Origin of the sequence: Labrys okinawensis (assembly GCF_047345005.1) — a bacterium.
Lineage (GTDB): Bacteria > Pseudomonadota > Alphaproteobacteria > Rhizobiales > Labraceae > Labrys > Labrys okinawensis.
Genome location: NZ_CP178864.1, coordinates 1069856 through 1178930 on the forward strand (window position 1 = coordinate 1069856; position 109075 = coordinate 1178930).

112 protein-coding genes, 1 tRNA gene and 1 riboswitch (1 of these 114 only partly in view) are annotated in these 109075 nt (G+C 64.3%); of the genes, 56 read left to right on the forward strand and 57 right to left on the reverse strand.

Annotation, left to right across the window (positions count from 1 at the left end; genetic code table 11):
- The 7 genes from ACMDCR_RS05130 to ACMDCR_RS05160 all read right to left on the reverse strand — a co-directional run.
- A protein-coding gene (locus tag ACMDCR_RS05130) for a YegJ family protein (protein ID WP_413993540.1) crosses the window boundary here: on the reverse strand, positions 1-205 show its 5' portion. The gene continues 311 nt to the left of window position 1, outside the view; the window shows 205 of its 516 coding nt (coding positions 1-205); it begins with the start codon at positions 203-205; the stop codon falls past the left edge of the window.
- A 12-nt stretch (positions 206-217) separates the two neighbouring features.
- The gene (locus ACMDCR_RS05135; RefSeq protein WP_413991484.1) at positions 218-979 is read right to left on the reverse strand and encodes a PspA/IM30 family protein; all 762 of its coding nucleotides are present in this window, start codon (positions 977-979) and stop codon (positions 218-220) included.
- 19 nt (positions 980-998) lie between these two features.
- A complete protein-coding gene (locus tag ACMDCR_RS05140; RefSeq protein ID WP_413991485.1) occupies positions 999-1820 on the reverse strand; it encodes a heavy metal-binding domain-containing protein in 822 nt (273 codons plus the stop codon).
- A complete protein-coding gene (locus ACMDCR_RS05145; RefSeq protein ID WP_413991486.1) occupies positions 1820-2725 on the reverse strand; it encodes a heavy metal-binding domain-containing protein in 906 nt (301 codons plus the stop codon). The genes ACMDCR_RS05140 and ACMDCR_RS05145 overlap by 1 nt, the downstream gene beginning before the upstream one ends.
- A complete protein-coding gene (locus ACMDCR_RS05150; protein ID WP_413991487.1) occupies positions 2712-3095 on the reverse strand; it encodes a hypothetical protein in 384 nt (127 codons plus the stop codon). Before ACMDCR_RS05150 ends, ACMDCR_RS05145 begins: the two co-directional genes overlap by 14 nt.
- Positions 3096-3292: 197 nt before the next feature.
- Positions 3293-3886: a hypothetical protein gene (locus ACMDCR_RS05155; protein WP_413991488.1), complete on the reverse strand. Its 594-nt coding sequence runs from the start codon at positions 3884-3886 to the stop codon at positions 3293-3295.
- Positions 3887-3984: 98 nt separating this feature from the next.
- Positions 3985-4707: an SH3 domain-containing protein gene (locus ACMDCR_RS05160; RefSeq protein ID WP_413991489.1), complete on the reverse strand. Its 723-nt coding sequence runs from the start codon at positions 4705-4707 to the stop codon at positions 3985-3987.
- A 150-nt stretch (positions 4708-4857) separates the two neighbouring features.
- Here ACMDCR_RS05160 and ACMDCR_RS05165 point away from each other — a divergent pair, with 150 nt between their 5' ends.
- Both ACMDCR_RS05165 and ACMDCR_RS05170 read left to right on the forward strand, forming a co-directional pair.
- Entirely contained in the window at positions 4858-5862 is a 1005-nt protein-coding gene (locus ACMDCR_RS05165) for a 2-hydroxyacid dehydrogenase (protein ID WP_413991490.1), read from the forward strand.
- 13 nt (positions 5863-5875) lie between these two features.
- Positions 5876-6424, forward strand: coding sequence for a GNAT family N-acetyltransferase (locus ACMDCR_RS05170; RefSeq protein ID WP_413991491.1), 549 nt, complete (start codon positions 5876-5878; stop codon positions 6422-6424).
- On the opposite strand, the gene ACMDCR_RS05175 is transcribed toward ACMDCR_RS05170, so the two are convergent.
- Complete coding sequence (locus tag ACMDCR_RS05175; protein WP_413993541.1) at positions 6410-7060, reverse strand: B3/4 domain-containing protein; 651 nt, start codon at positions 7058-7060, stop codon at positions 6410-6412. The two genes, ACMDCR_RS05170 and ACMDCR_RS05175, sit on opposite strands and share 15 nt — an antisense overlap.
- Before the next feature lie 160 nt (positions 7061-7220).
- Between ACMDCR_RS05175 and ACMDCR_RS05180 the strand changes: the two genes are divergently transcribed.
- Genes ACMDCR_RS05180 through ACMDCR_RS05190 form a run of 3 tightly spaced genes read left to right on the forward strand, consistent with a single transcriptional unit; the run spans position 7221 to position 9058 of the window.
- Positions 7221-8003 carry an AraC family transcriptional regulator gene (locus tag ACMDCR_RS05180; protein ID WP_413991492.1) on the forward strand — a complete coding sequence of 261 codons (783 nt, stop codon included), beginning with the start codon at positions 7221-7223 and terminating at the stop codon, positions 8001-8003.
- Between the two features lie 43 nt (positions 8004-8046).
- Positions 8047-8415 (forward strand): YybH family protein, encoded by a 369-nt coding sequence (locus ACMDCR_RS05185; protein WP_413991493.1) that lies wholly within the window; start codon positions 8047-8049, stop codon positions 8413-8415.
- A gap of 37 nt (positions 8416-8452) precedes the next feature.
- Entirely contained in the window at positions 8453-9058 is a 606-nt protein-coding gene (locus ACMDCR_RS05190; RefSeq protein ID WP_413991494.1) for a LysE family translocator, read from the forward strand.
- Between the two features lie 289 nt (positions 9059-9347).
- Here the strand turns inward: ACMDCR_RS05190 and ACMDCR_RS05195 are convergent, their stop codons facing one another.
- Entirely contained in the window at positions 9348-9551 is a 204-nt protein-coding gene (locus tag ACMDCR_RS05195) for a hypothetical protein (RefSeq protein WP_413991495.1), read from the reverse strand.
- Between the two features lie 1796 nt (positions 9552-11347).
- On the opposite strand from ACMDCR_RS05195, the gene ACMDCR_RS05200 reads away from it, so the two are divergent.
- Entirely contained in the window at positions 11348-11926 is a 579-nt protein-coding gene (locus ACMDCR_RS05200; protein WP_413991496.1) for a nucleoside 2-deoxyribosyltransferase, read from the forward strand.
- Between the two features lie 2 nt (positions 11927-11928).
- On the opposite strand, the gene ACMDCR_RS05205 is transcribed toward ACMDCR_RS05200, so the two are convergent.
- Entirely contained in the window at positions 11929-12945 is a 1017-nt protein-coding gene (locus tag ACMDCR_RS05205) for an adenosine kinase (protein WP_413991497.1), read from the reverse strand.
- 87 nt (positions 12946-13032) lie between these two features.
- Here ACMDCR_RS05205 and murJ point away from each other — a divergent pair, with 87 nt between their 5' ends.
- From murJ to ACMDCR_RS05225, 4 genes are all read left to right on the forward strand, one after another.
- On the forward strand, positions 13033-14577 hold the full coding sequence (gene murJ, locus ACMDCR_RS05210; RefSeq protein ID WP_413991498.1) for a murein biosynthesis integral membrane protein MurJ: 1545 nt from the start codon (positions 13033-13035) through the stop codon (positions 14575-14577).
- Positions 14578-14672: 95 nt separating this feature from the next.
- Positions 14673-15239, forward strand: a complete 567-nt coding sequence (locus tag ACMDCR_RS05215) for an isochorismatase family protein (RefSeq protein WP_413991499.1) — start codon at positions 14673-14675, stop codon at positions 15237-15239.
- 2 nt (positions 15240-15241) lie between these two features.
- Positions 15242-16243 (forward strand): GlxA family transcriptional regulator, encoded by a 1002-nt coding sequence (locus tag ACMDCR_RS05220; RefSeq protein ID WP_413991500.1) that lies wholly within the window; start codon positions 15242-15244, stop codon positions 16241-16243.
- Positions 16244-16341: 98 nt separating this feature from the next.
- Positions 16342-16881: a hypothetical protein gene (locus tag ACMDCR_RS05225; protein WP_413991501.1), complete on the forward strand. Its 540-nt coding sequence runs from the start codon at positions 16342-16344 to the stop codon at positions 16879-16881.
- An 18-nt stretch (positions 16882-16899) separates the two neighbouring features.
- On the opposite strand, the gene truA is transcribed toward ACMDCR_RS05225, so the two are convergent.
- From truA to ACMDCR_RS05240, 3 genes are all read right to left on the reverse strand, one after another.
- Positions 16900-17643 carry a tRNA pseudouridine(38-40) synthase TruA gene (gene truA, locus ACMDCR_RS05230; RefSeq protein WP_413991502.1) on the reverse strand — a complete coding sequence of 248 codons (744 nt, stop codon included), beginning with the start codon at positions 17641-17643 and terminating at the stop codon, positions 16900-16902.
- An 82-nt stretch (positions 17644-17725) separates the two neighbouring features.
- Positions 17726-18817, reverse strand: coding sequence for an ABC transporter ATP-binding protein (locus tag ACMDCR_RS05235; RefSeq protein ID WP_413991503.1), 1092 nt, complete (start codon positions 18815-18817; stop codon positions 17726-17728).
- 141 nt (positions 18818-18958) lie between these two features.
- Positions 18959-19885: an ROK family protein gene (locus ACMDCR_RS05240; protein ID WP_413991504.1), complete on the reverse strand. Its 927-nt coding sequence runs from the start codon at positions 19883-19885 to the stop codon at positions 18959-18961.
- A gap of 144 nt (positions 19886-20029) precedes the next feature.
- On the opposite strand from ACMDCR_RS05240, the gene ACMDCR_RS05245 reads away from it, so the two are divergent.
- The 5 genes from ACMDCR_RS05245 (at position 20030) to ACMDCR_RS05265 (ending at position 25545) form a co-directional block, all read left to right on the forward strand.
- A complete protein-coding gene (locus ACMDCR_RS05245) occupies positions 20030-21319 on the forward strand; it encodes an ROK family transcriptional regulator (protein WP_413991505.1) in 1290 nt (429 codons plus the stop codon).
- Between the two features lie 135 nt (positions 21320-21454).
- Positions 21455-22702: an extracellular solute-binding protein gene (locus tag ACMDCR_RS05250; RefSeq protein ID WP_413991506.1), complete on the forward strand. Its 1248-nt coding sequence runs from the start codon at positions 21455-21457 to the stop codon at positions 22700-22702.
- A 1-nt stretch (position 22703) separates the two neighbouring features.
- A complete protein-coding gene (locus ACMDCR_RS05255; RefSeq protein ID WP_413991507.1) occupies positions 22704-23585 on the forward strand; it encodes a carbohydrate ABC transporter permease in 882 nt (293 codons plus the stop codon).
- Positions 23586-24431: a carbohydrate ABC transporter permease gene (locus ACMDCR_RS05260; protein ID WP_413991508.1), complete on the forward strand. Its 846-nt coding sequence runs from the start codon at positions 23586-23588 to the stop codon at positions 24429-24431.
- 73 nt (positions 24432-24504) lie between these two features.
- The gene (locus ACMDCR_RS05265) at positions 24505-25545 is read left to right on the forward strand and encodes an SIS domain-containing protein (RefSeq protein WP_413991509.1); all 1041 of its coding nucleotides are present in this window, start codon (positions 24505-24507) and stop codon (positions 25543-25545) included.
- Positions 25546-25658: 113 nt separating this feature from the next.
- On the opposite strand, the gene fmt is transcribed toward ACMDCR_RS05265, so the two are convergent.
- The 4 genes from fmt to nth all read right to left on the reverse strand — a co-directional run bounded on the left by fmt (position 25659) and on the right by nth (position 29599).
- Positions 25659-26567 carry a methionyl-tRNA formyltransferase gene (fmt, locus tag ACMDCR_RS05270; RefSeq protein ID WP_413993542.1) on the reverse strand — a complete coding sequence of 303 codons (909 nt, stop codon included), beginning with the start codon at positions 26565-26567 and terminating at the stop codon, positions 25659-25661.
- A 19-nt stretch (positions 26568-26586) separates the two neighbouring features.
- On the reverse strand, positions 26587-27156 hold the full coding sequence (def, locus tag ACMDCR_RS05275) for a peptide deformylase (protein WP_413993543.1): 570 nt from the start codon (positions 27154-27156) through the stop codon (positions 26587-26589).
- 86 nt (positions 27157-27242) lie between these two features.
- Positions 27243-28460 carry an MFS transporter gene (locus tag ACMDCR_RS05280; RefSeq protein ID WP_413991510.1) on the reverse strand — a complete coding sequence of 406 codons (1218 nt, stop codon included), beginning with the start codon at positions 28458-28460 and terminating at the stop codon, positions 27243-27245.
- Between the two features lie 389 nt (positions 28461-28849).
- Entirely contained in the window at positions 28850-29599 is a 750-nt protein-coding gene (gene nth, locus ACMDCR_RS05285) for an endonuclease III (RefSeq protein WP_413991511.1), read from the reverse strand.
- Between nth and ACMDCR_RS05290 the strand changes: the two genes are divergently transcribed.
- Both ACMDCR_RS05290 and ACMDCR_RS05295 read left to right on the forward strand, forming a co-directional pair.
- Positions 29598-30116 carry a DUF2244 domain-containing protein gene (locus tag ACMDCR_RS05290; protein WP_413991512.1) on the forward strand — a complete coding sequence of 173 codons (519 nt, stop codon included), beginning with the start codon at positions 29598-29600 and terminating at the stop codon, positions 30114-30116. The genes nth and ACMDCR_RS05290 overlap by 2 nt on opposite strands.
- Before the next feature lie 185 nt (positions 30117-30301).
- A complete protein-coding gene (locus ACMDCR_RS05295) occupies positions 30302-31231 on the forward strand; it encodes a methylated-DNA--[protein]-cysteine S-methyltransferase (protein WP_413991513.1) in 930 nt (309 codons plus the stop codon).
- A 27-nt stretch (positions 31232-31258) separates the two neighbouring features.
- On the opposite strand, the gene lldD is transcribed toward ACMDCR_RS05295, so the two are convergent.
- Both lldD and ACMDCR_RS05305 read right to left on the reverse strand, forming a co-directional pair.
- The gene (gene lldD, locus ACMDCR_RS05300; RefSeq protein WP_413991514.1) at positions 31259-32392 is read right to left on the reverse strand and encodes an FMN-dependent L-lactate dehydrogenase LldD; all 1134 of its coding nucleotides are present in this window, start codon (positions 32390-32392) and stop codon (positions 31259-31261) included.
- Between the two features lie 119 nt (positions 32393-32511).
- Positions 32512-33132 (reverse strand): 2,3-bisphosphoglycerate-dependent phosphoglycerate mutase, encoded by a 621-nt coding sequence (locus tag ACMDCR_RS05305; protein ID WP_413991515.1) that lies wholly within the window; start codon positions 33130-33132, stop codon positions 32512-32514.
- A 183-nt stretch (positions 33133-33315) separates the two neighbouring features.
- Here ACMDCR_RS05305 and ACMDCR_RS05310 point away from each other — a divergent pair, with 183 nt between their 5' ends.
- Together ACMDCR_RS05310 and ACMDCR_RS05315 are read left to right on the forward strand one after the other, a co-directional pair.
- The gene (locus ACMDCR_RS05310) at positions 33316-34233 is read left to right on the forward strand and encodes a pirin family protein (RefSeq protein WP_413991516.1); all 918 of its coding nucleotides are present in this window, start codon (positions 33316-33318) and stop codon (positions 34231-34233) included.
- A gap of 92 nt (positions 34234-34325) precedes the next feature.
- Positions 34326-35408, forward strand: a complete 1083-nt coding sequence (locus tag ACMDCR_RS05315; protein WP_413991517.1) for a cobalt-precorrin-5B (C(1))-methyltransferase — start codon at positions 34326-34328, stop codon at positions 35406-35408.
- Positions 35409-35424: 16 nt separating this feature from the next.
- Here ACMDCR_RS05315 and ACMDCR_RS05320 read toward each other — a convergent pair whose 3' ends face one another.
- Entirely contained in the window at positions 35425-35754 is a 330-nt protein-coding gene (locus ACMDCR_RS05320) for a hypothetical protein (RefSeq protein WP_413991518.1), read from the reverse strand.
- Positions 35755-36014: 260 nt separating this feature from the next.
- Between ACMDCR_RS05320 and ACMDCR_RS05325 the strand changes: the two genes are divergently transcribed.
- The 5 genes from ACMDCR_RS05325 (at position 36015) to ACMDCR_RS05345 (ending at position 44598) form a co-directional block, all read left to right on the forward strand.
- Positions 36015-39359, forward strand: a complete 3345-nt coding sequence (locus ACMDCR_RS05325) for a DUF2126 domain-containing protein (protein WP_413991519.1) — start codon at positions 36015-36017, stop codon at positions 39357-39359.
- A gap of 190 nt (positions 39360-39549) precedes the next feature.
- Entirely contained in the window at positions 39550-42060 is a 2511-nt protein-coding gene (locus tag ACMDCR_RS05330) for a circularly permuted type 2 ATP-grasp protein (RefSeq protein ID WP_413991520.1), read from the forward strand.
- Between the two features lie 150 nt (positions 42061-42210).
- Positions 42211-43089, forward strand: a complete 879-nt coding sequence (locus ACMDCR_RS05335; RefSeq protein ID WP_413991521.1) for a transglutaminase domain-containing protein — start codon at positions 42211-42213, stop codon at positions 43087-43089.
- Positions 43090-43091: 2 nt separating this feature from the next.
- Complete coding sequence (mog, locus tag ACMDCR_RS05340; protein WP_413991522.1) at positions 43092-43616, forward strand: molybdopterin adenylyltransferase; 525 nt, start codon at positions 43092-43094, stop codon at positions 43614-43616.
- A gap of 7 nt (positions 43617-43623) precedes the next feature.
- Entirely contained in the window at positions 43624-44598 is a 975-nt protein-coding gene (locus tag ACMDCR_RS05345; protein ID WP_413991523.1) for a GlxA family transcriptional regulator, read from the forward strand.
- 22 nt (positions 44599-44620) lie between these two features.
- On the opposite strand, the gene ACMDCR_RS05350 is transcribed toward ACMDCR_RS05345, so the two are convergent.
- Together ACMDCR_RS05350 and hrcA are read right to left on the reverse strand one after the other, a co-directional pair.
- Positions 44621-45568, reverse strand: a complete 948-nt coding sequence (locus ACMDCR_RS05350) for an IS110 family transposase (RefSeq protein ID WP_413991524.1) — start codon at positions 45566-45568, stop codon at positions 44621-44623.
- A 311-nt stretch (positions 45569-45879) separates the two neighbouring features.
- Positions 45880-46962, reverse strand: a complete 1083-nt coding sequence (gene hrcA / locus ACMDCR_RS05355; protein WP_413991525.1) for a heat-inducible transcriptional repressor HrcA — start codon at positions 46960-46962, stop codon at positions 45880-45882.
- A 170-nt stretch (positions 46963-47132) separates the two neighbouring features.
- Between hrcA and ACMDCR_RS05360 the strand changes: the two genes are divergently transcribed.
- A complete protein-coding gene (locus tag ACMDCR_RS05360) occupies positions 47133-47702 on the forward strand; it encodes a DUF924 family protein (protein ID WP_413991526.1) in 570 nt (189 codons plus the stop codon).
- Positions 47703-47748: 46 nt separating this feature from the next.
- Here ACMDCR_RS05360 and ACMDCR_RS05365 read toward each other — a convergent pair whose 3' ends face one another.
- From ACMDCR_RS05365 to ACMDCR_RS05375, 3 genes are all read right to left on the reverse strand, one after another.
- Positions 47749-48255, reverse strand: coding sequence for a hypothetical protein (locus tag ACMDCR_RS05365; protein ID WP_413991527.1), 507 nt, complete (start codon positions 48253-48255; stop codon positions 47749-47751).
- Between the two features lie 152 nt (positions 48256-48407).
- Positions 48408-49739 carry a cobyrinate a,c-diamide synthase gene (locus ACMDCR_RS05370; protein ID WP_413991528.1) on the reverse strand — a complete coding sequence of 444 codons (1332 nt, stop codon included), beginning with the start codon at positions 49737-49739 and terminating at the stop codon, positions 48408-48410.
- A gap of 44 nt (positions 49740-49783) precedes the next feature.
- Positions 49784-50461 carry a TetR/AcrR family transcriptional regulator gene (locus ACMDCR_RS05375; RefSeq protein WP_413991529.1) on the reverse strand — a complete coding sequence of 226 codons (678 nt, stop codon included), beginning with the start codon at positions 50459-50461 and terminating at the stop codon, positions 49784-49786.
- Positions 50462-50584: 123 nt separating this feature from the next.
- Here ACMDCR_RS05375 and ACMDCR_RS05380 point away from each other — a divergent pair, with 123 nt between their 5' ends.
- A complete protein-coding gene (locus ACMDCR_RS05380) occupies positions 50585-50950 on the forward strand; it encodes an SPW repeat protein (protein ID WP_413991530.1) in 366 nt (121 codons plus the stop codon).
- A gap of 118 nt (positions 50951-51068) precedes the next feature.
- On the opposite strand, the gene ACMDCR_RS05385 is transcribed toward ACMDCR_RS05380, so the two are convergent.
- Positions 51069-52247 carry a hypothetical protein gene (locus ACMDCR_RS05385; protein WP_413991531.1) on the reverse strand — a complete coding sequence of 393 codons (1179 nt, stop codon included), beginning with the start codon at positions 52245-52247 and terminating at the stop codon, positions 51069-51071.
- 218 nt (positions 52248-52465) lie between these two features.
- On the opposite strand from ACMDCR_RS05385, the gene ACMDCR_RS05390 reads away from it, so the two are divergent.
- Together ACMDCR_RS05390 and ACMDCR_RS05395 are read left to right on the forward strand one after the other, a co-directional pair.
- Positions 52466-52894, forward strand: coding sequence for an Hsp20 family protein (locus tag ACMDCR_RS05390; protein WP_284315983.1), 429 nt, complete (start codon positions 52466-52468; stop codon positions 52892-52894).
- A gap of 49 nt (positions 52895-52943) precedes the next feature.
- Positions 52944-53201, forward strand: a complete 258-nt coding sequence (locus ACMDCR_RS05395; protein ID WP_413991532.1) for a DUF1150 family protein — start codon at positions 52944-52946, stop codon at positions 53199-53201.
- 131 nt (positions 53202-53332) lie between these two features.
- On the opposite strand, the gene ACMDCR_RS05400 is transcribed toward ACMDCR_RS05395, so the two are convergent.
- The 3 genes from ACMDCR_RS05400 to ACMDCR_RS05410 form a co-directional block, all read right to left on the reverse strand.
- On the reverse strand, positions 53333-54181 hold the full coding sequence (locus tag ACMDCR_RS05400) for a DUF937 domain-containing protein (RefSeq protein ID WP_413991533.1): 849 nt from the start codon (positions 54179-54181) through the stop codon (positions 53333-53335).
- A gap of 293 nt (positions 54182-54474) precedes the next feature.
- Positions 54475-55203 carry a DUF2459 domain-containing protein gene (locus ACMDCR_RS05405; RefSeq protein WP_413991534.1) on the reverse strand — a complete coding sequence of 243 codons (729 nt, stop codon included), beginning with the start codon at positions 55201-55203 and terminating at the stop codon, positions 54475-54477.
- Positions 55204-55218: 15 nt separating this feature from the next.
- A complete protein-coding gene (locus ACMDCR_RS05410; RefSeq protein WP_413991535.1) occupies positions 55219-55407 on the reverse strand; it encodes a hypothetical protein in 189 nt (62 codons plus the stop codon).
- A gap of 640 nt (positions 55408-56047) precedes the next feature.
- On the opposite strand from ACMDCR_RS05410, the gene ACMDCR_RS05415 reads away from it, so the two are divergent.
- From ACMDCR_RS05415 to ACMDCR_RS05430, 4 genes are all read left to right on the forward strand, one after another.
- Positions 56048-56257, forward strand: coding sequence for a cold-shock protein (locus tag ACMDCR_RS05415; protein WP_413991536.1), 210 nt, complete (start codon positions 56048-56050; stop codon positions 56255-56257).
- A 100-nt stretch (positions 56258-56357) separates the two neighbouring features.
- Complete coding sequence (rpsU, locus tag ACMDCR_RS05420; RefSeq protein WP_413991537.1) at positions 56358-56636, forward strand: 30S ribosomal protein S21; 279 nt, start codon at positions 56358-56360, stop codon at positions 56634-56636.
- 112 nt (positions 56637-56748) lie between these two features.
- Positions 56749-57000 (forward strand): hypothetical protein, encoded by a 252-nt coding sequence (locus ACMDCR_RS05425; RefSeq protein ID WP_413991538.1) that lies wholly within the window; start codon positions 56749-56751, stop codon positions 56998-57000.
- Positions 57001-57329: 329 nt separating this feature from the next.
- Positions 57330-57530 carry a hypothetical protein gene (locus ACMDCR_RS05430; RefSeq protein ID WP_413991539.1) on the forward strand — a complete coding sequence of 67 codons (201 nt, stop codon included), beginning with the start codon at positions 57330-57332 and terminating at the stop codon, positions 57528-57530.
- A 124-nt stretch (positions 57531-57654) separates the two neighbouring features.
- Here the strand turns inward: ACMDCR_RS05430 and ACMDCR_RS05435 are convergent.
- Positions 57655-57739, reverse strand: a tRNA-Leu gene (locus ACMDCR_RS05435).
- A gap of 153 nt (positions 57740-57892) precedes the next feature.
- On the opposite strand from ACMDCR_RS05435, the gene ACMDCR_RS05440 reads away from it, so the two are divergent.
- Positions 57893-58486 carry an NUDIX domain-containing protein gene (locus ACMDCR_RS05440; RefSeq protein ID WP_413991540.1) on the forward strand — a complete coding sequence of 198 codons (594 nt, stop codon included), beginning with the start codon at positions 57893-57895 and terminating at the stop codon, positions 58484-58486.
- 108 nt (positions 58487-58594) lie between these two features.
- On the opposite strand, the gene trpA is transcribed toward ACMDCR_RS05440, so the two are convergent.
- The 3 genes from trpA to ACMDCR_RS05455 form a co-directional block, all read right to left on the reverse strand.
- Positions 58595-59422 carry a tryptophan synthase subunit alpha gene (trpA, locus tag ACMDCR_RS05445; RefSeq protein WP_413991541.1) on the reverse strand — a complete coding sequence of 276 codons (828 nt, stop codon included), beginning with the start codon at positions 59420-59422 and terminating at the stop codon, positions 58595-58597.
- A 138-nt stretch (positions 59423-59560) separates the two neighbouring features.
- Positions 59561-60775 (reverse strand): tryptophan synthase subunit beta, encoded by a 1215-nt coding sequence (gene trpB / locus ACMDCR_RS05450; RefSeq protein WP_413991542.1) that lies wholly within the window; start codon positions 60773-60775, stop codon positions 59561-59563.
- Between the two features lie 15 nt (positions 60776-60790).
- Positions 60791-61456, reverse strand: a complete 666-nt coding sequence (locus ACMDCR_RS05455; protein WP_413991543.1) for a phosphoribosylanthranilate isomerase — start codon at positions 61454-61456, stop codon at positions 60791-60793.
- Positions 61457-61555: 99 nt separating this feature from the next.
- On the opposite strand from ACMDCR_RS05455, the gene ACMDCR_RS05460 reads away from it, so the two are divergent.
- Both ACMDCR_RS05460 and ACMDCR_RS05465 read left to right on the forward strand, forming a co-directional pair.
- On the forward strand, positions 61556-61987 hold the full coding sequence (locus ACMDCR_RS05460; protein ID WP_413991544.1) for a hypothetical protein: 432 nt from the start codon (positions 61556-61558) through the stop codon (positions 61985-61987).
- 77 nt (positions 61988-62064) lie between these two features.
- Positions 62065-62823 carry a M15 family metallopeptidase gene (locus tag ACMDCR_RS05465; protein ID WP_413991545.1) on the forward strand — a complete coding sequence of 253 codons (759 nt, stop codon included), beginning with the start codon at positions 62065-62067 and terminating at the stop codon, positions 62821-62823.
- 86 nt (positions 62824-62909) lie between these two features.
- Here the strand turns inward: ACMDCR_RS05465 and ACMDCR_RS05470 are convergent, their stop codons facing one another.
- The 3 genes from ACMDCR_RS05470 to ACMDCR_RS05480 all read right to left on the reverse strand — a co-directional run bounded on the left by ACMDCR_RS05470 (position 62910) and on the right by ACMDCR_RS05480 (position 66657).
- The gene (locus ACMDCR_RS05470) at positions 62910-63851 is read right to left on the reverse strand and encodes an SMP-30/gluconolactonase/LRE family protein (RefSeq protein ID WP_413991546.1); all 942 of its coding nucleotides are present in this window, start codon (positions 63849-63851) and stop codon (positions 62910-62912) included.
- A gap of 190 nt (positions 63852-64041) precedes the next feature.
- Entirely contained in the window at positions 64042-65154 is a 1113-nt protein-coding gene (locus ACMDCR_RS05475) for a polyamine ABC transporter substrate-binding protein (protein WP_413991547.1), read from the reverse strand.
- 189 nt (positions 65155-65343) lie between these two features.
- A complete protein-coding gene (locus ACMDCR_RS05480; RefSeq protein ID WP_413991548.1) occupies positions 65344-66657 on the reverse strand; it encodes a glutamine synthetase family protein in 1314 nt (437 codons plus the stop codon).
- Positions 66658-66809: 152 nt separating this feature from the next.
- Here ACMDCR_RS05480 and ACMDCR_RS05485 point away from each other — a divergent pair, with 152 nt between their 5' ends.
- On the forward strand, positions 66810-67469 hold the full coding sequence (locus ACMDCR_RS05485; protein WP_413991549.1) for a GntR family transcriptional regulator: 660 nt from the start codon (positions 66810-66812) through the stop codon (positions 67467-67469).
- 278 nt (positions 67470-67747) lie between these two features.
- Positions 67748-68296, forward strand: a complete 549-nt coding sequence (locus ACMDCR_RS05490; RefSeq protein ID WP_413991550.1) for a sterol desaturase family protein — start codon at positions 67748-67750, stop codon at positions 68294-68296.
- 89 nt (positions 68297-68385) lie between these two features.
- Here ACMDCR_RS05490 and ACMDCR_RS05495 read toward each other — a convergent pair whose 3' ends face one another.
- Both ACMDCR_RS05495 and ACMDCR_RS05500 read right to left on the reverse strand, forming a co-directional pair.
- The gene (locus tag ACMDCR_RS05495; RefSeq protein WP_413991551.1) at positions 68386-69207 is read right to left on the reverse strand and encodes an ABC transporter ATP-binding protein; all 822 of its coding nucleotides are present in this window, start codon (positions 69205-69207) and stop codon (positions 68386-68388) included.
- The gene (locus ACMDCR_RS05500; protein ID WP_413991552.1) at positions 69191-69988 is read right to left on the reverse strand and encodes an ABC transporter permease; all 798 of its coding nucleotides are present in this window, start codon (positions 69986-69988) and stop codon (positions 69191-69193) included. Before ACMDCR_RS05500 ends, ACMDCR_RS05495 begins: the two co-directional genes overlap by 17 nt.
- A 123-nt stretch (positions 69989-70111) precedes the next feature.
- Here ACMDCR_RS05500 and ACMDCR_RS05505 point away from each other — a divergent pair, with 123 nt between their 5' ends.
- The 9 genes from ACMDCR_RS05505 to ACMDCR_RS05545 all read left to right on the forward strand — a co-directional run bounded on the left by ACMDCR_RS05505 (position 70112) and on the right by ACMDCR_RS05545 (position 78188).
- Positions 70112-71266 (forward strand): hypothetical protein, encoded by a 1155-nt coding sequence (locus tag ACMDCR_RS05505; RefSeq protein WP_413991553.1) that lies wholly within the window; start codon positions 70112-70114, stop codon positions 71264-71266.
- 21 nt (positions 71267-71287) lie between these two features.
- Positions 71288-71572, forward strand: a complete 285-nt coding sequence (locus tag ACMDCR_RS05510) for an acyl carrier protein (protein ID WP_413991554.1) — start codon at positions 71288-71290, stop codon at positions 71570-71572.
- Positions 71573-71603: 31 nt separating this feature from the next.
- Positions 71604-72785, forward strand: a complete 1182-nt coding sequence (locus ACMDCR_RS05515) for a beta-ketoacyl-[acyl-carrier-protein] synthase family protein (RefSeq protein WP_413993544.1) — start codon at positions 71604-71606, stop codon at positions 72783-72785.
- Entirely contained in the window at positions 72782-73183 is a 402-nt protein-coding gene (locus ACMDCR_RS05520) for a hypothetical protein (protein WP_413991555.1), read from the forward strand. The genes ACMDCR_RS05515 and ACMDCR_RS05520 overlap by 4 nt, the downstream gene beginning before the upstream one ends.
- The gene (locus tag ACMDCR_RS05525) at positions 73180-73578 is read left to right on the forward strand and encodes a MaoC family dehydratase (protein WP_413991556.1); all 399 of its coding nucleotides are present in this window, start codon (positions 73180-73182) and stop codon (positions 73576-73578) included. Before ACMDCR_RS05520 ends, ACMDCR_RS05525 begins: the two co-directional genes overlap by 4 nt.
- Positions 73575-74360 carry an SDR family NAD(P)-dependent oxidoreductase gene (locus ACMDCR_RS05530; RefSeq protein ID WP_413991557.1) on the forward strand — a complete coding sequence of 262 codons (786 nt, stop codon included), beginning with the start codon at positions 73575-73577 and terminating at the stop codon, positions 74358-74360. The genes ACMDCR_RS05525 and ACMDCR_RS05530 overlap by 4 nt, the downstream gene beginning before the upstream one ends.
- Positions 74357-75520, forward strand: coding sequence for a glycosyltransferase family 2 protein (locus tag ACMDCR_RS05535; RefSeq protein ID WP_413991558.1), 1164 nt, complete (start codon positions 74357-74359; stop codon positions 75518-75520). Before ACMDCR_RS05530 ends, ACMDCR_RS05535 begins: the two co-directional genes overlap by 4 nt.
- Entirely contained in the window at positions 75517-76746 is a 1230-nt protein-coding gene (locus ACMDCR_RS05540; protein WP_413991559.1) for a glycosyltransferase family 2 protein, read from the forward strand. The genes ACMDCR_RS05535 and ACMDCR_RS05540 overlap by 4 nt, the downstream gene beginning before the upstream one ends.
- A 113-nt stretch (positions 76747-76859) precedes the next feature.
- Positions 76860-78188, forward strand: a complete 1329-nt coding sequence (locus tag ACMDCR_RS05545) for a glycosyltransferase family 2 protein (protein ID WP_413991560.1) — start codon at positions 76860-76862, stop codon at positions 78186-78188.
- Between the two features lie 978 nt (positions 78189-79166).
- Here ACMDCR_RS05545 and ACMDCR_RS05550 read toward each other — a convergent pair.
- A complete protein-coding gene (locus ACMDCR_RS05550; RefSeq protein WP_413991561.1) occupies positions 79167-79589 on the reverse strand; it encodes an SgcJ/EcaC family oxidoreductase in 423 nt (140 codons plus the stop codon).
- A gap of 259 nt (positions 79590-79848) precedes the next feature.
- A complete protein-coding gene (locus ACMDCR_RS05555) occupies positions 79849-80451 on the reverse strand; it encodes a cation transporter (protein WP_413991562.1) in 603 nt (200 codons plus the stop codon).
- Between the two features lie 337 nt (positions 80452-80788).
- Here ACMDCR_RS05555 and ACMDCR_RS05560 point away from each other — a divergent pair, with 337 nt between their 5' ends.
- Positions 80789-82324: a P-loop ATPase, Sll1717 family gene (locus ACMDCR_RS05560; RefSeq protein WP_413991563.1), complete on the forward strand. Its 1536-nt coding sequence runs from the start codon at positions 80789-80791 to the stop codon at positions 82322-82324.
- 8 nt (positions 82325-82332) lie between these two features.
- On the opposite strand, the gene copD is transcribed toward ACMDCR_RS05560, so the two are convergent.
- The 6 genes from copD to ACMDCR_RS05590 form a co-directional block, all read right to left on the reverse strand.
- The gene (gene copD, locus ACMDCR_RS05565; RefSeq protein ID WP_413991564.1) at positions 82333-83217 is read right to left on the reverse strand and encodes a copper homeostasis membrane protein CopD; all 885 of its coding nucleotides are present in this window, start codon (positions 83215-83217) and stop codon (positions 82333-82335) included.
- A gap of 3 nt (positions 83218-83220) precedes the next feature.
- Positions 83221-83589, reverse strand: a complete 369-nt coding sequence (gene copC / locus ACMDCR_RS05570; protein ID WP_413991565.1) for a copper homeostasis periplasmic binding protein CopC — start codon at positions 83587-83589, stop codon at positions 83221-83223.
- A 106-nt stretch (positions 83590-83695) separates the two neighbouring features.
- Entirely contained in the window at positions 83696-85063 is a 1368-nt protein-coding gene (locus ACMDCR_RS05575; protein ID WP_413991566.1) for a PepSY-associated TM helix domain-containing protein, read from the reverse strand.
- A gap of 20 nt (positions 85064-85083) precedes the next feature.
- Positions 85084-85566, reverse strand: a complete 483-nt coding sequence (locus ACMDCR_RS05580) for a copper chaperone PCu(A)C (protein ID WP_413991567.1) — start codon at positions 85564-85566, stop codon at positions 85084-85086.
- Between the two features lie 122 nt (positions 85567-85688).
- Positions 85689-86054 carry a hypothetical protein gene (locus ACMDCR_RS05585; protein ID WP_413991568.1) on the reverse strand — a complete coding sequence of 122 codons (366 nt, stop codon included), beginning with the start codon at positions 86052-86054 and terminating at the stop codon, positions 85689-85691.
- Between the two features lie 74 nt (positions 86055-86128).
- On the reverse strand, positions 86129-86623 hold the full coding sequence (locus ACMDCR_RS05590; protein WP_413991569.1) for a hypothetical protein: 495 nt from the start codon (positions 86621-86623) through the stop codon (positions 86129-86131).
- A gap of 794 nt (positions 86624-87417) precedes the next feature.
- On the opposite strand from ACMDCR_RS05590, the gene ltrA reads away from it, so the two are divergent.
- Positions 87418-88647 carry a group II intron reverse transcriptase/maturase gene (gene ltrA, locus ACMDCR_RS05595; RefSeq protein WP_413990674.1) on the forward strand — a complete coding sequence of 410 codons (1230 nt, stop codon included), beginning with the start codon at positions 87418-87420 and terminating at the stop codon, positions 88645-88647.
- Positions 88648-88983: 336 nt separating this feature from the next.
- Positions 88984-89180, reverse strand: a riboswitch (cobalamin riboswitch).
- Positions 89181-89266: 86 nt separating this feature from the next.
- Here the strand turns inward: ltrA and ACMDCR_RS05600 are convergent.
- The 4 genes from ACMDCR_RS05600 to ACMDCR_RS05615 form a co-directional block, all read right to left on the reverse strand.
- Complete coding sequence (locus tag ACMDCR_RS05600) at positions 89267-90445, reverse strand: serine hydrolase domain-containing protein (protein WP_413991570.1); 1179 nt, start codon at positions 90443-90445, stop codon at positions 89267-89269.
- 211 nt (positions 90446-90656) lie between these two features.
- Positions 90657-93146, reverse strand: a complete 2490-nt coding sequence (locus ACMDCR_RS05605) for a CHAT domain-containing protein (protein ID WP_413991571.1) — start codon at positions 93144-93146, stop codon at positions 90657-90659.
- A gap of 5 nt (positions 93147-93151) precedes the next feature.
- Positions 93152-93520, reverse strand: a complete 369-nt coding sequence (locus ACMDCR_RS05610) for a hypothetical protein (RefSeq protein ID WP_413991572.1) — start codon at positions 93518-93520, stop codon at positions 93152-93154.
- A gap of 141 nt (positions 93521-93661) precedes the next feature.
- The gene (locus tag ACMDCR_RS05615) at positions 93662-94876 is read right to left on the reverse strand and encodes an aminotransferase class I/II-fold pyridoxal phosphate-dependent enzyme (protein WP_413991573.1); all 1215 of its coding nucleotides are present in this window, start codon (positions 94874-94876) and stop codon (positions 93662-93664) included.
- 336 nt (positions 94877-95212) lie between these two features.
- On the opposite strand from ACMDCR_RS05615, the gene ACMDCR_RS05620 reads away from it, so the two are divergent.
- From ACMDCR_RS05620 to ACMDCR_RS05640, 5 genes are all read left to right on the forward strand, one after another.
- On the forward strand, positions 95213-96118 hold the full coding sequence (locus ACMDCR_RS05620; protein WP_413991574.1) for a transglutaminase family protein: 906 nt from the start codon (positions 95213-95215) through the stop codon (positions 96116-96118).
- A gap of 107 nt (positions 96119-96225) precedes the next feature.
- Complete coding sequence (locus tag ACMDCR_RS05625; RefSeq protein ID WP_413991575.1) at positions 96226-97143, forward strand: LysR substrate-binding domain-containing protein; 918 nt, start codon at positions 96226-96228, stop codon at positions 97141-97143.
- A 316-nt stretch (positions 97144-97459) separates the two neighbouring features.
- The gene (locus ACMDCR_RS05630; RefSeq protein ID WP_413991576.1) at positions 97460-97876 is read left to right on the forward strand and encodes a DoxX family protein; all 417 of its coding nucleotides are present in this window, start codon (positions 97460-97462) and stop codon (positions 97874-97876) included.
- Between the two features lie 55 nt (positions 97877-97931).
- On the forward strand, positions 97932-98984 hold the full coding sequence (locus tag ACMDCR_RS05635; RefSeq protein WP_413991577.1) for a glutathione S-transferase family protein: 1053 nt from the start codon (positions 97932-97934) through the stop codon (positions 98982-98984).
- A gap of 30 nt (positions 98985-99014) precedes the next feature.
- Complete coding sequence (locus ACMDCR_RS05640; RefSeq protein WP_413991578.1) at positions 99015-99638, forward strand: alpha/beta hydrolase; 624 nt, start codon at positions 99015-99017, stop codon at positions 99636-99638.
- Positions 99639-99744: 106 nt separating this feature from the next.
- Here the strand turns inward: ACMDCR_RS05640 and ACMDCR_RS05645 are convergent, their stop codons facing one another.
- The 4 genes from ACMDCR_RS05645 to ACMDCR_RS05660 all read right to left on the reverse strand — a co-directional run bounded on the left by ACMDCR_RS05645 (position 99745) and on the right by ACMDCR_RS05660 (position 103759).
- Positions 99745-101004, reverse strand: a complete 1260-nt coding sequence (locus tag ACMDCR_RS05645) for a sensor histidine kinase (protein WP_413991579.1) — start codon at positions 101002-101004, stop codon at positions 99745-99747.
- A gap of 16 nt (positions 101005-101020) precedes the next feature.
- Positions 101021-101743, reverse strand: a complete 723-nt coding sequence (locus ACMDCR_RS05650; RefSeq protein ID WP_413991580.1) for a response regulator — start codon at positions 101741-101743, stop codon at positions 101021-101023.
- A gap of 98 nt (positions 101744-101841) precedes the next feature.
- The gene (locus tag ACMDCR_RS05655) at positions 101842-102468 is read right to left on the reverse strand and encodes a Spy/CpxP family protein refolding chaperone (protein ID WP_413991581.1); all 627 of its coding nucleotides are present in this window, start codon (positions 102466-102468) and stop codon (positions 101842-101844) included.
- Between the two features lie 178 nt (positions 102469-102646).
- The gene (locus ACMDCR_RS05660) at positions 102647-103759 is read right to left on the reverse strand and encodes an S-(hydroxymethyl)glutathione dehydrogenase/class III alcohol dehydrogenase (protein ID WP_413991582.1); all 1113 of its coding nucleotides are present in this window, start codon (positions 103757-103759) and stop codon (positions 102647-102649) included.
- Between the two features lie 236 nt (positions 103760-103995).
- Between ACMDCR_RS05660 and ACMDCR_RS05665 the strand changes: the two genes are divergently transcribed.
- Both ACMDCR_RS05665 and ACMDCR_RS05670 read left to right on the forward strand, forming a co-directional pair.
- Positions 103996-104298 (forward strand): hypothetical protein, encoded by a 303-nt coding sequence (locus ACMDCR_RS05665; RefSeq protein ID WP_413991583.1) that lies wholly within the window; start codon positions 103996-103998, stop codon positions 104296-104298.
- A complete protein-coding gene (locus tag ACMDCR_RS05670; protein ID WP_413991584.1) occupies positions 104295-104732 on the forward strand; it encodes a PIN domain-containing protein in 438 nt (145 codons plus the stop codon). Before ACMDCR_RS05665 ends, ACMDCR_RS05670 begins: the two co-directional genes overlap by 4 nt.
- A 12-nt stretch (positions 104733-104744) precedes the next feature.
- Here the strand turns inward: ACMDCR_RS05670 and ACMDCR_RS05675 are convergent, their stop codons facing one another.
- Both ACMDCR_RS05675 and ACMDCR_RS05680 read right to left on the reverse strand, forming a co-directional pair.
- Positions 104745-105287, reverse strand: coding sequence for an ActR/PrrA/RegA family redox response regulator transcription factor (locus ACMDCR_RS05675; protein WP_413991585.1), 543 nt, complete (start codon positions 105285-105287; stop codon positions 104745-104747).
- 172 nt (positions 105288-105459) lie between these two features.
- A complete protein-coding gene (locus tag ACMDCR_RS05680; RefSeq protein WP_413991586.1) occupies positions 105460-106758 on the reverse strand; it encodes an ActS/PrrB/RegB family redox-sensitive histidine kinase in 1299 nt (432 codons plus the stop codon).
- A 145-nt stretch (positions 106759-106903) separates the two neighbouring features.
- On the opposite strand from ACMDCR_RS05680, the gene ACMDCR_RS05685 reads away from it, so the two are divergent.
- Complete coding sequence (locus tag ACMDCR_RS05685; RefSeq protein WP_413991587.1) at positions 106904-107872, forward strand: complex I NDUFA9 subunit family protein; 969 nt, start codon at positions 106904-106906, stop codon at positions 107870-107872.
- Between the two features lie 70 nt (positions 107873-107942).
- On the opposite strand, the gene ACMDCR_RS05690 is transcribed toward ACMDCR_RS05685, so the two are convergent.
- A complete protein-coding gene (locus tag ACMDCR_RS05690) occupies positions 107943-108743 on the reverse strand; it encodes an undecaprenyl-diphosphate phosphatase (protein WP_413991588.1) in 801 nt (266 codons plus the stop codon).
- Positions 108744-109075 lie beyond the last annotated feature (332 nt).

The window sequence follows — 109075 nt, forward strand, 5'->3', positions numbered from 1 at the left end:
TGCCTGGCGCCTTGGCCTCGAAGGCATCGAGGAACTGGCCAAGGGTCTGCTGCGCCTTGGCGAAGGCGGCATTCATGGCCGGATCATCGTGGGCGATGCTCTGCGTCTTGCCCTGCTCGGCCTTGCCTATCAGCGTTTCGCCATGTGCGGGCGAGAGCAACGCGAGAGCAAGGCCAAGAACGGCAGGACAGGTCAGCGATCGCATAACGTTCAACGACTACGCCTTCGGCTCATCATCCGGCTTGGGCAGGTTACCCGCCGATGAGGAGGAGCCGATCACCTTCGGGCCGAGCTGCGCCTTCAGCGCGGCGAGATCGTCGTCTACCGCGTGCTTGTCGCGCAGGGCTGCCAGTTCTTTCTCGGCTGAGCTGCGTTTGTCGAGAGGATCGTTGACGATGCCCTGCTCGATCATCGAATCCATGGCGTCGGCCTTGTCGCGGGCGGCGAGCATGCGGTCCTCGGCGCGCTGATAGGTCTCACCGACGCCGCCCAGCCGCTCGCCGATGCCGGTGAGGGACTGCTGCGCTTTTACCTGCGCCTGCGCTGCGGCATAGCTTGCTTTCATCGTCTCCTTCTGGGTGCGGAACTTCTCGATGCGCTCCTGCAGGCGCTGCTGATAGTCTGTCAGCTTGGAGATCTGCGGCAGGATGGCGTTGAGCGCCTGTTCCAGCGTGGCGCGGTTGTCCATGGCCCGGCGGCGGTGCACCAGCGCGGCCTTGGCGAGATCGTCACGCTCGGCCTTGACGGCGGTGGCCGCGTCGTCCTCTGCGCCAGCGATCTCGCGATCGGCGGCAGCGATCTGGCGCTCCAGCGACTTCTGCTGGGCGATCACGTCGGCGAGGTGCGCCTTGGTCTCCTGCAGGCCGCTCAGCATCTTCTCATAGGAGAGGTCGAGCACCTCGTTGGGGTCTTCGAGGGCGTTCAGCAATTTATGCGTCTTGGCCGAGAAGAGGTCGGCGACGCGTCCCAGGATCGACATGGGTTTGGCTCCAAAAGGATCAGGTGTTGACCGACAGCACGAGCTGCGGGTCGGGAATGGTGGCGGGGTCTATCTCCGTGCCAATAGGCTTCACCGCGGTGCCGATGGCGAAGAATTCGATGACATGGCTGCCCCAGCCGTGATTGCCCTCATGCAGGTCGACGCCGACGACGCCCTCGGCGCCGGCGCGATGGGCTTCATCCTGCATGCGCTCCATGGCGATTTCGCGGGCATCATAAAGGGCCTGCGAGAAATTGGTGAGCTCGACATTGCGCATGGAGTTGGCCATGGCCGAGAAAATGCCGCGATGGGCGACATGGTAGACGCAGGAACCCATCACCATTTCAAGCGGCCGATAGCCGGCATGCAGCAGCGTCCAGAAATCCTGGCCGGAAAGGTCGGAGGTGAAGGGCTGGCCGTTCACGCCCTTGAAGCCCTGGTGGCCCTGCGCATGCACGACACCTGTGCCGATGGCGACGAATTCGAGCACATGTTCATCCCATTCCAGGCGCTTGACCTCCAGCCTGACGCCGACAATGCCATCGGCGCCCATGTCGGCGGCCTCGGAGCGCATGCGGCTCATGGCGAGCTCGCGGGCGTGGTACATGGCCTGCGAGATGGTTGTCAGCTCCTCGTTCTTGGTCCAGCGGCCATACTGCACGCCCAGATGATAGATGCACGAGCCCACGCACAGGCCGATCGGCTCGAATCCGGCCTTGCGCACCAGCAGGAACTCATTGACTGAGAAGTCGGAGGTGAAGACGCCATCCGGATTGCCGGCGCTGCGCAGGCCCTTCAGGCGTTCGAGCGCGTGCTGCGGAATGTTGTCGCCATCGGACATCAGATACCTCCCTCACTGTCATTGGTGCCGAAGCCGTGACGGCTGGCGATTTTGCGCCGCAGGGGCGAAAGCGTGTCACGCATGTCGACCACGGTACGGATGTGGTGCGGCACGTCGGCCTTGCGCGGCGTGTCGACCACCGTGCCGATGACGATGTGGCGGCCGAGATAACGCATTGGCTGGTTCTCGCCGCCCTCATAGCGCAGGAGCTGGCCGAAATGGACATCGGCCAGCACGCCATTGCCCTGCCGCGCGGCGTTAGCGCGCAATTCGGCATGGGCCTGGCGACGCACCCGTTCCCAGAACTTTCCGAGATCGGTCAGGGGCGTGTTGTAGCCGCTGTAACCGCCAGTGGAATAATCCGGGCGGAAGGATGATTGCTGCAACCAGTCATATTTCGCCCCGACCGCGAGGCCGGTGGGCACGATGCCAATTTCGAGCAGCCGCACGAATTCGAGCGCCGGCACCGTGGCGACGATGGGATCCTTCGCCGCCGGCAGGCTGGCGAAACGCACCGCCGTGCCGACCAGGGTAAAGTCCATGCTGTCATTCTCGCCGCGTGCGATGGTACGCATGTGAACGTCGACCACTGCATTGGCGCCGCAGGCCACCGCCTCCTGGCGCAGGCGTGTCAAGGCGATGTTCCAGCCCTCGGCATGGCCTTCGGTCCAGCTCCAGCCATAGTGGTACCAGCAGGTGCCGGAGACGGTGGCGAGCGGCTTTATGCCGTGGCTGCGTGCCAGCAGAAGTTCGGCCGGCGTCATGGTCGAGAGCCAGGGCACCGCGCCTGTCTTCGCCTTCTCAAGGCGCGCCACCACGAAATCCGGCAGCTTGCCGCTGTTGAGCGCCTGCTCCCATTTGTCGAAGCGGACATCCGCCGGGTCGAGGCCATCAAAGGAAGCCATGGAGCACATCTCCCGCGATGGCACTGCGGTCGGCGAGGTCGGCGACCGATTTGTTGAGCTCACCAAGCCATTGCGGCACCGGCAGGCTGGCGGTGCTGATGGTCACTCCATGCACCACCTTGGCGCGGCTCGCCGTCAGGCCCGCCTTGCCGTAGGCCAGGGAGAAGATCGCGTCGGGATGTTCGACCTTGATCTCGGTGACATGGCGGGTGGAGGAGAAGAAACCGTCGCGCCTGCGCTCCACGCTCACCCGGCCCGGCAGCGCGGTTTCGAGCCGAACCGCCAGCGCTGCCATGAAGGCGCGCATGTCACGTTCCGAGTGCCGCAGCACCGCGGCATTGAGATCGAACGCATCGAGGGAAGAATTCATGAGGGGGCCGCAGCGGGTCAAAGCCTCGACAGGGAACGGCCGCCAGCGCTAACACCAACGCGGCGTTCCCGAATGAAAACGCACTCTTATCCCCCACCGATGCGATCTTAGCACGAGGCGAAGGGCACGCAACGGCGGGGAGGCGTTTCGGGCGGCAATGTTGCGTGCAGTGTTACAAAGTGCACATGCGTCGCCCTTCAGCCGAGTCTGGCCAGGAACGCAGGGTCGAAGGGACTGCTTCCGCCAGGCGTGGTGATGTCGATGGCGAAGGGACGGAAAGCAGCGATCTCCATGGAAAATCTCTCGGGTTCCGCCAGTCCCAGGAAAATGGGTAGCCGGCAGGCCTCCGCGATTTGCCGGCAGCGCGGCAGATTTTCGAAGGCGACAAGCGGAAGATGGACCGCATCGGCGAATTCGGCGCAGGCCGCCGCCAGTTCCAGGGCCTGCGCCTGCTCCGGCTCGATCGACTGTATGATCTTGCGGCCGCGAATAATGCGCTTGAGGCCTGGATACTCGCTCGCCGGCAGGGCGCGCATGAGCTGGACGGCCGTAGCCGCGGCTGCATCAACCTGCTGCGCGACGGTGCCGGCCGTGAGGGCCTTGGTCTGGACGACCGCCGTCACCATCGGGGGAAGCGACAAAGCGATTTCGGCTATTGCCTCGTCGGGGGTCATGCTGCTCGTGGCGAAGCCGAGAGGATCGAGGTCGATCGCATCCGCTCCCGCCTCGACAGCGATGCGGGCCTCTACCAGCGTCGTGATGCCGCTGACCTTCAGGCGGATGCGCGGCATGGGAGGCCCCTGGGAGCGCGGACGTCCCGTCCGCTTTTGGAAATGCTACGCTTCGGGATAAGGGAAGAGAGCAGGCAAGGATGCCTGCGCTCCCAGGCTCAATCCACTGCTTCGCCGGGATAGGCGCCCCACAAATTGCTCTCCTGGATCCAGCCGTCGAAGCCATCGCCGTTGATGCGGCACCAGTTGGAGGTGCAGCTCTTGATGTTGGCTTGCACGCCCGGCTGCAGCATCGCCACCGCGTTGGCCTTGCGGTCGGCGCTGGCCAGGAGCGGCAGGGTGGGCTGCTTCGACCAGGGCGCAATCAAGGCGGTGCGCTTGCCCGAGAGCAAGTTCTGCAGCACCCAGCCTTCGGAGCCGTCGGCATCGCGGATGCGGCGCCAGTTCTCGAATTCGGCGATCACCTCGACCGGCAGATTGGCCTTCTGGTAGATGAAAGAAACGGTCTGGTCGCGCGAGGGGCCCTGGCGCACATTCACCTTGTCGGGCTTCAGGCTGACGAAGCGTGGCATCGGCAGGCCGGAGACCGGGCCGAGCTGGTCCTTGACCGCCGAGCTGTCGGGCAGCGAGCCGGTGACGTCGGTGGGTGCATTGGCCTTGCCGTCGCCCTTGCCGGAACCGGCGATGAAGGCGGCCACGGTGGGATCGGCCAGGGTCTCGGGGCTGACGCCATCGTTGGCATTGGCCACCGTCTGGGTCAGGCGCTTGTGATGGAGATAATAGACGCCACCCGCCAGGACAAAGGCACAGAAGGCGCCGGCAAAGCCGATCCTGGCGATCAGGCTCAAGCGCGGCGTTTCTTCTTCTTCATAATAGGACATGCCGAACCTCAACGCATACTCTCGCCCGCGTCCCGCTCTGTTGCTGTGCTCCCGGCTCTGTTAGAGGAAGATCAGCGACGAATGGTGGGCTTATGTGTCCAGTTTGTCCGAGTGCGGTGAACGCCGTCTTAAAGTTTCGGGGAGGTCGGCATGACAATCAGAAAAAAACCGCTCGTGGTGGTGACGCGCCGCCTGCCTGACAGCGTCGAGACGCGCATGCGCGAACTCTTCGATGCCCGGCTCAATCTCACCGATGAGAAGATGTCGCAGGAGGCCCTGATCGAGGCGGTGAAGACTGCCGACGTGCTGGTGCCGACCATCAACGACCGTATCGACAAGACGGTGATTGAAGCTGCCGGCTCCAACCTCAAGCTCATCGCCAATTTCGGCAATGGTGTCGACAATGTCGATGTCGAAGCGGCGGTGGCGCGCAAGATCACCGTCACCAACACGCCGCGCGTGCTCACCGAGGACACGGCCGACATGACGATGGCGCTGATTCTCGCGGTCGCGCGGCGCGTGCCCGAGGGCGCGCGTGTGATTCCCGAGGGCGACAATGCCTGGCCCGGCTGGTCGCCGACCTGGATGCTCGGCCGCCGCATCACCGGAAAGCGCCTCGGCATCATCGGCATGGGCCGAATCGGCCAGGCGCTCGCCCGCCGCGCCAAGGCCTTCGGCCTGCAGGTGCATTACCACAACCGCCACCATGTCGATCCGGCCATCGAAGCCGAGCTCGAGGCGACCTATTGGGATTCGCTCGACCAGATGCTGGCCCGCATGGACATCATCTCGGTGAATTGCCCGCACACGCCGGCGACCTATCACCTGCTCTCGGCCCGCCGCCTGAAGCTCCTCAAGCGCGAGGCGCTGGTGATCAACACCGCTCGCGGCGAGGTGATCGACGAGACGACCTTGGCCAAGATGCTCGATGCCGGCGAGATCGCCGGCGCCGGGCTCGACGTCTTCGAGCACGAGCCGGCCGTCAATCCGCGCCTGGTGAAGCTCGCCAAGAGCGGCCGCGTCGTGCTGCTGCCGCATATGGGCTCGGCCACCATCGAAGGCCGCACCGACATGGGCGACAAGGTCATCGTCAACATCCGCGCCTTCATGGACGGGCACACCCCGCCGGACAAGGTGCTGCCGAGCATGCTGTGAGAGTGCCGCCGCGATGACCGGAGCCATCGAAATCGCCAGCTTCAAGGCGGGTGACCAGCAGGGCGTGATCGACCTCATCCTGCCGATCCAGCGCGAGGAATTCGGCTTCGCCATCACGGCCGAGGACCAGCCGGATCTTGCCGCCATTCCTGCCTTCTACCAGAGCGGCAAGGGCGATTTCTGGGTGGCCCGCTGCGAGGGCAGGGTGGTTGGATCGATCGGCCTCAAGGATATCGGCAACGACCAGGCGGCCCTGCGCAAGATGTTCGTGGCGGCGCCCTTCCGTGGCCGGGAATTGGGCGTGGCGGCCGCGCTCCTGCAGCGGCTGCTCGACGAGGCACGGGAGCGGGGTATCCGGGACGTCTTCCTTGGCACCACCGACCGCTTCCTGGCTGCCCATCGCTTTTACGAGAAGCATGGCTTCGTGGAGATCGCCAAGGCCGACTTGCCCGAGAGCTTTCTCTTCATGGCCGTCGATACGAAGTTCTATGTCTTCAGGCTGGCGGCACGAGACACGGGACCGGAGCCTCGATCTCCCGATCGAAACTCAACCGATGGTTAGACCAACCTCCCTGAGCGCACCATCCAGCGCCTCGCCCAGGCGCCCCATATCCTCCCCCGCCGTCTCATGCATCGCCTCGGCGACGATCAGCACTCGGTCCGTCTGGGGGCGGATCGCGGAGAGGCCGCTCTGGCGGTTGGTCCAGCGTCTGGCATGGGCCCGTCCGCCCTCGTCGGCGAAGATGACTTCGCCCGGTTCGGGATGCTCGATTTCGCCGGCAAAGGTCTCGTAGCTCTCGGTACCTGCGGCATGGCGCACCTGCAGGCCGCCTCTCACCTTGTCCAGATCGAACACTGCGATCGGAATGGCGAAGGCCAGGGAAATGCCGTTGCAGAGATCGACGAGCGGATGGATGGAAGGCAGCGAGCCCTCCTTGCGGAAGCGCCGCAGAAGCGCTTCTGCGGCGCAGCGATATTGGGTCGGCTTCAGTCCCATTTTCGAGAAGGTGCGGCGCCAGGCCTGGATCTCCGGCAGGTCGCTTTCGCTGCGGCCTTCGAGCCGCCTGGCAGCGAGATCGCAGAAGGGCCGCACGAGGCGCGAGACATCACCCATCGCCCTGACACCCGTGACATGACGGACGCTCGCGACGAGTTCGGGAAATTCCCTGAGAAGGGCTGGAGCGTAGCTGAACGTCATCGTCAAAGTCTCGGCAAGGGACATCGAACGCGAGCCATCCTGTCCGGCGGGGCAGATGCCGTCTTGGATGGAATTGCAGCCGGCCCGAAACAAGGGCATCAATGCCGCCATGGCAAGTATGATCCACGACAGGCGACCCAGAGCAGGCAACCGCTTCAGCATGCCCCGCTGCTTCATGGCCGGCATCGAGGCGGTGGAGGCGGAGAGCAGCCATAGTTTTCCGCGCCATACCCATGACCAGTTTGGTGTGGGCTTCATTTCCCGTGGCGCCCAGAAATCGGCAAGCGGACGCGGGCTTGTCGAGGCAGGCGCAGGAAACGTGATCACCGTCAATCCTGGTGAAGTGCATGATGGCATACCCATTGGCGGGGCCAGCCGGCGTTGGCACATGCTCTATCTTGATCCCGCTGTCGTCGCTGCAGCGATCGACGACATCGAGGAAGGTCGAAAGCTGGCGTTCGAATTTACCGCCCCGGTTCTCGCCGACCGGCCTCCCTTGGCGCAGTTCCAGCGCCTGTTTCGCGCCGTGACGCAAGGCGGGTCGGCTGAAGCGCGACTGAAGCGGGATGAGGCGCTGCTGCTGCTTCTCGCCCGGATGCGGGGTGAAGCCCCGGTCAAAGCCATGCCGCCCGCGCCGATCGCGCGTGCCCGGGACCTGATCGACAGCGATCCCGCTGCGCCCGTCACCCTCTCCAGCCTTGCCAAGGAGAGCGGCCTCAGCCAGTTTCAGGTCGTGCGCGGATTTGCCAGGGCGACAGGCATGACGCCCCATGCCTATCTCATGCAGCGCCGCATCCACATGGCGCGCCGCCTGATCGCGGAGGGCATGCCCCTTGCCGAGGCGGCCGCCACGAGCGGCTTTGCCGACCAGAGCCATATGACGCGGCGTTTCGTACGTGTTTACGGCGTCTCGCCGGGTGCCTATGCGGCTGTCATCAGATAAGATCCTGTAGGGCGAAGAGGCAATCATGCATCCGGAAGACGCCATGAAATTCTATCTGGCCAGGCTTGCTCTGCATGACTTCGATGCGTTGCTGCCCGTCATCGCCGAGGACGCGGTGTTCTGGTTCTCCGACGGCGACCATCGTGGCATCGAGGCCGCAAGGCGCGCCTTCGAAGCGGCGTGGAAGGCGGTCGAGAACGAGGTCTACACCCTGGAGAACCTGTACTGGCTGGCAATAGGGGACAGCGCTGCGAGCTGCATCTACAATTTCCACTGGAAGGGTATGGCGGCAGGCGAACCGGTCTGGGGCGGCGGGCGCGGTACCACGGTCCTGCGTAGGGATGCCGAGGGCTGGAAGATCGTGCACGAGCATCTCAGCCCTGCAAATGCGTTCAAGACAGCGGAGGCCTGATCGGCTTTCCTGCGGGTTGCCAAACGGGAACCCACCCATGACCTCCGACTACCTCCTCACCTCCCTCATCATCATCCTGTTGCCGGGCACCGGCGTGCTCTACACGCTCGCCCTTGGCCTCGGCCAGGGCTGGAAGGCCAGCGGCATCGCGGCATTCGGCTGCACGCTTGGCATCCTGCCGCACATCGGCGTCAGCGTCATCGGGCTGGCCGCGCTGCTCCATGCCAGCGCCTTGGCCTTCCAGGGCATCAAATATCTCGGCGTCGCCTATCTGCTTTACATGGCCTGGGGCGTATGGCGCGACGGCGGGGCGCTGCAGGTCGAGGAGGAGGGCCGGCCGATCGAGCCGCTGGCGATCATTCGCAACGGCATTCTTCTCAACATCCTCAATCCGAAGCTGTCGATCTTCTTCCTGGCCTTTCTCCCGCAATTCGTGCCGGCGAATGCGCCTCATCCGGCAACGGTGATGCTGGAGCTGGGGCTCGTCTTCATGGCGCTGACCTTCCTGGTCTTCCTCCTGTATGGCGCCTTCGCCGCCGCTGCCCGCCGTTCCATCCTCTCGCGCCCGCGCGTACTCGCGTGGCTCCGGCGCGGCTTCGCCGCGGCCTTCGCGGTTCTGGGCCTGAAGCTGGTGCTGAGTTAATACGACTGCTCAGTAAATTTGGAGCCTGTTTCACCCAACGGGTGCGGTCCATGCACTCCATAAATGCATTGTCACCGTAATTTCAACGGCAACGGATTGGAAGTTATCTTTCGCTCCCACAAGCGAGCTTATGTCGTTAGCCCAGCGGCGTTCAGGACGAGGCTATCGAGCAGATTAGGATGAGACGCTCATTTCATGAATTTCTCGGCGACTTTGCCCAGGTCGACGCAGATGGTGCTTTCGTGAGGGTACGCCTGAAGGACGCGATCAATGATCGGCTTCCACTGTTTCAGATAGCCCTGGGCTGGTTGGGATTGGTGCCGCCTAGGCGAAGATTGCAGACAATGCGAGCGTGGCCGAGCGTTTCAGGCAATCCTAGAGCTTCGATGGCTCCGTTGCCCCAGAAGGCAACGGCAAGCCTCATGGTCCGCGAACTCGGCACAAGCGCAGCGATCTCCGCCTGAAGATGCGCAACTTCCAGCAATTTTGTCATTGAAATGTTTCCTGCCCTATTGCTGCCATGGAATTACGGCGACAGTCTACTTGAACATCACCGCTACGATAACGAGGATTGTACGCACCTGGACCTCGACGGATTTTACCCTAGCGGTCTCTAGCGGCTAACCGTGAATGCATTGCGGTGTTAGGGCACGCCACAGCGTCCCTTTAGTCTTGCGATTTCCGGCGAATGATCTTCACTATTGGGGGCGGGCACGCCGTATGCAAAGACACTCCATGCATCTCTATTGGCACTGGTTTTCTGAAGCCCTGTCAAATCAGCAAGTCTATCACGGTCTTGGAGCGTGCAGGGCCGATTATCTGTCCTTACTGGCTTAATTTTCTCAGGCGGCGTGACACAACCGGTCAATGCCAGCATAGAAAACAAAAGATACTTCCTCATAAATTAACCCCGAACTTTGAAGAGTCCACGCTACAGTAGGCGATAAGCTTAGATATACTCGTAATCGAAAGAGTGAGGCAAGGAGCCGTTTCAACCAGGGGCGTCGTTGGGCTACGGCAACAATTGACTTATTTCCCACACTATCGAGTCTCCGGATCGAACGTGTTCCCGCGGTTTGGGTATAGATCCGCGAAGACCAATTGCTCCCATATTTATCTCCAGTCTCCTCCCGCTCACCGCGGCGCAAGCCACGCGCCATACTCAACGTCCATCCAACACATACCAAGAACATGGCTTGACAGTTACTTTCCTTTATGTCCTACTCCCTTGCGGAACGAAGCACACGCGGTACGATCCGGGACCCGATCGAACCGCCGCTTCCGCCCAGCCCCTTTGATCCCGGTTTTCGCCGGCGGCACGCCAGCCGCAGCGCTTTTCCTGTCTGCTCGTCATGGCTGCAAGCCAGGAGGGGGTGGGAGAGCGGGGGATCAGGCAGGCCGGCTCGCCGTCTTCGGGCGGCGGGGGATTCTCGCCTTCGGCAGCGCCGGAGGTTCGATCCGGTCCATTTGGCCTGCTTGGCGGGGCTTGATGAGGAACCTGTGGGATCGGCGGTGCGTGGAGCCGCCCTTGCGATCCCCATGCGATGGGAAAGGGCTTTCGGGCTCGGCTTGCAAGGCCGAGCCTTGGGAGCCTGGTTGGATCCCTGCCGGTTTGCCGGCAGGGTGGCGTCGACAGCGAGGACAGGGCTGTCGGCGCCGGCGGGCGGGGCGAGCAATCGCTCCATGCGCGCCCATCCCCGTCGTCGGTTCCCTGGGCGAGACGATGCATGCGGCCGACGGCTTCCCTGGCTCGGAAGCCATGATGGCTGATATCGTCTGACCTGCATGGCTTGGAAGAGGAGGGGCCGCGCCCTCCTGTCCTGGGCGTGCCTTCCATCTGGCGGCCTGGAGGTGCTGAAGCGGCGGGGCCGAAAGGCCGCCCCCTGTCGGACTCCCAGGCGATGGAAACGACGCCCCGGCCTTGCCGCGTTGATGTCGGCGCGCGGGCCATGGGTGAAGGAAGGGGCGACGGCGGCCGCATCGACAGGCAGCCAGGTCTCCACGAATATAAGCTTCGCGGCCGCATCTGCGGCCGCCGTCGCCCCGATCTTCTTCATGCTCCGGCCCGGACAGGGCGCGGAAACGCGAAGTCGTGGCTCCAGGCGAAGAGTGTGTGGTTGGCGGACCAAGCCATTGATTGTCGGCCATGATCCTGCTTTAGGACGTCTCGTCGCGCGGCTCTACGACTGTGATCGAACAATCGATAATTTCCGAGCGTGGCGCGATTGACAGGAATGGGCGCGCCTTGCCACGACAGACAGAGACCTCTCCATGCCAGAAGGAAGGATCATGAAAGTCTATCTCGCCGGCCCCGAGGTCTTCCTGCCCAATGGGCGGGAGGTGCTCGATGCCAAGATCGCCCTGACCCGGCGCTACGGCTTTACGCCGGTCTCGCCCGGCGATCTCGACATCCCGGCCTATGAGACCAAGCGCGGCCATGGCCTAGCCATCAGTGCCGTCAATGAGAAGTTGATGCTGAGCGCGGAGATGATCATCGCCAATCTCACGCCCTTCCGCGGTATCGCCGCCGATGTCGGCACGGTCTACGAGCTTGGCTTCATGTGTGCCCGCGGCTGCCCGGCCTATGGCTTTTCAAATGTCGCGAGCGATCATTTCGGGCGGCTCAAGGCCTATTACGGCGGAGCAGTCCATCCCGACGCGCTGGGGCGGCCACGCGGGTCCGACGGCCTCGCTGTCGAGGATTTCGACATGATCGAGAACCTGATGCTCGATGGCGGCATCGAGGCGCGAGGCGGCGCCTTCGTCACCCGGGACGTGGCGGCCGAAGCGATGTTCACCGATCTCGGAGCCTTCGAAGAATGCCTCGATATCGCGGCCCAGCGGTTGCTGGGCCGGCACGCATCATAAGCTCAGAGCAGCCCGTTCTCCTGGGCCATGGCGCGCAGATTGATCTCCGGGCGGGCGCCGACATGCTGGATCACTTCCGCAGCGGCCAGGGCGCCGAGCTTGAGCGAGGCGAGGTGGCCGAGATTGCGGGCGAGGCCGAACAGAAAGCCCGAGGCGAAGAGGTCGCCGGCGCCGGTGGTGTCGACCAGTCTGCCGATGGGATAGGCCGGCACGGAGACACGGGTGCCCCCCTCGATCGCCAGCGCCCCTTCTTCCGAGCGCGTGACAACGGCGAGGCGGCAATCCTTTTCGACGAGCTGCAGCGCGGTCTCGAAATCGGAGGTCTGGTAGAGCGACTTGATCTCCTGCGTATTGGCGAAGATCGTGTCCACCACGCCCGAGCGCATCAGGTCCAGGAACTCGTCGCGGAAGCGGTCGACGCAGAACGAATCCGACAGGGTGATCGCCACGCGCCGCCCGGCTTCATGGGCGATCTTGGCGGCTTTGAGGAAGGCGTCCTTGGCGTCCTGCGGGTCCCACAGATAGCCTTCCATGTAAGTGATGGCAGCCTCGCGCACCACCCCCTCATCCATGTCGGCGGGGCCGAGCAAATGGCAGGCGCCGAGATAGGTGTTCATGGTGCGCTCGCCGTCGGGCGTGACGAGGATGAAGCTCTTGGCGGTGGAGGGGCCCTCCTTCAGCGGCTTCGTCTCGAAATGGGTGCCCTGGGCGCGCAAGTCACGCGTGAAGACGCGGCCGGCCTCATCTTCCTTCACCTTGCCGAAATAGGCGGTCTTGCCGCCGAGCGAGGCGACTCCCACCGCCGTGTTGGCGGCTGATCCTCCGGATATCTCGACGCTCTGGCCCATTGCAGCGTAAAGGTGCTCGGCACGTTCCTCGCTGGTGAGAATCATCGCCCCCTTGGCGAGACCTTCGCGGACTAGGAAATCGTCTTCGGTGTGGGCAAAGACATCGACGATGGCGTTGCCGATGGTGAGGACGTCGAAACGGGGCTTCGCGCCGGAATGGGGTATGGGCATGCAGTGTCTCTGTTTGAAGCGCGCGGACTATAGCGATGTGTTGCGCTGCGGCAAGAAAGAGTTGGAACGAAAAGGCTCGGCTCTTTAATGGCTTTCTTGCGCAATGCCGCGTCCGTCGGCTTCGCGACATTGTTCTCGCGCATCCTCGGTTTTGTCAGGGACACAATGGTGGCGGCGGCGCTCGGCGCCGGGCCGGCGGCTGACGCCTTCGTCGTCGCCTTCCGCCTGCCGAGCCTGATGCGCCGCCTGTTCGCGGAAGGAGCCGTCAACACCGCCTTCGTGCCGCTGCATGCGGAGGCCGAGAAGCGCGGCGAGGACCAGGCCTTTTCCGACCAGGTGTTCACGCAGGTCGCGCTGATCTTCTTCATCGTTTCGGCCCTGGCGTTGCTGGCGATGCCGCTGCTCATCCGCGTGATAGCACCGGGTTTCACCGAGAGCGGCGGGCGGGTGGACCTCGCCGTTTCGCTCTCGCGCATCACCTTCACCTACTGCCTCACCACGGCCCTGATGGTGGTGGCATCCGCGATGCTCAATGTGAACGGCCATTTCACGGCTTCGGCCTATGCGCCGGCACTGGTCAATGTCGTCACCATTGCCGGTCTCCTTGCAGCGCCGCTGATGGGCTGGCGGGATGAGGAGACCCTCGCCCGCATGCTGGCCTGGACGATCTTTTTCGGCGGCATTGCCCAAGGCGCCCTCGTATTCTTCGTACTCTGGCACTCGGGCCTGTCGCTGCGCCTGGTGCGGCTGCGTTGGAACGGCGCGGTGCGCCGTTTCTTCCTGCTGGCGCTGCCCGGGGTGGTGGCTGCCGGCGTCACCCAGGTGAATGCCTTCGTCGGCCTGGTCGTGGCTTCGCCCGACCCCGGCGCGGTGACCTGGCTCTATTATGCCGACCGCGTCTATCAACTCCCGCTCGGCATCGTGGCGGTCGCGCTCGGCAATGCCCTGCTGCCGGAACTCGCGAGAGCCAGCGCGCAGGGCAATGTCGAGGCCGAGCGCACGGTGTTCAGCCGCGCCGCCGAGTTCGCCGCCTTCCTCAGCCTGCCCGCGGGCCTTGCCCTGATGGTGCTCGCCGGACCGATCGTCTCCGTATTGTTCGAGCGCGGCGCCTTCAACGCCACGGATGGTGCTGCCACGGCTCTTGCCCTGGCCGGTTTCGCCGCCGGCCTGCCCGCTTTCGCCGGCGCCAAGGTCTTGCAGCCGCTGTTCTTCGCCCGCACGCAGATGCGCCTGCCCTTCATCGTCGCCCTGACCGGCATGGCCGCTGACGTGGCGCTCTCCCTCGCGCTCTTCCCCGTCTGGCGCCAGACGGGCATTGCCGCCGCCGCCGCCGCCTCCGGCTGGATCAACCTGTTCCTGCTCGCCATTGCGGCGTGGCGGAGCGGACTGCTGCATGTGGACGCCATGGCGGTGAAGCGATTGCCGCGACTCGTGCTTGCGGCGGTGCTCATGGCGGTCGCGCTCTGGGTCTCGAGAGACTGGGTTGAGCCCTGGATGGGCTCCGATAAGTCAAGCTTGCTTCGCATGGGGCTTTTGGGAGCCCTCTGCGGAGCTGGCTTTGGACTTTACTGTGCGCTCGCCTGGATATTGGGCGCGACTGAAAACCCGCTTCGTCAACTGCGCGGCACCTAATGGCGTAAACTGTCCGCTCTTTGTCCCGTGCCTGCCTTTCTCTCTTGATCTGCCGCGCTAAAATGCTTCCATTATCCACTCCATGGAGGCATCAAATGTCCGCATCCGATACCGCGCTTCTCGTCATCGACGTCCAGGAATCCTTCCGCCAGCTGCCGGTCTGGCGTGAGGAGGACCTGCCCGCCTTCGCCCGTGAGCAGCAGGCGCTAATCGATGGTGCCAAAGCGCAGGGCATCCCGGTGGTGCAGATCTTCCATGTCGACGGCGATGCCGCCTTTTCCGAGGGCTCCGGCTTTGTCCGCACGATCGCGGCAATCTCGATCACCCCGGATGCGGTGTTCCACAAGCACCGGCACAGCGCGCTGGTCGGCAGCGGCCTCGATGTCTGGCTTACCAGCCACGGCATCCGCCGCCTGATCGTTTCCGGCATCCGTACCGAGCAGTGCTGCGAGACCACCACGCGCCATGCCTCCGATCTTGGCTATGAGGTCGATTTCGTCAGCGCGGCGACGTTGACCCATGATATCGTCGATGCAGCCGGCCGGCGCTGGAGCCCGGCAGAGCTCAAGGCTCGTACGGAGGCCGTGCTCTCAGGCCGGTTCGCACGCATTGCCACGGTGGCCGAGGCGCTCGCCGGCCGCCCCGAACGCAAGGCCGCCTGAGCATGAAGGGCGCGCGGCAGGTCATACCCGTCTTCATGGTGCTGCCGCCGCGCACCTTGCTGCTCGATGTCGCCGGGCCGATGGAGGTGCTCCGGCTGGCCAACCGCGAACAGGACCGTCTTCGCTTCGACATCCGCTATCTCAGCCCGACACCGCGGGTGGCGAGTTCGATCGGCCTTGACCTCACGGGCCTCGAGCCGCTTCCGGAGACCCTGCCGACCGAGGCGCTCGTGGTGATCTCCGGCAGCACCACCGAGCCGCTGCGCGCCGACGACAAGGATGCCATCGCCGATGCACGCAACGAAGCGCTGATCTGCGACTGGCTGGCGCGGACCGTGACGCCGTGCCTGCAAGTCGTCTCGATCTGTGCCGGCGCGCTGCTGGCCGCCCGCGCCGGCCTGCTGGACGGGCATGAGTGCACGACGCATTTTTCCTATATCGACCTCATGCGAAGCATCGCGCCGAAGGCGCGCGTGCTGGAAAACCGCCTCTTCGTCGAGAGCGGCCAGCGGCTTTCCAGTGCCGGGGTGACGGCGGGCGTCGATCTGATGCTGCATCTGGTGGCGCGGAAGACAAGCCCGGCCTGCGCCGTCGCCATTGCTCGCCAGCTTGTGGTCTATCTCAGGCGCGGAGGCGCCGATCCGCAGCTATCGCCGTGGCTCGAAGGGCGCAACCACATCCATCCGGCGGTGCATCGGGCCCAGGACGCCGTGGTGGCGGATCCCCGGCGAGCCTGGACTCTGGAAGACCTTGCCGATATCGCCGCCGCCAGCCCCCGTCATCTCTCCCGCCTGTTCAACGGGCACGCGGCGATGAGCATCACCGACTACGTCAATCGTGCCCGCATCACGCTGGCCGGCGACATCATGGCGAGTTCGCGTCTCGATATGGAAAGCGTCGCTGAACGCGCCGGCTTCTCCTCCGCCCGCCAATTTCGCCGCGCCTGGCGCCGGTTGCACGATGTTCCGCCGAGCCGAATGCGCGAGGCCAGGAACGCGATCTGAGGCTGTCGTGGTTCACGTCGACGTCACGATTGCAAGGTTTCAAGTATTGGACGGATATTGATATTGGCGACACGGCGTTCGCGCGTGGGAGGGCAACCATGAGTACGTTGGTCTATGCACAGCTGACGAACGTCCGGGAGAGCGCTCCCTCAGGCGAAAGTACGAGCACTGCGAACCCTGGTTTGGGCACATATGTCGATGCGCTCGCAGCGCTGGTGCCATCGGAAGTTCTCAGTTTGCATGCCCTCATCATCGCGACGTTGACCGATACGACGAATACCGTGATCCCCGCGGACGTGCCGACACTCAGGGCAGCTTTCTGGGGGCTGATTGCTCTGTCCGTTATCCTTTTCGCGATACCGCGCCTGCTTGGAGGAAGCTGGGATCGCTATGACTGGATCCGCATGCTCATCGCACCGGCTGCGTTCTTTGCATGGACGATGCTTCAGCGGGCAACGGCCTTCGATGCGGCCTTTCCGGGCATGACCGGAGGAGCCCGCACGGTCGCAGCCCTGTTTCTGGCGGTCGTCCTCGGCCTGATCACGACCAGTCTCTCCACCCTCGCGGACAGGAAGCACCCTCCCGCGACGCCGGCGCTCCCAGGGGGGCCAGGCCCTGGACAGCAAGCACCCCATTGAAGGTCGAGGACCTCTTCGTCAGTAGGTCACGCCCGTCAGATAAAGCCCGTGAGGCGGTGCGAGAGCCGCGCAGCGGGTGCGGTCACGCGCTTCGAGCACGGCGACGAGGTCGGCCCGGTCCCAGTCGCCGGCGCCGACGCGGCGGAGCGAGCCCACCATCGAGCGCACCTGATTGTGCAGGAAGGAGCGCGCCGCGGCGACGACGTGGATCTCTTCGCCCACCCGCATGACGTCGAGCCGATCCAGCGTCTTCATGGCGCTCTGGGCCTGGCAGTCGGCCGAACGGAAAGTGGTGAAGTCGTGATGGCCGATCAGGCCCTGCGCCGCATGGTGCATCGCCTCGGCGTCGAGGGATTTGCGGATGTGCCAGGCGCGGTGACGCTCCAGAGCGAGAGGTGGCCGGCGATCGATCAGGCGGTAGAGGTAGCGCCGCCCCTTGGCGGAGAAGCGCGCGTCGAATGCATCCGGCATCTTTTCGACGCCGAGGATGGTGACGTAGTCGTCCTGCAGGGTGAGATGGGCGTTGAGGGCATCGCGCACCCGGTCGGTGCGCCAATCCTTCGCCAGCATCACGGAGGCCACCTGGCCGGTAGCATGCACGCCGGCATCGGTGCGCCCGGCGCCCTGGATGCGCAGCGCCTCGCCTGAAAAGGCGAGGATCGCTTCCTCTATCGCCTGCTGCACCGAGCGGCCATTGGCCTGGTGCTGCCAGCCGACATAGGGGGTGCCGTCATATTCGATCAGGATTTTGTAGCGCGGCATTGGTGACTTCGCGAAGTGGAGGCGAGCCTCTACTCCATGCAGGGTCGGATGTCACGCAATGCTGAGATGCCCGCGCTCCCAGTCAGAGCACCTTGCCACTCTCGGGATCGAGCAGGTGCATATGCGCCATGCTGGCCGACAGCGTGACGACCACACCCGGATTGGGCGCGGCAGCCGGATCGATACGGGCCGTCGCTTCTGTTCCGGAAACATAACCGTGCAGCAGCGTTTCCATGCCCATCGGCTCGACCACCACCACCTGCATCTTCACATCCGCCGCATCCGCGCGACCGCGATGCTCGGTGAGGTGCTCGGGCCGCAGGCCGAGTTCGAGCCTGCGGCCCCCAAGCCCGGAATAGCGCGCCTGGCGCTCGACCGGAACCGGCAGTCGGGTGCCGTCGGCAAGCACCACGGCGAAGCCCTGGTCGCGGCTCTCCAGGGTGCAGGGGATGAAGTTCATGGCGGGACTGCCGATGAAGCCCGCCACGAATTTGCTAGCCGGCTCATGATAGAGGAGCTGCGGCGGTCCGACCTGCTCGATCCGGCCCTTGTTCATCACCACCACGCGATCGGCCAAGGTCATCGCCTCGACCTGGTCGTGGGTGACATAGATCGTGGTGGTGCGCACCATCTGGTGCAGCTTCTTGATTTCGGCTCGCATCTTGACGCGCAGCTTGGCGTCGAGATTGGAGAGCGGTTCGTCGAACAGGAAGACCTTGGGTTCACGCACCATGGCCCGCCCCATGGCGACGCGCTGGCGCTGGCCGCCCGAAAGGGCTTGCGGGCGACGTTCCAGCAGGGCGTTGAGGTCAAGCATCTCGGCAGCGCTGGCGACCCGCTTCCTGACCTCGGCCTCGTCCATCTTCCGCAGGCGCAGCCCATAGGCCATATTCTCGGCCACGGTCATATGCGGGTAGAGCGCGTAGTTCTGGAATACCATGGCGATGTCGCGCTCGCGGGCCGGCACATCGTTGACGACGCGGTCGCCGATCAGGATCTGTCCATCCGTCAGGCGCTCCAGCCCCGCTACCATGCGCAGCGTGGTGGACTTGCCGCAGCCGGAGGGGCCGACCAGCACCACAAATTCGCCGTCCGCGATGTCCAGGTCGATGCCATGCACGACAGGGAGGTTCTGGTAGCTTTTCTCCACCTTCTGGAGCGAGACATTGGCCATGGATTTTCCTGGTGATGTTCCTGCTGATAGCGGCGATGCCTAGAGCAAAATGCGTTCAGGTCTGAGCAGATTTCGAAATTAACTTATTGGTATCAAAAGCATTTTGCGATTCTTGGTAATGCGATCTGAAGGCAAGACGCTCTAGGCGGCTACGGGAAGAGCGTCGAGCGCCAGCGTGCCCGCGCCGATCAGGCCGGCATTGTTACCATGCTCGGCGGTGACGATGACGGGCGGCCGACCGGGCTTGAGCAACACGAAATCGCGCACATGCCTGGCGATGCGGTCCGTGAGAAAGGCGCCGGCCGCCGACAGGCCGCCGCCGATGATCGCAGCCTCGAGATTGAGCATGTTGGACATGATGCCGATGGCTTGGGCGAGCCAGCGCGCAACTTCGTCAACCGCCTGAAGCGCGGCTGCTTCGCCGGAGCGGGCGCGATCGACCACGATCTCGGCATTGGAGGCCGGATTGCCGGGCTGGAGCTGCCGGTAGCGGTTCACCAGGGCTCGGGCACTCGCCAGATTTTCCAGCATGCCGGGTACGGGGTCGGCAATGTCCATCCGCGCCGGATCCATCGACATGCAGCCGAGCTGCGGCGGCAGACCATTGGGGCCGTCGATCACCTTGCGGTCGATCACCACCGAGCCGCCGATGCCGGTGCCGAGCGTGAACAGCACGAAACGGTCGAGGTTCCGTCCGGCGCCATGGCGCATCTCGCCATAGGTGGCGCAGATGGCATCGTTGCGCACGATGGCCGGCACGCCGAAACGCTGGCTGAACGGGCCGCGCAGGGAAGCCTCGACGAGGGATGGAATGGCCGGACAGCGGCCGAGCAGCATGCCGCTATCGGGATCCGGTGTCCCGGGCACGCCGATGCCGATGGTCGAGATCGCCGGCAGTTGCGGACTGAGTTCTTCGACTGCCCCAGCAACCGTGGAGACGAAATCCTGGAAACCGATCTCGCGCTCGATCGGGATGCGCTTGCGCACCAGCACGGCACCGCTCTCGTCGACGGCGCCCAGCTTGACCGAAGACCCCCCTATGTCGATCCCGATTGCAATCCGTGTCATACCCCGCGGCCCTCAGGCAAGCGTCCTGCCTTCCACATGCTTGGCCTCCCGTGAGATTTCCGCGCGCTTTCTTTGACAAGCGCCTATTATTGAAACACTGTTTGAATATCCCGGAATGCTCCGGTAGTCGAGAGGAAAAAAATCATGACGGGACGGCTGGACCGCGCCGGTGCCTTGCCGGGCACCAATCTGGAGCAGACCCGGGCGCTGAACCGGCGGGCGGTTTTTGACGCCGTCAGGCGCAACGGACCGGTGACGAGAGCCGAACTGGCACGGGAAATCGGCCTCACCGTGCAGGGCATTTCCAACATTGCCGCCGAACTCGAGGAGGCCGGGCTGATCCGCCAGGAAGGCAAGCGCGTGGGGCAGCGCGGCCAGCCAGCGGTGGAGCTTTCGGTCAATCCGCAGGGCGGGTATACCATCGGCCTCTGCCTCGCCTATCGTCGCGCCATGGGCGTGCTGGTCGATCTCACCGGCGAGGTGGTCGCCAGCGACACATGCGACTACGCAGAGCGCCATCCAGCCGCGATCACCCGCATCCTCCATGCCCAGACCCGGAGGCTCATCGACAAGGCGGGGGTGCCGGAGGAGCAGATCTGGGGCATCGGCTGCAGCGTGCCCGGCACGGTGGTGAATGGCGCCTTCTGGTACGACAAGGTGCAGGAGGCGGAGGAGTGGACGCATTTCCCCATGGCGGGCGAGCTCGAGAGGCTTACCGGCCATCGCGTCATCCTTGAGAACGATGCCACCGTCGCCTCGATCGGCGAGCGTCTCTACGGCATAGGCCGCGTCGCTAACAGCTTCTTCTACCTACATTTTACCTTGGGAATCGGCGGCGGCGTCGTCACGGACGGCCATCATTATCGGGGTGCTTTCGGTGGTGCGGGCGAGATCGGGCATATGATCGTCAAGCCCGGCGGCCGGCTTTGCCCGTGCGGCAGCCGCGGCTGCCTGGAGCAATATGTCTCGTTTTATGCAGCGGCCGAAGCGGTGTGCGGACCGGACCGGGCACCTGATGAAGTTCCGGCCGAGGAACTCGCCGCCTACTGCCGTGATGGAGACCTGCGCATCCTCGGCTGGCAGCAGCAGGCAGGGCAGTATCTGCGTATTGCCATCCGCAACATCGAGGCGATGTTCGATCCGGACACGATCGTGATCGGTGGCGGGTTGCCGTCGGAGCTTCTCGACGGGCTGATCGCAGCGACCGCGCCGCTGCTGCCGGTCATGGCCCATCGCAGCGCCAGCCGCCTGCCACGCCTGATGCCCGCCGAGCATGCCTCCGACCTGCCGGCGAGGGGCGCGGCCGCGCTGCCCATCGCCATGGCCATGCAGCCCAATATTTCCAACGCCGCCTGGTCACGCACCAGCAAGGCGCTGCCCGAAATCAGCAGCCCGGCCCTGGCCATTCTTGGTGTCGCGACGGCGCGCGGCTGACTGCCGCGCATGAAGATTCCGCAATAAATTGATTGACAAGACTTGCCTCCTTGACTCCTTAATACAAAGCTTTTTCATTAATAAGCAGGCGGGCATTCAAGCCTGCCGCCAGAAAGGGAGATTTTGCCGGTGGGAATGATTCGCAAATCAGCCTTCGCCGTGATGGGCGCGGCGTTGACGCTCGCCCTGACAGGGGCTGCGCAGGCTCAGACAACACTCAATGCCCTGTTTCAGGCTCAGGCCGGCTATTCGGAATCCGATGTGCGGGCCATGACGGATGCCTATCTCAAGATGCATCCGGACGTGCAGATCAAGCTCGAATTCGTGCCCTACGAGGCCCTGCACGACAAGATCACTCTCGCTGCCGGTTCCAGCGCGGGCTATGACGTGGTGCTGTTCGACGTGATCTGGCCAGCCGAATTCGCCGAGAACAAGACCCTGGCCGACGTCACGGATCGCATCGACGCCAAGACACGTGACGCCGTGGAGACCGGTGCCTGGACCAGCACCCAGTACAAGGGCCGCGACTACGGCATGCCGTGGTCGGCAGACAGCAAGTTCCTCTTCTACAACAAGGATATGCTCGCCAAGGCCGGCATCACCGACCTGCCCAAGAGTTGGGATGATGTGATGAAGGATGCCGCCATCATCAAGCAGAAGGGCATCGTCCAATATCCGATCGTGTGGAGCTGGAGCCAGAACGAGGCGGCGATCTGCGACTACGCCCTCTTGACGCAGGCCTTCGGCGGCAAGTTTCTCGACGACAAGGGCAAGCCGGCCTTCCAGACGGGCGGGGCTCTCGACGCCCTGAAGTTCATGGCCAAGAGCATCAAGGACGGCCTGACCAATCCCAACTCCACCCAATACATCGAAGAAGACGTGCGCGGTGTCTTCTCGAGCGGCAAGGCGGCCTTCGCGCTCAACTGGACCTATATGTACGATCTTGCCAACGCCAGCGCCAAGGACAGCCAGGTCATCGGCAAGGTTGGCGTGATGGCGCCCCCTGGCGTTCCCGGCATCTCCACCATCTCTACGGTGAATGGCGCCCAGGGTCTCGGCATTCCCGAGAACAGCAAGAGCAAGGACGCGGCTTGGAGCTACATCCAGTACCTGACCTCGCCCGAGGTCGAGAACAAGTATTCCGGCTCCAGCCCGCCGATCTGGAAGTCCTACTTCAAGGAGGCGGAAGCGAAGAACCCGCCCAATATCGACCTGGTCAAGGCGCAGGACGCAGCCTTCAATGCCCTCTTCAACCGTCCGAGTGTGCCCGACTACCAGCAGTTCTCTGCCCGCCTGCAACAGGCCCTGCAGCAGGCTCTGCTCGGCCAGGCAACACCCGAGGAGGCGCTGAAGTCCGCCGCGGACGACCTGTCGAGCAAATAGGATGGAGTTGATCCGTGAGTTTCGCGGGCTGCTCCTGCTGGTAGTCCCGCTGCTGGTGGCGATGCTCGCCGTCATCGGGTGGCCGCTCCTGAATACGGTGTGGCTCGGCTTCACCAGCGCTCCGCTCGGCGGAACCACGGGTCAGTTCGTCGGCCTCGACAATTACATACGCGCTTTTCAATCGCCCGCATTCTTGCGGGCGCTTGGTGTGACCGCCGTCTTCACGGTGGTGACGGTCAGCTGCGAGATGCTGATCGGCCTTGGGGTCGGCCTGCTTCTCAACATGGACCTGAAGGGTCGCACGGTCTTCCGCGCCATGCTGATCATCCCCTGGGCGCTGCCCACGGTGGTGAACGCGATGGCTTGGCGTGTGATCTACAATCCCGATTTCGGTGCCTTGAACGCGGCGCTGCAGCAGCTGGGAATCATCGGCTCCTATCAGTCCTGGCTGGGCAACCCGTCCACCGCCCTTTTCTTCATCGGCATAGCCGATATCTGGAAGACCTTCTCGCTGGTGGCGCTGATTACCTTGGCCGGCTTGCAATCCGTGCCGCGCGAGTTGCACGAGGCGGCCGAGATCGACGGCGCCCGCGCCTGGAACCGCTTCAAGACGGTGACGCTGCCGGTGATCCTGCCGCCGCTGAGCATCGCCGCCGTGCTTCGTACCATCGAGGCGGTCAAGGTGTTCGACATTATCTGGGTGATGACGCGCGGCGGCCCGGCCGACAGCACAAAATCGCTCAGCATCCTGGTCTATCAGGAGGCCTTCTCGTTCCGCCATGCCGGTTACGGCGCAGCGCTGGCCATGCTCTCCGTAGCGCTCAGCCTGGTCCTCATCGCGATCTATTCCCGCGCCGTGCGCAACCAACCGGGGGTTCGCTGAATGGAACAGTCCCGTATCGGCCGCGTCGCCGCCTATGGAGCGCTCTATCTGCTCGGCCTCGTCATCCTGGCGCCGCTCGCCTGGATGGTGCTGATGAGCATATCGAGCCAGCGCGACCTCACCACGGTGCCTCTGCCCTGGCTTCCGACGCAGTTCGACTTCTCGCGCTATGCCAGGCTCCTGACCTTCACCCACAACAGCGACGGCGAGATCTTCCTCTACGCCCTGCGAAACACCTGTCTGGTGGCGCTCGGTACCACGATCATCTCCTTCCTGCTGGCAATCCCCGCGGCCTACATGTTCTCGCGTGCCGGCAAGAGGCTCGGTTGGCTGCTCTACCTGATCGTGGCGACCTACATGCTGCCGCCGTTGATGTTCGTGGTGCCGCTCTACCGCATCCTGTCCTCCCTCAGCCTGCTCAATTCGCCCTGGGCCTTGATGATCGCCGACAGCACCATCGTGATGCCCTTCGCCACCTGGCTGCTCAAGAGCGGCATGGACAATATTCCGGCTGATCTGGAGGAAGCCGCGGCGATCGACGGGGCGAGGTTGTGGCGCATTCTCATCCAGATCGTGCTGCCGCTGGCCAGGCCCGTGATCGGCACCACGCTGCTCTTCGCCGCGCTGATCGTCTGGGACGAATTCCTCTATTCCCTGCTGTTCACCTCCGACAGCCGGGCGCAGACCCTGACGGTGGTGATCGCCAACCTCGCCAGCGGTCGCGTCTCCGACTACGGGCTGCTTGCGGCGGCCGGCGTGATCGCGGCGACGCCGCCGGTGCTGGTGGGCCTCATTTTGCAGCGCTCCATCGTCTCGGGCCTGACCGCCGGAGGCGTGAAAGGGTGAGGGACGAACCGGAGGCCTTCCCCGATTTGCGGAAAAGGCTTTCGTCCCCACTTCCAACTCCAATGGATATCACATGAGCAAAGACATGATCGTCGAGCGGATCGGTTTCCGCGATGCCGTCGCCCGCCAGTCCGAGAGCCTGGAAGTCACCCGCAAGGCGGTGACTGACACGCTGAAGAGCCTCGACATCAGTGGTTTCGTCGGCACGACCGTGGGCTTCGCCGGCATCGGCGCCAGCTACCAGGCAGCTCTCGCCGGAGCGGCCTTCCTCCGTGCCAACGGCGCCCGTTCTTTCGCCTATTGCTCGACCGATCTCTACGGATCTTCCGACGCCGGCGCCGATGCCTTCGTGGCACTCTCCGCGTCGGGCCAGAGTGTCGAGATAGCCGATGTGATGACGGTGCGCGCCGGCCGGCCGCGCATCGCCATCTGCCGGGGCAGCGACAATCCGCTCGCCGAGATCACCGGCCGGGTGATTGCCACCCATTCCGGTAACGACAATGGCGCCAGTTCAACCGGCTATACCAGCATGCTGCTCGCCATAGGCATGCTCGGCGACCGCATCCTCGGCCGTGACTCGGCGGACTGGGAAGGGCTACCCCGCGTAATCGCCGATGTGCTCGCCTCCGTCGCCGGGCCTGCCAGATCGGCGGCCGAGCTTCTGGCGAACCGCGCGGCAATCGACCTCGTGGGCGCCGGGGCTGCCTTCGCCACGGCCGGCGAGGCCGCCATCCTGATCCGCGAGGCGGTGCGCGTGCCGGCTGTCGGCTGGGACACGCTCAACTATCTGCACGGTCCGATGGAAGCGATGGACGGTCGCACAGGCCTTGTCGCCTTCGGCAAAGGGCGCGAGGTGCAGATTGCCCAGGACGTCGCCGGCTTCGGCTGCCCGTCGGTGCTGATCAGCAGCCGCGCGGATGTTGCCCCAGCGGACAGGCTGCTGGCGATCAAGGTGCCGGAACTCGGCAACGAGATCGCCGACGCCATCGTGCAGATCATCGCCTCGCAAGTGATCGTGGCGGAGATGCAGGATGCCGCCGGCTTGACGAATACGCGATTCCGCTATCCGCAAAGCGGCACGAAGCTGAAAGCCTGGTCCGCCGCAACACTATAGGCTGGGAGCGCGGACGTCTCGCTTTTCGGGTGCACGGGAATCTTGCCCGTTCTTGGAAACGATGTGCTCTACGAAGGAGGAGGAACGGGCAAGATGCCCGTGCACCCGGAAGGCTAGAGCCTCGCCCCCCTCACAACCGACGCACCCTTCAGGAAGACCCCTGCCTCCATCGGCGTCTTGCCGGCGCGCTGTACCTGGGTGAGCCGCACCGCGCCACTGCCGCAGGCGACGGTCAACTCGTCATCCAGCACGGTTCCCGCTACGCCATAGCCCTCCGCGAGCTGCGAGCGCAGCACCTTCACCCGCTGCTGGCCCTGGCCCCAATCGGCTTCGAACCAGGCGCCGGGGAAGGGCGAGAGGCCGCAGATGAGGTGATGCACCTCCTCGGCCGGGCGCGACCAGTCGATGCGAGCCTCGGCCTTCTCGATCTTCCTGGCGTAGGTCACGCCATCAGCCGCCTGTGGGGTGAAGGTGAGAGTCCCGCGCGAGAGGGCGCCGAGCGCTCGGGCCATCAGATCGGCGCCGAGGGGGGCAAGGCGGTCATGCAGTTCGCCGGCCGTCATGTCCGGGCCGATCTCGACGCTGTCGGCCAGCGCCACCGGGCCGGTGTCCAGGCCTTCCTCCATGCGCATCACCATCACGCCGGTCCTGGCGTCGCCCGCCATGATGGCGCGCTGGATCGGCGCAGCGCCGCGCCAGCGCGGCAGCAGCGAGGCGTGCAAATTCAGGCAACCCTCGGCGGGTGCCTCCAGCGCGGCCCTGGGCAGGATCAGGCCATAGGCCACCACCACGGCGACATCGGCATCGAGGGCGCGGAAGGTTGAAAGCGTCTCCTCGTCGCGAAAGCTCTTCGGCGTGAAGACGGGAATGCCGAAGCCCTCGGCGAGCTTATGCACGGGGGAGGGCGCCAGCGCCATGCCGCGGCCGGCGGTGGCGGGCGCGCGCGTGAAGGCAGCGACCACCTCATGCCCCTGGCTGAGGATCTCGGTCAGCACCGGCCGGGCAAAATCCGGTGTGCCCATGAACACGACGCGCAAGCGCTCAGCTCTCGGCCGCCGAGGGCGCCGGCGCCGGGCGCTTCTCGCGCTTGAACTGCGGCAGCTCGCCAGTCTTCTGCGCCTTGGTGAATTTGCGGATCACCATGTCGCGCTTGAGCTTGGAGATGTGGTCGATGAACAATTCACCGTTGAGATGGTCGATCTCATGCTGCAGGCAGGTGGCGAGCAGCCCATCTGCCTCGATTTCGGCCTTTTTGCCCTCGCGGTCGATGTAGGAGACACGCACCCTGGCAGGGCGCTCCACCTCGGCATAGTAGTCGGGAATGGAAAGGCATCCCTCCTCATAGACATTGCCATCGTCGGAGGACCAGACGACCTCGGGGTTGAAGAAGACCTGCGGCTGCAGCGGCTCGTCTTCCTTGGCAAGATCGATGACGACGACGCGGCGCGGCACGGCGATCTGGATCGCAGCGAGGCCGATGCCCGGCGCGTCATACATCGTTTCCAGCATGTCGTCAGCAAGCGCAAGCAGCTCCGCATCGACGCGCTCGATCGGCGCGGAGACGAGGCGCAGCTTGGAATCGGGCAGGATAATGATCGGTTTGATGGCCATGTCAGGCAGATAAGGCCGGCATTGTGCGCCGTCAATGCGAAAGCGGGCGCCGACCTTGATGGTAGCGCCCGCAAGCTTGGCAGGGGTCAACTCAGGACCGTCATGACCTCACCGCGCTTTTCGGGGCTGAAGCGGATCACGATGATCAGGGCGACGGCGACGATGCCGCCTACCAGAGCTAGGGCATAGCCATAGCTGTTGCCTGGTGTCTCGGCGATCTTGGCCTGGAAATAAGCGTTGAACGAAGCCAGGAAATTGCCGGCCTGGTAGATGAAGCCGGGCAATGTGGCACGGACGGCGCCCGGTACGAGCTCGTTGAGGTGGGCGGGAACCACGCCCCAGGCGCCCTGCACCGCGATCTGCATGCAGAAGGCACCCACCGCGAGCATGACTGGGGTTGTGCTGTAGGCCCAGAGCGGCAGCACCGGCAGGGCAATCAGGCAGGCGATGGTGATGGCGTTGACGCGTCCGATCCGCTCCGACAAGGCACCGAAGATCAGGCCGCCGCATATGGCGCCGATATTTGCGACGATGGTGATCCAGCTCACGGTCGGCGCATCGAACTTATGCTGGTCCTGCAGGAAGCGGGGATAGAGATCCTGCGTGCCATGGCTGAACAGATTAAAGAACATCATCAGCACCACGGCGTAGAGCGCGACGCCCCAATGCGACTGCAGCGTCTCCCACAAGCCCGCTCGCTGCTGCGCGCGTCCCTCGACAAAGGCCGGCGATTCCGGCACATGCGAGCGGATGAACAGCACTATCAAGGCGGGCAGGATGGAAAGCAGGAAGAGGCCGCGCCAATCGAAGGTGAAGCCGGCGATGGTCTTGTGCGACAAGAGGCCATAGACCACGGCGGCGAGCAGATAGCCGGCTGGATAGCCCGCTTGCAGCATGCCCGAGACCATACCGCGCGCCTTGGGCGGAATGCTTTCCATGGCAAGCGCGCTGCCGAGGCCCCATTCGCCACCCATGGCGAAGCCGAACAGAGCACGCAGGATGTAAAAGACGAGAAGGTTGGGCGAGAAGGCGGCAGCCGCACCGATCACGGAATAGCTGACGATATTGAGCATCAGGATTGGCTTGCGCCCGAACCTGTCCGCCAGCCAGCCGAAGCAGAATGCCCCAAGCCAGCGCGTCGCCAGGGTCAGTGTCAAGGCGAAGGCAACGTCGGGACCCTTGACCCCGAAATCCTGGGAGATTTCGCCAATCAGAAAGGTCAGAAGAAAAAAGTCGAAAGCGTCGAGAGTCCAGCCGAGGAAGGCGGCGATGACGGTCTTTCGTTGTTCGGAGGTAAATTCCATCAAGAGAACTCCCTTTACGCAATTGATTGGCCGTTGAGGAACAGCAGTCGGCCTTATTGGGGCAAACACGCCCTCACGTTGCAATGCCAGTACAAGTATCAAATCCTCGAAAACCGTGGAGCGCTACTAAAATATTATGGTTTATGGCTAAATTGAATTCGTGCAATCAAAGGTTGTATTGCTTAAATAAGGCAATCTTAATAATGCGATAAGTGGTGCGTGCTGTGCCGTTGCCTGCGCAAATGATTGGTATCTTAGAATGAGATGCAGATGCTGACTCTGCGGTAGGAGACACGGGGTTGGAGTGGCGGTCTCCGACCGCCATCTTTGGCACCGAAACGCTTTGCGAAAAGGAAGATGGCGGTCGGAGACCGCCACTCCACAATATCCTAAACCGTCTTGTCCTCGAACAGGCAGATGTCCCGGATCAGGCAGGTCGGACACATCGGTTTCACCGCCTTACAGACATAGCGCCCGTGCAGGATCAGCCAATGATGGGCATGGCGGGCATAGGTGGCAGGTACCACTTTTTCGAGACCGAGCTCCACGGCCAGCGGCGTCTTGCCCGGGGCGAGGCCGGTGCGGTTGGCGACACGGAAGAGATGGGTATCGACGGCGATGGTCGGCAGGCCGAAGGCGATGTTGAGCACCACATTGGCGGTCTTGCGGCCGACGCCGGGCAGTGTTTCCAGCACTTCGCGCGAGGGGGGCACCTCGCCGCCATGCTCCGCGATCAACGCCTTCGAGAGGGCGATGACATTCCTGGCCTTGTTGCGGTAGAGCCCGATGGTCTTGATAAAGTCCATCAGCTTCTCTTCGCCGAGCGCCACCATCTTGTGCGGCGTGTCGGCGATGGCAAAGAGCGGGCGCGTCGCTTTGTTGACGCCCACATCGGTGGCCTGCGCCGAGAGCACCACGGCCACGAGCAGCGTATAGACGTTTGCGTATTCCAGTTCGCCCTTGGGCTCGGGCAGGGCTTCGGAAAAGCGCCGGAAGATCTCGGTGATCGAGGCTTGTGGAAGGGCCGAACGCTGCGTGCCGGCGGAGGCCGCGGCTGCATTGGCTTTCGCCTTGGTTCGCTTCAGCGATTTCACTGCGGGGGCGGTTTCCGACGGCATTTGGGTCTGGCGGCTGCGCATGAAACGCTTATATTGGCGAATTATGGACAGCGCCAACCCCAAAATACCCTTGGAAGAGCCGGTCTTCGACGCGGTGCTCTATCCCCATCGCTCGTTGGGGCCGCGGGGCTTCCGCAACCTGCTCATCGCTGTCGGCTGCTTTTCGACCTTGCTCAGCATCCCCTTCTATCTGATGGGCGCCTGGCCGGTAATCGGCTTTTTCGGCATCGATGTCGGCCTGCTCTATCTGATGTTCAAGCTCAATTATCGCGGGGCCAAGCTCAGGGAGCATGTGTTCCTGACCCCGGCGCGACTCCTGTTCTCCCGTATCGACCTCAAGGGCCGCCGCCGTGAGTGGAACTTCAATCCGCGCTGGGTGCGTCTCGAGCGCGAGCAGCATGAGGAATTCGGTACCACGCGCCTTGCCTTGGCGCAGCAGGGCCGCGAAGTCGAGATCGCCCGCTTCCTCGGCGCGCACGAAAAGGGCGAGTTCGCGGATGCCTTTGCGAAGGCGCTGAATACGGCCAGGCGGGGGTGATGGGTCATCCCGTGCGCGTCGCAGCAGGCAGCGTTGCGATGCAGACACGGGACCATGCGCCCTGTGACGAAAACGGTCCCGGATCTCGCTGCGCTCGTCCGGGATGACCGACCATAGGTTTCGGGTGGGAACGCCTTTGCGGCAGGCCTACATAGGGCATGAAGAAAGAATGCCCGGAGATTGCCATGTCCCCCGTCAACCTGTCCTTGTCCGAGCCGTCGCTCGCCTCGCCGCTCGCCAATTCGCCCGAGGACTATGACCGGATCCGCAAGGCGATCGCCTATATTTCGAAGAAATGGCAGACGCAGCCATCGCTGGAGGACATCGCCAGCCATGTCGGCCTGTCGGTCTCGCATTTTCATCATCTCTTCCGGCGCTGGGCCGGCATCACGCCCAAGGATTTCCTGGCGGCGGTGACGCTTGACCGCGCTCGCGACCTGCTGCGCGATTCCGCTTCCATCCTCGATGCCACCTATGAACTTGGCCTTTCCGGCCCCGGGCGGCTGCATGATCTTTTCGTCACCCATGATGCGATGACGCCCGGTTCCTTCAAGGCCGGGGGCGCGGGGCTCACCATCAGCTATGGCTTCCACCCCTCGCCCTTCGGCACGGCGCTGGTGATGGTGGCGCCGCTCGGCCTTGCCGGCGTCGCCTTCGCCGATCCCGGCGAGGAGCCGGCCGCGCTTTCAGACATGCGGGCGCGCTGGCCCAACGCGGAGTTCCGCGAGGATTCCATGGTCACGGCGCCCTATGCCGGCCGCATTTTCGATCCCTCGAAATGGCAGGCCGACCGGCCGCTCAATGTGGTGATGATCGGCACGGATTTCGAAGTTCGCGTCTGGCGTACGCTTCTCCGAATCCCGATGGGCAAGATGTCGACCTATTCCGACATCGCCAGCCATATCGGCAATCCCAACGCCTCGCGGGCGGTGGGGGCGGCCGTGGGTAAGAACCCGCTCTCCTTCGTAGTGCCCTGCCACCGGGTGATTGGCCGCTCGGGCGCCTTGACTGGATATCATTGGGGCTTGACGAGAAAGCAGGCGATGCTCGGCTGGGAGGGGGGAAGGGTGCGCAGCGGCGCGGGGAGCGCGGACGTCCCTGCGACACTCAAGTGAGTGTCGCAGGGACGTCCGCGCTCCCAGCTACCTCACCAGGCTCTTCCCATCGATCTCGGACACCTTTTCCACCCCGGTCAGCGTCATCGCCACCCTCATCTCCTTGGCGATGATGTCGAGCAGGTTCTCCACTGCCGCCTGGCCCCCGGCGGCCATGGCATAGGCAAAGGCGCGGCCGAGCATCACACCCTTGGCGCCGAGCGCCAGCATGCGAACGACGTCGAGACCGGAGCGAATACCGCTATCGGCAAGGAGGGTGAGGTCACCGCCCACCGCATCGGCGATGGCCGGCAGGGCCTTGGCGCTGGAAAGCACGCCGTCGAGCTGGCGGCCGCCATGGTTGGAAACGATGATACCGCTGGCGCCGAATTTCACGGCGTCGCGCGCGTCCTCGGGGTCGAGGATGCCCTTGATGATGATCGGGCCCTTCCAGACATCGCGGATCCATTCGAGATCGGACCAGCTGATCGAGGGGTCGAAATTCTTGGCGAGCCAGCCGATGTAGTCCGCCAGGCCCGTCGGCTTGCCGAGATATTTCGAGACATTGCCCAGATCGTGCGGCTTGCCCATCAGGCCGACGTCATAGGCCCATTCCGGCTTGAAGACCGACTGGAAGATGCGTCGCTGCGGTCCGAACGGACCGGACATGCCCGAATGCGGGTCGCGATAGCGCGCGCCCGGGGTCGGCATGTCGACCGTGAAGACGAGCGTGTTGATGCCTGCCGCCTGCGCCCGTTCCAGCGCGTTGCGCATGAAGCCGCGGTCCCTCAGCACATAGAGCTGGAACCAGATCGGTCTGGAGCTTGCCGGCACCACCTCTTCGATCGGGCAGACCGAGACGGTGGAGAGCGTCATGGCGATGCCCTTGGCCGCCGCTGCCTTTGCCGCCTGAACCTCGCCGCGGCGGGCGAGCATTCCAGTGAGCCCCACCGGTGCCAGAATCACGGGCATGGCGAAAGGCTGGCCGAACAGCTCGGTTTCCAGGCTCAGCTTCTCGACATTCTTGAGAACACGCTGGCGCAGGCTGATGCCTTCGAGATCAGAGACATTATTGCGCAGCGTGCGCTCTGCATAGGCGCCGCCATCGACATAATCGAACAGGAAACGGGGCAGCTTGCGCCTTGCGGCAGCGCGATAGTCGGAAGGGGAGGCGATGATCATGGACAGCTTCCTGGGAGCGCGGACGTCCCGTCCGCTCTTCCTATCCTGCACCCGCCGCGTTTCCAAGAGCGGACGTCGCGACATGAAGCCATGTCGCTGTGACGTCCGCGCTCCCGGGACTACCCCTTCAGCTCCTGTTTGCTGGCGATCGTCGTATCCGGGTTCAGGTGGTAGACGATCGGCACGCCGGTATCGAGCTCGCGCTTGACGATCTGCTCGCCCGTCAGGCCCTCCATCGCCATGATCAAGGCGCGCAGCGAATTGCCGTGGGCGCCGATCAGCACGGTCTTGCCGGCCATGGCCTGCGGCAGGATGCGGTAGACGTAATAGGGTAGCACGCGCGCGGCGGTGTCCTTGAGGCTCTCGCCGCCAGGCGGGGGGACGTCATAGGAGCGGCGCCAGATATGCACCTGCTCCTCGCCCCATTTGACGCGGGCCTCGTCCTTGTTGAGGCCGGAGAGGTCGCCATAATCGCGCTCGTTGAGGGCCTGGTCGCGGATGGTCTCGAGGCCCGCTTGGCCGAGGTCCTCGAGGATGATCGAGGTGGTGTGCTGAGCGCGCGACAGCGCCGAGGTGAAGGCGATGTCGAACTTGATGCCCATGACCTTCAGCCGTGCGGCGGCTTCATGGGCTTCGGCAATGCCCTTCTCGGTCAGGCCGGGATCCTTCCAGCCGGTGAAGAGGTTCTTGAGGTTCCAATCACTTTGGCCATGGCGGCAGAGCACGAGAGTAGCGGGCATCAGGGACCTATTGTCGGGTTGGGAAAGGATTTCGATCGTCAGGGAGGTTTGGGCGGTGATAGCCGGGTTCGCTTCAAATTGCACGGAGCTATTGCATGGCTCTCTTGCAAAAAGGCCCGTACGATCCGCCCCGATGCGCCTTATGATTGCGCTTTATTGCATGGATGACATGAGAGGGCTCGCATGACCGTTTTCCCGACCGACGATCCCCTACCGGGCGATGCCTTTTCCTGCAATGCGGTGGAGATGCAGATCATCGCCCGCTCGCGTGATCTTGGCGGCTTCGCCGTGCGCCGTGCGCTGCCGAGCTCGCGCCGCCGCCTCGTCGGTCCCTTCGTCTTCCTCGACCATTTCGGCCCTTCGATCTTCAGGCCGGGCGAGGCCTTCGATGTGCGCCCGCACCCCCATATCGGCCTGTCGACCGTGAGCTATCTCTTCGACGGCGCTATCGTGCATCGCGACAGCCTCGGCTATGCGGAAACCACCAGGCCTGGCGAAATCAGCCTGATGACGGCCGGGCGCGGCATCGTGCATTCCGAGCGCACCGGCCTGGAGGACCGCAAGCATGGCTTTTCCATGCTCGGCCTGCAGGCCTGGGTCGCTCTTCCTAAGTCCCTTGAGGAGGGCTCGCCCTCCTTCGAGCATTACGAGGCCCGGACGATCCCCGAGCACAGTGCCGAGGGCAAGACGGTGCGCGTGCTGATGGGCTCGGCCTATGGTCTCTCCTCGCCGGTACGGCAGGATTGGAACACGCTCTATGTCGACATCGCCATGGAGGCCGGCGCGAAGCTGCCGGTGGATGCGCAAACCGAGGAGCGCGCCCTCTATATCGTCTCGGGCGAAGTCGACCTTGCCGGCGATCGCTTTGGCGTCGGCTCTCTGCTGGTGCTGCGCCCCGGCGATGCCCTGATGGTCGAGGCGATGACGGCAGCCAGGCTCGTGCTGGTGGGCGGGGCTACGATGGATGGCCCGCGCCATATCTGGTGGAACTTCGTGTCCTCCTCGCAGGAGCGCATCGAACAGGCCAAAGAGGATTGGAAACAGGGCCGCTTCATCACCGTGCCGGGCGACCCGGAATTCATTCCGTTGCCGGAGGTTTGAGGGTAAAGGGTGGGAGGTTGGGCGCGGCCGGAAAGCCTTCCTCGCTTTGTGGAGAGGGCACACGCGCCTCTGTCTCGATCGGGTTGAGTACCTTGTCCGAAGATAAGCCCTCGGGTTCCCTGCGTTACGGCTGGACCACCGGCGCTTGCGCTGCTGCCGCCGCCAAGGCGGCCTATGCGGCGCTGCTTACTGGCGACTTCCCCGATCCCGTCACCATTACCCTGCCGCGCGGCGAGACACCCGCCTTCGTGCTCGCCCGGCATGAACTCGCTGCCGATCGGGCCGCCGCCACCATCGTCAAGGACGCGGGTGATGACCCCGATGTCACCCATGGCGCGCTCGTCTCCTCCAGTGTCCGGCGCGGCGCACCCGGCTCCGGCGTCACCTACAAGGCGGGCGCGGGCGTCGGCACTTTTACCAAACCCGGCCTGCCGCTGCCGGTGGGCGAGCCCGCCATCAATCCCGGTCCGCGCGCCCAGATCGCGGCCGCCATCGCCGAGGTTGCCACCCTCCACGGTGCGCCCGGCGATGTCGAGGTCACCGTCTCCATCGCCGATGGCGAGGCGATCGCCCGCAAGACGCTGAACGGGAGGCTCGGCATCGTCGGCGGGCTTTCGGTGCTGGGCACCACCGGCATTGTCGTGCCCTTCTCCTGTTCGGCCTGGATCCATTCCATCCACCGTGGCATCGACGTCGCCCGGGCGCAGGGCCTGGAGCATATCGCCGGTGCCACCGGCTCCGCCTCGGAAGCCGCGGTGGCGAAACTCTATGGGCTGGAGGAGGCCGCGCTGATCGACATGGGCGATTTCGTCGGCGGCATGCTCAAATATGTCCGCGCCCATCCCGTGCCGCGCGTTACCATCGCCGGCGGCTTTGCCAAGATCACCAAGCTCGGCCAGGGCCTGCTCGACCTGCATTCGCGCGCCGGTCCGGTGGATTTGCGCTGGCTGGCCGAGAGGGTGGAGGAACTCGGCGGGGCGCGTGAGGTGGCCCATGCCGTCGCGCAGGCCAACACCGCCATCGAGGCGCTGGAGATCACGCACGCCGCCGGTCTCGATCTGCCGCCGCTGGTGGCAGGTTATGCGCGTGAGACGGCCGTCAAGGTGCTGCGCGATAGCGAGGTCGCGCTCGATATCGCGATTTTCGACAGGGATGGGCGGTTGCTGGCGCGGTGAGGGCGATCCCAGGAATTCAGCCATTGCCTGTATTGGTGATGATGCAGTTCAGATATTTCACGTAGGAGCCCGAACCCGTACGCTTGTTCGGCATGTTGCGCGCGTAGCACTTGTCCTGGACATCCTCGGCCGGCGGAGAGCGCCAGATCGTGCGCAACTGCTGGTAGGACAGCACTTCCTGCGTCTCGCAATTCTGCACCATCACCGCCTGGCCTCTGCCGAGGGCCTTGCAGAAAAGCTTGTATTGATAGGTCGGCAACCCCCCGGCCTGCGCCGCCGCCATGCTGCCGGCCAATGCGGCAAGGGTGAACAGGGTGGCGGCAAGAAGAGACGCCGGGCGCATCATGGGTGACTTCCTCGGTAAGAGCTGTTCTCGTTAGGAGCGATTGGGCGCCCTCTAGCGCCGGGACGTTAATAAAACGCTGAAGTGGCTGAGGCGCAAGCATCTCTGAGATGCCTGCTCTTTCCCCAATGGCGCGCTTCCAATGACCTGTAAGGATGCTTGTGAGCCCAGGAGTGTCTCCCTTAACAATGCCTGCCTATTAGGCTTGCCTCCCATGCAGGCAAACCGATACGGTACGCTGTTTTCGTATCCGGGAATCCACCTTGTCGATTGTCGCTGCCCTCTATCACCGCACAACCTATGAATATGACCGGCCGGTCGTCCTGGCGCCGCAGGTCATCCGGCTACGGCCGGCGCCGCATTCCCGCACGAGGATCGTCAGCTACGCCCTGAAGGTGGAGCCCGCCAACCATTTCATCAACTGGCAGCAGGACCCCCACGGCAACTGGCTGGCCCGCTTCGTCTTTCCCGAATCCACCACCAAATTCCAGATCGAAGTCGATCTCGTCGCCGATTTTGCCACGATCAACCCGTTCGACTTCTTCATCGAGGAATACGCCACCAAGCTACCCTTCGCCTATCCAGCCGATCTCAAGCATGAGCTTGGCCCCTATCTCGAGGTCGCGGAGGGCGACAAAGCGCTGGAGGATTTTGTCGCTTCGATTGATATGGAAGGGAAGGGTACGGTCGATTTCCTGGTCGACCTCAACCAGCGCATCCAGAGAGAGATCGGCTACATCATCCGCATGGAGCCCGGCGTGCAGACGCCGGATGAGACGCTGACGGTGAAGACGGGCTCCTGCCGCGACAGCGCCTGGCTGCTGGTGCAGGTGCTGCGGCGTCTGGGTCTCGCCGCCCGCTTCGTCTCCGGCTATTCGATCCAGCTCACACACGACCTTAAGGCGCTCGACGGGCCGACGGGCGTCGGCCGCGATGTCGCCGACCTCCATGCCTGGGCCGAGGTCTATCTGCCGGGCGCCGGCTGGGTCGGTCTCGATGCCACCTCCGGCATGATGACTACCGAAGGGCATATCCCGCTCGCCGCCACGCCGCACTACGCTTCGGCCGCGCCGATCGTCGGCGCGATGACGGCGATCGGCGCGGTCGAGACCAATTTCAGCTATGAAATGCCGGTGCGGCGCATCGCCGAATCGCCCCGCGTCACGCTGCCCTTTTCCGCGGATTCCTGGAAGGATCTCGACGCGCTCGGCCAGCAGGTGGAGAAGGACCTGGTCGCCCAGGATGTCCGGCTCACGCTCGGCGGCGAGCCGACCTTCGTCTCCATCGATGATTATCAGGGCGAGGAATGGAACACCGGTGCGGTCGGGCCGACCAAGCGCGGCCTTGCCGATACGCTGATCCGACGGCTGCGCTCCGCCTTCGCGCCGGGCGGCTTCCTGCATTACGGACAGGGCAAATGGTACCCGGGAGAATCCTTGCCGCGCTGGGCCTTCGCTCTCTATTGGCGCAAGGACGGCAAGCCGATCTGGACCAATCCCGAGTTGATCGCCCGCGAGCCCAAATCGGATAGTCGCCCGACCAAGACCAATGTGCGGCGCAATTTCGATCCCAAGCCCATGCAGGTGCTCGCCGAGGGCGTGGCGCAGAAGCTGGGCATCGAGCCGAATTTCGCCGTGCCGGCCTATGAGGATGCGGCGCACTGGATCCTGCAGGAGGCCCAGCTTCCCGACAATGTCGATCCGATGGATTCCAAGCTGAAGGATCCGGAGGACCGGGCGCGCATCGCACGTGTCTTCGACCGCGGCCTCGAACAGCCGGCGAGCTATGTGCTGCCGGTGCAGCGCTGGAACGCCGAGTATCGCGGTGGCTGGATCAGCGAGCATTGGCGGCTGCGCCGCGGCCGGCTCTTCCTGGTGCCGGGCGATTCGCCGGCCGGTTTCCGCCTGCCGCTTGCCACGCTCCCCTATGTGCCGCCTTCAGTCTATCCGCATGTGCACGCGGTCGATCCGACCCAGCCGCGCCGTGAACTGCCCGATCCAGGCGCCTTGGCCCAGCAATTCCGCCGCACCAGCCAGAGCAATGATGGCTCGCAGATGCAGCAGGCGCAGGTGCAGCAGGAACTCGGCACCGGCGTGGTGCGCACCGCCATGGCTTTCGAGATCCGCGACGGTGTGCTCTGCGTGTTCATGCCGCCGGTCAGCGCCATCGAGGATTACCTCGAGCTGCTCGTCGCTGTGGAGGCTACGGCCGAGGAGAACGGCCTCACCGTGCATATCGAAGGCTATCCCCCGCCATACGATCCGCGCATTCAGGTCATCAAGGTCACGCCCGATCCCGGCGTGATCGAGGTGAACATCCAGCCCGGCGCCTCCTGGCAGGAGACGGTGGCGATCACCTCCACAGTCTATGAGGAGGCGCGCCTCAGCCGCCTCGGCGCCGACAAGTTCATGATCGATGGGCGCCATGTCGGCACCGGAGGCGGCAATCATGTCGTGCTCGGCGGCGTCACGCCGGCCGACAGTCCCTTCCTGCGCCGTCCCGACCTGCTCAAGAGCATCGTGCTCTACTGGCAGCGCCACCCCTCGCTGTCCTACATGTTTTCGGGCCTCTTCATCGGCCCGACCAGCCAGGCACCGCGCATCGACGAAGCCAGGCATGACAGCCTCTACGAACTCGAGATCGCCATGGACATGGTGCGCGGTCCGGCGGGCGGCAATCCGCCGCCCTGGCTGGTGGACCGTTTGTTCCGGAACCTGTTGGTTGACGTCTCCGGCAATACCCACCGTGCCGAGATCTGCATCGACAAGCTCTATTCGCCGGATTCCGCCACCGGTCGTCTCGGCCTGATCGAGTTCCGCTCCTTCGAGATGCCGCCCGACTACCGCATGTCGCTGGCGCAGCAATTGCTGCTCAGGGCGCTGATCGCCTGGTTCTGGCGCGAGCCCCAGGGAGGCGAGTTCACCCGCTGGGGCACGCAGCTGCATGACCGTTTCATGCTGCCGCATTTCGTCTGGGCCGATTTCCAGGACGTGCTCGGCGATCTCGCCCGAGCCGGCTATGGCTTCGATCCCACCTGGTATCAGGCGCAGCTCGAGTTCCGCTTTCCCTTCTATGGCAAGGTCGACTATGAGGGCGTCAGCCTGGAGGTGCGCCAGGCGTTGGAGCCCTGGCACGTGCTGGGCGAGGAAGGCGCGGCCGGAGGGACCGTGCGCTATGTCGATTCCTCCGTCGAGCGTCTGCAGCTCAAAGCCGAGGGCTTCAATCCCAGCCGTCATGTCATCGCCTGCAATGGCCGGCGCCTGCCGATGGCAGGCACGGGCAGGAGTGGCGAGGCGGTGGCCGGCGTGCGCTTCAAGGCCTGGCAGCCGGCTTCGGGCCTCCATCCCACCATTCCCGTGCACGCGCCGCTGACCTTCGACGTGATCGACACCTGGTCCGGCCGCTCGCTGGGCGGCTGCGTCTACCACGTCGCCCATCCCGGCGGACGCAGCTACGAGACCTTCCCGCTGAATGCCTATGAGGCGGAGGCACGGCGCCTCGCCCGTTTCCAGCCCATTGGCCACACACCGGGCTGGCCGCCTGTCCCGCGGCCCGAAGGCAATGCGGAATTCCCGTTCACGCTCGATCTGCGCAGGCCGATCCGATGAGAAGCCTGGGAGCGCAGGTACTGCCGCTAGCGGGCCGCCGGTCCGGTAAGCGGCGTGGCTGGGACCTCGGGCGTCCTCGCCCGCTCTTGGAAACGGAGAGCATGGTGGTAGGAAGGAGGCGGACGAGGACGTCCGCGGTCCCAGTCACGGCGCCCTTTTTTGCCGGCGCGCCTATCTCCAGGCAATGACCATGCTCGCTCCCTCGCGCAACCCCAACCTGCGCTCGCTGCTCGCCGGCTATCGGCCCCTGCCGGGCGCGGCTGACGAATTGATGACGCCCTCCGGCGAAATTCGCCCGCATTGGCTGCCCATGCTCGCCGAGTTCGCCAGCGAGAAGCCGGAGGCGATTTCGCAGCGCTTTGCGGTAGCGGACCGGCAGATCAAGAATTCCGGCGTTTCCTATCGTGTCTATGATTCGCCCGGCGGCAGCGACAGGCCGTGGCCGCTCTCTCATGTGCCGCTGGTGATCCCGCATGGCGAGTGGCGTGGCATCGCCGCCGGCATCGTCCAGCGCGCGCAATTGCTTGAAACCATCCTGTCGGATCTCTATGGCCCTGCCAACCTGGTGCGCGAAGGCGCATTGCCGGCGGCGGTGATCGCCGGCAATCCCGACTTCCAGCGCGCCATCGCCGGTTTCTCGCCGCTCGGCGGGGAACATCTCATCGTCTACGCGGCCGATCTCGGTCGTGGGCCCGATGGCCGCTGGTGGGTGCTGAAGGATCGTGCCCAGGCCCCCTCCGGCATGGGCTATGCGCTGGAGAACCGCCTCGCGATCTCCGCAGCGCTGCCCTCGCTCTATCGTGACATGCATGTCGAGCGCCTCGCCGGCTATTTCCAGGCCATGCGCTCCTCGCTCGCCGCCAAAGCCGGCCGCGAGGGCTCGCGCATAGGCCTGCTCACGCCGGGCCCCGCCAACGAGACCTATTTCGAGCACGCCTATCTTGCCCGCTATCTCGGCCTGCTCCTGGTCGAGGGCGCCGATCTCACCGTGCAGGAGGGCATCGTCTATGTCCGCACGATCGAGGGGCTGAAGCGCCTCGATGCGATCGTGCGGCGCCTCGATGCCGATTTCGCCGATCCCCTCGAGCTCAATCCTTCCTCGCGCCTCGGCGTCCCCGGGTTGGTGCAGGCCCTGCGGCAGCGCACCGTTGCACTGGCCAACAGCCTCGGCGCGGGGCTCGTGGAAGCCCCGGCCATGCTCGCCTTCATGCCGGCGCTCGCCCGCCGCCTGCTTGGTCAGGACCTGCTGCTTCCCAATGTCGCCACCTGGTGGTGTGGCGAGGAGAGCGTGTGCGAGGAGGTCGAGCGGAATTTCGAACGCCTGGCCATCCTGCCGGCCTTCACACGCCACATCGAGGGCCTGTCGCGCAACGGTGCTGGCGCGGTTGCCGACCATGACGAGCAGGGGCAGGCGCGCCTTGCCGCTATCCTCAAGGCCCATCCGCTCGAAGTGGTGGCGCAGGAGGTCGTGCGGCTCTCCACCATGCCGGTGTGGACGGGGAAGCGGCTGGAACCGCGTCCCTTCGCCCTGCGCGTCTATGCCGTCGCCACGCCCGAGGGCTGGAAGGTGATGCATGGCGGCTTCTGCCGCGTCGCCGACACCACCGATCCCAGGGCGCTCTCCATGCAGCATGGCGGCCGCTCCGCCGATGTCTGGGTGACGTCGGAAGGGCCGGTCGACCATGTCACGCTCTTGCCGCCGCCCGGCAAGGTAGCGATCAAGCGTCGCCTCGGCCATCTGCCGAGCCGTGCCGCGGATAATCTGTTCTGGCTCGGGCGCTATCTCGAACGCGCCGAGGTGACGCTGCGTGTCGTGCGGGCCGTCAACGAGATGGCGGCCGAGGCGGACGAGGATGTGGCGCACGCGACCGAGCGTCTGACCGATCAACTCATTGCCTGGGGAGCGGCCAGGAGCGAGAAAGAGGCGGCGAGGGCCAAGCTCGGCAGGGCGGCAGCGACCGCGCCGGTCGCCATCGCCGAGACCATCCTGCGCGAGGTGCTGAACGGTGGCGAGAGCGGGGCCGTGCCCTCTCTCATCCGCTCGGCGGCGCGGGCCGCCTCCTCCATCCGCGAGCGGCTGTCGCGCGATGCCACCCAGGCCATCGCCGATCTCAGCGCCATGGTGCAGGGCGACCGCGACCTGCAGGTCACCGACCGGGCGGACCGCTATCTGCGCACGATCGCTGCGCTCTCCGGTCTCACCCACGAAAACATGAATCGCCTGGCGGGTTGGCGCTTCCTGCGCATCGGCCAGCATCTGGAACGGGCCGTGCAGACCTGCCGCCTAGCCCGGCGCCTCGCCGATCCCAGCGCCAGCGTCGACATGCTCGATGCGCTGCTGCGCGTCTCCGACAGCCGCATCACCTATCGAGCGCGCTACCTGATGGGCACGTTGCGCCTGCCGGTGCTCGACCTCGTGCTGCTCGATGACGGCAATCCGCGTTCTGCTGCCTTCCAGATCATCCGCCTGGCCGAACATCTCAACGAACTGCCCCGCGTGGTGCGCGAAGGCGAGGTTGATCCGCTCTCGCGCACCACGCGCCTGCTCCGCGCGGAGATCGAGACGACGGAAGCTGCCGATGTGGACGAGCGCATGATCCTTTCGCTGGAAAACCGGCTCCTGGCCCTGTCCTCGGACATCACGGCGCGCTATTTCAACCAGGACGAAGCGATGGCCGAGATCGCGGAAGGATTGGGGTAGGGAGAGTCATCCCGTGCGCGCCGCGTCGCGAAGCGATGCTGCGCAGACACGGGACCGTTCACAGTAATATCGCGTCATGCGGTCCCGGATCTGCATTGCACCACTTCGTGGCGCAAGTTGTCCGGGATGACACGCTCCCAGGATTGCCCCTTGCTCTATGTTATCCGGCACACCACGACCTATACCTACCGCACCGAGGTCTCGGCGGCGCGCTGCACGCTGCATCTGCAGCCGGTCACGGAAGGCAATCAGCGCGTCTTCTCGGCCAATCTGATGATCACGCCGAAGCCTCTTGAACAGGTCGATGCGGTGGATTTCTTCGGCAACCGCATCTCGCATATCCGCTTCGCCGGCGCCGCGCTCAGGCACCGATTCGAGTCGCGCGTGCGCATCGACGTGAAGCCGAGTGAGCCACCGCACGCCCTGCTCACCCCCTCCTGGCAGGAGGTGAAGCAGGAGGCGCTGCTCGTACCTGATCTCGGCGGCAAGGCGCCGGCGCACTATCTTTTCGCCAGCCGATTCGTGCCGCTGCTGCCGCAGGCGCGCGACTATGCCGAGATTTCATTCGAGCCCGGCCGGCCGGTGCTCGATGGCGCCATCGACATGATGAAGCGCGTCCACGCCGATTTCGTCTACGATCCCAACGCCACCGACATCTCGACGCCGCTCGATGCCGTCGCCCGCAAGCGCCACGGCGTCTGCCAGGATTTCGCGCACTGGATGGTGGCCGGGCTGCGCTCGATCGGCATTCCCGCCGCCTATGTCTCGGGCTATCTGCGCACCCATCCTCCGCCGGGCAAGGAGCGGCTGGTGGGTGCGGACGCAACGCATGCCTGGGTCTCGGTCTGGTGCGGCGCCGGGCTTGGCTGGGTCGATCTCGACCCCACCAATGCGGTGCTGGCGGGCGAGGATCATGTGCGCGTCGCCATAGGGCGCGATTATGCCGATGTCGCGCCGGTCGACGGGGTTGTCGTCGCCTCGGCGGGGCATACACTGCGTGTTTCCGTCGATGTCGCGCCGGTAGGTTAGCCATGACTGCGAAGATCGGTATCCTGACCATCTCGGACCGCGCCAGCGCGGGTATCTATGAGGACAAAAGCGGGCCCGCGATCTCGGCCTTGATGGCGGAGGTGCTGACCTCGTCCTGGCAGGCGGTGGCGCGCGTCATCGCCGATGAGCAGGATCTCATCGAGAAGACGCTTATCGAACTGGCGGATAAGGAAGGCTGTTGCCTGATCTGTACCACCGGCGGCACCGGCCCGGCCAAACGCGACGTCACGCCGGAGGCGACGGAAGCGGTCTGCACGAAGATGATGCCGGGCTTCGGCGAGCTGATGCGGCAGGAAAGCCTGAAATATGTGCCGACGGCCATCCTCTCGCGCCAGACGGCCGGCATCCGCGGAGGCGCACTGATCGTCAACCTGCCAGGCAAGCCCGCCTCGATCCGGCAATGCCTGATGGCGGTTTTCCCGGCCATTCCCTATTGCATCGACTTGATCGAGGGCCCGCGGTTGGAGACGGATCCAGCCATATGCAAGGCGTTCAGGCCGGGATAGGGGGTCCATGTTCAAGCCGCATCCAGGTTCGGGCCCCGAGCCCATCGGTTTCCTGCTGGTGCCGCAATTCTCGATGATGGCCTTCTCGGCCGCCGTCGAGCCGCTGCGCGTCGCTAACCGCCTTGCCGGGCGGCAGCTGTTCGACTGGCGGGCCTGGTCGATGGACGGGCAGCCGGTGAAGGCGTCCAATGGCTGGCCCATTCCGGTGGAGGGGGCGCTCTCGGCTGTATCCGATATACGCACTCTGATCGTGTGCTCGAGCTTCGAGCCCGAGGCCCATGCCAGCAAGGCGATGTTGGCGGCACTGCGGCGGCTCGCCCGCCGCGGGACCGAGATCGGCGCGCTCGACACCGGCGCCTCCATCCTCGCCGCCGCGGGGCTTCTCAGCGGCGGGCGTGTCACCATGCATTGGGAGGCTGCGCCCGGTTTTGCCGAGGCCTATCCGGATATCGAGATCAGCGAGGCGCTATTCGAGGTCTCGGCAAAGCATTTCACCTGTGCCGGCGGCACGGCGGCGCTCGATCTGATGCTCGACATGATCGCCAGGAAGCATGGCCAGTCACTGGCGGTGGCGGTGTCCGAACAATTCATCCATGACCGCCTGCGCGACCGGCACGACCGCCAGCGCATGAGCTTGCCCAAGCGCCTCGGCATCGGCAATGGCAAGCTGATCCGCGTGGTGGCGGCGATGGAGGCCAATCTGGAGGCGCCGCTCGACGCTAGGAGCCTGGCATCGCTTTCGGGCGTCTCGGCGCGGCAGCTCGAACGCCTGTTCCGGTCGCAATTGAAGGATTCGCCAGCGAACTACTATCTGCGGCTGCGGCTGGAGCGAGCCCGACAGCTCTTGCGCCAGACCGACATGAGCGTGATGGAGGTGGCGATGGCCTGCGGGTATTCGTCCGCTTCGTGCTTGTCGCGGTCGTATCGGGCGCATTTTGCGGTGACGCCGCGGGAGGATCGGAGTGAGGTGAGGCGCAGCTAATCCTGGGAGTATCCGTGTTCGGTCAAGCAGCTTTAGGCGTCCAAATCCGATTATCTCGCAAGAGGGCGTTAGCGAGGATGATGAGCTTGCGCATGATGGCGACGATGGCGATTTTTTTGGGTTTTCCGGCGGCGACCATGGCCTGGTATTTAGCGGCGAGGTCGGGGTTCCATCGGATAGCGGCGACCATGGGCATATAGAGGGCTCGTCGCAGAAGGGCTCTTCCCCCGCGAATGAAGCGCTTGCCATTTTTGCTGCCGCTGTCGCGTGGGACAGGGGCGAGGCCGGCCAGGCTTGCGGCTTGAGGGGGAGACAGGGTGCCCAGTTCAGGCATGTGAATGAGCATGGCGTGAGCTGTGATGGGTGCCACGGCGGGGATGGAGTCGAGGATTTCGGCTCTGCGCTTGAAGGCGGGATCCTTGTCGGCCCGCCTGGCGATCTCCTCGTCGATGGCGTTTATCTGCGCTTGGGTCAGAGCCAGAGTCTTGGCGAGTTGGCGCTTGATCAGGGGGAGTTCGGCGGTTTGCTGGCGGGTCTGGGTTGCCACTTTGATCTTCATCAGGGCGTCCCGCGCCGCGGCCAATTGCTTCATCTCCTCAAGGGCCGGGCTGACGATGAGGGTCGGCTCGGGCTGGACGGCCTGGCCATAGCGGGCCAGGGTCATGGCATCGATGCGATCGGTCTTGGCCAGCCTGCCAATACCTTCGGCAAAGCGTCGGGCCTGGCGCGGGTTGAGCTTGACGGCCGGCAGGCCGGCCTGGTTGAGCGCGCGTTCGAAGGCGCGATGATAGGCCCCCGTTGCTTCGAACACCACACGCTCGACAGTCCAGGAAGAAAGCCAGGCAAGCAGGGCGCGATGGCCCGCCTGGGTGTTGGCAAAGCGCTTGATGAGGCCTGCCGGGTGGACAGCCACATCCAAATGATCCTTGCCGATGTCGGTGCCGACATTGTGTGCTAGGCTGCTCGTCATCTTTTCCAAGTCCTCTGCTTGTCTCCGGAGCAATGCCGGTATCCGTTCAGGCCTCATGGAAAAGAGAGGGGTGGTCAGACTCCTAAGTCAGTCCTTCGATTATCGCAGGCACGACCCGTCCCCTCCCGCCTCCAGCTCGGCGGCCACCGAGCTGGAGGCATCCAAAAGCTAGGCTTGCACGATGGGATTGAAATAGACAATCGCAGGCATCCCTGCCTGCATCTTCCTCTCCAGCAAACGCAGCGCTTCCAAGAGCAGGCTGCCGCCACAACCATCCAGATGGTTGTGGCTGAGATGCCTCCGCTGCCAGATCACCCGTTCAGTAATTTGCCCACCACCTTGGCGGTGTAGTCCACCATCGGCACCACACGCGCATAGTTCAGTCGCGTCGGGCCGATGACCCCGAGCACGCCTACGATCTTCTGGCTGGCATCGCGGAACGGCGCCGCGATCATCGACGAGCCCGACAGCGAGAACAGCTTGTTCTCCGAGCCGATGAAGATACGCACGCCGTCGCCCGCCTCGGCGCGGGCGAGAAGGTCGATCAGGTCCTTCTTGGCCTCGATATCGGCAAAGAGCAGGCGGATGCGCTCCAGGTCCTCGGCGGCATGCAGATCCTCGAGAAGATTGGCCTGGCCGCGCACAATCAGCTGCTGCGGCATGTCGGCGGGCCCGCCGCCCCAGCTCGCCAGGCCCGTGGCGATCAGCCGGGCGGTAAGGTCATCGAGTTCGGCGCGGCCCGCATCGAGCGCCGTGCTCATGTCCCGCCTCAGGTCATCCAGCGTCTTTCCGCGGGCACGGGCGTTCAGATAGTTGGAGGCTTCCACCAGCGCCGAAGTTGGCAGGCCGATCGGCACGGCAATGACACGGTTTTCGACCGCTCCGTCCTCGGAGACCAGGACCACGAGCGCCTGTGTCGGCTCGAGGCGCACGAATTCGATATGTTTCAGGCGTTGGTCGCGTTTGGCGGTGACCACGACGCCGGCTCCGCGCGACAGGCCCGAGAGCATGGCGGAGGCATCGGTCAGTACGTTCTCCAGCGTGCGTGAGGGCGCGCCGGCGCGGATCTGCGCGTCGATCTGGGCGCGGTCCTGGGCGGCGAGATCCCCGAATTCAAGCATCGCGTCGACAAAGAAGCGCAGGCCGAGTTCCGTAGGCAGGCGGCCGGCGCTGGTATGCGGCGCCTGGATCAGGCCCAGCATCTCCAAGTCTTGCATGACGTTGCGCACGGAGGCCGGTGACAGCGAATTTGGCAGCAGCCGGGAGATGTTGCGTGAGCCGACAGGCTCGCCGGTGGTCAGATAGGCGTCGACGATCTGGCGAAAGATCTCGCGCGAGCGCTCATTGAGCTGGGCGAGTTCATTGGAAGCAATCGAGGGCGTCACTGCGGACAAGGTTAGATCTCCTTGCAGCTAGTGTGACCCGCAAAGACTGATTATTCAATGCTCTCATCGGTCGTAGCCCCTCCATCGGCCAGTTGCAGGGGATGCGAAGGACGGGCGGCCGGTGGGGTATGGAAACGCTCCCCGGCACTGCCCCGCCGGATAGCGAGGAAGGAAAGCCAATGGTTCGCGTATCGAGTTCTCCAGAGGGCGATCTCGGTGCGGCCAGCGCGCTCGTCGCCTTCTGGCGCGAGGTTGGCCCGGAGCGCTGGTTCGAGAAGGACGCCGCGCTCGATCGTGTCTTTCACGAGCGCTTTCTCGCGGTGCATGAGGCCGCGGCGGCCGGGGAACTTGCGGATTGGGCAGCTTCGCCGACAGGCGCCCTCGCGCTGGTCCTGCTGCTCGACCAGTTTCCCCGGAACTGCTTTCGCGACACCCCGCGCATGTATGCCACGGACGCCCAGGCACGCGCCGTCGCAGTGGCGGCGATCGGGGCCGGCCATGACCGGCAGTTCGAGCAGGCGCTGAGGGGGTTCTTCTACCTGCCGTTCCAGCATTCCGAGGATCTGGCCGACCAGGACCGCTCGGTTGCCCTGCACCGGGCCTTCCATCCCATCAACATTGGATATGCCGAGGGTCACCGCGACATCATCCGCCGCTTCGGCCGCTTCCCGCACCGAAACGCCATCCTCGGACGCGCCACGACGTTGGAGGAGCAGCATTTCCTCGACGAAGGCGGCTTTGCTGGGTGAGTTCAGTGTGGCGGGATCGACATGGCTCCCTGCTGCCCGGAACCGATCACCAGAGGATTTTCGACAATTCCCGCACGAAGATGTCCGCGTATTCGGGAGCCTTGGGGACGAACTCGGCCTCTCCTGTCGCGAGATTGAAGTTGAAAAAGATCTCTATGTGGCCGTCGGCGAGGAAGAGCTTCGTCAGGATCCAGTCTCCCGGTTCATCGGAGAAGCCACCTTCCGGATCGCGCTCCGCCGGTGGACCCATGAAGATGAATTCGAACGGCAGGATATCTTCGCGCGTCGCGGCCGTCACGGTGCCCTGGACGGCAAGGGCGTTCTTCAGGGCGTGGAGCAGGCGACCGGGATTCGATCCCGGGACGCGCCGGAAATAGCCGTTCGAAAAGGCGATGGGGTCGATGAAGTCCTCCTCCACCTCCTCCGGCGCTCTCAGCCAGATGGAAAACCTTGCTTCGTCCGCGCCGGAACCGGTACGCGCCGTAAGCCAGAAATCCTCCAGATCCACAGCGTCATGCCGCTGGATCTCGCTGATGCCGAAGGAAAAGGTCATGTCCGCACCCCGGATGCCCCCGCCTCGAGCAACAAACATTAGAGCAAAATCCGATTTCATTGAATCGCAATTTCTTTCTAACTCCTTGTTTGGACGCATTTTCTGAAGCGGAAGCGCCGCCAGCTCCTCTGGAAAATGCCGTGGCGCGGCCTTCAGCCTCGGTCGATCACGTGGAAAAACGATCCAGTCACCCGGCCGCGCCGTCCGCCCAGCGCGCCGAGCGGGCTGCCGTTGGCGTCGGCAACTTCGAACAGCGGCCGGTCGCCGTTGCGGATGGTGGTGGAATAGTGGAACTCGTGTCCCCGCACCAGGCTGCCTTGTGCGCCAAGCACGCAGTCTTCCTTCAGCTCGGCCAGGCGATAACCGAGATTCATCTTGCGTTTGGCGAAGCTGGTTTCGAGGTCGAGGAGGCCGGTCATGCGATGGGCCATGCCTTCGGCGTCGACTAGCACATGGCCGAGCACCATGTAGCCGCCGCACTCGCCGTGTACCGGGCGCGTCTCCGCGAACAGGCGCAGAGCATGCTGGAATCGGGTGTTGGTGGCGAGGCGCGCGCCATGCAGTTCGGGATAGCCGCCGGGCAGCCATGCAACGTCGGCGTCATCCGGCGGGCCCTCGTTGGCGAGCGGCGAGAAGGGCAGGATTTCGGCGCCCTGTCGCTGCCAGCCGGTGAGGAGGTGCGGGTAGATGAAGGAGAAGGCTGCGTCCCGGGCGAGGGCGATGCGCTGGCCAGGCGGTTTCAGGCCCAAATCGACGCTCACGCCCCCGCCTTGCATTGGCGGGGTTGTCGGGCTCGCGAGCGAGACGATGGCGCCGATATCGCAATGGGTCTCGACGAAATCGGCCAGCACCTCGAGCCGACGGTCGAGTTCGGTGGTTTCCTCCGCCTGCACCAGGCCGAGATGGCGTTCGGGCAGGATGAGGTCCGTCTGGCGGGGCAGGGCGCCGACCACCGGCAGCCCTACTTCCTCGATGCCCTTGCGGGCGAGGGCTTCGTGGCGTGCGCTCGCTACCTTGTTGAGCACCACGCCGCCGATGCGCACATCTGGCCGGAAGCTGGCAAAGCCCTTGGCGACCGCGCCGGCCGATTGCGACTGGCCGGAGATGTCGAGCACCAGCAGCACCGGCCAGTTCTGTCGCGCGGCAATGCCCGAGGACGAGCCGTCTCCGCTTGCGCCGTCCTTCGCCACGCCGTCGAACAGCCCCATCAGCGCTTCGCCGACGAAGAGTTCGGCGCCACGGCCAGCCTCGCCGACCAGCGTGTCGATGAGGCCGGGCCGCATGGCCCAGCTGTCGAGATTGTAGCTGATGCGGGCGGCCGCAGCGGCGTGGAAGCCGGGGTCGATATAGTCGGGGCCGCACTTCATCGGTTGCACGATGATGTCCCGGCGGGCCAGCGCCCTCAGGAGGCCGAGCACGAGCGTGGTCTTACCCGAGCCGGAGCGCGGGGCTGCAATGAGAAGGCCGGAGGGGAGAGAATGCATCCGCCGTTCCTGCCCCGCAAATGGCGGCGGAGGCAAGCGGAAACTCAGCCTTGCGGCGGCGAGCCAGCGTAACCCTTGAGAAAGAGCCTGACGCCGCTGGCGATCACCTTGTTGATCTCTGCCGCGGACGGGGCCTGCGTGGACAGAACCTCGCGCAAATGCAGGCTGCCGCGCACCAGGCTCAGGAATTGTTCGGCGGCGAGATCGGGATCGGGCACATCGAGCAAACCCTCCTCGCTGCGTGTCGCGATGAAGGTCGCAAGCCGTTCCGTCAGAATCTTCGTGCCATGCTCATAGAACAGCCGCCCGAGCTTGGGAAAGCGTGCGGAGACACTGATCAGGGATTTGTAGACCTCGATGGCGTGGCGCGAGCCGAACAGCCCTACATAGTTGCGCGCCACGCGGGTGAGCACGTCCTCCATCGCGACGTGTTCGCCGGTCTGGCACCATAGTTCCACGGCCGTCGCGGAGAGCTCTTCCACGATCAGTGTGGCAAACAAGGTCTCCTTGTCGCGGAAATGAAGATAGAGCGTGCCCTTGGACACGCCGGCCTGCGTGGCCACCGCTTCCATGCTCACCGCATCGTAGGGCTTGGCGAAGAACACCCGCCGGGCAGCCCGCAGGATCTGCCTGGTCTTGAGGCTGGGCGCGTTGTTCCCGGCCTCCGGCAGCGGCGCTTTCGGGATTGAAACGGCCATGGCCGCAGCCTCGGTGCTGAGCATGAAGGTCCCTTTCACAAGCCTGGGAGCACTCGTCAGTGTGCTGGATATTTATATCGTATTACGATATAAATATCCAGCATGATCTCCGCCTGTCGAGCGGTGAGGATTGGAATGGAGTGTTCGATGGTACCCGTGATTTTCCAGAGCAAGCGCTTTCAGGATGTCATCCTGCTGTTGCTGGCCATAGCCTTGTTCGCATCCCCCTGGGTGCTCGGCTTTGCCGATAACGAAATGGCCAAATGGGATGCCGGCGTGGTCGCCGTCATCCTGGCCTACATGGCCGCTGCCTCCCTCTCCGAAACCAGGCAGTGGGAGGAATGGGTGACCCTGGTGCTGGGCGCCTGGCTGATTGCAGCACCCTGGGTTCTTCGATTCATCTCCGATATCCCGGCCACCCGCCTGCATTGGGGCATCGGCGCACTGACGATCATCGTATCGCTCTGGGCCGAATGGACCTACCGCCATCCGCCCAGGCTTTCGGCGCATTAGAGGCCTTTAGAGTACGAGTGAACGGGCTCGAGACTGTCGTCCCCGCTGCTTGTGGTGGGGCCAGGGGTAACAGAAGCACCTATTCACCGAAGTCTCCTTGGCAAATGCTGCGCACCGCTCAATGCCTCATCAGGTCCGGCCCAGTGCAGGCGGGGTCGGCCTTCGCACCGAAGCGCAACATGGTGAAGCCGTTGGGCTCCTGGCGCAGTAGGGCGTAGCGGTGGAGACCGGGGCCGGAATCACCGAGGTTCATCTCCACCTGATAATGGCCTGCCTCGCCCTTGCAGGAACGCACTGCGCCATAGGCCGGCGAGGGGTTGTCCTTCAGGAGGCCGGCACGCGCCTTGATGATCTCGGCAGCGGCGGGCGGATCGCTCCACGCCTGGGCCAGGGGTTCCTCGACCTGCAGCCATTCGTCCACGAAATCGCGGCCGTTCCGCGCGGCGGGCTGGATGCGCTCCACATTGTCGCCGGCGACGCGATAGCGGAAAATGCCCTGGCGCATCAGGATATCGGTGTCCAGCATGCCGACTTCGGCGCGCAGCTCGAAGCCGTCGGGCCGTGCCGTCAGCGAGAGGTCCTCGTCGAGGCGGTAGCCATGGTCGAGGTGGAAGACTGTGCGCTGCGGTGTGGTGCCCACACCCGGCTGGAGGAGATCGAAGCCGAACTTGCTCCAGGTCGAGGTGCACCAGGGCGTGCCATGCGTGACGCCGATCCGGCCATCCGCCAGTGGCAGCACATTGAAGGGCGCGCCAAAGGCATCGGCGATGCTGTCGTAATCAGGGCTCTGCCAGCGCAGCACCCGCCTCCACTGGCCGTTCTCGACCCGGTAGCCAAGCAGCAGATTGTCGTCGCCGCAGGGAATGGCGAAGCCGAGCTGTATCAGCATCAGCTCCGGTTGGGCAGCCTTGCCGGTGACCCCGATCCGCAGCTCCTCGCCGAATCCGGGCGCTAGGCCGCTATCGGGCGCGGGCTTTTCGGCCGGGACCGCCGCAAGGGCGGTGGCGATATCCTTTTCGAGCGCAGAGGCACTGGCGCTCGCGGGCGCACAAGCCATGCGCGCCTCCACGCCGTCGACCAGCGCCTGCTTGAAAGCCTGCAGGGCCTTGCGCTCGTCCGCGCTGACATCGGTATCCATGTCCTCATGCTTGGCCCCGACCTGCTGCAGCGCCTTTGCGGCCGCCGTGACCGGGGGCAGAGCAGCGGTAGCCGGGCCGCAGACGGTGTCGGCCCAGGCCGGCGAGAGGCCCGCACAGGCGATGACGAGGGCTGCTCCCAGCCATGGAACGATACGCATTCAAGCCTCCTGAAGCAGCACCTGCGGGCACGCCCGATAACATGCGGGCACAATGGCATGGGACACGGACACGGCGTGTGCGACTATTAACAGCAAGCAATCCCGCCACCCCTTGAAAGCTGTCAGCGCTTGACCATATTGAACTTGTTCCGGAGTGCCGGGACAGGGGATGCCGTCAGGGTCCTCACCACAAAGTCGCTTCCTGCGAGGGCTTTGAAATGTCACGCGTACCTACCTTGAACTCCCCCTTCCTGCTCGGCTTCGACGAGATCGAGCGCGCGCTGGACAGGGTCGCCAAAGCCGCCAATGACGGCTATCCGCCCTACAACATCGAACGCGTCGGGTCCTGCGATCGCCCGCCCGAGAGGCTGCGCATCACGCTCGCCGTCGCCGGCTTCAGCCGCGAAGAGCTCGATGTCTCGGTCGAGGAAAACCAGCTCGTCATTCGGGGGCGCCAGGTCGACGACAAGTCGCGGGTCTATCTCCACCGCGGTATTGCGGCCCGGCAGTTCCAGCGCACCTTCCTTCTTGCCGACGGTATGGAGGTAATGGGCGCGGATCTGAGGAACGGTTTGCTGTCGGTCGATCTCATCCGTCCGGAACCAGAACGCGTCGCCAAACGTATCGATATAGCGGTACGGGACTGACGGCTTTCGAATCCCCGTATTTATCCCATTCAACGTTCAGGAGGGTCTCATGATCCGGAACGACAAGACTTCTGTGCCTACCCCTGAAATGCTGGCCGCGCTGGGCGCTGGTCACGTCGCCTATGTCAAGCCGATCATGTCGGAAGACGCCATGAAGCTCTATCCGCAACTTGGCGAAATCCGCCCCGGCCTGAGGCTCTTCACGCTCAACGCCGCCGACGGCACGCCGATCATGATCTCGGATTCGGCCGAAGGCGCGGTCGCCAATGCCTGGGAGCAGGAATTGGTGCCGGTGTCGCTGCATTGAAATGAAAGAGCCGCGGGCGATGATCGCGCCGGCGGCACGTTTCCAAGAGTAGTTGCCTTGCGCCATGCAGGGCTGGGGCGGCAGGCCTTAGAGCCTGGCCGCCCTCTTTATTCGACGGTGCCGGTACCCCCTTATCCCGCGCTGGTCGGTGAAACCGGCGTCTCGATCTGGCCCGAGGAGGCCGGTGCCGGGGCGGTTTCCTGTCGCTTGTGCCAAATAAACCAGGCGATGCCCGCCACGACGATGATGGCGATGATGAGGTAGAGCCAGGTCATGCTGCCACCGCTCGACGGCGCCGGAGGCGGAGCGGATGGTGTGGGGTCGATGCGCGGGCTCGGCGGCAGCGGCTGGGGATTGAGTGTCGACGTGGCCGCGCCGGCGGCGGAGCCCAGCGTCGAGGTCGTGGTCTTGAAGGCGCCGGAAACGGCGCTCTCGAAGCCTTGCAGGAAGCCGCCGTCGTTAAGAGCGGCGGCCAGGCTCGCCGGCAGCGCCGAGGCGATGGCTTTCTTCTCGCCCTCGAAGAGATTGGCGACGGCTGCGCCGTCCTGCCAGTTTTCGGGCGACTGGTTGGAGATGGCGCCGACCACGGCCGGTCCGACAAGGCCGAGCACGGAACTCGCCGCCTGCTGCGAGGCGCCCGTGGCCTGGCCCAGAACCGAGGAGAGCTGGCCGAGACCTTCATTGCCGAGCAGCGAGCTCAGCACGGCGGCGCCGCTGTCGAGGGCGCCGGCATTGCCGCTCTTCAGCCCAGAGACCAGATTATCGAGCATGTTCGGATCCTGGTTCGAGATCAGGTCCGAGATCGACTTGGCGCCATCGGGGTTGGAAGCCTCGCTGGCGAAGGCGCCCAACACGGCCGGAATCGCCGCATTGACCAGTTTCTGTGCGAGCGCGGGATCGATGCCAATAGCGGCAGCGATGCGGTTGATGAGATCGGGCGTAATCAGTTGGGAGACGAGGCTTGGGAGATTGATGGCCATTTCTTTCCTCGCAGGCGGTTGGGCGGGTACCATAGTCCTCGGCAGCGATTTTGGCAAAGATAGGGCTGCACAAGACCGGGGAGAATAGTGGAAATGTCATATTGCGCCGCAATGTGACAGCCTAATCTATTTTTTGTCTCAGAGGTGCAAAAGATATACCTCTAGGGAATGTGAAACTGAAACAGCCCCTCTGCTGAGGGAAACACTAGCGTGAATTATTGAGATGCGCCAGTACACCTTTGCCGTGGCGGATGATCCGATCGACTGGGATCGCTCTACGCCCGTGTCGTTCTCTAATCGCCTCGACTTGCGGCCACCGGCCAGGTGACGCTGAAGCTGAACGGAGCAAAAAACGCGTGGGGCAATCCGGCCGCTCCAAGCGCCTCCGCCGCCCATTGGTTGCAGGTCCGCAACGCACTGTAGCGGCCTTTGGCGAGATAGTAGGCCTGGAACTGCGTGCCATCAGGCTGCAAATGCGGCTGGCCGGCGGCATCGAGCAGCAGCGTCGCCTTGATATGATCGATCAATGCCTGCCGCCCGGCGCGGTCGATGCGCAGCCTCAGGCAAGAGGGATCATGCTCCGGCGGATTGATGGCCACCACGCGCAGCGCCGTGTCATGCTGGCCGGCCAGTGCGCCAAGGGCCGTGGAAATTCTGACATCGCCCCAGGTCGGCGTCTCCCGGAAAAAGCGCAGATCGCCCCAGCCGAAGGCGAGATAGGCCTGGGGTGGCAGGCCCGGCGACGCCACGGCTGGGAGCAGGGAGCCCCAGTCCGCGAGGGGATCGCGGCCGGGCATCGCGATGTCGGTATGGGCGAGCGAGGCGCACAGATAGACCGGTGGTTCGCCATCGGCCTGCTGGACACGGCCTGGCAGGGGAAGGAGCGCTGAGGCGAGCGCGGCCAGTGCGTAGGCAAGGAAGGCAAGAACGAGGGCTGCAACCACCACGACGAGGAAGCGCAGGGTCCGCCGCCACCACGAACGCCGACCAGGCTCGATTGCCTCGGAACCGGAGGGGAGCATTGCCTGTCGACCGCATCATGCCCGATTGGTCAAGTTCCGATAGACCTTGACCGGCCAGGCCATCGCGTCAGGCAGGGCGTGCGCCACACTGGAAGCGAAGTCGGCCGCGGTACCGCTGTTCCATTGAGCCTGAACGACCGGCGCCAGCTCCACGCCGACCCCGACGAGGTAGACGATGATCAACAACGTAATGATGCCACGCATCGTCCTGCTTCTCCATGTAGCCGAGGTCCCATCCTGACCGGCCCACTCGACAACGTGCCGGTGCCAGTGATGTTCCTGCCGCCCTTCTGCAGGAAAGCAGCAGGCAATGGCATTGTCATCAGGTTTCGTGGCGCAGGTGTGATATTGATCATCCGGTAACGCTGCGGCGTTCAAGCATGGGCAAGGCCCTGAGGTGGAAGGCCGGATTCCCTTTCGCGTGTATTGCTGTATCTATCAGGAACCAGACACTTCCGGGAATGCTACACCATGCGTTGTCTACTCATCATGATGGTTGCCTGCGGCCTTCTTGCTGGCTGTGCCAGCCCCAAGGGTGTGCAAGTCAGTCCGGGCGGCGGTACCGCCATGACTTTTGGATTCTAGGGCCTGTCGTCGGTCACGGACACTCAGTGCCTGATGGTGGACTGATGCACGTGTCGACCTGACGGCCGGGTGAAGCGCGCCTTGCCGGCGAGCTTGACGTGCTCCCCCGCAGGGTCCACACTATATCGACGACCCTTGGCCCGCTGTCTCAATCGCCAAGCGACATCTCTTAAGAGCGCACTTCCCAAAACAGAACTGGCCTCCCGCGTTCGTCGCTTGGTTGCGAGAACGTGACCTAATCCTTTTTGAAAGGCTCGGCATGAGCATCGGCACCGTCAAATGGTTCAACTCCGCCAAGGGGTTCGGCTTCATTCGGCCGGAGGACGGAAGCTCAGATGTCTTTGTTCATATCCGTGCAGTCGAGCGCAGCGGCATGCGCGAGCTGCTGGAAGGCCAGAAGGTCAGCTATGAACAGGTCCTCGACCGTAAGAGCGGCAAATCCGCCGCGGAAAACTTGAAGCCGGCTTAAACGCCCTATCGGGCCTTTAGGCGCATCCAGATCACAAATGTAATCAGAGCGGAGGGGTGAGGATTGGCCTTTTCTCCCGTGAATAGCCAGGAGTTCCCCCATGCAGGTTTTGGTTCGAGACAACAACGTTGAACAGGCACTGAAGGTGCTGAAGAAGAAGCTCACCCGGGAAGGCATCCTGCGAGAGCTGAAGCGCCGCAGGGCTTACGAGAAACCCTCCGAACGCAAGGTGCGGGAGAAGGCCGAAGCCATCAAGCGGGCGCGCAAGCTGGCCCGCAAGCAGGCCCAGCGCGAGGGCTTGCTGCCGCCGCCGAAGCCGAAGGTGTCCGCAGCCGGCAAATTTGGCGCCAGGGGAAGACCACAAGGGGGCACTCGATAAGGGCCCGGATCTGTCTTTGGAGCCGCTTTTGGAAGTCCGGGAATGGAATGCCCCGTGCGTGATACCCACGGGTTCCCATCGGAACCCTTCATGAGAAAGCTGGCAGCGGCCTATGAAAACCACCGATTTTACCGTAGCTGCAGCCGTCTACGTACAGATTCGTGGCGCAAATTGGTCGTCGCGGGGCAGGGCCCCGAAGAAATACTTTCGGTTCGATAGCCTCGCGCTCGCTGTTCAATATGCGGTGGAGAATTCACACAGCAATCTGAGCACGGTCGTCATCGAAACCGAGGACAGCGAGTTTGCGGGCGACGGGGTCCGCACGCTCTACGAGAGTGAAGATTATCCGTTGCCGAGAAAATAGCTCGCGATCAGGCAGGCTGTCGCGGCGATAGCGGATTCCAGGCGCGATCGATAAGGAGCAAGAATGAGTGCCCATACCTTCAAGGTCGGCGATGTCGTTTCATATTCGTCGAGCATAGGGCAACGCGACGACGGTGCTTATGAGATCACCCGCATCTTGCCCAGCGATGGCCCGGAACCGAGCTATCGACTGCGCAACATATCGGAGCCTCGTGAACGGGTCGCCCAGGAGCATGAACTTCGTCCGCTTCGGGGAAATGTGGTCGCGGAAGGTGAGACCCCGCGCCGCCGCAAGACGGAACCCCGTCCGCACCCTGAAGGGCGAGGGCGATGACCACGGATCGGGGCAAGCCCAATGACTGGGCAGCCAAACATGCTGCCGTCGATGCCGCCGCCAAGGCTATCATCGACCATGAGGTCAGCCAGAGAGAGGCGAAGACGGCGAGATTGAAAGCTCTCCGCGAGGCCCGGGTTGCCCCCCCATCCGACGGCAAGCTGAAGGCACGCGCGCGGAAGAAGGGAGCCCGGTGAAGACGACAGGCTCTCGGCTGCCGACGACCGTGGATAACAAGAGTCTGCGATAACGTAGCTCGCCGGCAACCCCTGAAAAGCAAAAGGCTCGACGGGCCGTCAGCCGCGTCGAGCCTTTGGAAACTGGTGCCCAGAAGAGGACTCGAACCTCCACCTCTTGCAAGACTGGTACCTGAAACCAGCGCGTCTACCAATTCCGCCATCTGGGCGTGGGGCGTCTTCTAGGGGCGGTATTGGCCGATGTCAACGCCCTTTCTCCGGCATTTTGATATTGGTGTGACAGCGGTCGGATTCAACTTCCCGCGCCTTGCGTTTGACACCTTGCTGGGCTTGTGTGGCACCAAATCCGAAGGAGTGTGCCGGTGTCCGCAGCGATTCTCGACGAAGCCCTGCTCTATGATGGCTGGAACCGCCTGCTGATGGTGAAGGTTCGCACGCGGCTCGGGGCGGTGATTCATCGCAGTGTCGAGGATCATGGCGACGCCGTCGCCGTGCTGCCCTTCGATCCCGCGCGCAAGGTGGCGCTGCTGGTGCGCCAGCTCAGGGTGGCGATCCTGCAGGGGCACGGCAGCCAGACCTCGCTGGAGGCGCCGGCCGGCATCCTCGACGAGGACGATCCGGCCGATTGCGCGCGGCGCGAGGCCATGGAAGAGGCGGGGCTGAAGCTGGAAGGGCTGGTGTCCCTCGGCGCCTTCTTCCCCATGCCGGGCATTTCCACCGAGAAGATGCACATGTTCCTCGCCGAGTATTCGGCAGCCAGCCGTATAGCGGACGGCGGGGGTTTGGCGGAGGAGAATGAGGAGATCGAGGTGGTGGAGATCGGGCTCCACGAGCTCGCCGCCATGGCCGGGCGGGGCGAGTTGACGGATCTCAAGACCTATACGCTTCTGCAGGCGCTGCGGTTGAGCAGGCCGGAACTGTTTGCTGGGAGCGCGGACGTCCTCGTCCGCTCTTGAACCTGCGACACAAAAAAATGTGAAGCGCTTGTTGCGAGCACTCCGCCCGTTCTTCCCACGCTATCGTTTCAAGAGCGGACGAGACGTCCGCGCTCCCGGGACTCCCGGCTATTTCGTCACCGAATGCGCGCCCTTGGCAATCTCGCTGACCAGCGCCAGCACGGCCGGAACGGTCTTCCCGGTTGCCCTGTTCTCCCCATCCAGCGAAGTGCGCACGGCTTCCACCAGGGCTGAGCCCACCACCACGCCGTCCGCACCCTCGGCGATCGCCCTGGCATGCTCGGCCGTTTTGACGCCGAAGCCGACGCAGACGGGGAGGTCGGTGTGCTGCTTGATGCGTCCCACGGCGCCGGCCACCACGTTGAAGTCCGGCGTGGCCGAGCCGGTGATGCCGGTGATCGAGACGTAATAGACGAAGCCCGAGGTGTTCTGCAGCACCTTGGGCAGGCGCTTGTCGTCCGTGGTGGGCGTGGCGAGACGGATGAAGGCGATGCCGGCCTTCAGCGCCGGCAGGCAGAGTTCGTCATCCTCTTCCGGCGGCAGGTCCACCACAATCAGGCCATCGACGCCGGCGGCCTTGGCGTCCACCAGGAAGCGATCGACGCCATAGATGTAGATGGGGTTGAAATAGCCCATCAGGATGATCGGCGTCGCGTCGTCGGTCGTGCGGAAGTCGCGGATCACGCCGAGCGTTTTCGTCAACGTCGTGCCCGCCTTGAGCGCCCGCAGGCCCGCGGCCTGGATGGCGGGACCATCAGCCATCGGATCGGTGAAGGGCATGCCGAACTCGATGATGTCGGCGCCCGCGGCGGGCAGGCCGGCCAGGATCTTTGCCGAGGTCTCGATGTCGGGATCGCCGGCGGTGACGAACGTCACCAGGGCGGCGCGCTTTTCGGCGGCCAGGGCGGCGAAGCGGGCGGTAAGGCGGCTGGTCATGTCAGGAGAGGCCTGTAAGCGAAGGAGGCGGCAGGATGGGGTGGCGGCCCGGGTGCGCGGACGTCACGTCCGCATCTTGGAAACGCCGCGCATGAAGGCAAGGAAGATGCGGACGTGACGTCCGCGCACCCGGGAGCATCACTTCCCACCCAGGATCTGCGACACCTGCGGCACGTCCTTGTCACCGCGGCCGGAGAGGTTCACCACCATGAGATGGTCCTTGGGCTTTTGCGGCGCGATCTCCACCACCTTGGCGATGGCGTGGGCCGATTCGAGCGCGGGGATGATACCCTCGAGCTTCGACAGGAGCTGGAAGCCGTCGAGCGCTTCCTGATCGGTGGCCGAGAGATAGCTGACGCGGCCGACATCATGCAGCCATGAATGCTCCGGCCCGATGCCGGGATAGTCGAGGCCGGCGGAAATCGAGTGGGCTTCCTCGATCTGGCCGTCGGCATCCATCAGGAGATAGGTGCGGTTGCCATGCAGCACGCCCGGGCGGCCGCCGCTGATCGAGGCGGCATGCAGGCTCGTGAGGCCGTGGCCGGCCGCCTCCACGCCATAGATCTCCACGGAGGGATCGTCGAGGAAGGGATGGAACAGGCCCATGGCGTTGGAGCCGCCGCCGATGCAGGCGATCAGGCTGTCCGGCAGGCGGCCTTCCAGCTCCTGCAACTGCGTGCGCGTCTCACGGCCGATGATCGACTGGAAGTCGCGCACCATACCCGGATAGGGATGGGGGCCGGCCACCGTACCGATGCAATAGAAGGTGTCGTGCACGTTGGTGACCCAGTCGCGCAGCGCCTCGTTCATGGCGTCCTTGAGCGTGCGGGCGCCCGATTGCACCGGGATCACTTCGGCGCCCAGGAGCTTCATGCGGTAGACGTTGGGGGCCTGACGCTCCACGTCGACGGCGCCCATATAGACAACGCATTTCAGGCCGAAGCGGGCGCAGAGCGTGGCGGTGGCGACACCATGCTGGCCGGCGCCGGTCTCGGCGATGATGCGGGGCTTGCCCATGCGGCGGGCCAGCATGATCTGGCCGAGCACATTGTTCACCTTGTGCGAGCCGGTGTGGTTGAGTTCCTCGCGCTTCAGATAGATCTTGGCGCCGCCGAGATGCTCGGTCAGCCGTTCGGCGAAATAGAGCGGCGAGGGACGCCCGACGTAATGGGTGAGGTGGCCGTTCATCTCCTTGTGGAAAGCAGGATCGGCCTTGGCCTCCTTATACGCCTGCTCCAGCGAGAGGATCAGCGGCATCAGCGTCTCGGCGACGAAGCGCCCGCCGAACTGGCCGAAATGCCCGCGCTCATCGGGTCCGTTGCGATAGGAATTGAGCTTGGGCGTGTCGTTCATCAGTGGGACCTGTTCTCAGCGGGATGACGCCAAGGCGGCGGCATATGCATGCCTGGCAGCCTTGACGAAAGCCCTGATCTTGTCGGGGTTCTTCACGCCGGGACGATCTTCAACGCCCGACGAGACGTCGACACCGTCGGGGTGGCCGGTGCGGATGGCTTCGGCAACATTGGCGGGGTCGAGCCCGCCCGATAGCATGAAAGGCAAGCGACGGTCGAGATGGTCGAGGAGCGTCCAATCGAAGGTCACGCCGTTGCCCCCAGGGTGAAGCGCGTCCTTCGGGGGCTTGGTCTCGAGCAGCAGCCAGTCGGCCACGTCGCGATAGGCATCGGTTGCCGCAAGATCGGCCGCGGTGGAAACGTGGATCACCTTGTAGGCCGGGACGCCATAGCGCGCCTTGATCGCGGCGACACGCTCGGGGCTCTCCTTGCCGTGCAGTTGCAGGCCGTCCGGCCGCAGCGAGGCGGCAATGGCGTCGAGGCGCGCATCATCGGCATCGACGCTCAGCGCGATCTTGCGGGCACGGCCCTGCACCAGTGCGCCGAGTTCAGCCGCCTTCTCATAGTTCAGATGCCGAGGCGATTTTTCGAAGAATACGAAGCCGACCATATCCGCACCGGCGGCGAGGGCTGCCTCCAGCGTTTCGGGGGTGGAAAGACCGCAGATCTTGATCAAGGACATAGCAGGCTGGACATAAGCGTATCCGGCGTGAGATGCCAGAGGAATAAGTTGGGGCGCGAGGGCGGGATGTTCCCAAGATGGCCTTTGGCTGGTGTCTGTATGGTTGCCGCGTTCCTCCTGGCGGCGACACCGGCCCTCGCCGCGCTCTGCTATGCTCGTGACTACGACAACGCGCATCTCGTCAAGCATGTGGACCAGCGCGTGACGCGCATCACCGTCCGCCTGCTGGCCGACAATGGCACGGGTGTCGGTATCGGCATGTGGTTTCGCGGCGACAAGCGGCAATGGTGGGCTGGCGGTGGCTGCAAGCAGCAAGGCAAGGTGTTCTCCTGCATGCTCGATGGCGACGGGGGCCGGTTGACGGTCACGCAGAACGCCAAGGGCATCCGTCTCGATGTGCCGGAGGCAGGCGTGCAGGTGGAACATCCCGACGCGCAGGGCAGCGCGAGCTTCCAGACAGTCGACGGGCCCGAGCATAGGGTGTTCCTGCTCACGCCGGCACCGGAGCAGGAATGCGAACCGCAGAATTAGCTCGGAGCGCATTCTGCTAGAGCGCGGACGTCCCTTCCGCTCTTGGAAACGAGCCATTTGCGGGAGAGGAGAGCGGGTTGCTGCGTAAGTGTCGACTGTTCAGGCTTTTCCAGCAAGCTCTTCGTTTCAAGAGCGGACGAGGACGTCCGCGCTCCCAGCCTTCGCGCTGCCAGGTACTCCTCCTCTGCCTCCTCGCCACCCCCGCCTTCGCCGCCGATCTGCCTCCCGGCTTCGTGCGTCTCGCTGATGTCGCGCCCACCATCCGCCAGGAGATGCGCTATGCCGGTCCCCACAATTTCACCGGCCGTCCCGTGCCGGGCTATGACACCGGCGCCTGCTGGCTGCGGCGCGAGGTGGCGGTGGCGCTGGCCGCTGCCGAGCACGACCTGGAGAAGCGGCGGTGGCGTCTCGTCGTCTATGACTGCTACCGGCCCACACGCGCGGTCGATGCTTTCGTGACCTGGGCGCGCGATCCCCGCGATCAGGTGACCAAGGCCGAGTTCTATCCTGCCATCGACAAGAAGGATCTGTTCCGGCTCGGCTATATCGCCCGCAGTTCCGGCCATTCCAAAGGCATTGCCGTCGATACGGGAGCGGAACAGCTGGACGGCAACGGCAAAGCCGGCCCGATCGATTTCGGCGGCGGCTTCGACCTGTTCGATCCGAAATCCTGGACGGCGAGCAAGGCTGTTTCGTCCGAAGCCGCGGCCAACCGCAGGGTGCTGGTGGCGGCCTTCGCGGCGCATGGTCTGGTGAACTATGCCAGGGAATGGTGGCATTACAGCCTGCCGGGCCTCGCGAAGGCCCCGGCTTATGATGTGGTGATCAGGCCTTGAATCTACTGGGACCGCAGGCGTCTCGCCTGCTCTTGGAAACGATGCGGTTCAAGGTGCAGGCGAGACGCCTGCGATCACAGGGAGGTCTACTTCACCGGCCGCTTTGCGCCCTGCGTATTCAGATACACCGCATAGAGCGAAGTCGTGCCGCAGATATAGAGCCGGTTGCGCTTGGGCCCGCCGAATTCGACATTGGCCACCACTTCGGGGATCACTACCTTGCCGAGCAGCGCGCCGTCCGGGCCGTAGCACAGCACGCCCTCGCCTGAGGAGGTCCAGATATTGCCGTGGATATCGACGCGCATGCCGTCGAACATGCCCACCGGGCAGGTCGCGAACACCTGGCCGCCCTTGAGGGTGATGCCATCCTCGCCGACATCGAAGACGCGGATATGGCGCGGGCCGTTCTTCACATGGCTGGCGCCGGTGTCGACGATATAGAGCTTGGATTCGTCGGGCGAGAAGGCAAGGCCGTTCGGCTTGACGAAATCCTTGGCCACCGCCTCGATTTTGTTGCCGCCAAGTCTATTTCGACTGTCTGGGGCGATGCGGTAGACGTATGAGGCGCCAATTTCGGAGGGGGCGGCATCGCCTTCATACTGGGAATCGATGCCATAGGTCGGATCGGTGAACCAGATGGAGCCATCCGACTTCACCACCACGTCATTGGGGGAGTTGAGCTTCTTGCCTTCGAATTTCGACGCAAGGATGGTGCGGCTGCCGTCGGGTTCGATTCGGCTGACGCAGCGTCCGCGATGCTCGCAGGCGATCAGGCGGCCTTCGCGATCCACGGTGTGGCCGTTCTGGTTGCGGCTGTCGTGGTCATAGACCGAGACCGAGCCGTCCGTCTCGTCATAGCGCATGAGCCGGTTGTTGGGGATGTCGGACCAGATCAGGTACTTGCCCGCCGGGAAATAGGCCGGACCCTCGGCCCAGCGCATGCCGGTGTAGAGCTTGTCCACATGGACATTGCCGAAAACGAGCGCTTCGAAGCGCGGGTCGATGACCTCGAAATCCTTGGTGAGCATGGCATTTCCCCGAGTGTTTTGGTTCGCGGCATGGAACGATAATTGCGCGACGAGGTCAATTCATCGGACAAAAAGTTTCTGGGAGAGCGGACATCGCGACGTGAAGCCATGTCGCAGTGATGTGCGCGCTCCCAGCAAAAAACGGCGCAGCTTTCGCCGCGCCGTTCGATGAACCTCGAGCGATCAGGCCTTACTGGCCGGTCTTGATCTTGGTCCAGGTCCGGGTCCACAGCTTCTGCGCCTTGGCGTCGGCCGGGGTGGTGGTGAAGAGTGAAGCTATGGTCGCATCATCCGGGTAGATCGACTTGTCGTTCAAGACGTCCGGGCTGACCGACTTCTGCGACTCCAGATTGCCGTTGGCATAGCCCAGGAAGCTTGAATTCTTGGCCGCGATTTCGGGGCGCATCATGTAATTGATGAAGGCGTGCGCCTCCTCGACATGGGGAGCATCCTTCGGAATCACCATGGAATCGAACCACATCAACGCGCCCTCCTTTGGGATGACATAGCTGATGTCGACCAGGGGCTTGTCCGGCGTCTTGGTGTGGGCATCGGCGGCGCGGCTCTTGGCCTGGATGATGTCGCCGGAGTAACCGATGACCAGGCAGATGTCGCCATTGGCCAGAGCGTTGATATATTCGGAGGAATGGAACTTCTTGACATATTTGCTGACGGACTGAAGCAGCTTCGCGGCCTTGGCGATGTCCTGGGGATCCTTCGAATCCGGCGGCAGCCCGAGATAGCGCATGGCCGAGGGGATGATGTCATCGGGCGAATCGAGGAAATAGACGCCGCAATCAGCGAATTTCGAGATGACGTCTGGGTTGAACACCACGTCCCAGGTGTTCATGGGCTTGTCACCCATGATCTTCTTGGCCTTGTCGACATTGTAGCCGATGCCGGTCGTGCCCCACATATAGTTCACGGCGTATTTGTTGCCGGGATCGTAAGCCTGCAAAGGCGTCGTCACCTTGTCCCAGGCATATTTCAGGTCGGGGATCTTGCTCTTGTCGAGCGGCTGCAGCACGTCATGGGCGATTTCGCGCTTCAGGTTGAGGTTGGAGGGCACCACCACGTCATAGCCGGTGTTGCCGGCATAAAGCTTGGTTTCCAGGACCTCGTTGGAGTCCATCGTATCGTACACCACCTTGATGCCGGTCTCCTTGGTGAAGGAATCGAGCACGGTAGGGTCGATATAATCGGACCAGTTATAGACATTGACGACCTTGTCCTGGGCCATCGCCTGGCCCGCGAACAGCGCCACTGCCGTGGCCGCGAGAGCCAGTTTCTTGAAGGCTGACATCGGGAACACCTCCTCTGGATGAACACTGCGTATTCCCGGACGCAGCGTTGTTGCCGAAAGGCTAGAACGCCTGTGCGCTCTGCTCAACCCTTCCGAAGCCCGTTGTTGCGTTATTTTGGCGTGATACATTTTGAGGCGCGTTATGTGTATTTTATGCCTCATGCACGCACTGATTGTATTCAGATTGACCTAGAGATAGGTATCATACTCCAGGCTCGAGATGCGGCGCTCGAATTCGGCGCATTCCATCTCTTTCATGATGGCATAGATGCGCGCGAAGGCCTCACCGAAGCGACGCCGCGCGAAATCGGACGCCCTGAAGAGGCAGACGGCTTCCTGCATGGAGGCGGACAGGCGTGGCGCACCGAGATCATAGGCATTCCCCGTAATCGGTTCAGGCGCGGTGATCCGCTTCTCGAATCCCTCATCCACGGCGGCGAGGATGGCTGCCAGCACGAGGTAGGGATTGGCGTCGGCGCCGGCGATGCGGTGCTCGATGCGCGTTGCCGCTGGCTTGCCGTTGGGGATGCGCACCGCCACCGAGCGGTTGTCATAGCCCCAGGTCAGGGAGACGGGCGCATAGGAGCCGGGCATCAGGCGGCGGAAGCCGTTGAAGCTGGAGACGAACATCAGCGCCGTTTCCGGCATGTGCTGGAGGAGGCCGCCGACGGCATGGCGCAGCGTCGCCTCGCCCGATCCGGGTTTGACGAAGACATTGGCGCCTTCGGCGTCGAGGAGGCTGGCATGGATGTGCATGCCCGAGCCGGCGCTGTCGAGATAGGGCTTGGGCATGAAGCTCGCCTTCAGGCCATGCTTGCGCGCCACGCCCTGAATCAGGCGGCGCAGCAGCACGGCGTCGTCGGCGGCGGCCATCGCGTCATCGCGATGGCAGAGATTGATCTCGAATTGGCCTGGCGCCGCCTCTGAGATCACCGAATCCGCCGGCAGGCCCTGGATCTTCGCCGCCTCGCGCATCTCCTGGATCACCGGTGCGAACTCGTCGAGATCGGAGATCGAATACATGTTCTGGCGCACCGGCCCGCTCTCACGGTGGAATACGGTGCGCGGCGCCGCGCCAGGCTTGTCGCCGGTTCGCAGAAGGTAGAATTCGAGCTCGAAGGCCACCACCGGCCTGAGCCCGCGAGCGGTGAGCCGGTCGAGCTGGGCCTTGAGAATATGGCGCGGGTCAAGCATCCAGGGCCGGCCATCCGGCAGGTACATCGAGACCAACGCCTGCATGGCGGGCTGCGGCGACCAGGGAACGGGCTTCAGCGTACCGTCGACGGGACGGCAGAGGCCATCCTTGTCGCCTGTCTCGATATGGATACCGGTCTCCTCGACTTCGCGGCCCCAGACATCGAGCCCGAACATCGACTGCGGCATGGCTACGCCATCCTTCAGGATCTTGTCGATGGCGGAGCCGGGCAGCCACTTGCCCCGCAGGATGCCGTTGGTATCGGGAAGGAGCACCTCGATGACGTCGATCTCGGAGGTGTGAGGCATTTGAGCCTCGGCGCCGGCGAGTTTGGACACGCCGTGCGTTTGAAATCCCATGATGCACCGGATTTTGGAGCACGCCGCTTCTAGACGCGTCCTTCATACGCTATAATTGTGATCACAAATTGCTGCTGTGTCAAATGGAGTGCCAGTCGTCCATGTCCACGAGTACGTCCGAGAGCAAAACCGCGCCTGTGCATGACAAGGTTTACGAGGCCATACGCACCGGACTGGTGGGCGGGCGTTTCGTGCCGGGACGCCCCGTGACCCTGCGCGGCCTCGCTGACATGCTCGAAGTCAGTCCCATGCCGGTACGGGCGGCGGTCACGCGGCTGGTGGCGGAGGGGGCGCTCGCCCTCACCGCAACGCGACGGGTCAGCGTTCCCGTAATGACGCCGGCCCGCTTCGAGGAACTCGTGCGCGTGCGCATGCTCCTGGAAGGCGAGGCCGCCGAGCGCGCCCTGCCGGCGATAAATGCCGAGCGCCTCGCCTTGATCAGGGCGCATGATGCCAGGGTGGAGGCGTGCCTCGCCGAGGACAATGCCGAAGGCTATATGCAAGCCAACCACGCCTTCCACTTCGCCATCTACAGCGCGGTGCCCTCAACCGTCCTGCTGCCGCTCATCGAGACCCTGTGGCTGCAGTTTGGTCCTTTCATGCGCAATGTCTATGATGGGCTCGACATGACCGGCCTGGTCGACCAGCACGGCCGGGCCATCCAGGCCATCGAGCAGGGCAACGCCGCCGAACTGCGCGCCGCCATCGAGGCGGACATCGGCGACGGCATGCGCATCATCGGAAAGACGGCGCTGGGATGAAACAGAGTGCCCAATTCCCTCGGTGTGCCGACCTCCAGGTCGGCATGGAACCACCACGCTCAGTATGGTAGGTAAGTCCACACAGCGCCGACTCCCGCGACGTCCCGTTTCCATGCCGATCCGGAGATCGGCACACCGAGGCCTGATCCCCTCGGCAAGAGGCTTGCAAGACATGTCTGTGAACCCGCGCCGCATCGACGCACCCCATTGTCCTCAAACTGTCGCAATCGCCATGAAATATAATTATACTGCTCTGGCCTCGTTAAATGGTGAAGTGCATGCATCTAGGCAGGTTTCTCTATTTCGGTGATTTTGTACTGTGTCCGCTGGTGGCGTTCGGCCTGTTGATCGCAACGCTCATACAACGGGATGCGACGGCGCTCGGGATCTGGCTGGCGGCGTTTGTCTTCGGATGCATGGTCTGGACACTGGTGGAATACATCATTCATCGTTGGGTATACCATGCGGTGCCTGTTTTCGATAAATTGCATGATGCGCACCATCAGGAGCCAAGAGGCATGATCGGAGCGCCTTCCTTCCTCAGCGTTGGCGTGTTCTTCCTTATATTCTATCTACCCTTCTACTTCATCAGCCACGCTTTTGCTGGTGGCTTTTTCTCAGGAATTCTAGGCGGTTATCTCGCCTATATGCTGGTTCACCATGCTTCCCACCATTGGGCGCCGAAGCCCGGCAGCCTGCTTTATCGCCTGCGCGTCAACCACATGGTGCATCATTATCGGGGCGAAGAGGGCAATTACGGCGTGGTCACCTCGTTCTGGGACCATGTGTTCGCGACCTATGTGGAACCGCAGAGGCGACGGGCCTAGGCATGGTACCACCGGCTTTCCAGCCGGCCTTTTCCTGTCTTTCAACCGAATCATTTTCAAAGAGCCCGCTGGAAAGCAGGCACTTTACGTCATGTCATGAACGCAAAACGGTTCGGATCATCGGGCTCCTCCGCCAGCGCCCTGCAGTAATCCGTGATAACGCTGGGCGTATCGCCATCGGCCCGCACCCTGCCGCGGTCGATCCAGATCGTGCGCTCGCACAGATCCATGACCTGGTCGAGGTCATGCGAGACGAAGAGGATGGTGCCGCGCTGGCGGAAGCCGCGAATCAGCGTGCGGCAGCGCTCGCGGAAGGCATCGTCCCCCACTGCCAGCGCTTCGTCGACGATCAGCACGTCGCCGTCGGCATGAGCACAGATGGCGAAGGCCAGGCGCGCGCCCATGCCGCTGGAATAGAGCTTCACCGGCTGCTCAAAGAAGTCGCCTAGGCCGCAGAGTTCCTGGATGGCGGGCAGGCGTTGCGTCACCTCGGCCCGTTTCAGGCCGAGAATGGCGCCAGAGAGATAGCAGTTCTCCCGGCCCGTCAGCTCGTAGTCGAAGGCAGCGCCCAGCGCGAGCACGGGGGCGATCCGCCCGTTCACCACGATGGAGCCGGCGGTCGGGGCGGTGATGCCACACAGGATCTGCAGAAGGGTCGATTTGCCCGAGCCGTTGCGCCCGACGATGCCGACGGCATCGCCCCTGGCGATCGTGAAGCTGATATCCCTGAGCGCCCAGTATTCGTCGTAATAGCGTCTGCGGCCGCCGAACAGCACCTGCTTCACCTGGTCGATCGGCCGGCGGTAGAACTGATAGGCCTTTCCGAGGTCGCGGCAGTCCACGGCCAGGCCCGGCGTTGCCGGCACGGCTGAAATCGAGCTGGGGCGCTGCTGTTCAGATGATATCGACAAGGATGGTCTTCTTCCGCATGAACAGGGTCCGGCCGGCATAGAACAGCACAAGTGCCGCCACGAGGCTCGCCGCATAGATCGGAAGATCCGGCCACTCGCCCCGCAGGATCACTGTGCGCATCATCTCGATTATGCCCGTGAGCGGGTTGAGGTAGAGCACCCAGCGCCAGCCCTCCGGCACATTGCCCGCCTCGTAGAATACCGGCGTTGCGAACATCGCCACCGGGATGATCGAGATGATCAGATGATTGAGGTCGCTGGTCAACGCGCCGATGGTGGAAAGGATCCAGACGATGCCGAGCAGGGCGAGGCAGAGCGGCGCGAGGATGAAAGGCAGGGCCAGCCAGGACCAGTGGATCGACTGGTCGACGAGGAGCTGCCCTGCCAGCAGCACGCCAAGCGCGATCAGCATGTAGACGCCGCCGCGCGCCACGGCGATCCAGGCGAGGATCTGCGGCGGGAAGATCGAGCGCCGGATGATGTGCTTGTGCTCGGCGAGCAGCAGCGGCGCGCGATAGGCGATCTCGGAGAAGAAGTTGAACACCACCAGCCCGACGAAGATGGAGAAGGCGTAGTCGAAGCGTCCGCCATCCCCGCGGCTGCCGCCGACCTTGAGCGCGCCGGCGAAGACCAGCGTGTAGATCGACAGCATCACGAGAGGCGAGAGGATCGCCCAGGCCCAGCCGAACACCGAGCCACGGAAGCGCACCTGCAATTCACGCGTCAGGATGGCGCGGAAGAGTTCGCGCTGGCGCCAGATATCGACGAAGGGCTGCAGCAAGGGCGGTTTCCCGGACGAGTTCGAGAGGGCGTAACGCTTAGCACGCTATAGCGTGCGACAAAGGCATTTCAATTCGCTGTGGATTTCCTCTACAGGAGGAGCCGCTCGCGCCCCGGATCCGCCATGCCTCCCACCATCCGCCCCGTGTCCTCCAAGCGCGACCTGGCCGTGTTCATCGCCTTGCCGCGGCGGATCTATGGCGATTTCCCCGACTATGTCGCACCGCTCGACCATGACCGGGCGCAATTGATCGATCCGAAGAAGAGCGCCTTCTGGACCCATGGCGAGGCGGCCTACTGGCTTGCCTATGATTCGAAGAAAAAGCCCGTCGGCCGTATCTCCGCCCAAATCGATGATCTCGCCACCGGCCCGCAGCACGAGGGCGCCGGCTACTTCGGCTGCCTCGATGCGATCGACGATGCCGAGGTTGTCGCGGCCCTCGTCGAGACGGCCCAAGCCTTTCTTGCAGGCAAGGGCAAGAGCCTGATGCGCGGGCCGTTCACCCTCTCCATCAACGCCGAATCCGGCCTCCTGATCGAAGGTTTCACGGCCCCGCCCATGGTGCTGATGCCCTGGCATCCGCCCTATCTGCGCGCCCATCTGGAGGCTGCAGGCTACCGGCTCGTGAAGGTGCTGCATTCCTATGCCTTCGATCGCCGCCGCAGCGACCTTGCCGAGCGGCTCGAAAAGCTCGGCATGGAACGACGCCGCAGGGGCTTTTCGGTGCGCCCCATGCGCATGGATCATCTGGGCGAGGATGCCGAGCTCGGCCGCGTGCTCTTCAACGGGTCCTGGGCGGCAAATTGGGGCTTCGTGCCGGTCTCGCAGGCGGAGATGGCGGCGATGATCAAGGCCTTCAGGCCGCTGCTCAAGTCGGATTACGGCGTCTTCGTCGAAAAGGGCGGTGAGCTGGTCGGCTTTGCCCTCTTCCTGCCCAATGTCTTCGAGATCACCGGCGATCTCGGCGGGGCGCCTTCCCCGCTCGGCTGGCTGAAGCTCGCCTGGCGTGGCCTCACGCGGCGCTTTACCAGTGGCCGTGCCGTGCTGTTCGGCGTCGCGCCGAGGCTGGTCGGCTCGGTCTCCGGCGCCAGCGTGTCGCTCATTCTGGTGGATGAAATGATGCGCAGGGCCGGGATCACCGGTGTGCAAGATTTGGAATGCGGTTGGATTCTTGACGACAACTATGCCATGACGAGCGTTGTTGAATGGCTCGGGGCCCAGTCGACTCGACGCTTCGGCGTCTTCGAAGCATCGATTCAGCCTCTTCGCGCGGAATAAACCGCCGTGCCTGGAAAGAAGATGTCGACCGAAACGAAAGAAAATCTCCTGTCCGATCCCCAGCATGTCTACGACCAGGTCGTCGACCTGATCGTGTCCGAAGGCATGGTCGACCGTGAAAAGGTCACGCCGGACGCTACATTCGAGACGCTCGGGCTGAAATCCATCGATATCGTGATGATCCTCACCGCGGTGGAGGAGAGGTTCGACGTCTATATCCCGATGGACGGCTCGATTGCCGAAGCCAAGGACCTGAAATCCTTCATCGACGGGGTGCTGGCGCGCATCGCCAGCGAAAAGTCCTGATTTGAGAAAGAAGCGCGTTTTCATCACCGGCATGGGAGCGGCAACCGCCGCCGGTCTCGGCGTGGCCGCCCTTTGGGAGGCGGCGCGCGAGGGCCGCAGCGCCATCGGCCCGCTCGACGTGCCGCGTCCGCTCAAGCACAATATCCGCATTGCCGGCCAGTTGCGCGGCTTCAACCCGGCCGACCATATCGACGCCGACGTGCTGCCTTTCTGCGACCGCTTCACCCAGCTTGCCATCGTGGCCGGTGACGAGGCTTTGGCGCAGGCCGGGCTCGCGCGCGGCGAGAAGCTTGGGCCGAGGGCGGCCACCATCATCGGCACCGGCATCGGTGGCGGCGACACGATCGAGGCCGGCATGCACAATGCCTATGTCGCGGGCCAGCGCCTCGACCCCTGGAGCGTGCCGCGCCTGATGCCCAACGCCGCCGCCTCGCAGCTCAGCGCCCGCTATGGCGCGCGCGGGCCCTCCTTCGCGGTGGCGAGCGCCTGTGCGTCCGGCACCCAGGCCGTCGGACTCGGGGCCCATTTCATCCGCGCCGGTGTCGTCGACCGCGCGGTGGTCGGTGGCGCCGAAGCCTGCATCACGGCTTCGGGCATGAAGGGGTGGGAGGCGCTGCGCGTGCTTTCGCCCGATGCCTGCCGGCCCTTCTCCAAGGACCGAAACGGCATGGTGCTGGGCGAGGGAGCCGGGGTCTTCGTGCTCGAGAGCGAGGAGGCGATGCATGCGCGCGGCGCCACGCCCTTGGCCGAGCTCTGCGGCTACGGCACCTCCAGCGATGCCGGCGATATCGTGCGCCCCGATGCGGAGGGCGCCGCCACGGCGATGCGGGATGCGCTCGCGGATGCCGGCCTCCGCGTCGAGGCGATCGACTATGTCAACGCACACGGCACCGGCACGCTCGCCAATGACGCGACCGAGGCTGCAGCGCTGAAGCTCGTGTTCGGCGACAGGCTGCCCGGTCTCGCTGTGTCCTCGACCAAGCCGGTGCATGGCCACGGCCTCGGCGCCGGCGGGGCGATCGAACTTGCCGTCACGGTGATGGCACTGCGCGAGGGCGTGGCGCCGCCCACCATCAACTGGACAACGCCGGACCCCAAATGCGATCTTGACTGCGTGCCGGGGCAGAAACGGGCCGTGACCATGCGCCATGCCATGTCCAATTCCTTCGCCTTCGGCGGCATCAATGCCGTGCTGATCATCGGCCAGGCATGACGTCGCCGCCCCCTCTGCGCATCGGCCCGGTCGAGGCCCGCGTCGAGGCGGACGTGGTGCGCCGCTATCGCAAGGCGACGGCCTTCGACGATCGGGCGACGGAGGACGAAGTCCCCGCCACCTTTCCAGCGGTCTGGCTCTGGCATCCGGCCGCCAAGGCTGCTTTCGACGACCTCAGGGGCGACGACAGCCTTATCCCCGTGCTGATCGCCCAGCGTTTCTGCTATCGCCGCGCGCTCCGCATCGGCGATGAGGTGCGTTTCGTCGTCACCCGCCGGGTCGATCGCGCCGCGCCCGAGGATGTGCAGATCGAGGCGCATGTCGAGGACCTGCAAGGCGCGGTCATTGCCGATTTCTCGGCGACCTACCGCCTGTTCGGGCCGGAGGCGGTGCTATGAAGGGCATGATGGAGCCGCTGCGCATCGGCCCGATCGGCGAGGGGCAGGTTGCCGCCTTCGCCGAGGTCTCGGGCGATGCCAATCCCCTGCATGTGAGCAAGGAGATCGCCCGCACCATCGGTCTGGATGCCGCCCCGGTGCATGGCATGCTGCTCGTCGCCTATCTGCATGAGGCAGTGCGGCGTCACCAGCCCGATGCGGTGGTGACGGGCCTGTCCACCCGCTTCATGGCCCCGGTGCCGGTCGGCGAGACTATCGAGATCACCGGCCGCGTGGTGAAGCAGGGCGGGCTCAGCGAGGCGCTGATCCTGCGCCTGATGGTGAGGACCGGCGCCGGCACGCTCGCCTGCATGGCCGAGGCGACGCTCGCCCCGCCGCCGGCTGGCTGGCGATGAGCACCATCCTGATCACCGGCGCCACCAGCGGCATCGGCCGTTCCCTGGCGCTGGACTACGCCGCTTCGGGCAGGCGCCTCCTGCTCATCGGCCGCGACGAGGCCCGGCTTGGCGAGGTTGCGGGGCTCTGCCGCGCCAAGGGTGCCGAAGTGGTCGCGGGTCGGCTCGATGTTCGTGATCGGCAGGCCACCGCCGCCTGGATCGCGGCGCAGGATGGGCAGACTCCCATCGATCTCGCCATCGCCTGCGCCGGCATCGTCTCCGGCACCAGCGCCTCGAGGCCGCTCGAAAGCGAGGAGGCGATGCGCGCCGTGCTGGCCGTCGATCTCATGGGGGTGCTCAACACCATCGAGCCTGCGCTCGCGGCGATGCGCCCGCGCCGCCGGGGCCATGTCGCCATGGTCGGCTCGCTGGCGGGGCTGCGGGGCTTTCCCTCTTCGCCCGCCTATTCCATGGCGAAGGCGGCGGTGCATGCCTATGCCGAAGGCATCCGCCCGGCGCTGCGGCGCGAGGGCATCGCCGTCAGCCTGATCGCTCCAGGCTTCGTGCGCACGCCGCTGAACGAGGCGGTGGTGGCTCCCCGTCCGCTGGAACTGAACGTCGACCGGGCCGCCAGGATCATCCGCCGCGGCCTCGACCGCCGCAGCCCGATGATCGCCTTCCCCCTCATCCTCTATCTCGGCCTGCGGCTGCTCGTGCTGCTGCCGGCTCGTTTGGGCGACCTCCTGCTCGATCGCCCCGGTGTCGATGTGCCCGAGACGCGCGAGCGGGAACGGCCATGATCCTGCTCGCCGGGCTGCTGGGGCTGTGGTGGCTGGCGACGGTGGGGCTGCTGCTGGGCTCGGCGGGGCTGGCGTGTCGGCATCCCTGGAAGCGTGGCAGAGCTTTCGGGAACGTCGGCCTCGCCACTTCGGCCATGGCCGAAGTGGCTGTCGAGACGGACACTCCAATCTCCATACTTGTGCCGCTGAGGGAGGAATCCGAGGCTGAAAGCGAGGCAAACGCGGCGCTTATGGAACTGGACTATCCGGCTTGCGAGATACTCTTCTCCGCTAAGCGCCGCCATGATGATGAGGGCACGGGTCTCCCTCCCCAGCTTCGTGGAGAGGGCTTTCGCGTCGCATTCATCCCAACAACTTGCCGCCCTGGCTGGAACCCCAAGCTCGCCAATCTCGTCGAGCCGATCGTCGCCGCCACCTACGAGCTCATCCTCGTCAAGGACGCCGCCACCTTCCTGCCGCCGCACGCTCTCCGCGCCATGATCGCCGCCCTGGGTCCCGGCGTCGGCCTAGTCAGTGCCATCCCGATCGCCCGACGGCCGCGCGGCTTCGCCGCCCAGGTCGAAGCCGCCCTGATCAACACCTATGGCGCCCGCATGCTCTCGGCCCTCTCCGCCCTTGGCGGCGGGGCCGGCATCGGGGCGGCGATGCTGTTCCGGCGCGGCGATCTCGAGCGGGCAGGGGGCCTCTCGGCCATCGGTGCGGCTATCGCCGACGACCACGCACTCGCAAAACTCCTGGCCGGACTGGGGCTGCGCATCGTCCTGGCATCCGCCACCGTCGACCAGGAGCTCGGCGCCCGCAGCCTGCGCGAGATCTGGCGGCGCCATCTGCGCTGGGCGATCTGCCGCCGGCTGGAGGAGCCGCTCGCCTTCTGGGCCGAACCCTTCACGGGCCTCGCCGCTGCCTGCCTCGCCTCGCTCGGCGCGGCCCATAGCCTCGACATTCCCCCTGTCGCGATGCTCCTCGCCACAATGCTGCTCTGGCCCGTGGTCGAGATCCTCCTCGCCGCGCTGAGGGGCTGGCCGTTGTCCCCTGCAACGCCGCTCGCCATACTCGCGCGGGAGCTTGCGATGCCCGCGCTCTGGCTCAACGCCCTGCTGGCGCGGCGCATCGTCTGGGGCGCGGCGGCGATTCCCGTCTCCACGAGGCGGCGGCCATGATCCTGCTTATCGATTTCATGGGCCTCCTCGCTTGCGCGTTTCTCCTCCTGCTGCTCGCCCAGCACCTTCGGTTGGCGCTGAGGGCACGCGGCTACCGGCCGCCGCCCCAAGCGGATGAGGCCCCTCCCGGCATCCTCCTGCAGATCCCGCTCTTCAACGAGGCTGCCTCCGTCGAGGGAGCGCTGGCCTCTGCCCTCGCCCTCGACTGGCCGGCCGGGAAACTCACCATCCAGCTCCTGGATGATTCCTCCGACGAGACCAGCGCGCTGGCCGCCGGCGCTCTAGCCCGCCTGCCACCGGGCGGGCCGGAGGTGCAGCACATCCGCCGCGCCGATCGCCGGGGCTTCAAGGCCGGCGCTCTGGCCGAGGGCCTGCAGCGCTCCGATGCCCCCCTGATCGCCATCCTGGATGCCGATTTTCGCGCGCCGGCCGATTGGCTGAGGCAGGCCGCGGCAGCCCTGGCGGCGGACGAGAACGCCGCCTTCGCCCAGTTCCGTTTCGAATTCGCCAATCGCGACTTGAACTGGATGACGCGCGGCCAGCAGCTTTCCGTCGACGCCCATTTCCTCGCCGAGCAGGCGGGGCGGCAGGCAGGCGGCGAGCCCTTCCAGTTCAACGGCACCGGCGCAGTCTGGCGCCGCGCGGTGATCGAGGCGGCGGGCGGCTGGTCGCCGGACACGCTGGCCGAGGACCTCGACCTCACCTTCCGCGCCTATGCCGCCGGCTGGCACGGGCTCCTGCTTCTCGACCCCCCGCTCGCCTGCGAAGCCCCGGCCGATCTGGCGAGCTGGCGGGTGCAGCAGGCGCGCTGGTCCACCGGCTTCGTGCAGGTGGCGGTGAAGGCGCTGCCGCTGGTCTGGCGCTCGCAGTGGTCCCTGTCCGCCAAGCTCGGCTCCAGCCTGCTGCTCGGCCTGCAGCTTGGCCTGCCCTGCTTCCTCGTCGCAGCCGCCGCCTTCATCCTCGACGCCGTCCTGCGCGGCTTCGGCCCCGGCCATGGCACAATTCTGTGTCTTGCTGTCCTCATGGTCGCTGGAGCGGCCGTGGCGATCACCCTGCCGCCCTTCCGTCGCTTGCGGCGGGGTGGTATTTGCAGCTACGGGGCTGTCCTGGCGATGATTCCGGTGCTTCTGGGCTTCATGGCGCTGGCGAACTCGGCCAGCGTGGTGATCGCCCCCTTCAAGCGCCGGCATGATTTCGTGCGGACGCCGAAGACCGGCGGCAGATAGGCAGTCTCGCGTTCAGGCCGCCTCACCAGTGATCCCAGAATGCTCTTGCTTCCGATGAGCTAAGCTGCAAGAGCCTTTCAGCCTGAGCGTATTCTTGCTTTTGGGGGCAGGGTTTGGACGGGTTGTGGGAGAATTTCTGGGCCGTCGCCGCTTGGCTGGCGCTGATCCTGTCAGCCACCTCCCTGTTCGCCTGGGCCGTGACCTTCGGCTCGACGGTGGCGACCTTCTACCTCGTAATCAAGCATTGGCGTCTGCGCGAGAAGGGCCTTGCCGCCGAGCGGGCGGCCCTGGCGCAGCCGCTGCCCCCTGAGAACGACCTGCCCCATGTCGTGGTGCAGATCCCCACCTATAACGAGGGTGCCATGGTCGCCCGCGCGCTCGATGCCGCCTGCGGGCTCGACTGGCCGCGCGACAAACTGCACATCCAGATTCTCGACGATTCCACCGACGGCTCGACCCTGTTTGCCCGCCAGGAGGTGGGCGTTCGCCGGGCCCGCGGCTGCAATGTCGAGCTGATCCACCGCACCGAGCGCAGCGACTACAAGGCCGGGGCGCTCGCCAACGCCATGACGATGACGCCGCATGGGTATTTCGCCATCCTCGACGTCGACTACGTGCCGGAGTGCGATTTCCTTCGCCAGACCATGACCTGCCTGCTCGCCGACCCCAAGCTCGCCTTCATCCAGGCCCGCTTCGACTACGTCAACGGCGAGGCGAACGAGCTCACCCGTACCCAGGCCGTGCTGCTCGACGCGCATCTGGCCATCGAGCAGGGCACGCGCTGCTGGGCCGGCCACCCGCTGCCGTTCAACGGCACCTGCGGCGTCTGGCGGCGCGAGGCCATCGAGGCGGCCGGCGGCTGGCGCGGCGGCACGCTGGCGGAGGATCTTGACCTCTCCTACCGCGCCTGGCGCATCGGCCGGCGCGGCTCCTTCCTGATGAGCGTGCCGGTGCCGGGGGAACTGCCAGAGACGATGAAGGCCTGGATGACGCAGCAGCAGCGCTGGACCAAGGGCTTCGGCGAGGTGATGCTGCGCCTGCTCTGGCCGATCCTGGGCGACGCCAGCCTGCCCTGGGCCGACCGCTGGAAGGCCGCCATGCATCTCGGCGTCTGGTGGTCGGGCCTGGCCTGGGGCGTGGCCCTGCCGACGGGCCTGATCGCCATCCTGCTGGGCTCGCCGCTGCGCTGGCCGCTGGCCGCGCTGCTGCTCGGGCAATTGCTGGTGGGCTATGTGGCGCTGTTCGTGTTCCTGCGCGCGGGGAACCTGTCGCTGCGGCCTGGCAGGACGAGCCTGCGGCAGTTCATGAGGGATTTCTTCTTCGTCTCGCGGGACCTGTTCAGGATCGGCGCGGTGATCGGTCCGGCGCAGCGCGAGGTGATTTTCGGCAAGCGCAGCGAGTTCGTGCGCACGCCGAAGTCCACGGTGGTGAAGGCGGGGTGAGGGCGCCCTTCGCAGCCGAATGATCATGATGCGGGCGGTGATCCTCCCGCTGCGGCCAAGCCACCGCGTCCTCACGCCCTTTCGGGCTGAGTCATGACAGCGGGCGCAGTCAAGGTGACGGCGGCTTTCCGCAGGAAAGCCGTGCCTTGCTGGTTCATGGCTCTGGCGGGCTTGTTGGGGAAAGCCGCCGTCACCTCATTCCGGCAGGTTGCCCTGCACCGATCCCGGCGTGCCAACCACGCGCATGCCGGACCGGCCTCTTCCCGGCCCTTGCCGGCTCGGGAAGGCACATCCCCGCCGCCCTGGAGATCACGTCGCTCTCCTGGCATCCGGGACATGCTGGATGGCGCCAGCCTCGAAGCCATATCCCGCAGCCATGCGGGACCGGGTGGGATCATCCTGCGCCTCACCCACGAAGCGTCGAAACCAGGGCCCGCGATGACCTGCGCCAGATGACGTAGGCAACGCAAGTGATCCGGCCCGGAGCGGCCGGCCTCTCTCCTGGTTCCGGGGACGCATCTGCGGCGCAAGGATGATGTTCCATTGCGCCGTGAGCGGTCCATCCGCCTCTCCTCAAGCCCCGCATCCGGGTCGGCGATGGCCGACAGGCTTTCGCCTGGAGACCGGCCCGAAGCCGCCGGACGATGTCCCTTGCGCGCAATCCAATCCCGCGAGGCTCCATTCTCGCGAGGCAGCCAGGACCACAGGCAGCGCGGCTGGCAAGGCCGCAGGACATCGGGGTGGGTGGAAGGGGCGGAGCCACCGGTCATGATCCGGATTTACGAGCCTCGCCCTTCTTCGCTCCAGCGACGAGTAGGGCACAGCAAGAGCATTATGTCAAATTAAGTTCCTAATCTGTTCAACGTACTCCAACGTATTCCAACGTCCCCCCGGGCGGGCGCAGGCCAGATTCCCAATTTAGTAGAATGTTACTGTAATGCTGATGGTCTTTCGCGACCTCATAGCTCGTGATGAGCCTCAGCGCCTCAAAACGGTTTCCCCGGTCCTTGGGTTGGTCAGGGTGACATTCTCCAAGGCCTGGATCAGCCAGGCGCCATTCCGCCGAGTGACGACGGCCTGGATCAAGGTATCGACCTGATGCGGGCCAGCTGGATGCGCCGGCCCAGTGGATAGACGGCTCCAGAAGTGCAGGATTGCCGCCCCATCCGCAATCGCGATGACCTCGATCAGCTCATTGTCGAGGGACGAATCCCGGTAGATCGTCTCATGGATGGGACGGTGAAGGGCGACGATCTCATCGACACCGCGAACATAATGCCCGAAACGATTCACGAACGCCGCATCCTCATGGAACAAGGCGCCAAAGGCTGCCATGTCATGGGCGTTCCAGGCGGCTTGAAATGCTCCCGGGGCGTCTTCGGGTCGGCTCATCGGCGTCATGCGGATCCTCGTTGTTTTTGTCCTATGCCGTCGCAATCAAGGCAGAGATCCAAAGAGCGATCAGGTCCTCGATACATCAAGGTAGGCTGGCCGTGTGATGCTTTTTGGATCAACTCCCGCGGATCGCCCGCCAATCATGATGATAGTGGGCATAATTCTACGCGGTGCCAAAAATGCAAAAGCCTCGCAAATGTGCGCCAGCGAGAGGAGGGCAGTGGCATACGGGCAGGGGCCAACGGACGGCGAATTGCAAGGGGTTTCAAACCATGGCGCCCCTGCGTTCTTCGCGTGCAGCCCCCCAGACCTCTCGTGCTGCATCTGCATTCATTAGCGCGATGCCAATGCCGACCAAAAGGTCCGGCCATGCCGAAGGCCAGATAAATGCCGTTGTAGCCCCTGCCAGAATGATAGCGATATTCGCGAGCGCGTCATTGCGGGCCGAGAGAAACGCAGCCCGGGTGAGGCTTCCCGCATGGTCTCGGTAGCGGGCCAGCATGTAAGCACAAGATAAGTTGACGGCCAGCGCACCTAACCCCGCAAGTGAAAGCGGGATGGGCGATGGAGGCGTCGGAACGCTAAACTTTTCCCAAGCAGTCCAGATTGTCGCCAGTGCGGGCACCAGCAGAATTCCCGCAAGCACCATACCCAACCGGGCGCGATTGCGAGCAGACCATCCGAGAGCGAGCACAATCAGCAGATTGACCGAGGCGTCTTCGAGGAAATCGACGCTGTCGGCGAATAGCGACACTGAACCGATGGCGAGCGCCACGACGAACTCCAGCCCGAAATATCCGAGGTTCAAGAGTGCCACAATGCCAACAACACGCCGCAGACCGTTGTTCGTGGCTGTCCTGGCTTCCATCCAATCCACTCCTTGGTGCGCGCCGGGCATTCAACGGTTAGATGCAACGGGCCGTGCGGCTGCGCCCCGTAATAAATTTGCTCGACAACGCGCGGCACACTCTTCGCGATATCAAGATGTGAGGGCAGGGGGACGCGCGTTCAATTCCGTCGAGGCCAGTTCCAGAATTTTTGCGACAACTATTTTACCCCGCCCCTCGGGCTTTTTATGTGGTGCGATTAGTATGGAATTGAGCAGCAAATCAAACTCTTCCCGTGTCAGCCCCCTAGACCCCGTGTAAACAGCCCTGGTATATTTCGGCCAATGCGACTCTTAAATTCATTAGAAGAATGATCCGATGGCTACCGATAGACTCAAACTTCTGAAGCAACTTTCGTTTGGCTCGCAGGTTGCGGAGGATGAGGTGGCGCAGCTGCAGGAGTATTTTGTCCAAACCGATCAATGGAACAGAATTATTGGTGGCGAAATAGATCTTGTGAGGGGGGAGAAGGGGGCGGGCAAGAGCGCATTGTATCTTCTCCTTGAGAAAAACAAAAATGAGCTATTTGATCGAAACATACTTACAGTAAGTGGTGAAAATCCGAGAGGAACTACAGTATTTCGTGATCTAATTGCTGATCCTCCAGCAAGAGAGGCTGAATTTGTTGTTCTCTGGAAGCTGTATATACTAACAATTGTTTGCCATGAGCTTCGAGATTTTGGCATCAATAAAGGCGATGTCGGAGACGTATATGGTTCGCTGGAAGACGCGCGCCTCCTAGAGCGCGAATTGAATTTACCAGGGCTTCTGCGCATGGCCCAAAGCTTCGCAAGACGTCTTGTTGCGTCGCCAAAACTCGAAGGCGGTGTAGAACTTGATCCTACTACGGGCCTACCAACGGGCGTTATCGGCAGAATTTCGCTTCAGGAGCCTTCGAGTGAGCTGCGGAGCAGAGGAATTTCCTCGATAGATGGGATGTTCCAAAGGGTCAACACCGCGTTGGAGAGTAGTGGTTATACGATATGGGTATTGTTGGACCGATTAGACGTGGCCTTTGCAGAGAGTCACGAGCTTGAAGCAAACGCAATCAGAGCTTTAATTCGCGTCTATGGCGACATGCGCGCCAATCAGAACATTTCATTGAAGATTTTCTTACGAGAAGACATTTGGAAGAGAGTAACATCATCTGGCTTGAGAGAAGCGAGTCATATCACTCGCTATGAGGTTATGCGCTGGACATCTCCAATGCTGTTGAATTTGCTTGTAAGGCGAATTGTCAGCAACGAAATCCTTTGTCGTGAGATGGGCTTCGCGAAAGAAAAAGTCCTCGCGGATGCGGAGAGGCAGAGAGACTTGTTCGCCCGAATATTCCCGGCGCAGGTTGAACAAGGTACCCGAAAGGCGACGACATTCGACTGGATGGTCGGACGTTGCGCGGATGGAACGGGAGCGACCGCTCCGCGCGAACTAATTCATCTCTTGAATTGTATTCGCACGGAAGAGATACGAAGACTCGAGAGAGGCGAGGGCGAGACTCCTGGGGAGCAGCTTTTCGACCGTTCAGTCTTTAAGTTAGCTCTTCCAATTGTCTCCGACACCCGGCTGAATACGTACCTATATGCGGAATATCCAGCCGAGCGTGCCTTCGTCCAGAAGCTGAAGGGCGAGAAGGCTGAACAAACACCTGAAAGCTTGGCCGCCATTTGGGGCCTTTCTAAGGAGGCAGCAGTATCCAAGGCTCAGGAGTTGGTGGCATTGGGTTTCTTCCAAAGCCGTGGTCAGCGCTCTGATCCAACATTCTGGGTGCCGTTTCTCTATCGCGACGCGCTGGAACTCGTGCAAGGCCGGGCAGGTGGCGCGGACGATGAGGCGCTTGCAGAGACTGAGGAATGACGAGTTCCTCATTGGGGCTCGAGCATCCCAAAAACTGACACCGCTCCAATTGCACCAAGTCCAAGAGCGATTTCGGCAATCGTCGCAAAGCGCAGGGCTGCTGTGACGTTGATCCGGCTACGCTTCATCATCGGAACGAACACATACCGGTTCACGATTGCGAGCCCCGTCATTACCGCGACGAGCACGATTTTTGCAGTCAGCAACTGCTGATAGGGCGATGACCAATCCAAAGGCAAATGCCCGAGGATGAGGAGCGTATTTATCAGGCCCGATGCGAGCACGAGCGCCACCGCTGCGTGCCCCACATTCGAGAACCGCCTGAGCGCGCGGCCGGCATCTGAGCGCCGGGCCGGATTGCTGAGTGCCGCTAAGACCGGCAGGAGCGGAATGAGTGCCCCCAACCAAGCGCCGCCTGCGAGAACATGGACGATATCGTTTGCGATGTGGCCCGCGCCCGTCCAACCGCTCTGCATGACGGCATGCCCGGTGAGGGCAAGGCTCGCAAGGAGTAGACCCGAAGCAACCGCCATGGCTACCAGGCGCGCTCGCCAGCGAACGAGCGCAGCCCCTGCTAGAACCAACGCACAGAGGAATTGAGCCATCCAGGCACTGCCCACCGTGGTCCCGAAGAGCACATCATGGATGGTTTCGAGGTCGATGGCGTCATTCCATCCCTCGCCGATTTCAGCCGTTTCAAGGGGAAGCGCCAGGAGAACTGTCGCCACCGCAACGGCGACAGCGACAATCGTGAGGGTCCGAAGGCGTCGCCCGACCGCTTCGGCGAGCTCGCGCGGCACCAGCCACGCGAGATAGGCGCAGCCTCCCCACAACAGCATCACCGATGCATCGTGGAGGAACCGGCAGAGTGCAAGGGCGGTGTCCGGGCTCATCGGTTACGGCTTGACGGTGAATTTGTAGCTCCCGTTGGTCTTGTGGCCGTCCCCCGAAAGGGCGTGCCACGATACCGTGTAGGTGCCCGCGCCGAGCGTGCCCGAGAGGGGTACCATCAAGACCGTGTTCTTTTCCATCAACATTGCTGTTCCGGTCTGGACGACGGCTTTGTCGGGGCCAGTCACTGTCACGCCGGAGAACTTGAGGTTCAGGTCCTCGGTGAAGGTCAGGTCGAGTTCGGTCGGCGCCTTATCGACCGTACCATTCACGGCAGGCACGGCCGATTTCAAGTGAGCATGAGCAAAAGCACTGCCGGTAGCGGCGAGGCCGATGAGGGCTGCAAAGCCAACAGAGCAAACGATTTTCGACATCGGAGGTTTCCTTCGGTTGAGGGCGGTCACCGGATGGCGCCGCGTACTTTTCGGGATTGGATGGCCTGGGGCACGTGTTGCGCCCGCAGGCAAGTCTCAGCTTCGCCTAGGCAAAGGCGCGCCGTAGTGGGGGTATGGTCCGGATAATCAGGAGGTCGGCAGCAACCATTGTCAGGATGGCAAGGCCGGTGATCGGCAAGGCGATGCCCACGGCAATCGCGACGACCCACAAAGCCCGATAGACCTTTGGATCGGCGGGATAGGGAGGCACCCCGACCTTGCCGGCCGGGCGGCGCTTCCACCACATCACGACGCCCGATACCGAGGCGAGGATGATTGCAAGGCAGGTCGCCAGCATTACGAACTGGTTGAGGAGGCCCCATTCCTGCCCCTGGTGGACGTTGATTCCGAACTCGATGGCCTTGCCGACAGGCCCGTAGTCGCTGAACGCCAGATCGACGAGTGGTTTCCCGGAGTACTGGTCTATGTGGATCGTCCGCTCTTTCGACAAATCATCCGGGAAGATGGCAGCGGTATAAACGCCGGTCTCGTCACCAGGGACTGCCATCTCAAAGCCCGGCGCAATGCCGGCCTTGCGGGCAACGCCAACGGCTTCGTCAAGCCCGATTGAAGGGACGTCCGAAGCGGTAGAGAGAGGGACAGGCGTGTTTTCGACGGTCCACCCCGCCTTGTTCAGAACGTCCTTCGCGGGGATAGCGGACTTCGGCACGTCATCCCACAGTTGCGCCGGGTAACCGATGCCGGCCTTTCCCGCATAGAGATTGAGGTTATTTCCCCAGTAGCCGGACCAGGGCAGGCCGGTGGCTGCGAGGAAGAAAATCACGACGCCGGCAAAGGCCCCGGTGACAGCGTGAAGGTCTCGCCACCAGACGCGCCGCTCGGGCGTGCCTCGAATAGTCACGACACCGCCAGCTTGTCCGCGCGGCCACCAGAGATAGATGCCGGTGGTCACGAGGATAAGGGCGAAACCACCCACCGCCTCAATCAGCCGGTTGGTGAAGGTCCCGAACAGTTCAAGGCTATGGATTTTCTTCAGGAGCCACATCGGCTCCCTATCGGTGCGCAGCATGTCGAGCACCTTGCCCGTGTAGGGGTCTACGTAGACAAAGTACTTTCCGGCTTCGTCCCTCACCGTTGCCACGGCTGAAGACGTTGGTGTGGCCGGCTCCGCGAAAGCTGTCAGCATTGATCCGGGGAGCGCAAGCACGGCCCTGCTCGCGAGGATGCTCGGTGCAAGCTCGGCAGTGCCTGGAGCAGTTACGACAGTCCGGTAGGCAAAGAGGGTGTGATTAATCTCGTCCTTGAACAGATAGAGAGAGCCGGTGACCGCCAGCAGGATCAAGAAGGGTACGCTGAAGAGGCCGGCATAGAAGTGCCAGCGCCAGATGGCGCGCTGGAGGGAAAGGCGGAAGAAGGAGCTTTGTGTCGAGGCAGTCGAAGAGGCGTCTGACATGGGACTGTTCCTCACTCGGCTCAGTTCATGTTCATGCCGGGCATTGACTGCCCGCTTGACGAAGCTTTCGCTCCGATGCCTTCGACTTCGTATTCAACCTTGACGGTGCCAGCCTTCTCGAAGACCAGTGTGCCTTCGATATGCTGTCCCTTCTTCAAGCCGTGCTTGAGGCCCACGAACATCAGATGCAAGCCGTCCGGCGAGAAGGTCACCTCGCCGCCTGCCGGTACCTCAAGCCCGTCAAGCTGGCGCATTTTCATAACGCCGTCTTCGGTGGTCATCTGGTGGATTTCGACGCTGGCAGCCACGTCGACAGTCCCGCCGACAAGCTTGTCCGCCGTCGCTCCCTTATTGGCGATGGTGACGTAGCCGCCACCGACTGGGGCTCCAGGCGGGGTTGCGCGTGCCCAAGGATGCTGGATGACCAGACTGCCGGAGCCGGTTTCTTGAGCCGACGCCTGCGGGAAGGGCGTAGTGGACGCGACAATGGAAAGCAGCGCCAAAGCGCCTGCCCCATACGAGAAAGACATGGGATTGCTCCTGAGTATGCCCATTGCCAAGCGGACGCCGGGTGGCGCCTCGGAACTGGCGGGACAATTATTGGGAAACGATACGCGTGCTCAGGTCACGCGACCGGTGGCCCCTGTGACTGGCGGGGCGAGCGAGTGCCGGCAATATCAGGCGCCTTGACCGGGAGTGGGGCGAGACTTGCAAGGCGTACGACAGCCGCCGCTCGTGCGATGGCTGGTGGGTCGGGAAGAAGCGTTGGCGCGCATAGCGGGCACTGGTCGCACGTTTGCTGGTGGCCGCTGCCGGTGCCCTTCTCGGTATCGTCGTCGGTTACGCAGACTTGGACGGTATATCCGGCGATGACGACGGTCGTCATGTCCGACTGGGCTTGCACGGCCATGACGACACGCCCAGCGCCGGAAAGCGCCAAGGAGAGCATCAGGCACACGACGACGAACTGTCGTGCCACAAGGGAAGCCAATCGGGTCATCACCGGTGAGTTCGCACTCTACTCTCGCAAAAGGCAAGCAACATTCTTGGCGGGTAAAAGCGAGTTCATCCCGAGGCCATTAACTGCCCCTCGCTTTTCGGTCTGGCGCGCCGAGTCAACGCCCAACCACCAGCAAAGAGCAGTGTCACGAAACTTCCAATGGCTAACATCGTGGGCGGATGAGAGGGTATGTCGGCCCAATGCGGCATCAACACCTCGGCGGAGTTGAACGGTTCGTCGCTGTAACGGCATAGGACGAGCGAGGTATTGTTGCTGAGCATTTCGAGTTCGATTTTCGAGGACAGCGCCTCAACGGCCGGGCGACGGCGGGGCAGTGCCTTCAAATGCATCAGCAGCGCCTGTGCTCCCGCCAGATAGGCATGGCTGCACTCGTTGAACGGACTGTTCTCGTCGGTGATGCTGCCCGGCATCCAGCTTCGGAAGCAGAAGAAGTATTGCAGGCTGATAAAGGACTGAAGCTTCTGGGTGGTGGGGTCAGGCGCAAATTCCTGGTCGGCAACGTCGAGTATCGCATCAAGGTTATTGGCGATGACCCTCATTTGGCCGTGGGAAAGATTGGGTATGGAAACCCCATCCGCTGTCGGATCGACAGGCGTGGTGCGACCATGCGCCCAACTTGCGTCAGGCAAGCCCCGGAACGGGGGATGAATACGAAAGGAGGTGAGAGCCGAACAGAAACCGTTCGCAGCGATCCAGCGGGTTCAACGCCCGTCCGGCAAAGGCGCAGCCCGCCAGCCGGAAGCGAGTCTTGCATGGATGGCGGCAACGTCATTCGTGAAGCGTAGACAGCGGATGATGAAGCGGCGGGGTAAGCCCCGATATCATGGTTCGTGACGACGCCTTCGGAGTGTTGGGACCGGGGGCAGCACCCGACTTGCCGGTATTGGCGAGGCAGGCGGGGTCGTCCGGGGTCTTGGGCCACCGCAAAGTCATGGGATGGATCGCCGGGGAACCTGAGAGATCCCACTCACGCCCAAGGAGGCAATGCCGGAAACGGGGTGCCGGCTGACATAAAAGACTCCCGGCCCTACGACAGTCCTGCATGTCGGAGGGAGCGCCTTGGCGGACACAAATATGCAGGGCCGCATGGACCCGGAAGGCGAAGCAATAAGCCGATGGGTAAGCGTGAGCGGGAAGTCGTAGCACCCTCATAGTACCAATGAGCGCGGGGAACCGTGTCCGGCGGGACCCGAAGGAGGAAAGGGGGGTGTCACGGAACCAGAACCACTGACAGGAAACATCGGAGGGGACCCTGAGCCCTACAAACGTGTACACGAAACGGCAGTGGATAGCCGAACAGGCGAGGGAGCACCCGGAGCGGGTGTTCACATCCTTGCACCATCTGATTGATCTCGACTGGATGTTCGAGGCGTGGGCTCTGACGCGCAAGGATGGCGCGGCGGGCATCGACGGTCGCACGGCTGACGACTATGAGAAGGATCTCGGGGCGAATCTTGAAAGCCTCCGGATCCGGATGATGTCGGGCAGCTACCGCGCACCCCCGGTGCGGCGCCACTACATCCCCAAGGCCGATGGGTCCCGGCGACCTCTGGGCATCCCGACCGTCGAGGATAAGGTGGCGCAACGGGCAATCGTGATGCTGCTGGAACCGATCTACGAGGAGGACTTTCTGGACTGCTCGTTCGGGTTCCGGCCGGAACGGTCGGCGCATGACGCCATCCGCACATTGCGCGATGGCATCATGGACACCGGTCAGCGATGGGTGATCGACGCGGATATCTCGAAGTATTTCGACAGCATCGATCACGGGCATCTGCGCAGCTTCCTCGACCTGAGGATCAGAGACGGCGTCATCAGACGCATGATTGACAAGTGGTTGAACGCGGGGGTGCTGGACCAAGGCACCCTGAGCCGATCGGTAGCTGGAACTCCACAAGGCGGGGTGATCAGTCCACTTCTTGCGAACATCTTCCTGCACCATGTGCTGGACAGGTGGTTCGAGGAGGTGGCAAAGCCTCGCCTAAAGCGGAGGTGCCAGATGGTGCGGTACGCTGACGACTTCGTCATGAGCTTCGAGGATCACCTGGACGGTCGGCGCATGCTGGCCGTGCTGGGCAAGCGCTTCGAGCGGTATGGGCTTCGGCTCCATCCCGACAAGACGCGCTATGTGGACTTCCGTTTCCGGCGCCCTTATGGGCGGCATCCGGCAACGAGTGCCACCAGTTTCAACTTTCTTGGCTTCACCCATGTCTGGGGCCAGTCGAGGAAGGGGAAGCCGGTGGTGCGGCAGGTCACGGCCAAGGACCGGTTTGCGCGGGCCTTACGGGCAGCCAGGGAGTGGTGCATCAAGCACCTGCACCTGTCGCTCACGGTTCAGCACCGACACCTGACCCGGATGATGCAAGGCCACTACGCCTACTACGGGATCACGGGCAACGGACGGCGTCTGAGGTGGTATCACCATCAGGTCGAGCGCATCTGGAAAAGCGGGCTCTCGCGCCGCAGCCGATCCGGAAAGCCGAACTGGAACCGGATGGCGCAGGTCCTTGACCGGTTTCCCCTGCCTCCAACCCGGATCGTACATCAGTGGAGCCGTCCCTGAGCGAAACTGGGCTGTGAGGAACCGGATGCGGGAAATCTGCACGTCCGGATCTGTGAGGGGCGGGGCTCGGTAACGACCCCGCCTACTCGGCAGGGTGCGGAGAGGATGGCCAAAAAGGCGATTAGCGCGGCACCGAGCCAGAGTGCGGAAGAAATGGTGAAGGGCCCGCGTCCGCGTGCACCCGCCGATTGCGCCCGACTCATGCGAGGCGCGGACGCTAAGGGATAGAAGGTGTCCCGCATGAGGGCTCGACCTTTGCGACGTCTCCTGTCAACGCTGGTGATGGCTTCCACAACGCGGAGGCCGCGCATCGAGACACCCCGCCCGATGGTCCTGCTTTGACGTCCCGGTGATGGCAGGTTTCCTGGCTCGCGGGTCGGCGCCGACCTCCAGCCTTCCCAGGCTGATAAGCCCAGTGGCGATGTGGAAGCGGCTCGTCGCTTACAGTTGCGGGGGCAGCCACGGCGTAGGGCATAAGCCCGTACCGTGTTCCCTTTTGATCCCGGAGGGGAACCATCGAGGGGAGCTTAGTCGATGTTGCGAACGAGCGTCAACTTGGACCGAGAAACCTAGCCGAGCCTGGGACCATCTCCAGTCCGGCCGTCCCCTCGCCCGCGCCTCACGCTGGGCCCTTCCCGTACGCGTCTCTCTCCAGCGCCGCGAACAGCCGCAGCACCTCGCCATCGCCAAACGGCAGGACCTGCGAGAGCACCATGCCGGCCAGCCCGTTAACCCCGTCCACCCAGAAGTAGCAGTTCGCCAGCCCGCCCCAGCCCCAGCTGCCGGCCGGGCGGCCATTGGGGCTGGGCTCGCGCAGGAGCACGCCGCCGAGGTTCCAGCCTGCCTCGAGGCCGGCGGAGGGCTCGAAATCGTTCGAGCGGTGCGGCATGGCCGTCGCCATGCGTGTCACGGCGATGGCGGGGATCTGCTCGGTCTCCATCAGATCGATCGTGCCGGGCCGGAGGATCTCGATGCCGTCATGGCGGCCGCGGTTGAGCAGCATGCGCAGGAAGACGAGATAATCCTGCGCCGTGCCGTAAAGGCCGCCGCCGCCGGATTCGAACTCGCCGGGCAGGAGGGCGAAATCGGTCGCATGGAGCGTGCCGTCGTCCTCGCGCTGGAAGACGCCGGCGAGGCGGTCCTGCTGGTGCGGCAGCGGGCCGAACTGGGTGTCGACCATGCCGAGCGGGCCGGTGACGTGTTCGGCGAGGTAGGCGCCGAGCGTCTGGCCCGTCAGCGCCTCGATCAGCTTGCCGGTCCATTCGAGGCCGAGGCTGTACTGCCAGTGCGCACCGGGATCGAACAGCAGCGGGACCTCGAGCGAGGCATTGGTCCGGGTGGCGAGCGTGGGCGCGCCGGTCTTCTCCTTGAAGCGCACGAGGTCGGCGCTCCAGGTCTCGTTGGCAAGGCCGGAGGAATGCGTGAGGAGGTGGCGCAGGGTCACCGTCCCCCGGGCGGGGCGGAGAAGGGGCATGCCATCCGCCCCGAAACCGTCCAGCACCTGCGGCGCGGCGAAGAAGGGCAGGATGGCGCCGAGCGGGTCGTCGAGCCCGACGAGGCCGCGTTCCACCAGCTGGAGGACGCCGACGGCCGTCACGGCCTTGGTCATCGAGGCGAGGGCGAGCACGCTGTCTGCCGCCATCGGCAGCGAGCGGCCATGGTCGCGCCAGCCATGGGCGCTTTCGAAGACGGTTTCGCGCGGCGTGGTCACCGTGCCGACGATGCCGGCGAGGGCCCCGCTGTCGACGGCAGCTTCAGCCGCCTCCGCGAAGGAGGAGAGATGTGTGCGAGCATCCATATGGCGTTCCCCCGCCGCCTGGCCGCGGCTCTTTTCAGCCGGTTTGCCCGGCGGGGAAAAGCTAGCGTGGGGAGCGAGCTGATACCATCGCTATCGCCGGCATCGCGCAACTTTGATGCGGTCAGCCGAAGTGGCGAGTGTGATCGGCATGTCGACGTTGTCGCCTCGAATCGGAAGAGATCGGATGCCGCCGCGCCGAAGGCAGGGGCTCTCAGGCGGCGTAGAGCGTGAATCCGATCCAGTCGCGCAGCTTATGGCGACCCTCGGCCAGCAGCGCTCGCTGCACCGAGGCGCAGGCGACGACCGCGTCCGTGCCTCTCAGCCGATGCGCGTGATAGGCCGTGCAAAAGGCCTGGCTGGCCTGTGCGCCGGCGATCGTGGTGCTGACCAGAACCGAGGCTGCGCCGGATTCCAGCAGGCTGGCGGGCAGGCCGACCAGGTCGTCGCCGAAAAGCTGGACGTCGCCGATCCTGTCCGGCCGCACGCCGGTGCTGCAGGCCGCCATGGTCACCTCGCCAAAGGGCGAAGGCCGCAAGGCGAGTTCGGCGGCCGTCAGGCGACGGTCGGCGAGCTTCAGTCCGGATCCGGCGGGATCCCCGAACTCGAACGCGCCATGGCATGCGAGATGAAGCATGGGCCGGTCGCCCGCCTCGGCGTGCGTGGCGGCGAGTTTGGCGAGGGCGCGGAAGCCGGCGAGGGTCGCTGCTTCCCCGATGACGGGTGGCGCGATCAAGCGATGCGCCCCGTACAATGCCGCCAGTTCCTCGAGGCCAGGCCCGAGCACTGCCGGACGTTCCGCTGCTGTGAGAGCCGCATCCTTGGGATCGCCGAACAGGGCGGCCCGCCCGGCTGCGGGGGAACGAGCTGAAAGCGCCGGAATCGTCGCGATATTGGGCACGATCGCCACCGGCACACGCTCGAACAGTCGCTGCCCGCCGAAAGGCAGCGCCGCCCAGGGCAGGATGTTCAGCGCGCCATGGGGGGAGACGAGCAGGCTGCCGGCGGCACAGGCGCGCTCCAGCAACGCCGATGGCACCAGCGCAGCGGCATCGAGGCCGAGCCGGGCGGGGTCGAAGTCGAGCCGGCTCGGCAGTGGCAGCCGGAGATTGGCGGCATAGGTCGCCAACGCGCCGCCCGCTCCGTCGCCGAGGTCGAGCGTGTCGAGCAGCAATTCACCCTCATGCAACAACAAGGCGGTGACGCGCCCACGGGCGAGATAAAGCTGGAGCGCCGCCCGGCCGCGCGCCCGCAGTCGGTCGAGCAACGCGCCGATCTCCAGCGGCGGCGGCATCAACTCTCCCCGATCGAGACGCATGCGTTCCAGGACCGCTGCGCGCTGCGCGATGAGCGTTTCGGCGCGATCATCCTGGGCACCCGGATGGGCAATCTGGCTATCGATCGCCGCGCTCAGGTCGTCGAGACGGTCGGCCAGCACCGGATCGGGGGGAGGCGGCGGGCCGGCCGCGAGGGCGGCGGCAAGGAAGCGCGACTTTACCGCATCGATGTAGCGCACGCAGCGTGGCCCATCACCTCGCGCCACCGCTGTTGCAACCGCCTCGTCCACCATGGGCCGCCGGGCGCGAAGGTAGAGATTGTCCAGCCGGTAGCCCAGCGAGCCGACCCGCAGGCGATCGAGCGACGAGATCGCCTCATCATAGGACGGCATAGGATCGTGCCGGGCCACGGCAAGCGCGCGGGCATGCTGCCAATGGGCGCTCCAGAGCGTCTCCTTGGCCTCGGCAACGCTCTGGAGGGCGACGCCGGCTGCCGCGTCCTCCAGCGCTTCCGGGCCACGCCCGGCATCCAGCAGGATGCGAGCCCGCAAGGTGCGAAATACGCCGAGCTTCTGCGACAGCCATGGCACAGTCTCGAAATCCGGCCTGACGGCGTCGAGAATCGCGAGGGCGGACGCGGCGTCGCCAAGTCCGGCGGCAATCTTCGCGCGACAGAACCGCATCGCGGCCGCACTCGCCGGATTGATCCGGACATAGGTCGGTTCCAGCGCATCGAAGGCCGCCGCCGCCTCGGCGAAGCGTTCGCCATCCAGCAGCGTCATCGCCCGCTGATAATGGAGCTGAATACCGGCACTGCTGCGAAAGAAGGCGAGCATCCGCCCGGCATCGATGTCCTGGCGCGCCTGCAGGGCGCGGAGCTGCGTTTCGGTGCGCACGATTTCGGCTTCGGCCCGGACGGTGTCGCCGAGCCAGTTGAAGGTTTGCGCGAGGGCCTCGCCGAGCTTGATATGGGGATTGATCTGCAATTCCGGGTCCAGGGTCGCCGGCAGCCGCTCGCGCTGCGCGAGCAAGGTCGCCAATGCCCGGCTGAAGGCGCCGCCAGCGAGTGCCGCGTCGGCGATGTCGATCGCTACCAGGAGCTGGCGTGTGAGGTCACCATGGGCCGTGGCCGTTGCCTCCGCTTCCTGAAGCGCCGCCGCGGCATCACCCCGTCGTCCGGCCGCGGCGTACAGTCCTGCGAGCATGCAAAGCGCGTTGCAATCCCACGTCACGGGCTCCTGCAGGTCGTCGTGTCCGGCACCAATCGCGACGAGGTGGTCGATCAACGCCCGCGATGCCGCATGCACGGCCTCCTGCGCCGCGATCTCCTGCGGCCCGCCATCGCCTTGCAGTGCGGCGGCGTGCCGGATGGCGTTCACGGCCCGCTGCAGCAGCGGCAATAGCTCTGATGGATCGGGGCTGGTCACGGCTGTCACCCTGTCGGGGCGGCCGGCCTGGCCTGCAGAACGGCCGTAACCGCGGCTTCGAGATCGGCGCGGTTGGCCGCCTCGATCTTGATCTCCCGCCCGCCCTCGACCAGGGTCATGCTCACATTTCGGTGGGCCGCCAGCCCGATGAGGCCGGACACCATCTTGCTGACCACCGGCAACATTTCCAGCGCGGTCTTGATTTCCTCTTTGTGCGTGACGACGAAGGCCCAGACCGCAGCCGCGGTTTCCGGAATGCTCAGCCCGGCATCCTCGCGCTCGACCTCCGCCGCCGTCGCTTCGGCAAGCTCAGTGTCGAAAGCTGGACTGGCAGCTGCGTCTCCTTCGACGAAAACGGTGAAACTCGCCTCCATGGTGAAGCCTCCGTCGTGATGTGCCCCGAGCGCGAGCGTATGCCGGTTCGGCCACACCCGAATGGAGCCAGGTTCAAGACATGCTGAAACTATTCGGCAACGATACACGGATTAGCGAAAGGAAGGCATCCCCACTGTGCCTCACGCCGCCGGCCGCAGCACACCCGTCTGCCTTCCGGTCGCCGCGATGATGTCGAGCGCCGCATCGACATCGCGCGAACTGTGCGCCGCCGACACCGAATAGCGCAGCACCACCTCTCCATTCGGCGTCGCCGGCGGGATCAGCATGTTGACGTAGAGCCCGGCGCGAAGCAGGGCCGTCCAGGTGTCGAGACCGGGCTTGATGCCGGGCATGCGTACCGCGCCCACCGGGCCGGGCGGCGCCAGCGGGGGCAGGCCGAGGGCCGTGAGGCCGCGATGGAAGGTCTCGGCGTTGCGGAAGACGGCGCGGCGCCTGTCCCTGTCGTCGCGGATGATCGTCAGGGCCTGGCTCGCCGCCGCCACCACGGGCGGGGGCAGGGAGGCGGTGTAGAGATAGCTGCGCGCGGCAAAGCGCAGCGCCCGGAAGGCGGGATCGTCTGTGACGCAATAGCCGCCGACCACGCCGACGCTCTTGGAAAAGGTGCCGACGATGATGTCGACCTTGTCCTCCACGCCCTGCGCTTCGGCGACGCCCCGGCCCCTGGCACCGTAAAGGCCGAGGGAATGGGCTTCGTCCACCAGCAGCACGGCGCCGAGTTGCGCCGTCACCGCGCTGACGGTGCCGAGATCAGCGAGGTCCCCGAGCACGCTGTAGAGGCCTTCCACCACCACCAGCGTGCGGCTCGGCGCGATGCCACACTCGGCAAGGATGCGGGCGAGATCGGCGGCGTCATTGTGCCGGAAGGTGAGGATCTTCGCGCCAGAGAGCTTGCAGGCGTCGAAGATCGAGGCGTGGCAATGGGCGTCGAGCACGGCGGCGTCGCCCTCGCGTATAAGGCCGCCGATGGCGCCGAGATTGGCCATGAAGCCGGTGGAAAAGATGATCGCGTCGCGTCGGCCGTAGAGCTCAGCGATCTGGCGTTCGAGCCCGACATGCAGGGCCTGGTTGCCGCTGGCGACGCGCGAGGCGGTGGAGCCGGTGCCGAAACTCTCCATCGCGGCCTCGGCCGCGGCGATGCAGGCGGGATCGAAATTGAGGCCGAGATAGGAGTTGGTGCCGAACATCAGGGTCTCGCGGCCCTCGATCACGGCGCGCACGGGGCTCAGCACCTTTTCGATCACCACGCTCAGCGGGGTCAGGGCATCGCCGATGGAGCGGTCGAACACCTCGGCAAAACCTCTTGCACGTGCCTTGATGCCTGGCGGCCCTGCCATATCTACTCCTTAGTCCCGTACAAGCATGCGGCGCGAGGCCGACTCGCCTGCAACGCGGCCAACGCAATTTTGCTCCGGTCATAGCCTATTTTATCGCGGCGTCCACCTTACGGGGCCGTAACCATGGGTGTGGTCATTCCGGCCGGAGCGCCGGAATGACCACACCCATGGCCGGATGGCAAAACGGCTGGCGGCTCCTTGCGCCTGATGGTACATGACGTAACGGCATATGTCGCGCATGGCGGCTATCCGGTTTGCACATGAAACAAGATCCTGCCTTCGCCGTTGTCGTGGGAAACCCGACAACGAGGCTTTGGGATCGTGGAGTTAAGTTCATTGAAGCGCCTGATCATCACCCATCGCACGACCTACCGCTATGCCGAGCAGGTCAGCTTCGGCCCGCATCGCATGATGCTGCGCCCGCGCGACAGCCACGAGATGCGGCTCATTTCGGCCACGCTGACGACCTCGCTGCCGGCCGACTATGCCTGGACCTACGATGTGTTCGGCAACGAGGTCTGCACCGGCCACTTCTCCGGCGAGGCCGACGAATTGGAAATCGAGAGCCGGCTGGAGATCGACCGCTTCCCTTCGGCCGTGCCCACGCACTTCCTCTCGGGCCGGGAAGCGCCGTTCCCGATCGTCTATTCGGCGGACGAGGCCATGGATCTCGGCGCCACCATGCTGACCTCCGCCGAGACCTATCCGGACGATCTGCGCGTGTGGATCGCAGGCCTGCCCAGGCGCTATCCGGGCGGGGCGATGGACCTGCTCACGGGCCTGTGCCAGGAGATCCACGGCAGCTTCGCCTATGAGACGCGCTTCGAACAGTCGACGCAGGATCCGGCGGTGACCTTCCGCAACCGCAGCGGCGCCTGCCGCGACTTCGCGGCGCTATTCATCGCCTGCGCCCGCCTGCTCGGTTTCGGCGCGCGCTTCGTCTCCGGCTATCTGTTCGATCCGATTCCGGAGAACGGCGCGCCCGCCATGCAGGGCGCCGGCGCCAGCCATGCCTGGGCCGACGTCTACCTGCCTGATACGGGCTGGATCGAATTCGACCCCACCAACGGCCTTGTCGCCTCCGACCGGCTGATCCGCATCGCCGTGGTGCGCGAACCCCACCAGGCCTTGCCCATCAGCGGCTCCTTCGTCGGCACGCCTTCGGCCTTCGTGGGGCTGTGGGTGGGCGTGGATGTGGAACAGGTGCTGGAAGGGCAGGAGCTCGAGGTCGCGCCGGTGTAGGGGGGCTCCCTGCACCTCCTTCCTCAAAACTCCCAGCCCCATTCCTTCCGCGCACACCCCATTTCTGCTACCTTCCCCTCCCATTCCCTCCGAACCGGAAGCAATGCATGGAGCGGCTCGAATGTGACCGGATGTTCGTGGCGGTGCTCGATACCGGCAGTTTCTCCAGGGCGGCCGAGCGGCTCGGCACCAGTTCCGGGCAGGCTTCCAAGCTCGTTTCGCGGCTCGAGGCGGAGCTTGGCGTGCAGCTTCTCAAGCGTACCACGCGCGCGCTCTCGTCCACCGAGATCGGCCGGGCCTATTACGAGCGCATCAAGGCGCTGCTGGAGGATATCGACGCGCTCGATGCCGCCGTCCGCAGCGCTTCGGGCCTCGCGGCCGGGCGCATCAGGCTCACCGTGCCGCTCAGCTTCGGCACCATGCATCTCACTCCCGCGCTCGCCGATTTCGCTTTGGCCTATCCCGACATCCAGCTCGATGTCAGCTTCACCGACCGCATCGTCAGCCTGGTGGACGAAGGCTTCGACCTTGCGATCCGTGTCGGCATCCCGGCCGATTCGAGCCTGATCGCCCGCAAGCTCTGCGATATCCGCCTGGCGGTGGCGGCCGCGCCCTCCTATCTCGCGGCGCGGGGCGAGCCTCGCCATCCCGCCGATCTCACCGGGCATGACTGCCTCCTCGACAGCAATTTCCGCGATCCCCACACCTGGCGCTTCACCGACCGCGACGGCGCCGCGCTGAGCGTGCCCGTCAGCGGCAGGCTGCAGTTCTCCAATGGCGAGGCCTGCCTGACGGCGGCGGAGGCGGGGCTCGGCATCATGCACGGCCCGAGCTTCCTCGCCGGCACCGCCCTGCAGGCCGGCCGCCTCAAGCCGCTGCTGGAGGATTTCACCGACCGCCGCCTCGCCGTCTACGCGATGTATCCGCCCGGGCGGCACCTTGCCCTCAAGGTCCGCGTGCTGGTGGACTTCCTGGCCGAACGCTATCGCGGCGAACCGGCCTGGGACCGGGGCTGGAGGCGGTAGGGGCGCGGGGCTGGAAAGGAAAAGCGCTCTCCCAGCCCAAAGGAAAGAGCGGACGAGGACGTCCGCGGTCCCAGTCACGGCGTCTCCTGGACGGACGCTGACGTTCGGAATGTCCGCGCACCCGGTACCTCGCCCGAGCCGCGGTGCCTCACGGAAGGGCGCTGTGGCTGGGACCGCGGACGTCCTCGTCCGCATTCCACTCATACGGCCATCCCTTCCATCTCGGAATAAATCTATCGCCCCCGCCCTCCTTAATGCCTCTCGTCGGAAGAAGTACAACGGCCTCAGCTTCCACCCTCTCACGCACGAGAACACCATGTTTGACACCCGCACCGCCCCCTATGCCGCGCTGCTCCTGCGCATCACCCTCGGCCTCCTGTTCCTGGCCCATGCCTGGCTGAAGATCGTGGTCTTCACGCCTGCCGGCACCGCCCAGTTCTTCGCGTCCCTCGGCCTGCCGCCGGCGTTGGCCTATGTCATCATGGCCTGGGAGGTGATCGGCGCGGTAGCGCTCATCCTCGGCATCTGGCCGCGTCTTGCCGCCCTCGCCCTGGTGCCGATCCTGGCGGGCGCCATCGCCACCGTGCATGGCCCGGCCGGCTTATGGTTCACCAATCCCAATGGCGGCTGGGAGTATATCGCCTTCTGGATCGTCGGCCTGCTGACGCTGGCCCTTCTCGGCGACGGCGCCCTTGCGCTAAGGCCAACGCCGACTGGCCCGGCCGCGCGTTGATAACGACGGCCGGCATCGCCACCTGAGGAGCGTGATCGTCAGAAGGGGCTTGTTCATGCTCGTCAACGGCAAATGGGAAAGCGCCTGGCAGCCCATCCAGGCCTCCGACAAGCGAGGCGCCTTCCAGCGCCAGGTCTCCAGCTTCCGCAACTGGGTCACGCCGGACGGCAGCGCCGGACCCACGGGCAGGGCAGGCTTCAAGGCCGAGGCCGGGCGCTACCACCTCTACGTGGCGCTCACCTGCCCCTGGGCCTCGCGCACCTTGATCGGCCGCAAGCTCAAGGGGCTGGAGGATGCCATCTCCATCGATGTGGTCGAGCCGGCCCTGACCGAGCAGGGCTGGCGGTTCGGCTCCTATCCCGGCGCCTCCACCGACAGCGTGAACGGCGCCACCTATGTGCACGAGATCTATACCAGGGCCGATCCCGTCTATACCGGCCGCGCCACCGTGCCGGTGCTGTGGGACAAGGAGAGCGGCACGATCGTCAACAACGAGTCCGCCGACATCCTGCGCATGCTGAATGCCGGCTTCGGCACGCTCGCGCGCCATGACGTGGATCTTTATCCGCAGGATCTGCGTTCCCGCATCGATGCATGGAGCGAACGCATCTATCCCACCCTCAACAATGGCGTCTACCGCGCCGGTTTCGCCAGCACGCAGGGCGCCTATGAGGAAGCTTTCAACGATGTCTTCGGCATGCTGGATGCGCTCGAGGCCCATCTTGCCACGGGTGGACCGCTGATGTTCGGCAGCGGGGTGACGGAGACGGACATCCGCCTGTTTGTGACCCTGGTGCGCTTCGACGCGGCCTATCACGGCTTGTTCAAGTGCAATCTGCGCCGCATTGTGGATTATCCCAGGCTCTCGGCCTTCCTGTCTGCTATGTTGGCGGTGCCGGGCGTGCGCGACACCGTCAATATCGACCACATCAAGCGCGGCTATTATTCGATAAGGGCGCTCAATCCCAATGGCATTGTTCCCGTCGGCCCCGACCTGCCGGGGCTGGCGCCCGTTTCGATAGAGCGTTTTACTTTCGAATCGAATCATCAAGCATCGCAAAATGCTCCTATTTCCGGTGAGTTAGACCAAATGAAGGTCTTGACCTGAACGCATTTTGCTCTTGGAGGCCCAAACGGCATGAGCATCCAGCCCAGCCTGATCATCCTCCTGCATGGCGTCGGCAGCAATGGCGAGGACCTTGCCCATCTCGGGGATATCTGGCTGGAAATGCTGCCGGGCAGCGCCATCGTGGCGCCGGATGCGCCCTTCGCCTTCGACGGCGGCAGCGGCTATCAGTGGTTCAGCATCGCCGGCGTGACGGAGGCCAACCGGGCCGAGCGCATCCGGGCATCGCGCCCCGCCTTCGACGTTACCCTCAACGCCCTGATCGAGCAGCGGGGCTTTGCGGACAAGCTCGGCCAGGTCGCGCTGGTCGGCTTCTCGCAGGGCGCCATCATGGCGCTCGATGCGCTTGCATCGGGCCGTTGGCCGGTGCGCGCAGTGGTCGCCTTCGCCGGCCGGCTCGCCACGGCCGAACCGCTGGCGCCCCCGCCGGGCAGCGCCGCCCTGCTCATCCATGGCGCGGCCGACAGGGTGATCCCGGCTGCCGAGACCCTGCTCGCGGCCTCCACGCTACAACGCCACGGCGTCGAGGTGGAAAGCCATGTCGAGGCGGCTGTCGATCACACCATCTCGCCGGAAGGCGCGCTGACCGCCGCTGCTTTCCTGTCGCGGCGCCTGGCAATCCCGGTGCAGGCGTAGAGAAGGAGTTAGATTGGAGTGTCGATCACCGATCGACATCTTTCTTGTCGGCAGAGATATCGCTTCCAAGATTGTCGATCGGTGATCGACACTCGCTGCTAGCATCTCACGCTCGCACCAGCGGCAGGTCCACCACGAAAAGGCTGCCGCCGCCCTCACGCGATTCGCAGCGCACCGAGCCGCGATGGCGACCGGCGATCTGGCGCACCAGCGCCAGGCCCAGCCCCCAGCCGCCCGACATCTCGCTGCGGCCAGCCGGCCGGTAGAAGGGCTCGAACAGATGCGCCCGCTCGGCCTCGGCAACGCCGGGACCGCGGTCGGCAACCTCGATATGGGCCTTGCCCTCGCTCTGGCTGATGGTGATCTCCACCGGCGGGCGGCCATGCTTGCTGGCATTCTCCAGAAGATTGCGCATCAGCCGGCGCAAGAGCGTGGCATCGCCGTAGATCTCGACCGACCTGCCGTCGGCATTGGCGCCTGTGCGCGCGGCTTCCTCTGCGGCGAGGCCGAGAAGGTCGACCTGGGTGCCGAGAAGCGGCGTGTTGCCGGCATAATCGAGACGGCTGGCCAGCAGGATCTCCTCGACGAGCTGATCGATTTCCCTGAGGTCGCGTGTGATTTCCTCCCGGGCCGTGTTGGTTGGCGTGTCCGTCCAGATCTCGATTGCCATGCGCAGCCGGGCCAGGGGCGAGCGCAGTTCATGGCTGGCATTGGCCAGCAGGGCTTTCTGCGAATTGACCAGCACCTCGATCCGGCTCGCCGCGCCATTGAAGCTGCGCGCGACCATGGCGACCTCGTCGCTGCCCTGCTCGGCGACGCGGCGGCTCAACGTGCCGCTGCCCCAGCTTTCGACGCCGGTGCGCAGGACTTCCAGGCGGCGCGTCAGGCGTGCTGTGGCCGGCCAGGCCGCGATGCCGATGCCGCCAGCGCCCAGCAGAACGACCATGAGGATGCGCAGGCCCGGTTCCGGCGGCCGCGGCAGGCGGGCGAGCACGGTGCGGCCGTCGGGCAGGTCCACGCGGATGATGTGATCGAGCCAGCGCTGCGGCGCATCGTCTTCGCCGGCCGGCAGGGCGATGGGGATGCCCCGCGAAGCAACCAGAACGCGATCCTTGCTGTAGATCGAGATGCCAGCTCCCATGTCGTCGCTCAGCCTCTTGATCTCGCTGGTCAGCTGATCGGGCGATTGCTCGTCGGCCTGGATCAGTTCGTCGGTGAGGCGGATGCGGAAGGCGCCCCAGCGCTCTCCGGGATCGGAGCCGGTCAGGCGCCAGAGCGTGCCGACCAGCAGCGCCAGCATGATGAGGCAGGCGAGCAGGGTCAGGTAGACCTGCCAGAACAGCCGCTTGCGGAAGAAGGTCAGCATGTCAGGGCCTGTTTCGTCAGTCCGCATCCTGGCGCTTGGCGAAGACATAGCCGGCCCCGCGCACGGTGAGGATGCGGCGCGGATGCTTGGCGTCGTCCTCGATGGCGGCGCGGATGCGGGAGATGTGCACGTCGACGGAGCGGTCGAAGGCGTCGAGTTCCTCGCCCTTGACCAGGTCCATCAGTCTTTCGCGATTGAGCACGCGGCCGGCATTGTCGGCCAGCGCCAGCAGGATGTCGAACTGGTGGCTGGTGAGCGGGCGGTCCTCGCCGTCGATGCGCACGCTGCGCGAGCCGCGGTCGATGGCAAGGCGTCCGAAGCGTAGCGCATGGTCCTCGCGCTCGGTCGGCGTGGAGCGCCGGCGCAGCACGGCCCGGATGCGCGCCAGCAATTCGCGCGGATTGAAAGGCTTGGGCAGATAGTCGTCGGCGCCGATTTCGAGGCCCACGATGCGGTCGGTGTCGTCGCCGCGGGCGGTGAGCATAACCACCGGGATGTTGGAGCGCATGCGCAGGCGTCGGCAGACCTCGAAGCCGTCGAAGTCTGGCAGCATGATATCGAGCACCACGGCGTCATAGGTTTCGCGCTCGAGGGCCGTGAGGCCATCCATGCCGGACTGCCTGCGGTCGACGTCGAAACCGGCGGCTGAGAGATATTCGCTCAGCATGGCGGATAGTCGCGCGTCGTCGTCGATGATCAGTATCCGTTCCACGCGAGCCGCCTGTTCTGTGTATGTCATGAATCTGCTTGGCCACCCAAGGCGCCTGTCGCCAGGCACCAGGGGTGGCCGCCATTTTATGCTGAACGACCGGGGAGCATCAATTGTTGTCGGGGACATCAGTTGTTGTCAGGCTTTTGGCCGTCCTCGCGGCCGCCCTGGTCCTGCGGGCCGCCCGGGCCATCGTCACCGGGCCCATTCCAGCCGTCGCGCCGCCCGCCATGGCGGTGGTGTTCGCCGTCCATCATCGGGCCACGATCGGCCCAGGCTTCGGCGCGCTCGGCGAGCTTGGCGCGCTGGTCGGGGGTCAGCACGTCGGCGATCTGGGTCACCGCGTCAAGGAAGCGCTTCGAGCGGGCATCGGCGTCAGCGACGAAGTTGGTACGCAGCTTTTCAAGCGCCGCCTTGTCGACGGTGGGCGCCTTGAGGATGTCGATTGCCTGCTTGCGCATGGCCATGCGGTCCTCGGGCTTGGGCGTCAGGTCGGTAAAGGCCGAGGCGATGATGTCGTGCACCTTGGCTTCCTGGTCCGAAGTCGCCGCCACCGAGTCGAGCGACATCCGCACGAAGTTCTGGATATGCTCGAGGCGGGGGCCATGTTGGCGCCAGCCCATGTGATCGCCCACCATCGCCGCGCCGGCGAGGCCTGCGGCGCCGATGACGATACCGGCGGCCATGGTGCTGCCGAGCAGCAGGATACGCGGCCAGCGACGGGCCGAAACCGGGGTGTTTACGCCTTCACTCATGTCTTTCTCCATTCGGAAGATGCAGATGCAAACTGCATGATGACGGAGTCTAGCGACAGGAGATTTCGCAGCGAGGGGGCGATTGTAAAGTTAGATGAAGATGGTAAGGAAAAACTGCGGCATCTCAGGGTTGAAATGCCGCAGCGTTACAATTTCGTAATGCGGGGCCGGAAAGCGCTCAGAACGTTACCACCGAACGGATCGACTTGCCTTCATGCATAAGGTCGAAGGCCGTGTTGATCTCATCGAGCGGCATGGTGTGGGTGATGAGGTCGTCGATATTGATCTTGCCGTCCATGTACCAGTCGACGATCTTCGGCACGTCGGTGCGGCCGCGCGCGCCGCCGAAGGCGGTGCCCTTCCATACGCGCCCGGTGACGAGCTGGAACGGGCGGGTGGAGATTTCCTGCCCCGATGCGGCGACGCCGATGATGATCGATTCGCCCCAGCCGCGATGGCAGCATTCCAGGGCCTGGCGCATGGTCACCGGCAGGCCGATGCATTCGAAGGAGAAATCGGCGCCGCCGCCGGTGAGGTCGACGATGGCCTGCACCACCTTGTCGGAACCGACTTCGGCCGGATTGATGAAGTCGGTCATGCCGAACTTCCTGGCCATTTCGACCTTGGCCGGATTGAGATCGACGCCGATGATCTTGTCGGCGCCGACCATGCGGGCGCCCTGGATGACGTTGAGGCCGATGCCGCCGAGACCGAACACCACGACATTGGCGCCGGGCCAGACCTTGGCGGTGTTGATCACCGCGCCGATGCCGGTGGTGACGCCGCAGCCGATATAGCAGATCTTGTCGAAGGGGGCGTCCTCGCGCACCTTGGCAAGAGCGATCTCCGGCAGCACCGTGAAGTTCGAAAAGGTCGAGCAGCCCATGTAGTGGAAGACCTCGCCGCCGTCGCAGGCGAAGCGGCTGGTGCCGTCAGGCATCACGCCCTTGCCCTGGGTGGCGCGGATGGCGGTGCACAGGTTCGAGCGGCGCGACAGGCAGGTTTTGCACTGGCGGCATTCGGGCGTGTAGAGCGGAATAACGTGATCGCCCGGCTTCAGGCTGGTGACGCCGGCGCCCACTTCGCGCACGACGCCAGCGCCTTCATGGCCGAGGATCGCGGGGAACAGGCCTTCCGGATCCGCGCCCGACAGCGTGTAGGCGTCGGTGTGGCACACACCCGTCGCCATGATCTCGACCAGGACCTCGCCCGCCTTCGGGCCTCCCAGTTCGATGGTTTCGATCGTCAGCGGTGCTCCCGCCTTCCATGCCACGGCTGCGCGCGTTTTCATGTGCTCTCCCCTTGGTTGGCCAAGGGCTAGCCCAAAGGCGAGGGGGGAAGCAAGAAGGTTTGGAGGAAACGTTGCATCTGGCGCCGAAGGCAGCTCGCTTCGGTTTGAGGACGCGGTGGTCCGGAGAGCGCGACTGGACCCCGCAAGTGGTTCTCTCGGGCACGCCTTGATAGGCGTGTCTTGAAAGATTCAATATATCCGGCTATATCACAGGGTACAACGTCTAAGGCCTGATCATGGGCACTCCGTCACACACCCGCGCTATGAAGAACTACAGGGAGCGCCTCAGCAAGCGTGGTATTGCGCGCTTCGAGGTGTTGGGTCTTGATGCTGATCGCGATCTCATTCGTTCGCTGGCCAGGCGCCTTGCCGAAGATGGATCGGATGCAGCCCGCCTGCGGGCCACGATCAGCCGAAGCATCGCAAAGGAAACGCCGAGAACGGGGGGCATTCTGGCGGCCTTGCGTCGTTCTCCCCTTGTCGAGGCCAATCTTGATCTGACGCGATCGCGCGAGACCGGCCGGAAGGTCGATCTGTGACCCGCTATTTGCTCGACACCAACATTCTCAGCAATGTCATCAAACCAGTTCCTTCGGAAGCGCTGCTGGCATGGATGGCAGCGCAGGCCGACGAGGATCTCTACATCGCGACCTTCACGATTGCCGAGATTTGGCGTGGCATATTGGAGAAGCCGGCGGGTCGCAAGCGCGGCCAACTGGAGGCATGGTTCTCCGGTCCGGAGGGGCCTGCTGCCCTCTTCGTCGGCCGAGTATTGCCCTTTGACGAAAAAGCGGCCTTGCTCTGGGCTCAGTTGATGGCGGATGGCACGTCGAGAGGCAGGCCACGCAGTGCTCTCGACACCATCATCGCAGCAGTCGGGGCAGCCAATGGCTGTGTTGTCGTCACCGACAATGACAAGGATTTTGCGGGTGTGGATACCTTCAACCCCATGTGGGGTAAAGGGAAGACTTGAAGTGCCCCCGGATCAGCGCGGCGCCCGCTTCGCCAAGATCCGCTGCAGGGTGCGCCGATGCATGGCGAGCCGGCGCGCTGTCTCCGAGACGTTGCGGCCGCAGAGCTCGTAGACGCGCTGGATATGTTCCCAGCGCACGCGGTCGGCCGACATCGGGTTCTCGGGCAGTTCCGGCTTGTGGCTGGGATCGGCCATCAGCGCGGCATGGATGTCGTCCGCATCGGCGGGCTTGGCCATATAGTCGAAGGCGCCGAGCTTCACGGCGGTGACGGCGGTGGCGATATTGCCGTAGCCGGTGAGGACGATGCCGCGCGCATCCGGGCGCTTGACCTTGAGGCGCGAGATCACGTCGAGGCCGGACCCGTCGGAGAGCTTCATGTCGATCACGGCAAAGGCGGGCGGCGATCCCTCGACCTGCGCAAGGCCCTCGGCAACCGTATCGACCGTGGTCACAGTGTAGCCGCGAGCCTCCATGGCCCGGCCCAGTCGCTGCAGGAATGCCTTGTCGTCATCGACGAGCAGAAGTGAACGATCGGGAAAGTCTGGCGCAACCATCGAGCTTACTCATCAAACGCGGCACATGGCCACAGCACAACTATAGCGGCAAAATGAAGCAGATTCATCGTTGACCGCCTTCTAGCGTTTATTCCCGTGCAAGGCGATTGAAAACCCCATCTCCTTTTCAGGAAAGTCTCGAGGCCGTAACGGGCCATCACAGCGTGCTGCGTCACCGCTCAAACGTTTCTCGCGGCCATTCCAGCCGGACGATGGCGCCGCTTTCCGGCGGGGGGCGATTGGCGAGAGCGATCGACGCGCCGGAGCGCTCCAGCAGCGTCTTGGCGATGAAGAAGCCGAGGCCGAGCCCACCGCCGGGCTGGCCCGGCGCACGGGTACGGCGCCTCGTGATATAGGGATCGCCGAGACGTCCGATGATCTCGGGCGGAAAGCCGGGACCGTCGTCGCTCACCGTCAGCGTCACGATCCTGGCGTCCCACGCCGCCACGATGGTCACGCGCGATTTGGCGAAATCGACGGCATTCTCGACGATATTGCCGAGGCCATAGAGCATGCCGGCATTGCGCATGGCGGCCGGCGCTTCCTCCTCCGGTCCCTCGAAGCGTGCCGAAATGGCGATGCCGAAATCCCGGTGGGGCGCCGCGATCTCCTCGATCATCAGCGGCAGTGGCATGCGCGCGAAGGGAGCCTCGTCGTCGTTGCCGAGCGAGGCGAGCTTGCCCAGGATCTCCCGGCAACGATCGACCTGGCTGCGCAGGAGGCGGATATCGTCGAAGAATTCGCCCTCCTTCGGCGCGGCGACCTCAAGTTCCTTGGCCACCAGTGCGATGGTGGCGAGCGGCGTGCCGAGCTCATGGGCTGCAGCGGCGGCAAGGCCGTCGAGCTGGGAGAGATGCTGCTCGCGCGCCAGCACCAGTTCGGTGGCGGCAAGCGCATTGGAGAGGAGCCGCGCCTCCTCCGCCACCCGCCAGGCGTAGACGCCGATGAAGGAGAGCCCAAGCAGCACCGAGAACCACATGCCGACGACATAGAGCATGGGCATGCCGAGCTCCTGGCCGGCGAACCAGGGCAGGGGCAAGTGCCAGGCCGTCAATGCCGTGGCGCAGCCGATGGCGAGCAGGCCGAGAGCGAGCGTCATGAGGGGCGGCAGAGAGGTCGCCGAGATCATCACCGGTGCCAGGAACAGGAAGGCGAAGGGGTTCTCCAGGCCGCCGGTGAGGAAGAGCAGGGCTGCGAGTTGCACGATATCGAAACCGAGCAGCAGCGCGGCACGAGCCGGATCCACGCGCTCGGTGGGAGGATAGCGCAGCCTGAGCACGATATTCACCAGCATGCTCAGCCCGATCAAGGGCAGGCACGCCTCCAGGGGCACCGGGAAGCCCAGCCCGTAATGCACGCCGAGCACGGCGACGAGCTGGCCGGCGATCGCCATCCAGCGTAGCCTGATCAGCGTTTCCAGCCTCAGCGTATCCAGGCCGAGGCCATCATGGGGCATGACGGTGGTGGACATCGTATTCCTGTCTTGCGCTTGCGATATTCTGCCGGAAGCCTTGATCGGCGGATAGCGCAGAATCGGGGCGATTCCGCCTCTATACAGCCCCACCCTGCCGCGCTAAGGAAATCTGGCAGGATTATCTTTGAAAGGTTTCTAGGAAATGGCGCCAGTCAGCGATCGCTTGGTCACGGTTTTCGGGGGATCGGGTTTTGTCGGCCGCAATCTCGTGCGTTCGCTCGCCAAGCGCGGCTTCCGCGTGCGGGTGGCGGTGCGCCGGCCGGATCTCGCGCAATATCTGATGACGGCGGGAGCTGTAGGCCAGATCCACGGCGTGCAGACCAATCTGCGCTATCCCGACTCGATCGCCGCCGCGGTGGAGGGGGCCGAGGCGGTCGTCAACCTCGTCGGCGTGATGCACAGTCGCGGCCTCAACACGTTCGATGCCGTGCAGGCCTTCGGGCCCGGCGCCATCGGCCGCGCAGCAAAGGCTGCCGGCGTGCAGCGTTTCGTGCATATCTCCGCGCTGGGCCTGCACGAGGCCTCCACGTCCCAATATGCCGCCAGCAAGATCAAGGGGGAGGATGCGGCCCGCACCGCCTTCGAGGATGCCATCATCCTGCGCCCTTCTGTGATCTTTGGGCCGGATGACGATTTCTTCAACAAATTCGCTGCCCTTGCCCGCATCTCGCCGGTGCTGCCGCTGATCGGCGGCGGAGGGACCAAGTTCCAGCCGGTCTTCGTCGGCGATGTCGCCGAGGTGCTGGCGCGCGGCGCCGAGGGCGCACTGAAGCCCGCCACGACCTATGAACTCGGCGGCCAGGAAGTGATGAGCCTGCGCCAGATCTTCGAATTCGTGCTGAAGACCACCAACCGCAACCGCCTCCTGGTGCCGTTGCCCTTCGCCCTTGCCAATATGCAGGCTACGTTCACCGGCCTTCTGCCCAATCCGCCGCTGACGCGCGACCAGGTGGCCCTGCTGCGCCACGACAATCTGGTCTCGCCACAGGCCAAGGCCGAGGGCCGCACACTGGAAGGCCTCGGCATCCAGCCTGCCACCGCGGAAGCCGTTGTGCCGGGCTATCTGTGGCGCTTCCGCAAGGCCGGCCAGTTCGAGAACATGGTGGCCTGAGCCGCCCTCAACGAGGAGACATGCAAAAGGCCGGTCCACGCGATCGGCCCTTTGCATGTCGGGCGAGGGCTTAGCCCACGGTGTAATAGGCCGCCAATCCGATCGCGCCGACCACGATGCGCCACCAGCCGAAGAGGGCGAAGCCTCGCTTGGAGACGAAGTCGAGCAGCGATTTCACCACGAAAAGGCCGGAGATGAAGGCAGTGACGAAGCCGATTGCCGTCAGCCCCAAATTCTCGAAGCTCATCGTCTTGTAGGACTTGGCGAACTCGTAGACGAAGGCACCCAGCATGGTCGGCATGGCCAGGAAGAAGGAGAATTCGGCGGCCGAGCGCTTGTCGAGCCCAACGAGCATGCCGCCCACGATGGTGGAGCCGGAGCGCGAGACGCCCGGGATCATCGACAGGCACTGGATGATGCCGATCTTCAGATAGGCCGTCAGCGGCAGCACATAGCAATTGGTATAGCGCTTCTCGATCTTGAATTCATCGATGGCCAGCAGCACCAGGCCGCCCGCGATCAGGGCGTAGCAGACCACCGGTATGCGGAAGAGATATTCCTTCATCGTGTGCTCGAGCAGCACGCCGGCGACCACGGCCGGCAGGAAGGCGACGAGGACGCCGATGACGAAATGGCGCGCCTGCTTGTCTGTGGGGACCGCAATGGCGATGCGCCACAACTTTTCCGCATAGACCGCCAGCAAGGCCAGGATGGCGCCGAACTGGATCAGGATCTCGAAGGAGCCGTCCGACTCGAAGCCGAGGAAATGAGAGGCCAGGAGCAGGTGGCCGGTCGACGAGACGGGAATGAATTCGGTCAGACCTTCGACCACGCCTAGGATGATGGCTTCCAGGATGTTGGACAGGGTCATGAGATGCCTTCATGGGGGCAGGACCCTGGGCAGACATACCCCAGGCCATGCACGAAATGAGACGAACCGGTTGCTTTGCAGGGCGCGAGGCAGAACCGGGCGAGGTTTGTGATTCTAGGGGCGAGTTATAACTAAACAGTAACCATGCGGCGACGGCCGCAGGGAACTAGGCGGTGGACGGCCAGGGTTCTTGCCGGGCCTGTTCTGCATCCTCCGTGGAGGTGGCAAAGGCGGGACTCCGCCTTGAAGCATCACTGAGCGGATCGTTGGCGATCGTCATGAAAGCTTCCGAGGTACAGGCCAGATTGTGCTGCTCGATGCGCTAGGCCTCG

What these genes read in the sequence shown, in the direction of transcription:
- ACMDCR_RS05135 (WP_413991484.1), bottom strand. Translation starts at nt 979, where the DNA reads ATGTCGATCCTGGGACGCGTCGCCGACCTCTTCTCGGCCAAGACGCAT.
- ACMDCR_RS05140 (WP_413991485.1), bottom strand. Translation starts at nt 1,820, where the DNA reads ATGTCCGATGGCGACAACATTCCGCAGCACGCGCTCGAACGCCTGAAG.
- ACMDCR_RS05145 (WP_413991486.1), bottom strand. Translation starts at nt 2,725, where the DNA reads ATGGCTTCCTTTGATGGCCTCGACCCGGCGGATGTCCGCTTCGACAAA.
- ACMDCR_RS05150 (WP_413991487.1), bottom strand. Translation starts at nt 3,095, where the DNA reads ATGAATTCTTCCCTCGATGCGTTCGATCTCAATGCCGCGGTGCTGCGG.
- ACMDCR_RS05155 (WP_413991488.1), bottom strand. Translation starts at nt 3,886, where the DNA reads ATGCCGCGCATCCGCCTGAAGGTCAGCGGCATCACGACGCTGGTAGAG.
- ACMDCR_RS05160 (WP_413991489.1), bottom strand. Translation starts at nt 4,707, where the DNA reads ATGTCCTATTATGAAGAAGAAGAAACGCCGCGCTTGAGCCTGATCGCC.
- ACMDCR_RS05165 (WP_413991490.1), top strand. Translation starts at nt 4,858, where the DNA reads ATGACAATCAGAAAAAAACCGCTCGTGGTGGTGACGCGCCGCCTGCCT.
- ACMDCR_RS05170 (WP_413991491.1), top strand. Translation starts at nt 5,876, where the DNA reads ATGACCGGAGCCATCGAAATCGCCAGCTTCAAGGCGGGTGACCAGCAG.
- ACMDCR_RS05175 (WP_413993541.1), bottom strand. Translation starts at nt 7,060, where the DNA reads ATGACGTTCAGCTACGCTCCAGCCCTTCTCAGGGAATTTCCCGAACTC.
- ACMDCR_RS05180 (WP_413991492.1), top strand. Translation starts at nt 7,221, where the DNA reads ATGCCCCGCTGCTTCATGGCCGGCATCGAGGCGGTGGAGGCGGAGAGC.
- ACMDCR_RS05185 (WP_413991493.1), top strand. Translation starts at nt 8,047, where the DNA reads ATGAAATTCTATCTGGCCAGGCTTGCTCTGCATGACTTCGATGCGTTG.
- ACMDCR_RS05190 (WP_413991494.1), top strand. Translation starts at nt 8,453, where the DNA reads ATGACCTCCGACTACCTCCTCACCTCCCTCATCATCATCCTGTTGCCG.
- ACMDCR_RS05195 (WP_413991495.1), bottom strand. Translation starts at nt 9,551, where the DNA reads ATGACAAAATTGCTGGAAGTTGCGCATCTTCAGGCGGAGATCGCTGCG.
- ACMDCR_RS05200 (WP_413991496.1), top strand. Translation starts at nt 11,348, where the DNA reads ATGAAAGTCTATCTCGCCGGCCCCGAGGTCTTCCTGCCCAATGGGCGG.
- ACMDCR_RS05205 (WP_413991497.1), bottom strand. Translation starts at nt 12,945, where the DNA reads ATGCCCATACCCCATTCCGGCGCGAAGCCCCGTTTCGACGTCCTCACC.
- murJ (WP_413991498.1), top strand. Translation starts at nt 13,033, where the DNA reads ATGGCTTTCTTGCGCAATGCCGCGTCCGTCGGCTTCGCGACATTGTTC.
- ACMDCR_RS05215 (WP_413991499.1), top strand. Translation starts at nt 14,673, where the DNA reads ATGTCCGCATCCGATACCGCGCTTCTCGTCATCGACGTCCAGGAATCC.
- ACMDCR_RS05220 (WP_413991500.1), top strand. Translation starts at nt 15,242, where the DNA reads ATGAAGGGCGCGCGGCAGGTCATACCCGTCTTCATGGTGCTGCCGCCG.
- ACMDCR_RS05225 (WP_413991501.1), top strand. Translation starts at nt 16,342, where the DNA reads ATGAGTACGTTGGTCTATGCACAGCTGACGAACGTCCGGGAGAGCGCT.
- truA (WP_413991502.1), bottom strand. Translation starts at nt 17,643, where the DNA reads ATGCCGCGCTACAAAATCCTGATCGAATATGACGGCACCCCCTATGTC.
- ACMDCR_RS05235 (WP_413991503.1), bottom strand. Translation starts at nt 18,817, where the DNA reads ATGGCCAATGTCTCGCTCCAGAAGGTGGAGAAAAGCTACCAGAACCTC.
- ACMDCR_RS05240 (WP_413991504.1), bottom strand. Translation starts at nt 19,885, where the DNA reads ATGACACGGATTGCAATCGGGATCGACATAGGGGGGTCTTCGGTCAAG.
- ACMDCR_RS05245 (WP_413991505.1), top strand. Translation starts at nt 20,030, where the DNA reads ATGACGGGACGGCTGGACCGCGCCGGTGCCTTGCCGGGCACCAATCTG.
- ACMDCR_RS05250 (WP_413991506.1), top strand. Translation starts at nt 21,455, where the DNA reads ATGATTCGCAAATCAGCCTTCGCCGTGATGGGCGCGGCGTTGACGCTC.
- ACMDCR_RS05255 (WP_413991507.1), top strand. Translation starts at nt 22,704, where the DNA reads ATGGAGTTGATCCGTGAGTTTCGCGGGCTGCTCCTGCTGGTAGTCCCG.
- ACMDCR_RS05260 (WP_413991508.1), top strand. Translation starts at nt 23,586, where the DNA reads ATGGAACAGTCCCGTATCGGCCGCGTCGCCGCCTATGGAGCGCTCTAT.
- ACMDCR_RS05265 (WP_413991509.1), top strand. Translation starts at nt 24,505, where the DNA reads ATGAGCAAAGACATGATCGTCGAGCGGATCGGTTTCCGCGATGCCGTC.
- fmt (WP_413993542.1), bottom strand. Translation starts at nt 26,567, where the DNA reads ATGGGCACACCGGATTTTGCCCGGCCGGTGCTGACCGAGATCCTCAGC.
- def (WP_413993543.1), bottom strand. Translation starts at nt 27,156, where the DNA reads ATGGCCATCAAACCGATCATTATCCTGCCCGATTCCAAGCTGCGCCTC.
- ACMDCR_RS05280 (WP_413991510.1), bottom strand. Translation starts at nt 28,460, where the DNA reads ATGGAATTTACCTCCGAACAACGAAAGACCGTCATCGCCGCCTTCCTC.
- ACMDCR_RS05290 (WP_413991512.1), top strand. Translation starts at nt 29,598, where the DNA reads ATGAAACGCTTATATTGGCGAATTATGGACAGCGCCAACCCCAAAATA.
- nth (WP_413991511.1), bottom strand. Translation starts at nt 29,599, where the DNA reads ATGCGCAGCCGCCAGACCCAAATGCCGTCGGAAACCGCCCCCGCAGTG.
- ACMDCR_RS05295 (WP_413991513.1), top strand. Translation starts at nt 30,302, where the DNA reads ATGTCCCCCGTCAACCTGTCCTTGTCCGAGCCGTCGCTCGCCTCGCCG.
- lldD (WP_413991514.1), bottom strand. Translation starts at nt 32,392, where the DNA reads ATGATCATCGCCTCCCCTTCCGACTATCGCGCTGCCGCAAGGCGCAAG.
- ACMDCR_RS05305 (WP_413991515.1), bottom strand. Translation starts at nt 33,132, where the DNA reads ATGCCCGCTACTCTCGTGCTCTGCCGCCATGGCCAAAGTGATTGGAAC.
- ACMDCR_RS05310 (WP_413991516.1), top strand. Translation starts at nt 33,316, where the DNA reads ATGACCGTTTTCCCGACCGACGATCCCCTACCGGGCGATGCCTTTTCC.
- ACMDCR_RS05320 (WP_413991518.1), bottom strand. Translation starts at nt 35,754, where the DNA reads ATGATGCGCCCGGCGTCTCTTCTTGCCGCCACCCTGTTCACCCTTGCC.
- ACMDCR_RS05330 (WP_413991520.1), top strand. Translation starts at nt 39,550, where the DNA reads ATGCTCGCTCCCTCGCGCAACCCCAACCTGCGCTCGCTGCTCGCCGGC.
- mog (WP_413991522.1), top strand. Translation starts at nt 43,092, where the DNA reads ATGACTGCGAAGATCGGTATCCTGACCATCTCGGACCGCGCCAGCGCG.
- ACMDCR_RS05345 (WP_413991523.1), top strand. Translation starts at nt 43,624, where the DNA reads ATGTTCAAGCCGCATCCAGGTTCGGGCCCCGAGCCCATCGGTTTCCTG.
- ACMDCR_RS05350 (WP_413991524.1), bottom strand. Translation starts at nt 45,568, where the DNA reads ATGACGAGCAGCCTAGCACACAATGTCGGCACCGACATCGGCAAGGAT.
- ACMDCR_RS05360 (WP_413991526.1), top strand. Translation starts at nt 47,133, where the DNA reads ATGGTTCGCGTATCGAGTTCTCCAGAGGGCGATCTCGGTGCGGCCAGC.
- ACMDCR_RS05365 (WP_413991527.1), bottom strand. Translation starts at nt 48,255, where the DNA reads ATGACCTTTTCCTTCGGCATCAGCGAGATCCAGCGGCATGACGCTGTG.
- ACMDCR_RS05370 (WP_413991528.1), bottom strand. Translation starts at nt 49,739, where the DNA reads ATGCATTCTCTCCCCTCCGGCCTTCTCATTGCAGCCCCGCGCTCCGGC.
- ACMDCR_RS05375 (WP_413991529.1), bottom strand. Translation starts at nt 50,461, where the DNA reads ATGCTCAGCACCGAGGCTGCGGCCATGGCCGTTTCAATCCCGAAAGCG.
- ACMDCR_RS05380 (WP_413991530.1), top strand. Translation starts at nt 50,585, where the DNA reads ATGGTACCCGTGATTTTCCAGAGCAAGCGCTTTCAGGATGTCATCCTG.
- ACMDCR_RS05385 (WP_413991531.1), bottom strand. Translation starts at nt 52,247, where the DNA reads ATGCGTATCGTTCCATGGCTGGGAGCAGCCCTCGTCATCGCCTGTGCG.
- ACMDCR_RS05390 (WP_284315983.1), top strand. Translation starts at nt 52,466, where the DNA reads ATGTCACGCGTACCTACCTTGAACTCCCCCTTCCTGCTCGGCTTCGAC.
- ACMDCR_RS05395 (WP_413991532.1), top strand. Translation starts at nt 52,944, where the DNA reads ATGATCCGGAACGACAAGACTTCTGTGCCTACCCCTGAAATGCTGGCC.
- ACMDCR_RS05400 (WP_413991533.1), bottom strand. Translation starts at nt 54,181, where the DNA reads ATGGCCATCAATCTCCCAAGCCTCGTCTCCCAACTGATTACGCCCGAT.
- ACMDCR_RS05405 (WP_413991534.1), bottom strand. Translation starts at nt 55,203, where the DNA reads ATGCTCCCCTCCGGTTCCGAGGCAATCGAGCCTGGTCGGCGTTCGTGG.
- ACMDCR_RS05410 (WP_413991535.1), bottom strand. Translation starts at nt 55,407, where the DNA reads ATGCGTGGCATCATTACGTTGTTGATCATCGTCTACCTCGTCGGGGTC.
- ACMDCR_RS05415 (WP_413991536.1), top strand. Translation starts at nt 56,048, where the DNA reads ATGAGCATCGGCACCGTCAAATGGTTCAACTCCGCCAAGGGGTTCGGC.
- rpsU (WP_413991537.1), top strand. Translation starts at nt 56,358, where the DNA reads ATGCAGGTTTTGGTTCGAGACAACAACGTTGAACAGGCACTGAAGGTG.
- ACMDCR_RS05425 (WP_413991538.1), top strand. Translation starts at nt 56,749, where the DNA reads ATGAAAACCACCGATTTTACCGTAGCTGCAGCCGTCTACGTACAGATT.
- ACMDCR_RS05430 (WP_413991539.1), top strand. Translation starts at nt 57,330, where the DNA reads ATGACCACGGATCGGGGCAAGCCCAATGACTGGGCAGCCAAACATGCT.
- trpA (WP_413991541.1), bottom strand. Translation starts at nt 59,422, where the DNA reads ATGACCAGCCGCCTTACCGCCCGCTTCGCCGCCCTGGCCGCCGAAAAG.
- trpB (WP_413991542.1), bottom strand. Translation starts at nt 60,775, where the DNA reads ATGAACGACACGCCCAAGCTCAATTCCTATCGCAACGGACCCGATGAG.
- ACMDCR_RS05455 (WP_413991543.1), bottom strand. Translation starts at nt 61,456, where the DNA reads ATGTCCTTGATCAAGATCTGCGGTCTTTCCACCCCCGAAACGCTGGAG.
- ACMDCR_RS05460 (WP_413991544.1), top strand. Translation starts at nt 61,556, where the DNA reads ATGGTTGCCGCGTTCCTCCTGGCGGCGACACCGGCCCTCGCCGCGCTC.
- ACMDCR_RS05470 (WP_413991546.1), bottom strand. Translation starts at nt 63,851, where the DNA reads ATGCTCACCAAGGATTTCGAGGTCATCGACCCGCGCTTCGAAGCGCTC.
- ACMDCR_RS05475 (WP_413991547.1), bottom strand. Translation starts at nt 65,154, where the DNA reads ATGTCAGCCTTCAAGAAACTGGCTCTCGCGGCCACGGCAGTGGCGCTG.
- ACMDCR_RS05480 (WP_413991548.1), bottom strand. Translation starts at nt 66,657, where the DNA reads ATGCCTCACACCTCCGAGATCGACGTCATCGAGGTGCTCCTTCCCGAT.
- ACMDCR_RS05485 (WP_413991549.1), top strand. Translation starts at nt 66,810, where the DNA reads ATGTCCACGAGTACGTCCGAGAGCAAAACCGCGCCTGTGCATGACAAG.
- ACMDCR_RS05490 (WP_413991550.1), top strand. Translation starts at nt 67,748, where the DNA reads ATGCATCTAGGCAGGTTTCTCTATTTCGGTGATTTTGTACTGTGTCCG.
- ACMDCR_RS05505 (WP_413991553.1), top strand. Translation starts at nt 70,112, where the DNA reads ATGCCTCCCACCATCCGCCCCGTGTCCTCCAAGCGCGACCTGGCCGTG.
- ACMDCR_RS05510 (WP_413991554.1), top strand. Translation starts at nt 71,288, where the DNA reads ATGTCGACCGAAACGAAAGAAAATCTCCTGTCCGATCCCCAGCATGTC.
- ACMDCR_RS05515 (WP_413993544.1), top strand. Translation starts at nt 71,604, where the DNA reads ATGGGAGCGGCAACCGCCGCCGGTCTCGGCGTGGCCGCCCTTTGGGAG.
- ACMDCR_RS05520 (WP_413991555.1), top strand. Translation starts at nt 72,782, where the DNA reads ATGACGTCGCCGCCCCCTCTGCGCATCGGCCCGGTCGAGGCCCGCGTC.
- ACMDCR_RS05525 (WP_413991556.1), top strand. Translation starts at nt 73,180, where the DNA reads ATGAAGGGCATGATGGAGCCGCTGCGCATCGGCCCGATCGGCGAGGGG.
- ACMDCR_RS05530 (WP_413991557.1), top strand. Translation starts at nt 73,575, where the DNA reads ATGAGCACCATCCTGATCACCGGCGCCACCAGCGGCATCGGCCGTTCC.
- ACMDCR_RS05535 (WP_413991558.1), top strand. Translation starts at nt 74,357, where the DNA reads ATGATCCTGCTCGCCGGGCTGCTGGGGCTGTGGTGGCTGGCGACGGTG.
- ACMDCR_RS05540 (WP_413991559.1), top strand. Translation starts at nt 75,517, where the DNA reads ATGATCCTGCTTATCGATTTCATGGGCCTCCTCGCTTGCGCGTTTCTC.
- ACMDCR_RS05550 (WP_413991561.1), bottom strand. Translation starts at nt 79,589, where the DNA reads ATGACGCCGATGAGCCGACCCGAAGACGCCCCGGGAGCATTTCAAGCC.
- ACMDCR_RS05555 (WP_413991562.1), bottom strand. Translation starts at nt 80,451, where the DNA reads ATGGAAGCCAGGACAGCCACGAACAACGGTCTGCGGCGTGTTGTTGGC.
- ACMDCR_RS05560 (WP_413991563.1), top strand. Translation starts at nt 80,789, where the DNA reads ATGGCTACCGATAGACTCAAACTTCTGAAGCAACTTTCGTTTGGCTCG.
- copD (WP_413991564.1), bottom strand. Translation starts at nt 83,217, where the DNA reads ATGAGCCCGGACACCGCCCTTGCACTCTGCCGGTTCCTCCACGATGCA.
- copC (WP_413991565.1), bottom strand. Translation starts at nt 83,589, where the DNA reads ATGTCGAAAATCGTTTGCTCTGTTGGCTTTGCAGCCCTCATCGGCCTC.
- ACMDCR_RS05575 (WP_413991566.1), bottom strand. Translation starts at nt 85,063, where the DNA reads ATGTCAGACGCCTCTTCGACTGCCTCGACACAAAGCTCCTTCTTCCGC.
- ACMDCR_RS05590 (WP_413991569.1), bottom strand. Translation starts at nt 86,623, where the DNA reads ATGAGGGTCATCGCCAATAACCTTGATGCGATACTCGACGTTGCCGAC.
- ACMDCR_RS05600 (WP_413991570.1), bottom strand. Translation starts at nt 90,445, where the DNA reads ATGGATGCTCGCACACATCTCTCCTCCTTCGCGGAGGCGGCTGAAGCT.
- ACMDCR_RS05610 (WP_413991572.1), bottom strand. Translation starts at nt 93,520, where the DNA reads ATGGAGGCGAGTTTCACCGTTTTCGTCGAAGGAGACGCAGCTGCCAGT.
- ACMDCR_RS05615 (WP_413991573.1), bottom strand. Translation starts at nt 94,876, where the DNA reads ATGGCAGGGCCGCCAGGCATCAAGGCACGTGCAAGAGGTTTTGCCGAG.
- ACMDCR_RS05625 (WP_413991575.1), top strand. Translation starts at nt 96,226, where the DNA reads ATGGAGCGGCTCGAATGTGACCGGATGTTCGTGGCGGTGCTCGATACC.
- ACMDCR_RS05630 (WP_413991576.1), top strand. Translation starts at nt 97,460, where the DNA reads ATGTTTGACACCCGCACCGCCCCCTATGCCGCGCTGCTCCTGCGCATC.
- ACMDCR_RS05635 (WP_413991577.1), top strand. Translation starts at nt 97,932, where the DNA reads ATGCTCGTCAACGGCAAATGGGAAAGCGCCTGGCAGCCCATCCAGGCC.
- ACMDCR_RS05640 (WP_413991578.1), top strand. Translation starts at nt 99,015, where the DNA reads ATGAGCATCCAGCCCAGCCTGATCATCCTCCTGCATGGCGTCGGCAGC.
- ACMDCR_RS05645 (WP_413991579.1), bottom strand. Translation starts at nt 101,004, where the DNA reads ATGCTGACCTTCTTCCGCAAGCGGCTGTTCTGGCAGGTCTACCTGACC.
- ACMDCR_RS05650 (WP_413991580.1), bottom strand. Translation starts at nt 101,743, where the DNA reads ATGACATACACAGAACAGGCGGCTCGCGTGGAACGGATACTGATCATC.
- ACMDCR_RS05655 (WP_413991581.1), bottom strand. Translation starts at nt 102,468, where the DNA reads ATGAGTGAAGGCGTAAACACCCCGGTTTCGGCCCGTCGCTGGCCGCGT.
- ACMDCR_RS05660 (WP_413991582.1), bottom strand. Translation starts at nt 103,759, where the DNA reads ATGAAAACGCGCGCAGCCGTGGCATGGAAGGCGGGAGCACCGCTGACG.
- ACMDCR_RS05665 (WP_413991583.1), top strand. Translation starts at nt 103,996, where the DNA reads ATGGGCACTCCGTCACACACCCGCGCTATGAAGAACTACAGGGAGCGC.
- ACMDCR_RS05675 (WP_413991585.1), bottom strand. Translation starts at nt 105,287, where the DNA reads ATGGTTGCGCCAGACTTTCCCGATCGTTCACTTCTGCTCGTCGATGAC.
- ACMDCR_RS05680 (WP_413991586.1), bottom strand. Translation starts at nt 106,758, where the DNA reads ATGTCCACCACCGTCATGCCCCATGATGGCCTCGGCCTGGATACGCTG.
- ACMDCR_RS05685 (WP_413991587.1), top strand. Translation starts at nt 106,904, where the DNA reads ATGGCGCCAGTCAGCGATCGCTTGGTCACGGTTTTCGGGGGATCGGGT.
- ACMDCR_RS05690 (WP_413991588.1), bottom strand. Translation starts at nt 108,743, where the DNA reads ATGACCCTGTCCAACATCCTGGAAGCCATCATCCTAGGCGTGGTCGAA.